A 112,060-nucleotide genomic window follows, 5' to 3' on the forward strand; every position below is an offset into this window, starting at 1 on the left:
GACTTCATGCTGACGGGGCGTCCCTCGGTGAGCTTCGCCTACGACCTGGCGCACTACGCGGGGACGGAGCGCGGCCTGTTCTACGACCTGGAGCACGTGTTCCCGGGGCCCGTGTGCAGGGACTTCGGCCAGCTGTCCGCGGCCCTGGAATCCCTGCTCGACGGCGACCCCGACGCCACGGCGCGCGCATGGCGCACGCGCCTGTTCTTCGACCACACCGACGACGCCAGCGCCTGGCGGGTCGTCCAGCGGGTGCGGAGCCTGTATGCGGCCCGGGACGTGGCCGCCCCCCCGGCCACGGAGCGTGCCGCATGAAGACGGTGATCACCTACGGGACATTCGATATCCTGCACGTCGGGCACATCAACCTGCTCCGGCGCGCCCGCGCGCTCGGCGACCGCCTGGTCGTCGGCCTGTCGACCGACGAGTTCAACCAGGGCAAGCACAAGTCCTCGCTGCTCAACTACGAGAACCGCAAGGCGGTGCTGGAATCGATCCGGTACGTCGACGAGGTGTTCCCGGAGCGCACGTGGGATCAGAAGGTGGACGACATCCGGCGCTATGGCGCCGACGTGTTCGTGATGGGGGACGACTGGGCGGGACGGTTCGATTTCCTCTCGGAGCTGTGCGAGGTGCGCTACCTGCCGCGCACTCCGGACATCTCGACCACGCGCATCAAGCTCGACGTCGGCGCCTGAGCCGGCGCCGCGGGGGCGGCGCCAATATCCATGGAGACAATGAAGGGCATGACCGAATCGAAACCGCAGGTGGGCACGAGGACGGCAGTGATCGTCCTCGGCATGCACCGGTCGGGAACCTCGGCGATTGCGGGGGTGCTGTCCCTGCTGGGGATCGCCACGCCGCGCCATCTGATGGCACCTACCAGGGACAATCCGAAGGGGTACTGGGAATCGACCGCCCTGATGACGGTGCACGACAGGATCCTGCAGTCGGCCGGAAGCAGCTGGGACGACTGGGACCGGTTCAATCCCGCCTGGATCGATTCCCCGGCCGCGCCGCAGCTGCTCGCGCAACTGGAGGAGGCGATCGTCGCCGAGTTCAACGGCGCGCCGACCCTGCTGGTGAAGGACCCGCGCATGTGCCGGCTGATGCCGGCGTGGCGGGTGGTCCTGGAGCGGATGGGCATCGACGCGCGCGTGGTCATGCCGCTGCGCAAGCCGCTGGAGGTCAGCCTCTCGCTGCAGGCGAGGAACGGGTTCGGCGCGCTGCAGGGGCAGGCGCTCTGGTTGCGCCACGTGCTGGAGGCGGAGGCGGGCAGCCGGGGCCTGGTGCGCTCGGTCGCCACCTACGATGCCCTGCTGCACGACTGGCGCGGGGTCGTCGACCGGCTTGGCCGCGAACTGGGACTGGCATGGCCGCGCTGGTCCGGCGCGGTGGAGGCGGAAGTCGATGCCTACCTGACCGAGGAACTTCACCGCAACCGCAGCGATGACGGGGAACTGCGCCCGACCGGCCGCCCGCAGGACGAATGGGTGCGCGAGGCCTATGCCCTGCTGGCCGGCGAGCCGGGCCCGGACGCCCCGGAGGTCCGCGCGCGCCTGGACGCGCTGCGCAAGGCGTTCGACGAAGCCTGCCACGCCTACATGCCGGTGGTGCACGAGATCGAGGGCCGGCTCCAGGCCGATCGCAACGACCTCAAGGCGCAGCTCGCCGACGCCCGCCGCGAACTGGAGGCGTCCACCGCCCGCATCGACGAACTGGTCCGCGAGGCCGGTGCCCGGGAAGAGGCGCGCCAGGCCGAGCTGCGGAAGCGCGAGGCGGACTCCCTCGCGCAGCGTGCCGCGGAAGCCGAGGCCCAGGCCCAGCGCCTCGCCGAGGTCGCGCAGGCGCTGCAGCTGGCGGAAGAGCGGGCGCAGCGGTTGGCCAAAGAGCAGGCGCAGCGCGTGGCCGAGGCCGCGCAGGCGCAGCAGCTGGCGGAGGAACGGGCGCAGCGGCTGGCCAAGGCCGAACAGGCGCTGCAGCAGTCGGAGGAGCGCGCGCGGCAGCTGGCCGACGAGCAGGCGCGCGCCGGACAGGCGGAAACCGCGCTCGAGGCCGAGCGCGTCCGCGCGGAAGACCTGGAGGCGCGACTGCGCGAGGCGGGCGAAGCGGCGGACGACGCCGAGCGCCGCCACGCCGGCGAGATCGACGCGCTGCGCGCTGCGCGCAAGGCCGAGGTCGAAGCGCTGCAGGCGCAACTGGAGGAAGCGAACGCCTCGATCCGGGTGCGATTCGGCGAGACCCGGACCCTCACCGAGATGGTGTTCGCGCTGGAAGCCAAGGTGGCCGCGCTCACCCGGCGGGGCAGGGAACTGGAGGAACGGTTGGCCGCCGCCAGGCACGCGGCGGAACTGGAGTCGGGCGCCCTGCGCGGTGCGATCGAAGCGCAACGCGCGACGATCGAGCGCCTCAACCACTGGGGCAATGCGTTGCTGGCCGGCCGGACATTGAAGGCCGCGCGCATCCTGAGCGGCGCGCCGCGCGAGATGCAGGTGCCGAGCCTCGCAAAGCTCGACGACGTGCCGGATGAGCAGCTGCTGCGCAAGTCGCGGCTGTTCGACGAAGCCTGGTACCTGCTCCGCTATGGCGACGTCGCGCGGCGGAACGTGGACCCGGTCAAGCACTACCTGCGCCATGGGGCCGCCGAGGGGCGCGACCCGGGCCCGGCCTTCAGCACCCGCGGCTACCTGGAGCGCTACCCAGACGTCGCCGCGTCCGGAATCAACCCGCTGGTGCATTACCTGCGCCACGGCATGCAGGAGGGACGGGTCGCGACCGGTACCGCCGGGGGCGTCAAGAAGTGAGCAAGAACAGTATGCAACGCGACATCGAACAACTTTCGCGATCCGGCCTGGTGGACGAGGCCTGGTACCTGTCCAGCTATCCGGACGTCGCCGCGCTCGGACTCGGGGCGGCCGAGCACTACCTGAGGATCGGCGCGCGCCTGGGGCGCAACCCCGGCCCCGGTTTCGATACCGCCTACTACCTCGCCGAGAACCCGGACGTGGCGAAGGCGGGCGTCAACCCGCTGCTGCACTACGTGCGCCACGGCCGCAGGGAGGGGCGCCGCGTCATGCCCGATCGCATCGTGGCGCCGACGCTGCCGAAGATCCTGCCCGACGACGGGGTCACCGAGGCCCTCGTCGTGCGCAACCTGGTGGGCAAGCGCCCGCGCGATCCAGACGCCCGCACGGTGCTGGTGTGCGCGCACATCGCGGGCAGCCAGCTGTTCGGCAGCGAACGCAGCCTGCTCGACGTGCTCGACGGCCTCGCGGCGATGGGCGCGAACGTGGTGGTGACCATCCCCGGCGGTGGCGGCGACTACGTGCGCGCCCTGCGCGACCGCAGCATGGCGGTGGTCTCGTTCCGCTACGGCTGGTGGACCAGCGGCGTCGGGATCGACGAGCGCGCGGTGGCCGAGTTCGCGCGGATCATCGCCACCCACGGCGTCGACGCGGTGCACGTCAACACCATCATGCTGCGCGAACCGCTGCTGGCGTCGCGCCGCATGGGCGTGCGCACCGTGCTGCACGCGCGCGAGATCATCACCCACGACGCCGCGCTGATCGAGCGCATCGGCGAGGATCCCCCGGCGATCGTCGAGCAGGTGCTGGCGTCGACCGACTGGCTGATCGCGAACTCCGAGGCCACCGCCGCCTGCTTCCCCAAGCCCGGGCGCACGCTCGTGGTGCCCAATACCGCGGACGACGCGCTGTACGCCGTCGCCGCGCCGGCGGCGGTCGTGGGGCCGGTTACCATCGGCATGGTCAGCAGCAACATCCCGAAGAAGGGCATCGAAGACTTCGTCCAGGTCGCGCAGCTGCTGCACGCGCGGCACGCGAACGTGCGGATGCTGATGATCGGGCCGGAGAACCGCTTCGTCGTCGAACTCCGCGAGCGCCAGGCCGCCGGCGAGGTGCCGCCGAACCTGCTGTTCCCCGGCTACAGCGCGTCGCCCGCCGAGGCGCTGGCACAATGCGACGTCGTGGTCAACTTCTCCCATTTCCGCGAGTCGTTCGGGCGCACCGTGCTCGAGGCGATGGCCGCGGCGCGACCGGTGGTGGCGTACGCGTGGGGCGCGATCCCCGAGCTCGTCGCCGACCACGAGACCGGCTTCGTGGTGCCCTACCGCGACGTGCAGGCCGCCGCAGACCGGCTCCTGCAGCTGTGCACCGACCAGGCGCTGCGGTTGCGGATGGGCGCCGCGGCGCGCGCGCGCGCGCGCCGGCTGTTCTCCACCGAACGCTATCGCGAGCAGCTGCGCGAGGCCTACGACCGCATCTTCGCGGCGGAGGTCGCGCTGGCGCCGATGACCCTGCCGGCGCGCAACCTGCCCGCGCCTCGCCCCGAGGGGCCGCTGCGCATCGCCTACTTCCTCTGGCACTTCCCGGTGCCTTCGGAAACCTTCGTGCTCAACGAGCTGCGCATCCTGGTCGAGCAGGGCCACGACGTCGAGGTGTACTGCCGGCAGTCTCCGCACAAGGAGTTCGTGCCCGACTTCCCGATCACCTGGACCCAGGTCCGCGATCCCGCCGAGCTCGCCGCGGCCCTGGTGCGCAGCGGGCGCGAGATCGTGCATTCGCACTTCACCTACCCCACGGTCACCGAGATGGTGTGGCCGGCGTGCGAGCAGGCGGGCGTACCGTTCACGTTCATCGCGCACGCGCAGGACATCTTCCGCCACGTCAACGTGGAGCGTAACCGGATCGGCGAGATCGCCCGGTCCCCGCAGTGCCTGCGGGTGCTGGTGCCCTCGCATTTCCACCGCGAGTACGTCCAGCACCATGGCGTGCCGGCGGCGAAGATCCTGATCAACCCCAACGGCATCGACCCGGCGCTGTACGACCGGGGTCAGGGCACGCGCCACGCAGCGCGTGCGCGGCGAAGGGTCTGCGCGATCCACCGTTTCACCGGCAAGAAGGGCCTGTCGTCGCTGATCGGCGCCGCGCCGGCGCTGGCGGCCGCGGGCATCGAGGTGCATCTGCATGGCTACGGCGAGCTGGAGGAGGAATACCGCAGCCAGATCCACGCGCTGGGGGTCGACAACGTGCACCTGCACGGCCCGGTCCGCAGCCGCCAGGAGATGCTCGAGGTGTTTGCCGACAGCGACCTGTTCGCCTGTCCGAGCGTCCGCGCCGTCGACGGCGACATGGACGGCATCCCGACGGTACTGATGGAGGCGATGGCCAGCGGGTTGCCGGTGCTGGCGACTGGCATCTCGGGCATCCCCGACCTGGTGCAGGACGGCGCCACCGGCATCGTCTGCGCGGCGGACGCGGAGGGCGTGGCGGAGGCGATCCTGCGCTTCTATGCGATGCCCGAGGCCGAGGTGGCCTCGATGATCGAGGACGCGCGGGCGCTGGTGGCGCGGTCGTTCAACGCCCAGCGGCTGACCCGCCGGCTGGTGCGCCTGTGGCAGCGCAAGACCGTCGACCTGATGATCGTGAGCTGGAACAACCTGCCGGAACTGCACGAGGTCGTGCGGCGCCTGTGCGCGTACACCTCGATGCCCTGGCACCTGGTGATCTGCGACAACGGCAGCAAGCCCGACGTGGCCGCGTTCCTGTGCGAGCTGCACGCCTACCACGGCAACGTGACCGTGGTGCTCAACCGCGACAACGCCTTCGTCGGTCCGGGCACGAACATCTGCCTGGCCAACAGCCATTCGGACTACGCGGTGTACGTCTGCGGCAAGGAGGGTTTCGTGCTCGAGCCGGGCTGGGAAAAGCCGCTGATCGAATACATGGACGAGCACCCGGCGGTCGGCCAGGCCGGCACGCTGTGCTACTCGCCCAGCTACCTGACCGGCGATCGCTACCCGGTCGCGATCCCGGAGTTCCCCAAGTTCCGCAATCGCGAGTTCGCCGAGGCCAATCCGCAGCGCCGGTTCGCCCACGTGCAGGGCGGGTTCTTCGTGCTGCGGCGGAGCATGGTGGACGAGATCGGCGGGTTCAGCGACGCGGTCCCGCACAACTACACCGACGTCGAGTTCAGCTACTACGTCGAGAGCCGCGGCTGGCAGCTGGGCAGCGCGCCAGGGATGCTGGCGCTGTTCAACAAGACCCGCCCGGGGATCTTCTCGCGCCTCGACGAGCACGTGGGGGCGATCCATCCGCCGACGCTCGGGGACCTGCGGCTAGTCGATGCGATCGCCAACGGCAGCGTCCGTCACTGCAACCTGTGCGAGTGGAATGGTCCCGCGTTCGACGGCAGCGGCGCGCTCTGCCCCGAATGCGGTTCGGCCCCGGCCGACCGCACGCTGTACCGCTTCCTGGCCGAGTCCATGCTGACCTACCGGCGCCTGCCCGCGCTGGGGCTGGGGGTCGGCGAGGCGATGCACGGCATCTGGCGCAAGCAGTTCCAGGGCCAGTTGCACGGCTTCGCCGACGGCGAGGCGCTGCTGGCGCAGGACGGGCGGTTCTCGTTCCGCGACGGTTCGCTGAAACTGGTGTACCTGCAGGCGCCGGCGGGCGGTGCGGTCGGCAAGGAGATCTGGCGCGAATGCGACCGCATCCTCGCCGCCGACGGCATCCTCCTGCTGCGCGACGCCGGGCTCGCAGTCGCCGACCCGGCGGAAGGCGATCCGCTGTCGCGGATCCGCCCGCTGTTCCGCTTCCACTCCGCGGAATCCGTCCGCTATCGCAGCCGTGTGGTCGGCCACGATGCGATCGGGCTGCAGGTGCTGCGCCGCTGCGAGGACGACCGATGCGTGTCGTGATCGTCGGCGGCGCGGGCTTCATCGGCACCGCGCTGGCGGACAGGCTCTCCGGTCGCGGGGACGACGTCCTGGTGGCGGATACCCGGCGACGCCTCGATCGCGCCCAGGCCTGGCTGCCGGCGGTGGAGACGCGCGAGTTCGATTTCGTGTCCGGCGACGATCCCCACCCGCTGCTCGAGGGGGCCGACACCGTCGTCCACCTGGCCTGCGCGACCACGCCGGCCAGCTCGATGCAGTCCATCGCCGGCGACGCCCTGCGCAACATCCTGCCCAGCATCCGGCTGTTCGACGCGGCGCGGTCCGCGTCGGTGCGCCGGCTGGTCTTCAGTTCCAGCGGCGGCACCGTCTACGGCGCGCCCAGCCGCCTGCCCGTGCAGGAATGCGACACCGGCACCCCGCTCAGCGCGTACGGCGTGTCGAAGATGGCGATCGAGCACTACCTGTCGCTGTACCCGGCGCTGTCACCCCTCAGCCTGCGGGTGGCGAACCCCTACGGGGCGTACCAGCTGCAGGGGGCTGCGGTCGGCGTGATCGCGCGGTACGCGCGCGCGGCCGCGGCGGGCGAGCCGATCGAGGTCTGGGGCGATGGCGCCATCGTGCGCGACTACATCGCCATCGAGGACGTCGCGCGCGCGTTCGAGCTCGCGGTGGCGGGCGACCTCGCGCCCGGCGCCTACAACGTCGGTACCGGTACCGGCGCCAGCCTCAACGAGATCATCGCCATGATCGAATCGCTCTCCGGCCATCCACTGGAGGTGCGGCGATCGCCGGCGAGGCAGTACGACGTGCCCGGGATCGTGCTCGATCCGGGGAAGTTCGCGCGCGCGACGGGCTGGACACCCCGGCTGGGCCTCCGCGATGGGGTCGCCCGCCTGCTGGCAGCCGCGCGCGCCCAGGCCGGATAGCCGACCGTCGCGCAGCCCGTGTACGGCACACGCCCGGCCGCTATGCTTTGCGGCCGCGCGTGCGCCGCCCGACCATGAACCGACCGCCCGCCTGGCGCTCCCGCGCCGGGTCCGTCGATCCAGACCAACGTGCCCTGTGAGATCATTGCAACCATGAAGAAACTGCTTGCCCCCAGCCTGATCCTCCTTGCCCTCGCCGGCTGTGCCGAGCAGGGCGCGCCGTCCCAGCAGACCGCCGCCGTCGAACCCGCGCCGGTCGAGCCGGTGCAGCCGCCCGCGGAATCCTGCGGCGCCGGCGAAGGCTTCGCCGACCTGCCGGCGGGCGTCTGCCTGCCCGATCGCTTCGCGTACGCGCAGCGCCGCGATTACGCCGACGGACAGGGCAACCCCCGCCTGCGGCTGACGTTCGGCTACCGCGGCGCTTCGCAGGCCGAGACGGTGGACGCGGTCGCCAAGTCGCTGGAGAAGGCCGGCTTCCGCCGCCGCGAGGGCGAGAACAAGCCCAACGGCGTGGTCTGGGTGCCCTTCACCAAGACCGAGCTGGGCACGACCTACCTGGAAGTGGGGCCGCTCGCCGAGTCCGCCACCGGCGAGGCGCAGGGCCAGTTCTTCCTCGACTTCCGCACCGGCACCACCACTCCCTGATGGCGTTCGCGCCGCGGCCCGGGCCACGGCGCTGGCCTCGGCGTCGCAGCGCCTCACGTCGCCGGGTCCCGGACGAACCACGACATCCAGAACGCCTGGCGCGAGGCGCCTCGCGTGCGGTTCGAGCGGAACGCGGTACCGGCGGCGCCTGCCGGCGCATGGGGATGGGCCTGCCATGCCGCTGGCGAACAGGGCGCGTCCAGGCTCGCGATCGAGCACTCACTGTCCCCATGATCGGCGCCTGCCGGCCAGCCTGCGCATGACGCAAGCGTGCGGGCGGGACTCGGCGGCACGGTCTCGGCGTGATCGCGCGCTCCATGCCCGTCGTGCCGGCGGGAGGAGCGATCGAACGCCCGCGCGATGGACCGGTCGTGCGCAGCCCTGTCCACGTCGTGGACGTCGTCGGGGCGGCGTTCGAGGCGCGATCCTCTGCGAGGACCCGCACCCCGGTACAGGAGCGGGCACCCGTGCGGCCTGGTTCATCGGCATCCCGCGCCACTGTCCGGCGCCGATCGAAGCCCGGCGACTCGAGGCGCCCGGTTGTGGCGTCCCCGCGGCCGTACTGGATCCGCGGCGATTCACGGCGCCCGCGGCGTGCCGCCAGGGACACGGCCCGAGGACAGCATGGGCCGGGTCTGGCGTCCGGTGTCGCCGGGCGCGGGCGGGGTGGATCGGCCTCTGGCGCCGGTTCCCGACCATCGGATCCCGCTGAGGTCCTGGGCCCTGGCGCAACCCGACCGCTGCCTTGCAGGCGGATTCCGATCGGTTAGCATGCCCGTCGACCAAGGATCGCGTGCCGGGCCCGGCCTGCGCGGGCCCACACCCGATGTCGCGGGGGTGGGCCGACCAGGTTTCCAACTCTGCTGAAGACGACCGACATGAGCACCTGCCGTTCGAGCGGCGGTCCGGTCGATGATCTGGTGAAGGGAGGAACAATGCCGCAGGTTCCGGCAGTGCAGGGGTCCGCCGCGCGCGGCGGGGTGATCTGGATCACCGGCTATTCGGCCGCGGGAAAGACGACCGTCGGGCGGCGGGTGGTCGCCAGGCTCAAGGAGCGTGGCGTTTCGACGGTATTCCTCGATGGCGACGACCTGCGCTCGATCTTCGCCTCGCGCTGGGGCTACGAGCGAGACGAGCGGATCGAGTTGGCGAGGGTCTATTTCCGTCTCTGCAGCCACCTGTCGTCGCAGGGCCACACGGTCGTGATCAGCGCGGTGGCGATGTACGACGAGGCCCGTGCCTGGCTTCGCGAGAACGTGGCCAACGCGATGGAGGTCTTCCTCAACGTCCCCGAGGACGAACGCCTCAGGCGCGACAGCGAAACCAAGAAGATCTATGGCAGGGGCGGAAACCTCGCAGAACTCTACGACGAACCGGGCGAGGACTGCTTGCGGATCGACAATTTCGGCGCGCCGACCCAGGACACAGTGGCCTCGCAGGTGGTGGAGGCCTTCCTGGAGGGGCGTGCGGGGCGTGCAGGCCATGGACGCGACAGGCACTGGGGCAGCTACTATGCCCGGGCCGCCGCGCCGGTCGATCCCTCCGGCTTCGCCCGGCATGTCGCCGCCGGCCTGCAGGGTGCGAGGCGGATACTCGAAGTCGGGTGCGGCAACGGCACGCGATGCGTGCTACTTCGCGTCGCTGGGCCATGAAGTGGTCGCCATCGATGCGTCGGCCGCGGCGATCGACCTGTGCAAGGATGCGCACGCGAATTCCGGGGTCGATTTCAGGCATGGCACGCTGCCCGAGGTCGCCCCGGAGGTCGAGGCGGGGCTGGATGCCATCTACTGCCGTTTCGTCCTCCACGCCATGCCGGTGGAAGAGGAGATCGCCCTGCTCGAATCCGCTCGCGAGCTGCTGGGCCGCGAGGGCAGGCTCCATGTCGAGTGCCGCTCGATCAACGACCCGATGGCGCGCCTGGGCGAAGTGGTGAGCGCGACCGAACGCATCCACGGCCACTACCGCCGGTTCATCGTCCTGGACGACCTGCTGGCCCGGATGGAAGGGGCAGGCCTGTCGGCGATCCATGCCGAGGAGTCGGCGGGCTTGGCGGTGCACGGCGACGAGGATCCGGTCGTCATTCGCGTGGTCGCGCGTCGCCGGCACGGCTGATGGGCGCGCGCTTCGCAACGGGCATCGGGCTGGATGCGTTTCCGCACGACCTGGCGGGCGTGCAGATCGTCTACCACGCCGTCAACAAGAGCGGGTCCCTGGCCATGGCGAACGCCATGGGGGAGGCTTACCGCTGGGCGGGGCGTGAGCGGGAGTTCGTCAGCCACTACCGGATCCGCTGCACGGACGAGGAGTTCCGCGCGCGCGTGGACGCGATGAACGGGCGCCAGGCCTTCATCGTCGACCACTACCTGTTCGGCGCCCTGGCGCCCGCCCCGAACCGCATCTGGATCACCCAGCTGCGGCACCCGCTGCCGCGCGTGCTGTCCTTCTACCAGTGGATCAAGAACAAGCACATGGCCGCCGGCGGCGCGCAGGAGGAATTCCCTTCGCTGCGCGAATTCGTCGTCGAGGGCAAGGGCACGCGGCACAGCCTGGTGGCGCAGTTCGGGATGGGGTTCGGCCCGAATCGCGCCGTGCGCAAGCGTCGGCTGTCGACGGCAGACCTGTACAGCATCGCGGTGGATGCGTTGGAGGCGCATGTCTACGCGCTGGGCATCGCAGAATACTTCGAGGAGTCGCTCTTCGTGTTCGCGGCGCTGGCGGGTATCGAGTCGGTGGCGCCCTGGGTGCGCGACAACCGCAATCCGGGGCGGCCCCTGGCCGACGAGATATCCGAGGCCGACCGTGCGTTGATCGAAGAGCTCTACGCCTACGATTACCGGCTCTACGAATACGCCCTCGACAGGTTCAGGAAGCAGAACGGCCGGTTGCCGTTCGGCGAGTCGCTGGCGCGCTATCGGGAGGCCTGCCGCGACCAGTACAAGGATCGCATCCTCCCCCGTTGAGTGCAGCCGCGCGGACCGCGCCAGCGCCGCGGCTCAGGCCGCGGCGCTGGCGTCGTCGTCGTAGTGCAGGCCGCATTCGCGCTTGAGCCCGAAAAAGCGGGTCTGTTCGGCCGGGATGCCGTCGGCGAGCGGGCGGGTCGTGTGGACGTCGCCGATCGAGACGTAGCCCTTGTCCCACAGCGGGTGGTAGGGGAGGCCGTGGCGGGTGAGGTACTGGCCGACGTCGCGGTCGGTCCAGTCGGCGATGGGGTGCAGCTTCCAGCGGTCGTCCTTGCGCTCCAGGAACTGGATGTTGGCGCGGGTGCGGCTCTGGCTGCGGCGCAGGCCGGCGATCCAGGTGCCCACGCCCAGTTCGGCCAGGGCCCGCTGCATGGGCTCGACCTTGCGCAGGCGGTTGTAGCGCTCCAGGCCTTCGATGCCGTCTTCCCAGATGCGGCCCATGCGCGCTTCCATCCAGGCCACGCCGATCTGCGGGCGGTAGACCTTGAGGTTGAGCGAGAGGCGGTCGGTGAGTTCGTCGATGAAGCGGTAGGTCTCGGGGAACAGGTAGCCGGTGTCGATCACGACCACCGGGATGTCCGGGCGCTGGGCGGTGGCCAGGTGCAGCGACACGGCGGCCTGGGCGCCGAAGCTGGAGGACAGGATGTGTTCGCCGGGCAGGTGTTCGAGCGCCCACGCCACGCGCTCCTCGGCGCTGCGGGCGGCCAGCCAGTCGTTGATCTCCGCGCGCGCCTGGGCCGATTCGAGCGCGGCTTCGGGGGTGGGGAGTGTCATGCGGGTTCCTCGACCAGGGTGCTTTCGATCGTGATCGCGGCACGGCGGTCCTTCGCCGGGATGTCGACGACGCCGGTGCGCACGAGGAAGTCGCCGAAGCCCTCGCCGGGCCGGCGGTCGGCCGCATAGCGTTCGAACAGCGGCTCGAGCTCGGCGAGGATCTGCAGCTCGGTGATGTTCTCGCGGTACAGGGTGTTCAGGCGCTGGCCGCGGTGGTCGGCGCCGAGCATCAGGTTGTAGCGGCCGGGCGCCTTGCCCACGAGCGCGATCTCGCCCAGGTACGGCCGCGAGCAGCCATTCGGGCAGCCGGAGATGCGCAGCAGGATCGGCGCTTCGGCCAGGCCGTGCTTCTCAAGCAGCGGCTGCAGCTTCGCCGTGAAATCGGGGAGGTAGCGTTCGGCTTCGGCCATCGCCAGGGCGCAGGTGGGCAGGGCCACGCAGGCCACGGCGTGGCGCGCCAGGGCGGTCGGGGCGCGACCGGCCACGTCCAGGCCGTGGCGGGCCACCAGGTCCTCGATCCGGGCGCGTTCGGCCTCCGGCACGCCGGCGATGACCAGGTTCTGGTTGGCGGTCAGCCGGAACTCGCCCTGGTGCACGCGCGCGATCTCGCGCAGTCCGGTGAGCAGGTCGGCGCCGGGCAGGTCGGCGATGCGCCCGCAGGGAAGCGACAGCGTCAGGTGCCAGCGGCCGTCCTCGCCGCGGGTCCAGCCGAAAGCGTCGCCGTTGCGCTCGAACCGGAACGGCCGCGCCGGTTCCAGCGCGAACCCGGCGTGCGCTTCCATCTGCGCCACGATCGCCTCCAGGCCGTGGTCGTCGATGGTGTACTTGAAGCGGGCGTGCTTGCGTTCGACCCGGTCGCCCAGGTCGCGCTGCACGACGATCGCGGCCTCGGCGATCTTCAGCACCCGCTCCGGCGGCACGAAACCGATCACGCTGGCCAGGCGCGGGTAGGTCTTCGGGTCGCCGTGGGTGGCGCCCATGCCGCCACCGATCAGGACGTTGAAGCCGGCCAGCGCGCCGTCGTCGTCGACGATCGCCACCAGCCCGAAGTCGTTGGCGAACACGTCCACGTCGTTGTGCGGCGGCACCGCCACCGCCATCTTGAACTTGCGCGGCAGGTAGGCCTTGCCGTAGATCGGCTCCTCTTCCTGCCCGCTGTCGGCCAGCTTCTCGTGGTCGAGCCAGATCTCGTAATAGGCGCGGGTCCTGGGCAGGAACGCCTCCGACAGCCGCTTCGCCCAGCCGTACACCTCCGCGTGCAGGCGCGAGAGCCGGGGATTGCTGGCCGCGAGCACATTGCGGTTGACGTCGCCGCAGGCCGAGATGGTGTCGAGCGCGGCCGCGTTGATGGCCTGCATGGTGGCCTTGAGGTCGCGCTTGACCACGCCGTGGAACTGGAACGTCTGCCGCGTGGTCACCCGCAGCGAGTGGTTGGCCCAGGTGGTGGCGATGGCATCGAGCTTGAGCCACTGTTGCGGCGTGTACACGCCGCCCGGCGCGCGGATCCGGATCATGAACTGGTGCGCGGGCTCGAGCTTCTGCCGACGGCGCTCGTCGCGCAGGTCGCGGTCGTCCTGCTGGTAGCTGCCGTGGAACTTGACCAGACGCTGGTCCTCGAACGACAGCGAGCCGGTGACCGGGTCGGCCAGGCCTTCGACCAGCGTGCCGCGCAGGCCGCGGCTGCCGGTCTTGATGTCTTCGACGGAAGGATGGCTCATGGCGGTCAGGCGTCGATCTTCGAGCGCCCTCGTCCGCTCGCGCGGGAGGGCAGGGATGGGAGCGAGGCGGAGGCGGTGGTCCCCATCCGTCCTTCGGGTACCTTTCCCCGCAAGTGGGGGTAGCGGGGCGGATCAGTACACGTCGCGCGCATAGCGGCCCTCCGACTGCAGGGAGGAGAGGTACTCGGCGGCGGCCTCGGCGTCGCCGCCGCTGTGCGTGGCGACGATCTCCAGCAGGGCCGCGTGCACGTCCTTGCCCATGGCAATGGCGCCGCAGACGTAGAGGTGCGCGCCAGACTGCAGCCAGTCGTACACCTCGCGCCCGCGCTCGCGCAGGCGGTGCTGGACGTAGACCTTCGCGGCCTGGTCGCGCGAGAAGGCGAGGTCCAGGCGGTGCAGCTCGCCCCTGCGCAGCGCTTCCTGCCACTCGACCTGGTAGAGGAAGCCGGTGTTGAAGTGCTGGGCGCCGAAGAACAGCCAGTTGCGGCCGCCGGCGCCGGTCTCGGCGCGTTCCTGCACGAAGCCGCGGAACGGCGCCACCCCGGTGCCGGGGCCGACCATGATGATGTCGCGCGAGGCATCGGCGGGGACGCGGAAGCGCTCGTTGGGTTCGACGTAGACCGGCAACTGGTCCCCTTCGCCGAGGCCGGCGAGGAAGGCGCTGGCCGCGCCGACATGGGCGTGGCCGTGGGCCTGGTAGCGCACCACGTCGACGGTCAGGTGCGCCTCGTCGCCCACGCGCTTGCGACTGGAGGCGATCGAATACAGCCGCTTGACCTGCGGGCGCAGGGCGGCGAGCAGGGCTTCGGCGGTCCAGTCGGCCGGCCACCGGCGCAGCACGTCGAGCAGCTGGTGGTCGGCGAGCAGGGCAGCGAACCCGGCGTTGCCCGGCTCCAGCAGCCGGGCCAGCTCGGCGCTGCCGCTGCGCTCGGCCAGGGCGGCGAGGAACGGTCGCGAGAGGCGGGTCAGTTCCCGCCGCGTGGCCAGCCACTCGGCCAGCGGCAGGCTGTCGCCGCCCTCGGTGGCGACGGCATCGCCGTCCAGACGCGTGGCCTCCAGCACCTGGGCGACCAGCGGCTCGGGATTGCGGTGGCGGATGCCAAGCGCGTCGCCCGGCTCATAGGCCAGGCCCGAGCCGTCCAGCGACAGCTCGAGGTGGCGCACGTCCTTGGTCACCTCGCCGTAGCTGCGGAAGCCGGTGCCGCGGAACTCGCGGCCGCTGAGCGACTGGTTCTCCAGCACTTCGGCCGGGAACGGGCGCTCGTGCGACCAGTTCGCGGCCGGGCGCAGCGGGGTGACGGTGGCCAGGTGGCCGGCGCCGGCGGGCGCGGCGGCCTTGAGCAGTTCGCCGGCCCTGGCCAGCGCCGACTCGCGCCAGGGGCCGGCCACGGTCTCGATGTCGAGGTCGGCCTTGGCCACCTCCGCCACCCGCTGCGCGCCCAGTTCGGCCAGCCGCGCGTCGATCCGGCAGGCGATGCCGCAGAAGTCGGCGTAGCTGGTATCGCCCAGTCCCAGCACGGCGTACTTCAGTTCCGGGAGCTTGGGTGCGCGGCGGCCGGACAGGAACTCGACGAAGCCGATCGCATCGTCGGGCGGATCGCCCTCGCCCTGGGTGCTGATCACCACGTAGAGCAGGCGTTCGCCGGCCAGCTCGCGGGTGGGATAGGCATCGGCGCGCAGCAGGCGGGCGGGCAGCCCGGCGGCCTGGGCCTGGTCGAACAGCACCTCGGCGGCGCGCCGGGCATTGCCGGTCTGGCTGCCGTAGAGGATGGTCAGCCGCTGGCCCGGCCCGGCGGCGGCCTCGGTGCGCGGGGCGCTGCCCGGGGCGGCGACCGTGCCGGCGCGGCTGGCCAGGCCGGCGGCATAGCCCGACAGCCACCACAGCCCGGCCGGCTCCAGCCCCTGGGTCAGGCGGACGAGTGCGTCGGCCGTCTCCTGGGGAAACGGAAGCGCGGGCAGTGCGGCGGGTGCGGACATCCTCCGGCGATCCTCGGGTGGCGGTCGTGGAGCAAGGCTACGGGCCACCCGGGCGCCGCGGGAAAGGAGGGTCGGTTATGCAGTCATGCCCTGCGGTGATTTACGGGGCGGGTGGGGGGCATGGCTACAATCGCCGCCGACATGAAGCCGATCCCCGCCGCCGCCCCGGCCGTCGACCACCTCGACCGGCTCGAAGCCGAAAGCCTCCACATCCTGCGCGAGGTGGCGGCCGAGTGCCGCCGGCCGGTGCTGCTGTACTCGATCGGCAAGGACAGTTCGGTGCTGCTGCACCTGCTGCTCAAGGCGTTCGCACCGGCGCCGCCGCCGATCCCGCTGCTGCACGTGGATACCACGTGGAAGTTCCGCGAGATGATCGCCTTCCGCGACCGCCGGGCGGCGGAGACCGGGGTGGAGCTGCGCGTGCACGTCAATCCCGACGGCCTGCGCGACGGCGTCGGCCCGTTCACCCACGGCGCCAGCGTGCACACCGAGGTGATGAAGACGCTCGCGCTCAAGCAGGCGCTGGAGGCCGGCGGCTACGACGCGGCCATCGGCGGCGCGCGTCGCGACGAGGAGAAGTCGCGGGCCAAGGAACGGGTGTTCTCGTTCCGTGACGCGAAGCACCGCTGGGATCCCCGCCGGCAGCGGCCGGAGCTGTGGAACCTGTACAACGCCCGGGTCGGCGAGGGCGAGAGCGTGCGCGTGTTCCCGCTGTCGAACTGGACCGAGCTGGACGTGTGGCGCTACGTGCGCCGCGAGAACATCGACGTGGTGCCGCTGTACTTCGCCGCCGAGCGTCCGGTGGTGTGGCGCGACGGTACCTGGATCATGGTCGACGACGACCGCTTCGTGCTGCGCGCGGGCGAGAAGATCGAGCGCCGGCGCGTACGCTTCCGCACCCTTGGCTGTTATCCGCTGACCGGGGCGGTGGAGTCGGACGCGGCCGACCTGGACGCGGTGATCGCCGAGATGGAAACCAGTGCGTTGTCCGAGCGCGCCGGGCGCCTGATCGACCACGCCGACGGCGATTCGATGGAAAAGAAGAAGCGCGAAGGCTACTTCTGAACGGGCGCGCCGCCCGGCTCGGCCGCGGTCGCCGGGCCTGGCGCACCGGTGCCCGCCACCGGCCGCTTGCGCCATCGCCGCGCCGCGCTGGCGGTGCACGATTGGAGATGACAGGATGAACAGCGTGGCCAGCGACCTCTACCGGCGGACCGGCGTTTTCGCGGACGATGCGCCGCACGTCCCGGTCAAGGGCGCGCGCGCGCCGGGGCCGGGTGCCGACTTCGTGCGGATGATCGCCTGTGGCAGCGTCGACGACGGCAAGAGCACCCTGATCGGACGCCTGCTGCACGAGGCCGGGCGCGTGCCCGACGACGAGCGCGCGGCCCTGGCCCGGGCCAGCGCCAGCCACGGCACCCGCGGCGGCGACATCGACTACGCGCTGCTGCTCGACGGGCTCGATGCCGAGCGCGAGCAGGGCATCACCATCGACGTGGCCTGGCGCCACCTGGAAACGAAGCGCCGCCGCTTCCTGATCGCCGACTGCCCGGGCCACGTGCAGTACACCCGCAACATGGCTACCGGCGCTTCGGTCGCCGACCTGGCGGTGGTGCTGGTGGATGCCACCCGCGGGCTGCTGCCGCAGACCTTCCGCCACGCCGCCATCCTGGCGCTGTTCGGCGTGCGCCACGTACTGCTGGCGGTGAACAAGATGGACCGGGTCGGCTACGACCAGGCCGTATTCGACGACATCGCCACGCGCTTCGGCGCGCACGCCGGCAAGCTCGGCCTCCCCGACGTGGTGGCGGTGCCGGTGGCCGCGGCGGTGGGCGACAACGTCACCACCCGTTCGCCGGCGATGCCCTGGTACCGCGGGCCGAGCGTGCTCGAGCACCTGGAAACGGTGGCGATCGATCGCGACGACGCCTCCGGCCCGCTGCGGCTGCCGGTGCAATCGGTGCTGCGCGATGCGGACGGCGGGCGCTGGCTGGCCGGCACCGTGGCCTCGGGCACGCTGCGGGCGGGCGAGGACGTGTCCATCGAGCCGTCCGGCACCCGCAGCCGGGTCGCCGCGATCCGGGTGTCGGGTGTCGAGCGCGCCCAGGCGGTCGCCGGCCAGGCGGTGACCGTCCGCCTCGCCGACGAAGTGGATGCCGGACGCGGCCACGTGCTGGCGGCCGCCGACGCGCCGCTGGCGCACAGCGACCAGGTCCAGGCCGACGTGCTGTGGTTCGACGAGGCGCCGCTGCTGCCCGGGCGCCGCTACCAGGTCAAGCTCGGCACCGGCACCGTCGGCGTGCGGGTGAGCGAACTCAAGCACCGGCACGACCCCGACAGCCTGCAGCCGCTGGCCGCCAAGCGCCTGGAGTTCAACGAGATCGGCGGGGTGGTGCTCTCGCTCGACAGTCCGGTGGCGTTCGCGCCCTATGCCGAGAGCGCAGCGCTGGGCGGGTTCATCCTGGTCGACCCGATCAGCCGCGCCACGGTGGGCGCCGGCATGATCCGCCACGGCCTGCGCCGCGCCGACAACATCCACTGGCAGGCGCTGGACGTGGACCGCAAGGCGCGCGCCGCGCTCAAGGGCCAGCGCCCGCGCTGCGTCTGGTTCACCGGCCTGTCGGGCGCGGGCAAGTCCACGATCGCCAACCTGGTCGAGCGCGGGCTGCTCGCGCGCGGGCTGCACACTTACCTGCTCGATGGCGACAACGTGCGCCACGGCCTCAACCGCGACCTCGGCTTCACCGACGAGGACCGGGTGGAGAACCTGCGCCGGGTGTCGGAGGTGGCGAAGCTGATGACCGACGCCGGCCTGATCGTGCTGGTGAGCTTCATCTCGCCGTTCCGCGCCGAGCGGCGCGCCGCGCGCGCGCTGTTCGACGAGGGCGACTTCATCGAGGTGTACGTGAACACCCCGCTGGAGGAGGCCGAGCGCCGCGACGTGAAGGGCCTGTACGCCAAGGCACGCCGTGGTGAACTTCCCAACTTCACCGGCATCGACTCGCCCTACGAGCCCCCGGAATCGCCGGAGCTGGTGCTCGACACCACCGCCGCCGATCCGGCCGTGCTGGCCGAACAGGTGATCGCGCGCCTGCTCGATTGAGCCGCGCCGTGGGCGTCCGGCGTGCCGCCGATGGGCGGTCGGGGTTGGACGCCTGGACCGTCGCGGCCAGGGTCGATCCGTCGCTTGGTCGCGGCTGAAGCCGCTCCTACACGGGAGCGCGGACATGCAATGTCTGTAGGAGCGGCTTCAGCCGCGACCCGCGCGACCCGCACGGCCCGCAACGTTCATCGCGGCGTCCCGCCACGACGGCGATCCGCTTTCCAAATTCAGCGCCGCAGCTTGCCCACCACCAGCAGGATCACGATCGCGCCCACCAGCGAGGCGAGGAAGCCGACCTTCTGGCCCGGGGCGTACCAGCCCATCGTGCGGCCGACCCAGCCGGCCAGCAGCGCCCCGCCGATACCCAGCAGGGTGGTCAGGACCAGGCCCATGCGATCGCGGCCGGGCTTGAGCAGGCGCGCCAGCAGGCCGACCACCAGGCCGACGACGATGATCCACAACCAGCTGTCGCCGCCGAAAATTCCGTCCATCCGTATTCCCCCTTTTCGAACATGGAGCCGCAAGGCTGGCAGGACCGGCGCAGGCGCGCCAGTCCCACCGCTCCCGGACCTCAGCAGCAGCCGTGGTCGCCGTGGCGCGTGCCGCTGTCGGGCGCCACCGCCGCGCCGGTGGTTTCGCCGCGCTCGCTGGCCAGGTGGTGCTCGGCGATCACGCGCGCGACCGAGGCGGTGACCTTCTTGCCCATCGCGATGTGCAGGAACTCGTTGGGGCCGTGCGCGTTGGAATGCGGGCCGAGCACGCCGGTGATCATGAACTGCGCGCCCGGGAATTTCTCGCCGAGCATGCCCATGAACGGAATCGAGCCGCCTTCGCCCATGTACATCGCCGGACGGCCGAAGAACTCCTGGCTGGCGGTGTCGATGGCCCGTTCCAGCCAGGGCGAGAGCGCCGGCGCGTTCCAGCCGGTGGCGGCCTTTTCCAGCGCCAGCGTGACCTGCGCGCCGTTGGGCGGATCACGCAGCAGTTCGGCCTGCAGCAGCTCGCCCGCGCGCTTGCCGTCCACGGTGGGCGGCAGGCGCAGCGACAGCTTCACCGCGGTCTGCGGCCGCAGCACGTTGCCGGCCGAGTCCAGCGACGGGATCCCGCCCACGCCGGTCACCGACAGCGCCGGGCGCCAGGTGCGGTTGAGCACCAGCTCGGCGAGGTCGTCGGCCATCGGGCGCAGCCCGGGCACCAGCGGGAACTTGTCGTAGATCGCGGTATCGAGCACCTCGGCCGCGCGCCGCGCCTGTTCGACGCGCTCGGCCGGGATGTCCGCGTGCAGGCCCTCGATCAGCACCCGGCCGGTCTGCTCGTCCTCGATCCGCGACAGCAGCTGGCGCAGCAGGCGGAAGCTCGAGGGCACCACGCCCGAGGCGTCGCCCGAGTGCACGCCTTCCTCCAGCACCTGCACGGTGAGGTTGCCACCGGCCATGCCGCGCAGCGAGGTGGTGCACCAGAGCTGGTCGTAGTTGCCGCAGCCCGAGTCCAGGCACACGACCAGCGAAGGCTGGCCGATGCGCTGGGCCAGGTGGTCCACGTAGGCCGGCAGGTCGTAGCTGCCCGACTCCTCGCAAGCCTCGATCAGCACCACGCAGCGCGCGTGCGGCACCTGCTGTTCCTGCAGCGCCATCACCGCGGCGAGCGAACCGAAGATCGCGTAGCCGTCATCGGCGCCGCCGCGGCCGTAGAGCTTGCCGTCGCGCAGCACCGGCTTCCACGGGCCCAGGTCGTCGTCCCAACCGGTCATCTCCGGCTGCTTGTCGAGGTGTCCGTACAGCAGCACGCAGTCGTCGTTGCTGCCGCCGTGCGCGGCCGGGATCTCGATGAAGATCAGCGGCGTGCGGCCTTCCAGCTGCACCACCTCCACCACCATGCCCGGGATGTCCTGGGCGCGGGCCCAGGATTCCATCAGCTTCACCGCGTCGGCCATGTAGCCGTTCTTTTCCCAGTCGGCGTCGAACATCGGCGACTTGTTGGGAATGCGGATATACTCGACGAGCTGCGGGATGATGTCGTCATCCCACTTGGTGTCCACGTAGCGATCGATCCTGCCTGCGTCCATGGTGCCTGCCGGTAAACGGAAAGCGCCATTGTACCGCCGTGGCGACGCGCGGGCCCTTCACCCGGCGCGACAGGGCCGGCGCGCGACGCCAGGCGAAGGGCGGGTTTTTCCGGTGGAAACAGCGCTCGCGCGTGCGTCCGCGACGCCGGCCTGCGCCGGCGGAACGTTCAGTTCCGCGGTCGCGTCACTCCCGTGGCTCCGACCACACCGCGAGCTCGTTGCCGCCAGGTTCGGTGAAGTGGAAGCGGCGGCCACCCGGGAAGGAGAAAACCGGCTTGACGATGGTGCCGCCGGCGGCTTCCACCTTGCGCAGCGTCGCCTCCAGGTCGTTGCTGTAGAGCACGACGAGCGCGCTGCCGGCTTCCGTGCGTGCGGCCAGGCCTGAGCGGTAGAAGCCGCCGTCCAGGCCCTGGCCGGAGAACGCGATGTAGTCGGGGCCGTAGTCCTCGAAGGTCCAGCCGAAGGCGTCGCCGAAGAACCGCTTCGTCGCCTCCAGGTCGCGGGACGGGTATTCGACGTAGTCGATCTTTTCGTGCCGGGGCATGGTGGTCTCCGTGGTCGTGGGGTCGCGACCGGCGCAGGCAGGGAGCAGGGGTGGGCGGCCGTGGGCAATCATGGCGCGGCAAGGCGCGGCCTGCCGTGGCGCGCCACGGCAGCTGCGGGCTTCGGGGGTGCCGCGCCGAGTATTCGTGTGCCTGCCGGGGACGGTCAAGCGTAGGGCTTTTCCCACTGCCCATGGCGCACAAACCCGGCGCGCAGGGGACCGCGTGGCGATAGGGCCGGCACCGGTGCCGCGCGAGACTCCAATCGCCGGCACGCAGGACGCGGCCGGGGAACGGACACCACTTCACTCCAAGGAGACCAGGAATGAACACGATCAGGCACCTGCTGGTGGCCCTGCTGCTCGCGCTGGCCATGGCTGGCAACGCGCTCGCGGCCGAGAAGGTCAACATCAACACCGCCGACGCCGCCACCCTCGAGCGCGTGCTGGTGAACGTCGGGCCATCCAAGGCCGAGGCGATCGTCGCCTACCGCAAGGCCAACGGCCCGTTCCGCAGCGCCGAACAGCTGGCCGAGGTCAAGGGCATCGGCCTGCGGACCGTGGAGCGGAACCGCGACCGCATCGTGGTCGGCGCCGGTGCCGCGCCGGCCAGGCCCGCGGCCGCGCCCACCCGCGCCACTGCGCAGACGCGCTGAACCGGTCGACTTCCGGGGCGCAGGGACGCGCGCCGGGTGGGGCAGGAGGCCCCGCGGGACGGCGTGCCGCCGTCATACAGGGACGTACCCGCCGCCCGTTCCGTGCCAGGGAAGGCATGGCGGGCGGCGCTCGTTCCGCGCCGCGCGGCGTGGGCGGCTAGACTTCCGCGGATGCAGCCCCGCGTACACCTCATCCCCGCCCACGAGTACCGGCGCGACCGCTGGCGCAACGGGCGCGGCTGGACCCGGGAGATCCACGCCCAGGGCGCAGACCCCTGGGACTGGCGTCTGTCGATCGCGGAGGTCGAGGCGCCGGCCGCCTTCTCGCGGTTCCCCGGCGTCGATCGCGAGCTGGTCCTGCTCGAGGGCGAGGGCCTGGAGCTGGTCTTCGCCGATGGCGGCCGGCAAGCGCTGCAGCCGCCGCACCAGCGCCTGCGGTTCGACGGCGAGCGCGCGGTGGAGGGCCTGCCGCAGGGCGGCCGCGCCACCTGCTTCAACCTGATGTGGCGGCGCGAGGTGGTCGAGGCCCAGCTGTGGCATCGGCCGATGGTCGGCACCATGGTGGTGTTCACCGACCCCGGCTCGACCTGGGTGCTGCACCTGCTGACCGGCCGTGTCGTCTTCAATGGCGATGCGGCCGGGCTGCCGCCGCTGGCCGCTGGCGACACCGCGCTGCTCGGCGCAGGACAGGCGCGCACGCGGCATGCCTTCGACGGCAGCGGCGAGGCCTTGCTGGTGCGGATCGATCCGCGCCGGGCGGCTCAGTAGACGTCGCGCCGGTAGCGGCCCTGCTCGCGCAGCGCGTCCACGACGTCCTCGCCGAGCACTTCGCGCAAGACCGCGTCCACGCCGGGCGCCATCCCCGCGAGGCTGCCGCAGACATAGATCGCGGCGCCCTCGTCCACCCATGCGCGCAGCCGCGGCGCCTGCTCGCGCAGCGCGTCCTGCACGTAGCGGCGCGGTTCGTCGCGCGACCAGGCGAAATCGCAGCGTTCGAGCACGCCATCGTCGAGCCAGCGCCGGAGCTCGGTTTCGAAGAACGCGTCGTGCGCGCGCTGGCGTTCGCCCATCAGCAGCCAGTTGCGCCTCGCCCCCGCGCCGGCGCGCGCCTTGAGCAGGGCGCGCAGCCCGGCGATGCCGGTGCCGTTGCCGACCAGCAGCAGCGGCCGGTCGCCAGCCGGTGGATGGAACTGGGGATTGGCGCGGATGCGCAGGTCGATCGTGTCGCCCACCCGTGCATGCCGGCACAGCCAGCCGCTGCCGAGGCCGGGGCGGCCGTCCTCGCGCTGCATCTGCCGTACCAGCAGTTCCACTGCGCCATCTCCGGGGAGCGAGGCGATCGAGTACTCGCGGTGCGGCAAGGGCTGCAGCAGGTCGGCCACGGCCTGCGGGCGGGCGGGCAGCGTCGCCGGGTCGGGCAGGTGGGCGGCGGCCAGCGCCTCGCGCAGCGTGGTGGCCTGCGACCGGAACCGGACCGCGGCATCGCCATCGAGTCCGGTCGCCGCGAGCAGCCCCTCGACGGCTGCCGGCGCATTGCGTGGTCCGATCTCGGCGATGTCGCCGGCCTGCCAGTCCGGCGCGGCGCCCGGTGGCGGACGCAGCACCAGGTGGAACGCGGGGCCGCCCCGGCTGCCCGGATTGAGCAGCGTGCGCGCGGCCAGCGTCCACGGCGCGTAGCGCGGCGGCGTCCAGTCGGGCATCGCGGCCGCGCCCGCGGCCAGCGCGAGGTGGTGCTGCCAGTGGCGAAGCGCGCCCGGGTCGCCGTTGTCCACTTCGGTGAGGTCGAACAGCGCACGCGCACCGCACCGGCGCAGCCACTGGTCGAGGCGGTGGCCGAAGGCGCAGAAGCGGGCGTAGTCGCGGTCGCCAAGGGCCAGCACGGCGTATTCGAGGCGGGCCAGGTCCGCCGCCTGCGCCATGGTGTCGCGCAGGAACGACAGCGCGACGTCGGGCGGATCGCCTTCGCCCGTGGTGCTGGCGATGAACAGCGCGCGCTGCGTGCGCGCCAGCAGCGGCGCGTCGATGTCCGACAGCGGACGCAGCACGACCTGCGCGCCCGCGGCGCGCAGCGAGGCGGCCGTGTGCCCGGCCAGTTCCACGGCGAAGCCGGTCTGGCTCGCGTGCGCCACCAGCCACGGCAGCGCCGCGCCACCATCGTCGGCGCGCCGCTCGCGGCCGCGCGGCAGCCGCCATGCGCACAGTCCCAGGTACAGCGCCAGGCTGGCAGCGGCCGACCACCAGTCGCGCGGCCGCGGCATCGCCGGCCACCATGCATCGCCGTGCAGCGGCAGAAGCGCCAGCGCGGTCGCCAGCAGCACGGCCAGGATCGCGCCGTTGCCGAGCGCGGCGCGCCAGCGGGGAGGTGGTGGGTGCGCGGGGCTCATCGCAGCAGGCGTGCTTCGAAACCGGGCGTCGTGCGCGGCGTCGCGCCGGGGCCGGCGGGAAGCAGGCGCGCGGCGAGTCCGTGCACCCGCGCGAACCGTTCACCGGCGCCCACGCCCATCACCGCAAGCGCCGTCGACCAGGCATCGGCGCGCATCGCGTCGCCGGCGACGACGCTGACGGCCGCCGGCGCGTCGGTCACGGGCCTTCCGGTGCGCGGGTCGATGGTGTGCGAGCACTCGCGGCCCTCGACCTCGTAACGCTGCCAGTACGGGCCCGAGGTCGCGACCGCGGCGTCGTCCAACACCACCACGCAGGGGTCGGCGGTGTCGTCGCCGCCGGCTTCGACCAGGACCCGCCAGGCCGCGCCGTCCGGCTTGCGGCCGTAGCCGCGCAGCTCGCCGCCGACGTCCACCAGCGCCGCCGGGATCCCGCGCGCGCGCAGCAGCGCCGCCAGCGCGTCCACCGCGTAGCCCTTGGCGATCGCCGAGAGATCGAGCCAGGTGCCGCCCGGCTGCAGCAGCTCGCGCGTGCCGCGCCGCAGCTCCAGCCGCCGCCATCCGGCCGTGCTGCGTGCCTCCGCCAGGACCCGCGGATCGGGCACGCGGCGCGGCCCGGCATGGGCCCCGAATCCCCAAGCGCCGACCAGGCGGCCGACGGTGGGATCGAAGGCGCCGTCGCTGGCCGCGGCGACCTGCAGGGCGCAGTCGACCACGGCGAAGAAGTCGTCGGCCAACGGATGCCAGCTGCCGGGCGCGCCGCGGTTGTAGCGCATCAGGTCCGAATCGTCGCGCCAGGTGCTCATCTGCGCGACGATCGCGTCCAGTCGCGCCTGCAGTGCCGCGTGCAGCGGGTGCAGCAGCATGTCCCGCGGCGCGACCAGGTCCACGCGCCAGCGCGTGCCCATGGTTTCGCCGTACAGGGTGTGCACGACGGACGCGCTGGCGGGGGCGGTGCTGCTGCTCATGGCCGGGCGTGGTGGCGCGGAGGCGCGGGCATCAGCCCCGCCGCGCGCCGCGAGGCGCCATCACTGCGGCAGCACCTCCAGCGTCGCCACGTAGCCGAGCCGGCGCCGCGTGGCCTCGGGCACCGACGGGCGCTCGTCCTCCAGGCTCGTCTCCAGCCAGTACAGGCCGGGCTCGGGGAAGGTGACGCGCAGCAGGCCCTCGGCGTCGGTCGTGGCGAGGATCTCCTCCTGCGCGTTGCGGTAGCGGGTGCCGCCGCGCACGATCTCGAACGCCAGGCCCGCGGCCGGCTCGCCGTCCACCAGGAAGCGGAACGTGGCTTCCTCGCCGGCGTAGAGGTCGTTGGGATGGGTGACCGGCGACAGCTCGATGCCGCGGCCGGTCGGCGCGAGCGCGCCGGTTGTGGGCGCGCCGTTGGTGACGAAAGTCTCCACCCGGGTGATCGCCTGCGTGACCTGCAGGCCGATCGCGTCGGCGGGCACCTTCGTCGCCAGGTCCCCGGGCGTGGCCCCGCGCAGGAAGCCGCCGCGGGTGGCCGGCGGCGCGCCGGGGCCGCTGGCCGGCTTGCCTTCGGCCTCGGCCGCGGCCTTCGCGGCCAGGCTTTCGGGCGTGTCCCAGCGCGCGGACAGGGCGTCGTTGACGTTGGCGATGCGGTAGGTGCCCGGCTGCTCGAGCCGGACGTCGAAGGTGCTGCGGTACTTCCCGGTGCTGGCGTTATGCAGCTCGACGGTGCTGCCGTCGGGCGCGGTGGCGGTCACGTTGTCCAGCCGCATCGGCACGTGGTCGGGGAAGAACAGCTGGTTCGAGATCGCGCCGTCGAAGGTCACCCACGCGTCGTTGCCGTTGACCACGGCCTGCGAGGGAATGATCCATTGCTTGTGCGCGGCGGCCGATAGCGGCAGCAGCGCGGCGACCGCGAGGGCGAGCAGGGAACTGCGCTTCATGGAGGGCTCCTTGTCGTGATCGGAATGCGCGCGGTCAGGGCGTGAGCCTGAGCGAGACCGCGCCGAGTTCGCTGCTGCCCTGGGCGCGCCCGCTCTGCGGGGACGTCACCGGCCAGCTGAAGGGGATCCTGAGCAGTTCGCGACCGCCGACTTCGCGCACGGCTTCGACCACCAGCACGTACTCGCCGGGGGCGAGCTTCGCCAGTTCCGGATGCGCATCGTCGAATCCGAGTTCGTGGGTGCCGGCGGGACGGGTGGGACCGGTGACGCCGTCGACGGGCAGCTCCAGCGTGCGGCCGGACTTGCGCCACCACTGGCGCAGGTCGGGCAGCCACTTGGTGCCGTGCCCTTCGGCGGTGTCGCGGCTCAGGTACCAGACCGAGAGGTTGGCGGCGTGCTTGCCGGCGGCGTCCTCGACGAACACCGCCACGTACGGACGGTGGTACTCGGCCACCCGCAGCTGCGGGATCTGGACCGAGACGGTGACGTCGGCGGCATGCGCGGGAACGGCGAGCAGGCTGCCGAGGGCGACGGTCAACTGGAGGCGCATGGGCGGACTTCCCGGGTCGTTGTGGAATCAGTGGATGAACAGCAGCGCCAGCAGCACCGGCACCAGCAGGCCGAGCCCCACGTACGGCCAGGTCATGCGGCGCTGGCGCGCGTGCAGCTGCAGCAGGAACAGGCCGGTGACGGTGAACACCACGCAGGCGATGGCGAAGACGTCGATGAACCAGCCCCAGGCGGGCCCGGCGTTGCGTCCCTTGTGCAGGTCGTTGAGGTAGGCGATGGCGCCGCGCGAGGTGCGCTCGAACTCGACCTCGCCGCTGCTCCGGTCGATGCTCAGCCAGGCGTCGCGTCCGGGGCCGGGCAGCGACAGGTAGACCTCCCCGCCGGACCACTCGGCCTCCTGCCGGCCGATCGGCGCGTCGAACTGCTTCGACAGCCATGCCGCCACCGGCGCCGGCAGCGGCGCATTGCCGTCCGGCACGTCGCGGAGCGCTTCGAGCAGCGGCGCGGGCAGCACGGCCTGGCGGTTGTCGACCCGCGGATCGCCCTCGATCAGGGCCGCGTGGTTGAGGGTGATGCCGGTGACCGCGAACAGGAGCATGCCGACCAGGCACACGGCCGAGCTGATCCAGTGCCACTGGTGCAGCGTGCGCAGCCAGAAGCCGCGCCGCTGCTGGCGGGACAGGTCGGGGATCGAAGCGGCTGGTGGCGTCATGCTGCGGGCCTCGCGGCGGCGGCGGACGGATGGCGCGGCGTCGGCGTCAGAACCGGACGTTGACGCTCAGCCACACGCTGCGCGCCTTGTCCTTGTTGTTGTAGTGGTCGAAGTAGATGACCTCGTTGGTCCCGTCCTCGTACACGCCGTCGCCGTCGAGGTCGGCGAACTGCGTGTCGTAGGTGGTGAAGTCGCGGTCGAGCAGGTTGTTGATCCGGGCGTTGACCGTCACTGCCTCGTTGACCGCATACGAGCCGCCGAGGTGCAGCACGGTGTAGTCGCGGTAATAGCGTTCCTCGCCGGTCACCGGGTGCAGGTCGGAGAAGCGGCGCGAACGCGCCTCGCCCTTGAGGAACAGGCGCAGGCGGCCGGTCGCCTGCCAGTCGAGCGTGGCGTTGGCCATGTGCCGGGCGGCGTCGGTCAGCGGCAGGCCGGCCTGTGCGCCGCTCCTCTGCTCGCTGTCGGTGTGGGTGTAGTTGGCGCGCAGCGAGACCGCGTCGGTCACCTGCCAGCGGCCCGACAGCTCGGCGCCCTGGATCACCACCTCGTCGATGTTGACGGTGCGGTTGCTGTTGGCGTAGCCCAGGTCGGCGTACTCGCCGGTGGACGAGCAAGGCTGCGCGGTCCCGGGCCCGCAGGGCTGCGAACTGATCTTGTCCTCGAAGGTGTTGTGGAACACGGTGGCGTTGAAGTCGTGCCCGCCCGGATGCTGCCAGTACACGGCCAGTTCCAGGCTGCGGCTGGTCTCGGGCTGCAGGTCGGGGTTGCCGAAGAACGGGATGGTGCCCTGGGCGCCGAAGCCGACCACGCCGTCGTACAGATCGGTGGTCCTGGGGGTCTTGAACCCGGTGCTGGCGCCGCCCTTGACGGTCCAGCGCGGATTGATGGTGTAGACGCCGTACAGCCGCGGGCTGACCTGGCTGCCGAAGGCGTCGTGGTGGTCGTAGCGCACGCCCCCGGTGAGCGCGAACGGTTCGGCGATCGTCCAGGTGTCCTCGACGAACAGCGAGTACATGTCGTGGTCCTGCACGCCGCCGGGGCGGCCGGCTTCCATGCCGAACACGCCATCGGACAGCTCGCCGCGCACCACCTGGCCGCCGAAGACGAGCATGTGCCCGCCGGCGGCCTGGAACGGCACGTCGGCCTGCAGGTCCAGGGTGTACTGCGAGCTTTCGAGCGTGCGCGCCGGGCGTGGCAGGAAGCCCAGCAGCTGCTGGTAGGACGCCTGGCCCAGGTTGGCCTGCAGGATCGCAAGCTTGTCGGCTTCGGACTGGTTGTTCCAGGCATTGGAACTGGCGTAGCCGGTGCCGGCCAGGGGGCAGAAGCCATCGTCGCCGACCGCGCCGCCGAGCGCGGTGCAGGCCGCGTTCCAGAGCGACTGCAGCTGCCGGCGCTCGGCCACGGTGAACGGCAGGGTGCGGCCTTCGTTGCGGGTCTCCACGCGCGAGAGCACCGCCCGGGTGTTGCCGAACGCCCAGCTGCCTTCGTGCGACAGCGACCAGGTGTCGCGGGTGAAGCGCTGCTGCGGCGCGTAGCCCACCCGCGGCTCGACCCGGCCGTCGTTGCCGATGCGCAGCACCGCGCCGTAGTTGTCTACGGTGCCCACCGGGTATTCCTCCACCCCGGCGTCGTTGCGGCGGATCGCGTTGTCGTACTCCTGGCGCGAGCTGTCGTAGTCGAAGCTCAGGCTCTGGCGCTCGTCCGGGGTCCAGGTCAGGGTGATGCCGCCGGCCTTGTTGGTGTTGTCCACGGTCTTGCCGCCGCCGCCGAAGCCGAGCGATCGCGAGTGCGTCTCGCCGGCCGGATCAATCGCGTCGGCGTACACGGGGTTGGAGGCGTCGCGCCGGTACCAGCTGGCGCGCGCGGCCAGGCTCAGCCGGCCGGGCAGCAGCGGGCCGGTGACGTAGGCGTCGGCGGTGCGGTCGTCGCCGTAGACGTCGTCGGTCTCGAAGGTGCGACCCAGGGTGAACGATCCGGCCCAGGTATCGAGCGTCTTCCTGGTGATGATGTTGATCACCCCGCCCATCGCGTCGGCACCGTACAGGGTCGACATCGGCCCGCGGATCACCTTGATGCGCTCGATCGCGTCCAGCGGCGGGATGTGGTTGAACTGGTTGCCGCCGAAGTTGTTCGGGTAGATGTCGCCGTGGTTGTTCTGGCGGCGGCCGTCGATGAGGATCAGGGTGTAGTCCGCGCCCATGCCGCGCAGCGAGATGGTGCCCTGGCCGGTCTTGTCGCGGGTTTCGCCGATGTCCACGCCCTCCAGGTCGCGCACCGCGTCGAGCAGGGTGATGTACGGGCGCTGCGCGAGGTCCTCGCGGGTGATCACGCTGATGCTGGCCGGTGCGTCGACGATCTTCTGCTCGACGCCGGACGCGGTGACCACCACGGCGTCGAAATCGACCGGATTGGCGGCGGGCGCCGGCGTGGCCAGGGCCGGCGTGGCGAGGAACAGGGCGAGGGTGCAGGCGAGCGGGGACCGGCGCGGGGCGCGGACGTGCGATGTGGTCATGGATGGGGCGTCTACGAAGGTGCGGTGGGGGCGCGACCTGGGACGTGGCGGGCGGCGGCTGGCCAGCGGGGCGCGATCGAACGGACTGCCTTCAACAGGAAACCGGGTGGGCGGGTGGCGCCTGCCCGGGAGGCGATGCGGCGACCGGACGCGGGCAGCGCGCCGGGCCCGGAGCCGTGCCGGGGCCTGGAACTGCCTGGTGCTGGCGGGAAGAGAGGGGCACGGGGCCATCCCGGACGCCTCGGGGCGGCGTCCATGACGCATATGTTAAACGCGAATCGTTCTCACACGCAAACTAAGAACCATACTCATCGTGGATGCCGGTGGATCGCCGCGGCCGGTGGACGCCTGCGACCTGCCCCCATCCCGACCTTCCCCCGCAAGCGGGGAAGGGGGGCGGCGCCGGGTTGGTGCGGGGTGACTCCCCGGGCCGCGACGGTCCTGCGCCGAGGGACGATGCGGTTCGCTCGCCCCGATGGGCCGTCCCCGGCTTGCTGCAGGGGCGGCCCGACCTCGGGTCATTGCAAGGGGAGGTTTCCACTCGGGGGCGCGCAAGGGCAACCCCCTCCGTGCATGTGCAGCACTTTTGGGATCCTTTCCTGCATGTGGAGCACTCCCGGGCCCCCCTCCCATGCCTGTGGGGCGCTGGGGCCCTTCCATGCATGTGGAGTACGCCTGGGGCCCCCTCCCATGCATGTGGAGTACTCCTGGGCCCCCTCCCCCGCTTGCGGGGGGGGGGGGGCGGGGTGGGGGCACCGGCGCGCCGACTGCCGGCCCGCGCTACTCCCGGTCGTCCCGCGCCCAGACGCCGCCGCCTTCCACCTTCACCGGGAACTTCGCGACCGGCTCGTAGGCCGGCGCGCACAGCGCGCGGCCGTCGCGCACGTCGAAGCGGGCCCCATGGAGCACGCATTCCACGCTGCCCTCCACCGGATCGACCCGGCCGGCAGACAGCTCGAAGTCCTCGTGGCTGCAGCGGTCCTCCAGCGCGTACAGCTCGCCGTCGAGGTTGACCACCACGATGCCGGCGCCGGTCACCTCGTCGAAGGCGGTTTTCATTTCGCCAGGCAGCAGTTCGGCCGTGGTGCACACGTAGGTCCAGGTCTCGCTCACGCGTTGGGCTCCAGGGGCTTTTCGAGGATCTCGAACCGCAGGTCGTCGCGCAGCGGGATGCCGAAGCGCTCGTCGCCGTAGGGGAACGGCTGGTGGCGGCCGGTGCGGCGGTAGCCGCGGCGCTCGTACCAGGCGATCAGCGTCTCGCGCAGGTCGATCACGGCCATGCGCATCCATCGCAGGCCCCAGTCCTCGCGCGCGACGCGCTCGCATTCGGCCAGCAGGCGGCCGCCCAGGCCGCCGCCCTGCAGCTCCGGCCGCACCGCGAACATGCCGAAGTAGCCGGCACCGTCCTGCTCGGCGACGTGGGCGCAGGCGAGCGGGCCATCGGCGCCGTCGACCACCAGCACCCGGCTGCGGGGGCGGCGCAGGTCGGCGCGCAGCACCTCGGGGTGGATGCGGGGGCCGTCGAGGAAGTCGGCTTCGGTGGTCCAGCCGGCGCGGCTGGCCTCGCCGCGGTAGGCGGACGTGACGAGCGCGACGAGGGCGGGGATGTCCGCCTCGGTGGCGGCGCGGAAACGGGCTTGCATGGCGGGGGATTTTACGGGGGCCGACGCGTTGACGCCCGGGGCGGCAAGAAGGCGGCGGGGTGCGGGATCGCGGCTCCGGCCGCGACCGCCGCATCAGGCCAGCAGCCGGCGGACCTTCTGCAGCGCGGCCACGAAGGCGTCGATCTCCTCGTGCGTGTTGTAGAACGCCACCGACGCGCGACAGGTCGCGGCCACGCCGTAGAACTGCAGCAGCGGGTGCGCGCAGTGCTGGCCCGAGCGCACCGCCACGCCCTCCAGGTCGAGCAGGGTGGCCAGGTCGTGCGCGTGCGCGCCGTCGACCAGGAACGAGACCACCGCCGCCTTCTCAGGGGCGCGGCCGAGGATGCGCACGCCGCCGGCCGCGTCCAGCGCGTCGGTCAGGTGGGCCAGCAGTTCGGCTTCGCGCGCATGGATGGCGTCCATGCCCACGCCCTGCAGGTAGTCCACCGCCGCGCGCAGGCCGGCGAAGCCGGCGATGTTGGGCGTGCCCGCTTCGAACCGGTGTGGCGGGTCGTTGAACACCGTGCCGTCGAAGCTGACCTCACGGATCATCTCGCCGCCGCCCAGGAACGGCGGCATCGCCTGCAGGTGTTCGCGCCGGCCCCACAGCGCACCGGTGCCGGTGGGGCCGCACATCTTGTGCCCGGTGAAGGCGTAGAAGTCGCAGCCGATCGCGGCCACGTCCACCGTCATGTGCGGCACCGCCTGCGAGCCGTCGACCACGGTGGCGATCCCGCGCCGACGCGCCTCGCGGCAGATCTCGCGCACCGGGTTGACCGTCCCCAGCACGTTGGACACGTGCGTCACCGCCAGCAGCTTCACCTCCGGCGTCATTGCCCGGTACAGCGTGTCCAGGTCGAGCGCGCCATCGGGGGTGGGGTCGACCGGCCGCACCACCGCGCCGGTGCGTTCGGCCACCAGCTGCCAGGGCACGATGTTGGCGTGGTGCTCCATGCGGGTCACCAGGATCACGTCGCCGGCCTTGAGCCGCGGCAACGCCCACGAATAGGCCACCAGGTTGATGGCGAAGGTGGTGCCGCTGCACAGCACCAGCTCGTCGCCGCGCACGTTGACCAGGCCGGCCAGCGCCGTGCGCGCGGCTTCGTAGGCTTCGGTCGCCTCGGTGCCGAGCGCGTGCACCGCGCGGCTGACGTTGGCGTTGTGGCGGCGGTAGAACGCGTCGACGGCCTCGATCACCGGGGCCGGCTTCTGCCCGGTGTTCGCGCTGTCGAGGTAGACCAGCGGCTTGCCGTGGACCGTCCGCCGGAGCAGCGGGAAGTCGGCGCGGACCCGTGCCCAGTCGACGCGCGCGCCGGCGGGCGCAGGCGGGCGCGGCTGCACGGGGGAGCCCGCGCTCATGCCGACAGCCCCTCCAGGGCCGCGTCCAGGCGGGCCAGCAGGGCCTCGCCCACCGCGGCGTCCTCCACCGCGGCCAGCGGCTCGCGGCAGAACGCGGCGGTCAGCATCTGCCGCGCCTCGGCCTGGGGCACGCCGCGCGCGCGCAGGTAGAACAGCGCGTTGGCGTCGAGCTGGCCGACGGTCGCACCGTGCGCGGCCTGCACCTCGTCGGCGTGGATCACCAGCACCGGCTGGGTGTCGATCTCGGCGTTGGGCGAGAGCAGCAGGTTCTTGTTCGACAGCCGGGCGTCGGTGCCGTCCGCGCCCGGGTGGATGGTGATGCCGCCGTGGAACACCACGTGGCCGCGCCCGGCACCGATGCCGCGCCACAGCAGCTCGCAGCGGGTGTCGCGGGCGGCATGCTCGATCCCCAGGCGGGTGTCCACGTGGCGGCGTCCGTTGGCCAGCAGCACGCCGTGCGCCGCCAGCGAGGCGCCTTCCCCTTCCAGCCGCACGTTGAGCTCGTGCCGCGACAGCGCGCCGCCCAGTTCGAGGTCGACGCGGTGGTAGCCGGCGCGTGCCTGCAGCACCGCGTCGGTGCGCGCGAACGAGGTGGCGCCGTCGGCCGGGCCTTGCACCCTGGCGTGTTCGAGCAGCGCGTCCTGCGCCACCGAAACCGCGAGCGTGGCGGTGTCCAGATGCCGGTGCACGCCGTGGGCGAGGTGGTGTTCGATCACCCGCAGCGACGCGCTGGCCGCCACCTCGATCCGGTGGCGCAGGTGCCAGGCCACGGCATCGGCGCCGGCCTCGGCGCCGACGAACACCAGGTGGACGGGCTGCGCGACCTGGACGCTCTCGGCCACGCGCAGGTGCACGCCGGTCCTGGCCAGGGCCACGTTGAGGCGCGCGAACACGGTGTCGCCGGGACGCACGGGGCCGTCGCCGGTGGCTTCGGGCACGGACGCCTCGCCCGGCCCGTCCGCCGCCAGCTCCACCCCGGCCGGCAGTGCGTCCAGGCGCGACAGCGCGGCGTCGAAGCCGCCGTTGACGAACACCAGGCGCGGCGCGGGGATGCCGTCGAGCAGCGCGGCATCGATCGTTGCCGGGCCGGGCGTGCCGAAGCTGCGCCGGTCCAGCGCGCGCAGCGGGGTGTACTTCCAGCGTTCGCTGCGCGGGCCCGGCAGGCCGTCGCGCAGCGCGGCCTCGAGCAGGGCGCGGCGCGCGTCGTCGCCGGAGAAGCCAGACGCCAGCGACTGGAGCAGTGGACTGGTCACGCCACGGCCTCCGGCGCCTGCCGCCCGGCGATCCAGGCGTAGCCGTGCTCCTCCAGCTGCTGGGCCAGTTCCGGGCCGCCGGATTCGACGATCCGGCCGTCCGCCAGCACGTGGACCACGTCGGGGCGGATGTACTCGAGCAGGCGCTGGTAGTGGGTGATCACCACGAACGCGCGCTCGGGCGAGCGCAGGGCGTTGACCCCGTCGGCCACGTGCTTGAGCGCGTCGATGTCCAGGCCCGAATCGGTTTCGTCCAGGATCGCCAGCTTCGGTTCCAGCACCGCGAGCTGGAAGATCTCGTTGCGCTTCTTCTCGCCGCCCGAGAACCCCTCGTTGACGCCGCGGTGCAGCAGCTTGTCGTCCAGGTGCAGCACCGAGAGCTTCTCGCGCACCAGCTTGAGGAACTGCACCGAGTCCAGCTCCTCCTCGCCGCGGGCCTTGCGCTGGGCATTGAGCGCGCTGCGCAGGAAGTAGGTGTTGTTCACCCCCGGGATCTCGACCGGGTACTGGAAGGCGAGGAACACGCCGGCCGCGGCGCGCTCTTCCGGCTCCAGCTCCAGCAGCGGGCGGCCTTCGAACTCCACGCTGCCCTCGGTGACCTGGTAGCCGTCGCGCCCGGCGATGATGTTGCCCAGCGTGGACTTGCCCGAGCCGTTGGGGCCCATGATGGCGTGCACTTCGCCGGGCTTCACGTGCAGCGACAGGCCCTTGAGGATGTCGCGTCCGCCGATGGAGGCGTGGAGGTTGTCGATCTTGAGCATGTTCGGGGTCCGTTCGTTGGTCTGCTCCCTCCCCCGCGTGCGGGGGAGGGCTGGGGTGGGGGCGTGTCGCGTCGGGCTGCCCCCATCCGCCCTTCGGGCACCTGCCCCCGCGCGCGCGGGCAGGAGGTCTTGCTAGCCGACCGAGCCTTCCAGGCTCACGTCCAGCAGTTTCTTGGCTTCGACCGCGAACTCCATCGGCAGCTCCTTGAAGACCTGCTTGCAGAAGCCGTCGACGATCAGGCTCACCGCGTCCTCCTCGGAAATGCCGCGGGCGCGGCAGTAGAACAGCTGGTCGTCGCTGATCTTCGAGGTGGTAGCCTCGTGCTCGACGGTCGCGCCGGGGTTCTTCACCTCGATGTAGGGGAAGGTGTGGGCGCCGCACTGCTTGCCGATCAGCAGGCTGTCGCACTGGGTGTAGTTGCGCGCGCCTTCGGCGCCGGCGGCCACCTTCACCAGGCCGCGATAGGTGTTCTGGCCGCGGCCGGCGCTGATGCCCTTGCTGACGATCTTGCTCTTGGTGCGTTTGCCGACGTGGATCATCTTGGTCCCGGTGTCGGCCTGCTGGCGGTGGTGGGTGAGTGCGACCGAGTGGAATTCGCCGCTCGAGTCGTCGCCCAGAAGCACGCACGAGGGGTACTTCCAGGTAATCGCAGAGCCGGTCTCGACCTGGGCCCATACCACCTTGCTGCGCGCGCCGCGGCATTCGGCGCGCTTGGTGACGAAGTTGTAGATGCCCCCGCGGCCCTCCTCGTCGCCCGGGTACCAGTTCTGCACCGTGGAGTACTTGATCTCGGCGTCGTCCAGCGCCACCAGCTCCACCACCGCCGCGTGCAGCTGGTTCTCGTCGCGCATGGGTGCGGTGCAGCCCTCGAGGTAGGACACGTAGCCCTTGTCCTCGCACACGATCAGGGTGCGCTCGAACTGGCCGGTGTGGCCGGCGTTGATGCGGAAGTAGGTGGACAGCTCCATCGGGCAGCGCACGCCCTTGGGGATGTACACGAAAGAGCCGTCGGAGAACACTGCCGAGTTGAGCGCGGCGAAGTAATTGTCGCCCACCGGCACCACGGTGCCCAGGTACTGGCGCACCAGCTCCGGGTGCTCGCGGATCGCCTCGGACATCGAGCAGAAGATCACGCCCTTCTCGCGCAGCTCTTTCTGGAACGTGGTGCCGACCGAGACCGAGTCGAACACCGCGTCCACCGCCACCCCGGCCAGGCGCGCGCGCTCGTGCAGCGGCACGCCGAGCTTGTCGTAGGTTTCCAGAAGCTCCTTGGGCACCTCGTCGAAGGACTTGTACTTCGGGCCCTTGGGCGCGGAGTAGTAGCTGATCGCCTGGAAGTCGATCGGCGCGATGCGCAGCTTGGCCCAGTCGGGCACCGGCATGGTCAGCCAGTGGCGGTAGGCGGCCAGGCGCCACTGGGTCATCCACTCCGGCTCCTCCTTCTTGGCCGACAGGGCGCGGATCACGTCCTCGTCCAGGCCCGGCGGAAGCGAGTCGGACTCGATCTGGGTGACGAACCCGGCCTCGTAGCGGCGGCCGAGCTGTTCGTGGATTTCGCGGTTGGCGATGGGTTCTGCGACTTCGGTGGCCATGTGGGCTGCCTCGTGGATGCGGTGCGCGGGTGCGGCGTCGGCCGCCCGCTACGCGTCGGCCAGGCGGGCGGCGATGCGCCGCGCCGGCGGGGGTGGGGGAGGAAGGTCGTCGAGCATCTGCGCCAGGCTCACGCCGCGCAGGGCATCGGCGACCACGTCATTGATCCGGCGCCAGTTCGCGCGCACCCCGCATTGCTGCGAGATGCCGCATTCGCCGTCGTCGAGGCTGCACTCGGTCATCGCCAGCGGCCCTTCCATCGCCTCGACGATGTCGCACAGGGTGATCGCGGCCGGCGGACGCGCCAGGCGGTAGCCGCCGCGCACGCCGCGGAAGCCTTCCACCAGGCCGGCCTGGGCCAGTGGCTTGAGCAGCTTGCTCACCGTGGGCACTTCCAGGCCCGAGCGCTCGGCCAGTTCGGCCGCGCTGAGCACCGCCTCCGGCTGCGAGGCCAGGACGGTCATCACCACGGTGGCGTAGTCGGTCAGGCGGGTGACGCGGAGCACGGATGGGAACCGTTCTCGAAAAGGGGACCAAAATTGTACTCTTTCGGTCCGCCCGGCTCAAACACCGTGCATGGAACGCTTCAGCCGGCAGCCACGGGCCGAAGACGCCCCCGGCCGCCCGGGCGGCCGCGCAGGGAGCCGTCCGCCAACGCGGCGGCGCGGGGCATGGCTCCTGACAGTCGGGCGCCGCGGCCAAGAGGGCGCGCGCCGTCCTGGCCGGCGAGCGCCCCCTGGGGCGCGCACTCATGGGCGTGCCCCGGGGCCGGGTTCGACCCGGGGATGTCCGGCTACCGCACGGGTGCCTGGTCCCGGGTCGCGGCGGCCGCCTCGGGCAGCACCAGCTGCAGGTAGGGCGGGGGCGGCGCCACGCCCGGCGGCAGCGCCTTGGGCGCGGGTTCGCCGGCCTGGCCGAGCGAGCGCACGAAGCGGTAGATCGCGCGGCGGTCGCGCTCGCGCATCTGCCGCAGCGCGAAGTCGGGCATCAGCGGACGGGTGTGCAGGTTGGCGGTGTAGGCCAGCCACTCCTCCTCACCGAGCGCGCCGATGCTCAGGCGCAGGTTGGTGGGATAGCTCGTGCCCCAAGGGCCGAGGTGTCCCAGTGGCGAGCCGACGAGCCATTCGGACGTGGGGACGTCGCCGCCGCGTTCGGCGTAGCCGGGGGTATGGCAGTCGTTGCAGCCGGCGATCCGCACCAGGTACTCGCCCTGGGCGGCCAGCGGGTCGGTGGCGGCCTGGCCGGCGGGGGCGGTGGCGGGAGCGGACGCGGCCGGCGCGGCGGTCCCGCGCTGGCAGGCGGGGGTCGCGAGGACGGTCGTCAGGACGAGCAGCACGATCGGGTGCGGGCGCATGGGCGGCAGTGGTGGTGGAAGCCATCGGTTCCAACGTGGCACGGGGAGCTCGGCGGACGCGCCCGCGCCGCGCCGGGCCATCGGTCACGGTGACTTCCCGCCTGCGCCACGGGGGCGCGGGCGGGTATCGAGCGCCGCTCGTGCCACAATGGGCGTTCCGTTTCCACGACCGCGTCCGAGATGCAGAAAAAGAAGATCGAAGCCCGCAAGTCCCCGATCCACGGCAACGGCGTCTTCGCCATCGCGCCGATCAGGAAGGGCGAGCGCATCATCCAGTACCGCGGCAAGCTGCGTACCCACGACGAGGTCGACGAGGAATACGGCGACGAGGACGAAGACGGCCACACCTTCCTGTTCACGCTCAACGACCATTACGTGATCGACGCGAACATCCGCGGCAACGTCGCGCGCTGGATCAACCACAGCTGCGATCCGAACTGCGAGTCCGAGGTCGAGGAAGACCCGAAGGGGCGCCCGGAGAAGGACAAGGTCTTCATCGTCGCCCTGCGCAACATCCGCCCGGGCGAGGAGCTGACCTACAACTACGGCATCGTGCTCGACGAACCGCACACCCCGAAGCTCAAGAAGCTCTGGGGCTGCCGTTGCGGCGCGAAGAACTGCACCGGGACGATGCTCCAGCCCAAGCGCTGAGGCGGCGTGCCCAGGGCGTGGCGGCCTCGCGCGGGTCGGCCGCCACGATCCGCCAGCCGGCCTGCCCGCCGCGCGCGCGGCGCGGACGACGGACGACGGGGGGCGGGGCGGCAGGTTCGCGCGCGGGTCGATCCATGGGCGGGGCGGGCACTGCGAGCGCGCCAGGGTCGGCGGCGCCGGCCGAATCGACGGTGAAGGCGCGCCTTCAGTCCGGCTCGACCAGGGTCGGCCGGCGCGGCTGCAGCCAGGCCAACAGCATCCCCAGCGCCATCATCGCCAGCGTGCCCAGCAGCGCCTGGCGCAGGATCAGCGAGCCGGGCACGGGCTGCATCGCGTACTGCAGCAGGATCGCCGGCACCGGCCCGAACAGCGCCATCGCCAGGCCGAAACGCAACCCTTGGCCGAGGGTGGGGCGGCCCTGGTCGAAGCCGCGCGCGAACACCCAGGTCATCGCGTAGCCGAGCAGGGCGTGCGCCAGCAGCAGCCAGCCGAAGCGGCGCGCGCCGTCGGCGGCATCGCGGTACATCGCCCCCAGCTCGCTGTAGTGCCCGCCCAGCAGCAGCGCGTGCACCACGAGGGTCAGCACCAGCGCGGCGAAGCCCATCACCGCGCCGCAGATCCAGAACCGCTTGCCCATCCGACCGCCCTCCGGCGCCATGGCCGCGGCCATGCTACTGCGCGGCCGGAAGGGCGTCGACGGACGCGGCGGTGATCCGCCACGCGTCCCCGGCCGGCTCGTGGCGCAACTCGTACCAGCCCGCGTAGCGGCGCATGGGGCCCTCGGCAGGCACCAGGCGAAGATCCACCGGGATCCTGACCGCCGTGGGCAGCGGATCGCCCTCGAGCACGGAGGGCGCGCGGTTCCGGCTGCGGAACTGCCGCGGCGGCGACGCCAGCGCGCGCAGGTCGGCCTCGGTCGCGTCGGCCGCGGGCGCGCCGCCGGACCAGAACGCATCGGCGGCGGCGTGGTCCTCCGGCAGCTTGGCCAGGTAGCGGTGCAGGGTCGAGACCGCGGCGCGCATTGCCGATTCGTAGTGCTGGCGCAGCTCTGCCTCGGCGACCGCCTGCGCGCGCGCCGCGGACCGCGCTTCGGACCCGGCCGCAGCTTCGGCGCTGGCGGTCGCGACCGGCGTGGGCGTCCGCTCCCCGCCGCAGCCGCGCAACACGAAGACCAGGGCGAGCGTCGCCACTGCGACCAGGGGCAATGCGTAGCGGATCAACATGGAGCGGTGGCGGTGGCGCATGCAGTCGGCGCTTTGCATGCGCCGGAAACGGAACGGGACGGCAGCGCCGTCCCGTCCGGTCGACTCGAGGCCCGGCGCCGGGTCAGGCGGCCGCGTCCTTGAGCTTCTTGAGCGGGCGCACCTTGACCTTCACCGAGGCCGGCTTGGCGGCGAACCACTGCTCTTCCTTGGTGAACGGGTTGATGCCCTTGCGGCGCGGCTTGGCCGGCACGCTCACCGCGGTGAACTTGGCCACGCCCGGCAGGGTGAAGGTGCCCGCGCCCCTCTTGTTGAGCGAGCCGTGGATCGCGCCCTCGAGCGCGGCGAGCACGGCACGGACGTCCTTCGCGGCGAGGCTGGTGGCCGTGGCGATGTGCGCGACCAGGCCGGACTTGGTCAGCGGCTCCTTGATCGCCTTCGGCGCGGCAGGCTTGGCGGCCTTCTTCGTGGCGGCAGCCTTCTTGGTCGTGGCCTTCTTCTTTGCCATGGGTTTTGTGTTCCCTCGTCTGGGTGATGTGATCAGCGTATGGAGTGGCCGAACGTGCCGGCAGGCGCAATGTAGGACATCCACAACCCGCCGCCAATAGGAAACCGCGAAAAAAATGCGGGCGTCAGCGCCCGCCTCGACCCGGCCGCCCCTTCCGCCGACGGGGCGGCCAGCGCCACCACCCGGCGGCGACGAGTCCGGCGAACAGGGTGTAGCCGAGCACGAACAGCCACCACGGGGCCTCGAGGAAAATCAGCCGCGATAGCCAGTACTGGATGAAGGATTCGCTGTAAGTGTGCTGGCCTCCTCGGGTTCGCAGCGCCTGTTCCCAGGTGGTGAGCGGGCACAGCCGGCCCAGCCAGGCCTGCAGCGCGATCACCAGCGCGAGCGCCAGGCGCACGCTGCGCAGCGCGTATCCCCGCACCCAGCGCCAGCCCCGCACGCCGCCCACCGGCACCGCCAGCGCGACCAGCACCACGAACGCCACCACCCCCGCGTGCAGGACCAGGACCGCGTCGGCGAGCAGGGCAGCCAGGGCGGGCGTCATGCGCGCACGCGCCGGCTCAGTCGTCGTCCTGGCGCGGCCGCCAGGCGGCCGCGAGCGCCTGCTGCACCTGTGGCGGGACCGGCTCGTAGTGGCTGAAATCAAGGGTGTAGCGGCCGCGACCGGCGGTCACTGACTTGAGCTCGGCGGCATAGCCTTCCAGTTCCGACAGCGGCACCTGGGCGCTCACCACCACCTCGCCGCCGCCGGTGGCGTCGGTGCCGGTGATGCGCGCGCGCTTGGCCGCCAGGCCGCCGCTGATATCGCCCATGCACGACTCGGGCGCGTGCACCTCCAGGTCGACCACCGGTTCGAGCACCTGCGGCCGGCCCTTGAGCACCGCGTCGAGGAACGCCTTGCGGCCGGCCACGACGAAGGCCACTTCCTTGCTGTCGACTGGATGGTGCTTGCCGTCGTACACCACCACCCGCAGGTCCTGCATCGGGAAGCCGGCGATCGCGCCCGAGCGCAGCGCCTGGCGCACGCCCTTCTCCACCGCGGGCAGGAACTGCGAGGGGATCACGCCGCCCTTGACCTCGTCCACGAACTCGAATCCGGCCCCGCGCGGCAGCGGCTCGACCCGCAGGAACACCTCGCCGAACTGGCCGGCGCCGCCGGTCTGCTTGCGGTGGCGGTAGTGGCCTTCTGCTGGCGCAGAGATGGTCTCGCGGTAGGCGATGCGCGGCGGGCGGGTGCGCACCTCGACCCCGAAGCGGTCGCGCAGGCGGTCGATCTGCACCCGCAGGTGCAGGTCCGACAGGCCGCGCACGACGGTCTCGCGGGTCTCCTCCTCGTGCTCGACGTGGAAGCACGGGTCCTCCTCGGCCAGGCGCTGCAGCGCGGTCGCCAGCTTCTGCTCCTGGCCCTTGTTGCCGGCCTCCACCGCCAGCCCGAACATCGGCGTGGGGAAGGCCACCGGCGCGAGGTGGATGTGGTCCTCGTCGTGGCTGTCGTGGAGCACCGCGTCGAAGTGCAGTTCCTCGACCTTGGCCACCGCGGCGATGTCGCCGGGCACCGCCTCGTCGATCTCGACGTGCTCCTTGCCCTGCAGCCGGAACAGGTGCGCGACCCGGAACGGCTTGCGCCCATCGTCGACGAACAGGCGGCTGTCGCGGCGCACCGTGCCCTGGTAGACGCGGAACACGCCGAGCTTGCCGACGAACGGATCGTGCAGGATCCGGAACACGTCGGCGACCACGTGCGCGTCCGGATCGGGCGTGGTCGCGAACGGCTGCGCGTGCGCGCCGGTGCCCTTCACGAAGGGCGGCGGGTTGGCCTCGCCGGGATGCGGGAACAGGCGCGCGGCGATGTCGAGCAGTTCGCGCACGCCGGTGCCGGTGCGGGCGGAGACGAAGCACACCGGCACCAGGTGGCCCTCGCGCAGGCACTGCTCGAAGGCGTCGTGCAGCTCGTCGCCGCGCAGACCGGCCTCGCCGAGCTCGAGATAGTGCTCCATCACCGTCTCGTTGATCTCGACCACCTGGTCGAGGATCCGCCGGTGCCAGTCGGCGACCGGGCCCAGGTCGCTGTCGCCGTCGGCCTGGCCGAAGCAGTCGACCACCCGGGCGCCGGCGGCGGGCAGGTTGAGCGGCAGCATGCAGGTGCCGAAGGCCTCGCGCAGCTGGTCGAGCACGCGACCGGGGTCGGCGCCGTCGGCGTCGATGCGGTTGATGGCGATCGCGCGGCACAGGTTGCGCTCCTTCGCGCGCGCCATCAGCCGCCGGGTGCCGTGCTTGACGCCGCCCGCGGCATCGACCACCACCAGCGCGGTGTCCACCGCCGCCAGCGCCGCGAGCGCCGGGCCGCGGAAGTCGGGATAGCCGGGAAGGTCGACGAGGTTGAGATGGACCGGCCCCCCGGGGCCGGCCGCGTGGCCGAGGCTGGCGATCGCGGCGTCGATCGAATGCCCGCGCTGCCTCTCCACCGGATCGAAGTCGGACACGGTGTTGCCGCGTTCGACGGTGCCTGCCGCCTGGATCGCGCCGCCGGCATGCAGCAGGGCTTCGAACAGGGTGGTCTTGCCGGCGCCGGGGTGGCCTGCCAGGGCCACGTTGCGGATCTGTTGCGTCGAGTGGGGCATGGGGCCGATCCTCCCTTGCTGGGGCCGGCCGCCGGCCGGCGTCTGCGGGGAGATCCGCGCCGCGGCCCGGGCGCCGTGGTCCCGTTCCGCGGGCGGATCCGCTTGCGGCCGTCATGGCAGTCCACGGGAGGAGGAACGCTGCCGAGCGAGCGCTCGCTCGAGGGGCGTCATGGCGGGGGGCCACCTTATCGCGTCACCGCCGCCACGGCGCGTTGCGTCGCAGCATGCCGCGTCCACCCACGCCGCGGTAACGCCGTGGCGGTTAGCTTGCGAAGATTGCCGAACCGACAGGAGCGAACACGATGGGCATTTCACGCAAGGCGACCGCGCGCTGGGAAGGCGACCTCAAGACTGGCCGCGGCAGCCTCACCACCCCGGCCAGCGGCCTGCTCGACGGCACCCGCTACGGCTTCAACAGCCGCTTCGGCGAGGAGAAGGGCACCAATCCCGAGGAGCTGATCGCGGCTGCCCACGCTGGCTGCTTCACCATGGCGCTGTCGGCCAAGCTCACCGAAGCCGGCCATCCGCCGGAGTGGCTCGAAGGCACGGCCGCGGTGGACCTCTCGCTCGAGGGCGGACCCACGCTCAGCGCGATCCGCTTGGGCATGAAGGCCAAGGTGCCGGGGCTGGACGAGAAGACCTTCCGCGCGATCGCCGACGACGCCAAGCAGAACTGTCCGGTGTCCAAGGCGCTGAGCGCGGTGCCGATCACGCTGGAGGCGGAACTGCTTGGGTAGCGGCCCGGGTGCGGCGCTGATGGTGCACGGAGGCGGGGGCGGCGGCTGGGAATGGAACATCTGGAGGGGCGTGTTCGAGGCCCGCGGGGTGCGCGTGTGCGCACCGGACCTGCAGCCCTCGCCGCTGGGGCTGGCCGCGACCGGCCTCGACTTCTATCTCGCCCAGGTACGCCAGGCGCTGCGCCGGCTGCCGCGCCCGCGCGCCCTGGTCGGCGCCAGCCTTGGCGGGCTGCTGGCGCTCGAGTGCGCCGGCGAGGCCGATGCGCTGGTACTGGTCAATCCGCTGCCGCCCGCGCCCTGGCATGCGCAGCTGCCGCGGCGCGAATGGCCGGACGTCATCCCCTGGCAGCGCGACGCGCGCCTGACCGGGACCCGGCGCGCGCTGCCCGACGCGGACGAGGCGACCGCGTTGTTCGCGTTCCGCCACTGGCGCGACGAGAGCGGGCGCGCGATGCGCGAGGCCCATGCCGGGCGCCAGGTGCCGCATCCGCCGTGCCCGGCGCTGTACGTGGCCTCGATGGTCGACGACGACGTGCCGCCCGCGCTCACCGCCGCCCTGGCCAGCGAGCACCAGGCCTCGCTGCTGCGGGCCTCGGCGGTCAGCCACGTCGGGCCGCTGCTCGGGCGCGGTGCCGCCGACTGCGCCACGCAGGTCCTGGCCTGGCTGTCGGCGCGTTGAGCGCCACGGGCCGGCCGCGGGATTCAGGTCCGCGTTAGCGGTGCTTGCCTAGCGTGGACCGGCGCGCCCTTCGTCCACGCGCCGGAACCAGCACGATGAAGCTCCAGGCGACCTGCCTTGCCGCCGTCCTCGTTCTCGTCGTCGCCACGGGCACCGCCTCCGCCCAGGGCGGTCGCGAGTACGACGGACCGTATGGCGACTCTCCCCACCGCACCCCCGGGCCGCGTGGCGGCGACTGGCGCGGCTCTGATCCGCAGCCGCAGTACGCGTGGGCGCGGGTGCTGCGCGTGGACCCGGTGCTCGACGGGTACGCCCGGCCCACGCGGTCGGCGCGCGACTGCCAGGTGCGCCGCGACGGGTACGTCCATCGCGACGATCCGTACGACGGGTACGGTGGCGGGTACGATCCCGACGCGCGCCGCCGCGACGATAACGGCCGCCTCGCCGCCAGCGTGCTCGGCGGCATCGCCGGCGCCGTGCTGGGCAGCCGGTTCGGCGACGGCAGCGGCCAGCTGATCGGCACCGCGGTCGGCGCCGGGGCTGGCAGCGCCATCGGCCGCCGCGTCTACGAGACCCGCCGGCGCGGGCCCGAGCACGTGGTCACCGTCTGCGACCCGGAACCCTACGGCGACCGGTACGCCGGCGACGGTGGCCATGACCCGCGCGACGTGGTCGCCTACGACGTCACCTACGAGTACGGCGGGCGCGAGTACGTGACCCGCACCGACCACCACCCCGGCGACCGCATCCGGGTGCAGGTGGACGTGCGCGCGGTGCCGTAGCCGCGGCGTGCCCCGCGCTGCGCTCAGCGCGGTGCCGGCGCGTTCCAGTCGAGCGTGCCGGTGACGACCGTCTGCACCTGGCCGCCAGACCACACCTCGCCGTCGCCGTCGACCTCGAGTTCGAGGCAGGCATCGAAGCCGACCTCGCGTCCCTGGTTCACCCGGTAGCGGCCGTCGCGGCCGGGCAGGGCGTCGCGCGAGGCCAGCCAGGCCGCGAGGGTGGCGTTGGCCGCACCGGATGCGGCGTCCTCGAAGCAGCGCCCCGCGCCGACCCAGGCGCGCACGGCGAGGTCGTACGCGCGAGCCTGGCAGCGCGCGTACACGCACAGGCCCATGCTGCCCGTGCCTTGCGCCAGGCGTTCAATCGCCGCCCAGTCCGGGGCTGCGCTGCGCAGCGTGGCCTCGTCGGCCAGTTCGGCCAGCCACCAGCGGCGGCCGCCGTCCATCAGCACCGGCGGCAGCGCGCCGCGCGCCAGGCCCGCCAGCGCATCGGCCAGCCGCGCATCGTCGGCGTCGGCCACTTCGGCGACCCGCGCCCGCGGCGTGCGGATCGCGATCGTGCGCGCGGCTCCGGCGCCGCGCACGCGCAGCGGCAGCAGGCCGGCCACGCCTTCCTGCACCAGATGCCCGTCGACGGGCTGCGCGAGGCCGGCCTCGAGCACGGCGTGCGCGGTGCCGACGCTGGGATGGCCGGCGAAGGGCACCTCGCGCTGCGGACTGAACATGCGCAATGCGTAGCTGGCATCGGGCGCGGTCGGCGGGAACACGAACGTGGTCTCGGGCAGCCGCGTCCAGCGCGCGATCGCCTGCATGGCAGCATCGTCCAGGCCTTCGGCGTCCAGGACCACGGCCAGTGGATTGCCCACCCCGGGGCGGTCGGCGAAGACATCGAGCTGCAGGTAGCGTCGGGACATGGCGAGCGCGGCGGACGAAGGGGCGCGCAGCTTAGCAAGCCGCGCCGCATGCATTGCCGCGGCATGCCCGCGCCACGGCGCCCGCGGCTGGCGATCCGGTTAGAATCCGCGCTGCGCCCGCATGCCGGGCGTTCCCGCCCGTTTCGCTGGACCTGCCACTTCATGCCTTCCTCTCCGATCGGCACGCCCTGGGTCGTGCTCAAGTTCGGCGGCACGTCGGTGTCGCAACGCCATCGCTGGGACACGATCGGGCAGTTGGCGGGCAAACGTGCCGAGGAATGCGGCGGTCGCGTGCTGGTGGTGGTCTCGGCGCTTTCAGGTGTGACCAATGAGCTGACCGCGATCGCCGGCGGCGCCGACGACGCGGGCGCGCGGGTCGATGCGCTGGTCGAGCGCCATCGCGCCTTCGCCCGGGAACTCGGCCTGGAGCCGGATGCGGTGCTGGGCGGGCGCCTGGCGGCGCTGCGCGCGCTGCTCGACGATGCGCGCGCGCCCGGCCGCCGCCTGGACTGGCAGGCCGAGGTGCTGGCGCAGGGCGAACTGCTCTCCTCGACCCTGGGCGTGGCCTACCTGCGCGCGCAGGGCCTGGATTTCGGCTGGACCGACGCGCGCGACTGGCTGGATGCGATCGAACTGCCCAACCAGAGCGACTGGGGCCGGCGCCTGTCGGCCTCGTGCCGGCGCGAGGCCGACGACGACTGGCGCGCGCGCTTCGCCGCCCAGCCGAGCCGCCTGCTGTTGACCCAGGGCTTCATCGCCCGCCATCCCGGGGGCGGCACCGCGGTGCTCGGCCGCGGCGGTTCGGACACGTCGGCGGCGCTGTTCGGCGGGCTGCTGCGCGCGCGCCGGGTGGAGATCTGGACCGACGTGCCGGGCATGTTCACCGCCAACCCCCGCGAGGTGCCCGACGCGCGCCTGCTCACCCGGCTCGATTACGCCGAGGCGCAGGAGATCGCGACCACCGGCGCCAAGGTGCTGCACCCGCGCTCGCTCGGCCCGTGCCGGGTCAGCGGCGTGCCGATGGCGATCCTCGACACCACCCGACCCGAGCTGCCGGGCACGCGCATCGACGCCGACGCCGCCCACGTGCCGGGCGTCAAGGCGATCAGCCGCCGCAACGGCATCGTGCTGGTGTCGATGGAAACGGTGGGCATGTGGCAGTCGGTCGGCTTCCTGGCCGACATCTTCGAGCGCTTCCGCCGCCACGGCCTGTCGGTGGACCTGATCGGTTCGGCCGAGACCAACGTCACCGTCTCGCTCGACCCGAGCGAGAACCTGGTCAGCACCGACGTGCTGGCGCGGCTGTCCGAGGACCTGGCCCAGGTCTGCCGGGTCAAGGTGATCGCGCCGTGCGCGGCGATCACCCTGGTCGGCCTGGGCATGCGCTCGCTGCTGCACAAGCTCTCGGACGTGTGGGCCACGTTCGGCCGCGAGCGGGTGCACCTGATCTCGCAGTCATCCAACGACCTCAACCTCACCTTCGTCATCGACGAGGCCGACGCCGACGGCCTGCTGCCGGTGCTGCACGCCGAGTTGATCGATTCGGGCGCGATGCCGGTGTACGAGACCGGGGTGTTCGGCCCGCGCTGGAAGGACATCCTCGGCACCGTGCGCCCGCGGCCCGATCCCTGGTGGCGCGGCGAGCGCGAGCGGTTGCTGGCGCTCGCCGCCGACGGCACGCCGCGCTATGTCTACCATCTGCCCACGGTGCGCACGCGGGCGCGCCAGCTGCTGGGCGTGGAGTCGGTGGACCGGCGCTACTACGCGATCAAGGCCAACCCGCATCCGGCGATCCTGCGCGCGCTGGTGGCCGAAGGGTTCGGGCTGGAGTGCGTGTCGCTGGCCGAGGTCGGGCACGTGTTCGCCAGCGTGCCGGGGCTGGATCCGGCGCGGGTGCTGTTCACGCCGAGCTTCGCCCCCGTCGACGAGTACGCCGGCGCGTTCGAGCGCGGGGTCACCGTCACCGTCGACAACTGCGAGCTGCTGCAGCGCTGGCCCGACGTGTTCCGCGGCCGCGGCGTGTGGCTGCGCATCGACCTGGGCTTCGGCGACGGCCACCACGAGAAGGTCACCACCGGGGGCAAGGCCTCGAAGTTCGGCCTGGCCGCGTCGCGGGTCGAGGAATTCGAGGCGCTGGCGCGCGCCCTGGACGTGCGCATCACCGGCCTGCACGCGCACCTGGGCAGCGGCGTGGAAACGCGCGAGCACTGGCGCGAGATGGTCGACGCGATGGCCGGCTTCGCGCGCCGCATCGGCACCGTGGAGGTGCTCGACATCGGCGGCGGCCTGCCGGTCCCGTATGCGGCCGACGACGAGCCGTTCGACCTGGAGGACTGGGGCGCCGGCCTGGCCGACGTCAGGAAGGTGCACCCGGGCTTCGAGCTGGCGATCGAACCGGGCCGCTTCCTGGTGGCCGAGGCCGGCGTGCTGCTGGCGCGCTGCAGCCAGGTGGTGGAGAAGGACGGCGTGCACCGGGTGGGCCTGGACGCGGGCATGAACGCACTGATCCGGCCGGCGCTGTACGACGCTTGGCACGACATCGTGAACCTGGACCGGATCGGGGACGGGCAGCTGCGCGACTTCGACGTGGTCGGGCCGATCTGCGAATCCAGCGACGTGTTCGGCCGCCGGGTGAAGCTGCCGGCGGCGACCGCGCCCGGCGACGCGATGCTGGTGGCCGACACGGGCGCCTACGGCCATGTCATGGCCAGCACGTACAACCTGCGCTCGCTGCCGGTGGAGGACATCATCGAATGAGCCAGTGGCAGTTCAATCGCGACGCGATCGGCGCCTTCCGCTTCCTGCGCAGCGGATTCGATCCCGCCAGCGGGGTGGCGCGGCTGGTCTATGCCTTCGACGACGGCCCCGAGCTGGTCGAGACGGTGAGCCTGCCCGGCGCGCCGTTCGCGCTCGACGGCGCCCGCGCCGCCGCGGCCGGGCGCGCGCTGCGGCTGCTGCACCTGGTTGCCGGGGTGAGCTACTACAAGGCCGCGGTGCCGGCGACGATCACGGTCGAGGACGGCGGGCTCGACGCCGCCAGTGCGGCATTGCTGGAGGAGATCTACCTCAGCGGGCTGGGCGAGTTCGCGTACCGCAACGGGCTGGACCTGCACGGGCGGATCCGCTTTCCTGCGGCCGACGGGCCACCATCCCGGCCCTCCCCCGCGAACGGGGGAGGGAGCGATGCGGACGGGGGCAGCGCGCCGGCGCTCGGCCTGCGCGAGCACGCGCTGGTCGCGATCGGCGGAGGCAAGGATTCGCTGGTCAGCATCGAGGCGCTGCGGGCGCTGGGCGTCGAGCAGACCGTGGCCTGGATCGGCGGCTCGCAGCTGATCCGCGCCTGCGCCGGGCGCACCGGCCTGCCGATGCTCAACATCGGCCGCCAGCTGGCGCCGGAGCTGTTCGACTACAACCGCCAGGGCGCGTGGAACGGACATATCCCGGTGACCGCGGTGAACTCCGCCATCCTCGCCTTCGCCGCGGTGGTGCTGGGCGTGGACCAGGTGGTGTTCTCCAACGAGCGTTCGGCCAGCTACGGCAGCATGATCCTCGCCCCGGACGGCAGCGTCACCGGCGAGGTGAACCACCAGTGGTCCAAGGGCTGGGCGTTCGAGCGCGCCTTCGCCGCGCACCTGCGCTCGCACGTGGCCGCGGACCTGCGCTACTACTCGCTGCTGCGGCCGCTGAGCGAGCTGGCGGTGGCGCGCCAGTTCGCGCAGCTCGATGCCTACGACGGCCACTTCTCCAGCTGCAACCGCAATTTCCACCTGCTTGGCGAACGCCCGGTCAACCGCTGGTGCGGGGTGTGCCCGAAGTGCCACTTCGTGTTCCTGGCGCTGGCGCCGTTCATGCCCAAGCCGCGCCTGGTCGGGATCTTCGGCCGCAACCTGCTCGACGATCCGGCCCAGGTCCCGGGCTTCGATGCGCTGCTCGAATACCGCGACCACAAGCCGTTCGAATGCGTCGGTGAAGGCCGCGAGTCGCGCGCGGCGATGGCGGCGCTGGCCGCGCGCCCGGAGTGGCGCGAGGACGCGGTGGTGGCGCGCTTCGCGCGCGAGATCGCGCCGCAGCTGGGCGCGGACGAGGTCGACGTCGACGCGCTGCTGGCGCCGAAGGGCGAGCACGGCATCCCCGCGCCGCTGTGGGAGCGGCTGCGTGAACGCTTCGCGGCCTGACATCGCCTCGCTCGCCGGGCGCCGTGTGGCCCTGTGGGGCTGGGGGCGCGAGGGTCGCGCCGCCTACGCAGCCCTGCGCGCGGCGGCCGACGGCCTGCCCGCTGGCGGCGGCGACGACCGCTTCCCGGCCACGCTGACGCTGTTGTGTTCCGAAGCCGAAGCGGACGAGGCGCGGGCGCTGGGTGACGCGCGCCTGCGGGTGGAGACGCAGGCCAGCGCGGAGCGGCTGTCCGCGTTCGACGTGGTGGTGAAGTCGCCGGGCATCAGCCCCTACCGGCCGGAGGCACTGGAAGCCGCATCACGCGGCACGCGCTTCCTCGGCGGCACCGCGCTTTGGTTCGCCTCGCGCCCGGACGCGACCACGCTCTGCGTCACCGGCACCAAGGGCAAGAGCACCTCGTCGGCGCTGCTGGCGCACCTGCTGCGCGCGGGCGGCCACCGCACCGCGCTCACCGGCAACATCGGCCAGCCGCTGCTGGAAGTGCTCGACGGCCAGGCCGAGTACTGGGTGGTGGAACTGTCCAGCTACCAGACCGGCGATGTCGCCGCCGCCGGCGTGCCGCCGCAGGTGGCGCTGGTGACCAACGTCTTCCCCGAGCACCTGGACTGGCACGGCAGCCATGAGCGCTACGTGCGCGACAAGCTCGCGCTGGTCACCGGGGCGCACCCGCGCATCGCCGTGCTCAATGCGGCCGATCCGCTGCTGGCCGAAGCCGGGCGCGGCCTGCCGCGCAGCGAAGTGCGCTGGTTCGGCCACGCCGATGGCTGGCACCTGCGCGGCGACGTGCTGTGGCGGGGAGGCCGGGAGGTGCTCGACACCCGCGGCGTGCCGCTGCCCGGCCGCCACAACCGCGCCAACCTGTGCGGCGTGCTCGCCGCGATCGAGGCGCTGGGCCTGGACGCGGTGGCGCTGGCGCCGCATGCGGCGGGCTTTCGCCCGCTGCCGCACCGGCTGCAGTCGCTGGGCGTGCGCGACGGCCTCGAGTACGTCAACGATTCGATCAGCACCACGCCGCATGCCAGCCTGGCGGCGCTGGAGGTGTTCGCCGGGCGCCCGGTGGCGATCCTGGTCGGCGGGCACGACCGCGGCGTGGACTGGAGCGCGTTCGCCGAGGCGGTGCGCGCGCGGCCGCCGGCGGCGATCGTCACCATGGGCCAGAACGGGCCGCGGATCCACGCGCTGCTGGCGGCGGACGCCGGGTGCGCCGGCTACGCGCTGCGCCAGGCGGCCGGTCTCGGCGAGGCCGTGGCGCAGGCGCGCACCGCGCTGGCGGGCGGGGGCGTGGTGCTGCTGTCGCCGGGGGCGCCCAGTTTCGGCGCCTACCGTGACTATGCCGAGCGCGGCCGCCACTTCGCCGCCCTGGCCGGGTTCGACCCGGCGGCGATCGCCGCCATCCCGGGGATCGGGATCGCCTGAAGCACGGCGCGCGCGCCAGGGTACCGGGCACCACGCCGGCGCGCGCCGCCGCGCGTGCGGCGCGGTGGGCTCAGGAGTCGCGTTCGACCGCGTAGCGCGCCAGCCCGCGCAGCGCGGCGACGGCCTCGTTCGCCGGGAGGGGCGCCAGCGCGGCCTCGGCGGCGGCGGCGTATTCGCGTGCTCGCGCCCGGCTGTACTCCAGGCTGCCGGCGGCCCGGATCGCGGCCAGCACCTCGGGCATTGCGCCCTTGTCGCCCTGTTCGACGATGGTGCGCAGACGGGCACGGGTGGCCGCGTCCGCCTGCGCCATCGCGTGGATCAGCGGCAGCGTCGCCTTGCCTTCGGCCAGGTCGTCGCCGAGGTTCTTGCCCAGCGCCTGGGCGTCGGCGCTGTAGTCGAGCACGTCGTCGGCGATCTGGAACGCATAGCCCAGGCGCATGCCGTAGTCGTACAGCGCCTGCTGGGCGGCCTCGTCCGCGCCCGAGGCCATCGCGCCCAGGCGGGTACCGGCGGCGAACAGCACCGCGGTCTTGCGCTCGATCACGCCCAGGTAGGCGGCCTCGTCGGTGTCGGGGTTGTGCACGTGCAGCAGCTGCAGCACCTCGCCCTCGGCGATGCGGTTGGTGGTGTCGGCCAGCAGCCGCATCACCGGCATGCTGTCGAGTTCGACCATCAGCTGGAAGCTGCGCGAGTACAGGAAGTCGCCGACTAGGATGCTCGCCGCATTGCCCCAGATCGCGTTGGCCGTGCTGCGGCCGCGGCGCAGATCGGACTCGTCCACCACGTCGTCGTGGAGCAGGGTCGAGGTGTGGATGAACTCGATGATCGCCGCCAGCTGGTGGTGGCGCGCGCCCACCTGGCCGGTGGCGCGCCCGGCCAGCGCGACCAGCATCGGCCGCAGGCGCTTGCCGCCGGCCGAGACAATGTGCTCGGCGACCTGGTTGATCAGCACCACGTCCGAGGCCAGGCGGCGTCGGATCAGGGCGTCGATCGCGGCCATGTCGTCGGCCGCGAGGGCCTGGATGGCGGGCAGGCCGGGCCCGGCTGCGGGGGGGGCGGGGGCGTCCATTGACGATCCGTGGAAGATGAACGGGGGATTATAGGATCCCGCCCGTGGCCCGGCGCGGCGCAGTCCTACGCGGCCTTGCGTCGCGACCCGACGCCTCCGGCCCCCGGGCTATAATCCAATGCCTTTCGCCGGGCGCGCCGGCGACATCCGAGGACTCCCAATGGCCCGTGGCATCAACAAGGCGATCCTTGTCGGCAATCTCGGCAACGATCCCGAAACCCGCTACACCCAGAGCGGCATGGCCGTCACCAAGATCAGCCTGGCCACCACCACGGTGCGCAAGGACCGGGACGGCAACACCCAGGAAAAGACCGAGTGGCACCGCGTGACCTTCTTCGGCAAGCTCGCCGAGATCGCGGCCGAATACCTGCGCAAAGGCTCGCAGGTCTACGTCGAGGGCCGGATCAGCTACAGCGAGCACGTCGGCGACGACGGCCAGAAGCGCTACTACACCGACATCATCGCCGACGAGATGCAGATGCTCGGCGGCCGTGGCGACGGTGGCGGCGGCTACGAACGCTCGCGCCCGCAGCGCCAGGAGCCGCGCCAGCAGTCCGCGCCCAGCCGCCAGCCGGCGCCGGTCGAGGACTTCCCCGACGACGACATCCCGTTTTGAAGCCCTGGCGCCAGGCCGCCCGGCGCCCGTTCCGCCCATAGGACACAGGAGGTTCCGTGCCAACTTGGCTAGTGACCGGCGGTGCCGGTTTCATCGGTGGCAACTTCGTGCGGGAGGCCGTGGCGCACGGCGTGCGCGTGGTCAACCTCGACGCGCTCACGTACGCCGGCAACCTCGAGTCGCTCAGGGACCTCGACGGCAACCCCGACCACGTCTTCATCCATGGTGACATCGGCGACCGCGCGCTCGTCTCGCGCCTGCTGGCCGAGCATCGCCCCGACGCGGTGCTGAACTTCGCCGCCGAGAGCCACGTCGACCGCTCGATCGACGGCCCGGCGGCGTTCATCCAGACCAACGTGGTCGGCACCCTGGCCCTGCTGGAATCCGTGCGCGACTACTGGAAGTCGCTCCAGGGCGCGGCCCGCGAAGGGTTCCGCTTCCTGCACGTGTCCACCGACGAGGTCTACGGCACGCTCGGCGAGACCGGCAAGTTCACCGAGACCACCCCCTACGCGCCCAACTCGCCATACTCGGCCTCCAAGGCCGCGTCCGACCACCTGGTGCGCGCGTTCCATCACACCTACGGCCTGCCCACGCTCACCACCAACTGCTCGAACAACTACGGGCCCTACCACTTCCCGGAGAAGCTCATCCCGCTGGTGATCGCCAAGGCCCTGGCCGGCGAGCCGCTGCCGGTGTACGGCGACGGCAGGCAGGTGCGCGACTGGCTGTACGTGAGCGACCACTGCGAGGCGATCCGCACGGTGCTGGCCGGCGGCCGGGTGGGCGAGACCTACAACATCGGCGGCAACGCCGAAAAGCAGAACATCGAGGTGGTCCAGGCGATCTGCGCACTGCTCGACGAGCGCCGCCCGCGCGAGGACGGCAAGCCGCGCGAATCGCAGATCACCTTCGTCGCCGACCGCCCCGGCCACGACCGCCGCTACGCCATCGACGCCAGCAAGCTGCGCGACGAACTGGGCTGGGAGCCGAAGTACACCTTCGAGCGCGGGCTGGCCGAGACGGTCGACTGGTACCTGGCCAACCAGGACTGGGTGCGCCACGTGCTCGACGGCAGCTACCGCCTGGAGCGGATCGGGGTATCGGCATGACCGCGCGCAAGGGCATCGTCCTGGCCGGCGGCTCGGGCACCCGGCTCTACCCGATCACCAAGGCGATCAGCAAGCAGCTGCTGCCGGTCTACGACAAGCCGATGATCTACTACCCGCTGAGCGTGCTCATGCTCGCCGGGATCCGTGAGGTGCTGGTCATCAACACCCCGCACGAGCAGGCGCTGTTCAAGGCACTGCTGGGCGACGGCTCGCAGTGGGGCATGAAGATCGAGTACGCCGTGCAGCCCAGCCCGGACGGCCTGGCGCAGGCGTTCCTGATCGGCCGCGAGTTCCTCGATGGCGCGCCGAGCTGCCTGGTGCTGGGCGACAACATCTTCCACGGCCCCGGCCTGACCGCGATGCTCAAGCGCGCCGACGCGCGCGAGGCCGGGGCCACGGTGTTCGGCTACTGGGTCTCCGATCCGGAACGCTACGGCGTGGCCGAGTTCGACGAGCTCGGGCGCGTGATCGGGCTCGAGGAGAAGCCGGCGCAGCCGCGCTCGAATTACGCCGTGACCGGGCTGTACTTCTACGATGGGCGCGCGCCGGAGTTCGCCGCGACGCTGACGCCGTCGGCGCGCGGAGAACTCGAGATCACCGACCTCAACCGCTGCTACCTCGACCAGGGCGAGCTGCACCTGGAGCGCCTGGGCCGCGGCTATGCCTGGCTCGACACCGGCACCCACCAGTCGCTGCTCGAGGCCTCGAACTACATCGAGACCATCGAGGCCCGCCAGGGCCTGCGCGTGTGCTGCCCGGAGGAGATCGCCTGGAACAACGGCTGGATCGACGAGCAGCAGCTGCAGGCGCTGGCCGCGCCACTGGCCAAGAACGGCTACGGCCGCTACCTGCTGAGCCTGGCCGATCGCGGCTACGTGCCATGAAGCTGATCGAGACCGGCCTGCCCGGTTGCGTCGTCGTCGAGCCGCGGGTGTTCGGCGACGATCGCGGCTTCTTTTTCGAGTCGTTCAACCTCGACAAGCTGGGCGCGCACGGCTTCTCGCCGCGCTTCGTGCAGGGCAACGTGTCGTCGTCCGCCCGCGGCGTGCTGCGCGGGCTGCATTACCAGTGGCCCAACCCGCAGGGCAAGTACGTCTCGGTGCTCGAAGGCGAGGTCTGGGACGTAGCCGTCGACATCCGCCGCGGCTCGCCGCATTTCGGGCGCTGGACCGCGGTACTGCTGAGCGCGGAGAACAAGCGCCACTTCTGGATCCCGGAGGGCTTCGCCCACGGGTTCGTCGCCCTCAGCGAGCGGGCGCTGTTCACCTACCTGTGCACCGCCACCTACGATCCGGCGGCCGACGCCAACATCCGCTGGGACGATCCGGACCTCGCCATCGACTGGCCGCTCGCCGGGCCGAGGCTGTCGCCCAAGGATGCGAAGGCCCCGCTGCTGGCCGACGTGCCGCCGGACCGGCTGCCCGTGTACGTGCCATGAGGATCCTGCTGCTCGGCGCCAACGGACAGGTCGGGTACGAGCTGCGCCGGAGCCTGGCGCCGCTGGGCGAGGTGGTGTGCGCCACGCGAGACGGTCGCCTGGCGGACGACGGTGGCGCGGCGTGCGAGGTGGCCGACCTGGACCGGCCGGACACGCTGCCGGCCCTGGTCGAGCGCATCGGACCGGACGTGGTGGTGAACGCCGCCGCCTACACCGCGGTCGACCGTGCCGAATCCGAGCGCGAGGCCGCCTTTCGCGCGAACGCGGAGGCGCCCGGGGCGCTGGCCGGGGCCTGCGCGCGGCGCGATGCCCTGTTCGTGCATTACTCCACCGACTACGTCTTCGACGGCACGGCCACCCGGCCATACCGGGAGGACGACCCGGTGGCGCCGCTGGGCGTGTACGGCGAGAGCAAGCTGGCCGGCGAACGGGCCGTCCAGGCCAGCGGCGCGCGCCACATGGTGTTCCGCACCGCCTGGGTGTACGCCGACCGCGGCCGCAACTTCATGCTGACCATGCTGCGGCTCGCCGCCGAACGCGACGAACTGCGCGTGGTCGCCGACCAGGCGGGCACGCCCACGCCCGCGGCGCTCATCGCCGATGCCACCGCGGCGATGCTGCGGCGGCCGTTCGCCGGGTCCGGCCTGTGGCACCTGACCGCTGGCGGCGGGACGACCTGGCACGGGTTCGCCGAGGCCATCGTCGAACGCGCCCACGTCCTGGGGCGGATCCCCCGTCGACCGCGCGTGCTGCCGATCACCAGCGCGGAATACCCGACGCCCGCGCGCCGGCCGGCGTGGTCCCGCCTGGACTGTTCGAAGTTCGAGCGCGACGCCGGCTTCCGGCTGCCGGACTGGAGCCACGCGCTGCACGCCGTGCTGCGCTAGGCGGCGGTCCATCGCCGCCGCTGCCCGCCCCCGGCCCCGGGCGCCCCGACACGCGTGTTCCCGGCATCGAGTGGCCTGGGGCCGGCAGCTTCGCCCCCGACCGGTCGCCAGGGCGCGACCGCCGGCGCGTGGCGCCGCCGCGCATGTGCCGGAGGTCCTTTGCGCCCGGCGTGGGCCAGCGCCTACCATCCGCCCATTCCCTTACCGGAGTGTCCCGGATGAAGCTGCGACACGCGCTCCTGTCCATCTGCCTGCTGGCCTGCCTGCCCGCCGCGGCCGAGGCCCGCGGCTTCGATGTCCGCGACCTGGTCCGCCTCGACCGGGTGTCCTCGCCGCTGCTCTCGCCGGACGGCCACGTGGTGGTGTTCGCCCAGCGCAGCGTCGATGCCGACCTGAAGGGCACCACCGCCCTGTATGCGCGCCATCTGCTGACCCGCGACCTGGCGCCACCGCGGCGGATCACGCCCGAGGGCTGGAGCGTGAGCGACCCGGCGTTCTCGCCCGATGGCTCGACCCTGTACTTCCTGAGCGCAAAGGGCGGTTCGCAGCAGCTCTACGCGATGCCGGCCGGCGGCGGCGAGCCGCGCCAGCTCACCGCCTTCGCGCTCGACGTCGGTAGCTACCGGCTCTCGCCCGACGGCCGCCGGATCGCCTTCAGCGCCGAGACCTTCGCCGACTGCGGCGCGGACCTGGGGTGCACCAGGCAACGCCTCGACGAGCAGGAGGCGCGCAAGGCCAGCGGCCGCGTCTACGACAAGCTGTTCGTGCGCCACTGGGACACCTGGAGCGATGGCCGCCGCAGCCGCCTGTTCGTGGCGACGCTGCCCGGCGAGGGCGAAGGCCCGGTCGATGCCGCGCAGGCGCTGAGCGTGTCGCTCGACGGCGACATCCCGTCCAGGCCCTTCGGCGACGCCGCCGACTACACCTGGGCGCCGGACGGCAGCCACGTCGTCGCCAGCGTGCGGATCGCCGGTCGCACCGAGCCGTGGTCCACCAATTTCGACCTCTACCGCCTGCCGCTCGACGGTGGCGCGCCGGTCAACCTGACCGAGGCCAACACGGCCTGGGATGCCGCGCCGGTCTACAGTCGCGACGGTGGCACCCTGTACTACCTGGCGATGAAGCGCCCCGGCTTCGAGGCCGACCGCTACGCGATCATGGCCATGGACGTGGCCACCGGTCGGGTGCGCGAAGTCGCCCCGGACTGGGACCGCTCGCCCGGCAGCCTGGCGGTCGCGGACGACGGCAAGACGCTGTTCGTGTCCGCGCAGGACACCGGCCAGTACCCGCTGTTCCGCGTGGACGCGGCCACCGGCAAGGTGGAGCGCCTGGTCGGCGACGGTTCGGTCTCGGCGTTCGACGTCGCCGGCCAGACCATCGCCCTGACCCGCAACGCGCTCGACACCGGCAACGTGCTCTACGTGACCGACGCGGTGCCGGGTGCGCCGCTGCGCAAGATCACGCCCAGCGACGGCGAGCGCCTGCCCGACGTCGAGTTCGGCGCCTTCGAGCAGTTCACCTTCCGCGGCGCCGGCGACGCCACCGTGCATGGCTACGTGGTCAAGCCGTCGGGCTACCAGGACGGGCGCAAGTATCCGGTCGCGTTCCTGATCCACGGCGGCCCGCAGGGCAGCTTCGGCAACGGCTGGAGCACGCGCTGGAACCCGCAGACCTACGCGGGCCAGGGCTACGCGGTGGTGATGATCGACTTCCACGGCTCCACCGGCTACGGCCAGGCCTTCACCGACGCGATCACCGGCGACTGGGGCGGCAAGCCGCTGGTCGACCTGCAGAAGGGCTGGCAGGCGGCGCTGGAGAAGTACGACTTCCTCGACGGCGATCGCGCCTGCGCGCTCGGCGCCAGCTACGGCGGCTACATGGTCAACTGGATCGCCAGCCAGTGGAACGGACCGTGGAAGTGCCTGGTCAACCACAACGGCGTGTTCGACACCCGTTCGATGGGGCTGGTGACCGAGGAGCTGTGGTTCACCGAATGGGAGTTCGGCGGGACCGTCGCGGAGAACCCCGACGCCTACGAGAAGTTCAACCCGGCGCGCCACATCGACAGGTGGAAGGTGCCGATGCTGGTGGTGGCCGGGCAGAACGACTTCCGGGTGCCGATCGACCAGAGCCTGTCGAGCTTCACCGCGCTGCAGCGCGCCGGCATCGAGTCGAAGCTGCTGTACTTCCCGGACGAAAACCACTGGGTGCTCAAGCCGCACAACAGCATCCTCTGGCACGACACCGTCAACGCCTGGCTGAAGCAGCACATCGGACAGTGAGCCTTCGCGGAAAGCCGGCGCAAGCCGGCTTTTCGTCATCTGCGCCCGCGCCGCCGACGATCCAACGGAGTCCTGCATGGCGATCGAGACCGACGCCCCTTCGACCGCGCTGATCACCAACGACATCGTCGTGTTCGGGTTGATCGCCGCGACCCTGGGGCTGATCTTCTGGCTGGCCAGCGGGCCGACGCCGTTCTGGAGGAAGTTCTTCGCCTGGGTCCCGGCGCTGCTGCTGTGCTACTTCGTGCCGGCGATCTACAACACCGCGGGGCTGATCGACGGCAGCCAGGGCGTGGTCTACAACCCGATCGCCAGCCGGGTGCTGCTGCCGGTGGCGCTGGTCCTGCTGACCATGACCATCGACCTCAGGGGCGTGTTGCGGCTGGGCCCGAAGCTGCTGTTCGTGTTCTGCATGGGCACGCTCGGGATCGCCCTTGGCGCGATCGTGTCGTTCCAGCTGTTCGAATGGCTCAAGCCGGACGTGGTGGCCGGCGACGTCTGGAAGGGCATGGCCGCACTGGCGGGCAGCTGGATCGGCGGTGGCGCCAACATGGTCGCGGTGCGCGAGCTGTACGGGGTCGATGCCACCCTGTTCGGGCAGTTCGCGGTGGTGGACGTGGCGGTCGCCAACCTCTGGATGGCCACCCTGCTGTTCCTGGCCGGTCGCGCGGCCACGATCGACGCGCGCAGCGGCGCGGACACCCGCGCCATCGACGAGATGAAGGCGCGGCTCGAGGCCTACGAGGCCGCCAACGCGCGCATCCCGACCCTGACCGACCTGATGGTGATCCTCGGCGTCGGCTTCGGCATCGTCGGCCTCGCGCACGCGGTGGCCACGCCGCTGGCAGCCTGGTTCGCGGCCCACGTGCCCAACGCGGCACGCTTCAGCCTGGACTCGAGCTTCGTCTGGGTGGTGGTGGGGTCGACCGTCGCCGGCCTGCTGCTCAGCTTCACGCCAGTGCGCAGGCTGGAGAACGCGGGGATGGCCAGGATCGGCAGCGCCTGCCTGTACTTCCTGATCGCCAGCATCGGCATGCAGATGGACTTCCTGCACCTGGCCGACCGGCCGTGGCTGCTGCTGCTGGGCGCGGTATGGATGCTCGTGCACATCCTGGTGCTGTGGGGCGCGGCCAGGCTGGTGCGGGCGCCGCTGTTCTACTTCGCGATCGGCTCGCAGGGCAACATCGGCGCCGCGGCCTCGGCGCCGGTGGTGGCGGCCGCCTTCCATCCGACGCTGGCTCCGGTGGGCGTGCTGCTGGGCACCGTCGGCTACGCCACCGGCACCCTCGTCGCCTATGGCATCGGCCAGATCCTGCGCATGATGGCTGGTGCCTGAGCCGGCGGAGCCGAAGTCGATGTGCGGCATTCCCGTGGTCCGGACGCGTCGATCGGCGCATCCGGTCGGGGAGGTGTCTGCGGTCCGCCCGTCGGCGGGAGACGTCGTGGCCGACCTGGCGCAGGCGCATCGCGGATGCTGCCGGGGAGGCGGAAGGTGATGGGCCGTCTGCGCGAGGGATTGCATCGCAAGCTCGCATTCGTGTTGGCGGGCGGAATGGGGTTCGCGCTCTATTTCATGCTGTCGATGTTGCTGGTCCGCTGGCCCGGCTTCGCTGCCGGCCCCGCGGCGCTGCTCGCGACGCTGGCGTCCATACCGCCCACGTTCGCCCTGCAGAGGAGGTTCGCCTTCCGTGACCGCAGCGCGGCTGCACCGGCCTTCGTGCGCTATTGCCTGCTGCAGGCACTCAACGCCGTGATGGTCGGCCTGCTGGCGCGGGCCGGGCAGCGCGCCGGCCTGCCCGAAGCGGTGAACTTCCTTGCCTCCGGCTCGGTGGTGGTGGTGGTCTCTTACCTGGTGTTGTCCAGGCTGGTCTTCCGCGGCGCCCCACGCCGCTGAGCCATGGCGGGCGGGCGGACGCCTGCCGCGGAAGCGGTGGCCGCGCGCCATACACGCACCTGCCTGCTGCAATGCAGCAGGCCGTCGACTATCGCAGGGTGCCGATCAGGCCCGCGAGGGAGTAATCTCGCGGGGACCGAAGGTAGCCGGGGGAAGCACACCGTGAATGCAATCGTCCTGATGCTGATCGGACTTGGCGCGATGGCGCTGGGCTACGCGTTCTACTCGAAGTTCATCGCCGAGAAGATCTACCGGTTGCAGGCCGACTACCCGACGCCCGCACATACCATGCGCGACGGCGTGGATTACGTGCCCACCAACCGCTTCGTGCTGTGGGGGCACCACTTCACCTCGGTGGCCGGCGCGGCGCCGATCGTCGGCCCCGCGATCGCGGTGATCTGGGGCTGGCTGCCCGCGTTCCTGTGGGTGACCCTGGGCACGATCTTCTTCGCCGGCGTGCACGACTTCGGCGCGTTGTGGGCCAGCGTGCGCAACAAGGGCAAGTCGATGGGCATGCTCAGCGGCAGCTACATCGGACGCCGTGGGCGCAACCTGTTCCTGGTCGTGATCTTCCTGCTGCTGCTGATGGTCAACGCGGCCTTCGCGGTGGTGATCGCCAACCTGCTGGTGTCCACGCCGACCTCGGTGATCCCGGTCTGGGGCGCGATCGTGGTGGCGCTGGTCATCGGCCAGCTGATCTACCGCTGGAAGGTCGGCCTGCTGTGGCCGTCGATCGGCGGCGTGATCGTGCTCTACGCGCTGATCCTGATCGGCAACAGCTATCCAATCGTGCTGCCGGACCCGATCCTCGGCATGACCCCGCGCTCGGCCTGGATCGTGCTGCTGTTCCTGTACGCGGGCATCGCCTCGCTGCTGCCGGTGTGGGTGCTGCTGCAGCCTCGCGACTACATCAACGGCCTGCAGCTGTTCGTGGGCCTCGGGATCCTGTACGTGGCGGTGCTGCTGGCCTCGCCGACGATCGTCGCGCCGCCGATCAACCATGCGGTGCCGGAAGGCACGCCGGGCATCATGCCGCTGCTGTTCGTCACCATCGCCTGCGGCGCGATCTCCGGCTTCCACGGCATGGTGGCCTCGGGCACCACGTCCAAGCAGCTGGACAAGGAAACCGACGCGCGCTTCGTCGGCTACTTCGGCGCGATCGGCGAGGGCATGCTGTCGCTGGCCGCGATCATCTGCTGCACCGCCGGTTTCGCCACGCTGGTCGACTGGCAGGCGGTGTACGCGCAGTTCGGCGGCGGCGGCGTGGGCGCCTTCGTCAATGGCGGCGACGCGCTGCTGATCGAGGGTCTCGGCATGCCGGAGCAGCTCGGCGCAACGCTGCTGGCGACGATGGCGATCCTGTTCGCGGCCACCACCATGGACACGGGCCTGCGCCTGCAGCGTTTCGTGGTGCAGGAAGCGGCCGAGCTCGCGGGCTTCAAGGTCGGCACGTTCCTGGGCACGGTGGTGGCGCTGGCCGTGTGCATGGCGCTGGCCTTCGGCGCCGGCAGCGACGGCAGCGGCGGCATGGTGATCTGGCCGCTGTTCGGCACCACCAACCAGCTGCTGGCGGCGCTGACCCTGGCCGTGGTGTCGGTGATCCTGATCCGCAAGGGCCGCAATCCGGTCTTCACCCTGGTGCCGCTGGCGTTCCTGCTGGTGATGTCGGTGTACGCGCTGATCGTCCAGCTCGGCACCTTCAAGGCCCAGGAGAACTGGCTGCTGTTCGGCATGGACCTGGTGATCCTGGTGGCCGCGCTGTGGGTGTCGTTCGAGGCGGTGCTGGCGATGCGTCAGGGCCGCGACCCGAACGCGGCGCCGGACGGCACGCTGGAGTCGGAGCGCGCCTGATGCGGGAACCGGCGGCGCCGGTAGAATCGTGGTGGGCGCGACTCTCGGCTGCCCTCGGCGAGTTCTACGCGGCGCCGTACCGGCGCACCTTCGCCCGGGCCAGGCGCGACGAGGACGACCTGTTCATGCTGCTGGTGTACTCGGAGGCCCTGGGCCTGCCGAATCCCGCCTCCTGGTACACGCTCGAGCTGATGCCGGTGATGTACGAGCGCTTCCATGACTGGCACCGCCGGATGGGCATGGAGCGCTCGCCGCTGGACCACGTCGGATGCTGCTGACCCTCGCCGCCGGGCGGCGCATGCTGTTCTTCGGCGGCAAGGGCGGGGTGGGCAAGACGACGGTCGCGTCCGCCGTCGCGCTGGCCCAGGCCCGCGCCGGCCGGCGGGTGCTGCTGGTCTCCACCGACCCCGCGCACAGCCTCGGCCACCTCTGGCAGCGCGCGATCGGTCCCGAGCCGCGCGCGCTGGCCGACAACCTGCAGGCGGTGGAGATCGATCCTGCGGCCACCGTCGACGCCCACCTCCGCCAGGTCGGCGATTCGCTGCGTCGCCTGATGCCGCCGCACCTGGCCGGCGAGGTCGACCGCCACCTGGCCCTGTCGCGCGATGCGCCGGGCATGCACGAGGCGGCGCTGCTCGAGCGGGTGGCGACCCTGGTCCACGACGCCCCGCACGACCACGACCTGCTGGTGTTCGATACCGCGCCCTCGGGGCACACCGCGCGGCTGATGGCGCTGCCCGAGATGATGGCCGCCTGGACCGACGGCCTGCTGCGCCGCCAGGAGCGCAGCGCGCGCTTCGGCGCCGCGCTGCGCAACCTCGGCGGCGACGATGGCGTGGCCGAGCGCGCGATCGGCGGCGTCGCGGCGCCGGGCACCGCCGGCGACCGGGACCAGGCGATCCGGGCGGTGCTGGAGCGGCGGCGGCACCTGTTCGCGCACCTGCGCGAGGCGATGGCCGACCCGCAGGCCACCGCCTTCGTGGTGGTGCTCGCCGCCGAACGGCTTCCGGTGCTCGAGACCATCGAGTTCCAGGCCAGCCTCGAGGCCGCGGGCGTCCACGTCGCGGCGCTGGTGGTCAACCGGCGCTCGCCCGCCGACGCCGGTGGCTTCCTGGCAGGGCGGCGCGCACAGGAGCAGGTACACCTGGACACGCTCGACGCGGCGCTGCCGTCGATTCCGCGGGTGGAACTGCCGCTGCTGGCCGAAGACGTGGTGGGCGAGGCGGCGCTGGCGCGGTTCGCCGCGCTGCTCGAAGGCGCCGGCTAGAGCCAGCCGATGCGGCGGAACCGGCGGTACAGCCCCACGCAGACCGTGGCCACCCCCACCAGCAGCGCCGGATACGCGTAGCGGCCGTCCAGCTCCGGCATGGCGCGGAAGTTCATCCCGTACCAGCTCGTGACCAGGGTCGGCACCGCCAGCAGCGCGGCCCAGGCGCCGAGGCGCTTGACCACCTCGCCCTGGGCCTGGGTCACCAGCGCCTGGTTCACCGTGAGCGCGGTGCCGAGCATGTCGCGTAGTACGTCGATGGTCTGGTTGATGCGCAGGCTGTGGTCGAGCACGTCGCGCAGGTATACCCGCACTTCCTCCGGCAGCAGCGGGTTGGCGCTGCGCACCAGCTGCGAGAGCACGTCCTGCATCGGCGCCACGTTGACCTGCATGTAGGTCAGCTCGCGCTTGAGGTCGTAGAGCCGGATCACGGTGTCGCGGTCGAACGACTCGCTCACGATGTCCTTCTCCAGCGCCGGCAGGGTGGCCTTGAACTCGTCCACGATCGGCACGTAGTTGTCGACGATGGCGTCGAGCACCGCGTACAGGCCGAACGCCGGGCCGAGCGCCAGCAGTTCCGGCTCGCGCTCGATGCGCGCACGCGCGGCCGCATAGGACAGCGAGGCGCCGTGCCGCACCGTGATCAGGTAGCGCGGACCGAAGAACACGTGGGTCTCGCCGTAGGCGATCCTGCGGTCCACCACCTGCGCGGTGCTGGCCACGAGGAAGAACGAGTTGCCGTAGCCCTCGAGCTTGGGCCGCTGGTGGGCCTTGTGCGCGTCCTCGATCGCCAGGTCGTGCAGGCCGAACTGTTCCTGCAGCCGTTCGAGCACGCCGTCGTCGGGTTCGTACAGGCCGATCCAGGCGAAGCTGCCGGGATCGCGCGCGAGCAGTGCGCCGATCCGCCCAAGCGGCACGTCGCGATGCGTGCCGTCCCCCGCGTACACGATGGAGTTGACGACGCTGGGCGGATTGGCGGGGGCGGTCTGTTCCATGCGCGCATCCTGCGCCCGCCGGCGGCGGGCGGCAACCGGAGCCGCCCGCCAGGATGGGCTACTGCGCCACGAACCGGATCGCCTGGCCGCCGCCGGGCGCCAGGCGCAGGGTGAGCGTGTCGACGGACGTGACCTCGCGCGCCTCGATCACGATGTCCTCGCGGTTGCCACGGTAGTCGGCACGGTCGCCGTCGCGGTACACCTGCGCGGTATAGCGGCGGCCGGGTTCGAGGAAGTTGAGCGCGACCTCGAGCGTGCGCGGTTGCGCGTCGGTCACCGCGCCCAGGTACCAGTCGTCGCCGCCGCGCTCGCGGCGCGCGATGGTCACGTACTCGCCGACCTCGCCATTGAGCACGCGCGTGGCCTCCCAGTCCACCGGCACGTCCTTGATGAACTGGAACGGGCCGGGGTTGCGTTCGTAGTTGTCCAGCAGGTCGGCCGCCATCTGCAGCGGGCTGTAGATCACCACGTACAGCGCCAGCTGCTTGGCCCATGTCGTCTCCACGCCGCCGGGCGCCCGGGTCTCCATGCCGAAGATGCCCGGCGTGTAGTCCATCGGCCCCGCCAGCAGGCGGGTGAACACCAGGGTCGGCTCGTGCCCCGGCGGATTGCCCGGATCGCCCCAGGCGCTGTACTCCATGCCGCGCGCGCCTTCGCGGGTGAGCCAGTTCGGATACGTGCGGCGCAGGCCGGTGTCCTTGACCGGCTCGTGCGGATTGACCGCGATCCGGCGCCTGGCCGCCGCCTCCACCACGCGCAGGTGGTGGTTCACCATGTCCTGGCCTTCGTGCCAGGCGAAGACGAGGTTGCCGTCGGCGTCGCGCACCTTGGCCTGGCCGGCGTCGGCGACGTAGCCGGTCTTGACCGCGGGAACGCCCACGCGCCGGTAGAGGTCGAACGCGGCGTCCATCTGCGATTCGTAGTGGGCGGCGTGGCCCGACGTCTCGTGGTGGCCGATCAGCACCACGCCCCTCTCGCGCGCGTAGGCGCTCAACGCCTCGAGGTCGAAGTCGGGATAGGACCGGGTGAAGCGGAACGCCTCGCCGTTGCCGAACCAGTCGCCGTCCCAGCCCACGTTCCAGCCTTCCACCAGCACCCCGCCGAAGCCGTGGCGGGCGGCGAAGTCGATGTGCCGGCGCACGTTCTCGTTGGTCGCGCCGTGCTTCGGTCCGGAGGCCCAGGACTTGAGGTCCATGTGCATCTCCCACCACACCCCGACGTACTTCATCGGCTTGACCCACGACACGTCGCCGAGGCGGTTGGGTTCGTTGAGGTTGAGGATCAGCGGGGATTCGACCAGGTCGCCTGCGCGCATGCCCAGCTGCAGCGTGCGCCAGGGCGTGCGGAACGGCGTGGCGACCGACACGTTCGCCCGCGTGCTGGTGCCGGGCGTGAGCGCGGCCTTGAGGCGACGGCCCTCGACGCGGGTGAGGTTCATCCCGGCATAGTCCACCAGTGCCGCCTCGTGGATCGAGACGTGGAGGCCGTCGTCCATGCGCAGCGTGATCGGGGTCTGCGCGTCGCCCACTTCCCGCAGCGGGGTCGCGTGGTAGAGGTACTCGGCGCGGTTCCACTCGAATGCGGGGATCCACCACGCGGTGGCGTCTTCGGCCAGGTGGAACTCGGTCAGCTCCTCGACGATCTCCAGCCGCTCCAGCGCCGGCTGGCGGTCGAACGCGTAGCGGAAGCCGAGGCCGTCGTCGTGGAGCCGGAACACCACGTCGAACTCGCGCCCGGGTCCCGACTTCTCGCGCAGGGTGACGGTGAGCTCGTTGTAGTGGTTGCGCACTTCGCGCCGTTCGCCCCAGGGCTGCTCCCAGGTTTCGTCGAAGGTGGCCCGGCGCACGTCGGCGATCGCCAGGTTGCGCTCGAGCTTGGGCGCGTCGGCCAGGATCATGCCCAGCCGCGACGGGGCAAGGACCTGGCGTCCTGCGCGCTGCACCCGGTAGCTCGGCCGGCCGTCGCCGTCCAGGCCCAGCTCCACGCAGACCACGTTGCCGGGCGAGCAGGCGGCGGCGGTGGCGGGCGCGTCCTGCGCGGCGGCGGATGCGGCGCTCAGCAGCAGGAGCAGGGGCAGGCGGCGGATCGGCATCGTGCGGCTCCTCGTCGTGGGAACCGCCCGATGGTGCCACGGTCCCGCGCGCGCGCCCGGCGCATACGTATGCAGTCGCGCCGCGCGCGGTGGACCCTTCAGCCGGTCGCGCGCGGACGCTGCGCCAGCGTCCAGGCCAGCGCGAAGTGGACCGGCAGCATGAGCGCGATCCAGTGTGCGTTGCGCTGCGGGAACACCGGCAGCAGATGCAGGAACAGGGCGAGCACCGAACACGCCACGACCGCCCACGCCAGCACCCGGAACACCGGGCCCGGCACGCGGCCGCGCGCCAGGCGCCAGCCGCCGGGCAGCAGCAGCAGGCACAGCGGCGGGAACAGCAGCAGGTTGTGGTTGCCCCAGGCGAAGCGGTGTTCGGTGCCCAGCCACAGGAACAGCATCGCCGCGCCCAGCACGCTGCAGGCGGCCCACAGCAGCATCGCCGCGCCGGCCAGGGCGCGCGGACGGCGCTGGCCGGCGACGGCGATCGCCGCGACCAGCGCCAGCCCGGCCAGCAGCCAGGGCCACCACCTGCGCGGCGCCTCCGGCGGCTCGGGCGCCAGCCGGTGCGGCAGCACCTGCTCGGTGGCCGTCACCAGCGGGCGGCCGTCGTCCCGGCGCACGCCGGCGAGCACGTCGGCCAGCCGCATCGGCACGAAGGCGTCGTCCCACAGCGAGTTCGCGCGGTCCGCGGCCGGGCCGAGCCCCAGGTCGAAGCCCAGCCACATCCACGGCGCCGGCGAGGCCAGCCGCACCGCGTCGTCACGGAAGGTGTTGCCGCGCGAGCGTCCGGAGAGCTGGCGCCGCAGCGCGCCGCCGAGCGCCCGGTCCAGCGCGTCGCGCACCCGCGTGGAGCAGTTGTCGGTGAAGTAGTCGTAGCGGTAGACCGCGTTCTCCGGGCGCGCGTTCTCGGCCAGGGCCGCGGCCAGCGCGGTGGCCTGGCCCGGGTCCAGGTCCAGCCACTGGATCGACACGCCGCGGCCCACTTCGCGGTAGTAGGCCAGGTCCTGCGACAGCGGCAGCGCGACCAGCCGGTAGCGCATGTCGCCGCGCACGAAGCGGGCGATGAAGTCCGGCTCCTCCATGTCGAAGAAGCCGAAGTTGTACGACACCGGCCCTGGCAAGTCCGGATCGTCGACGACGATCGCGTTGTGGCCGAAGCGCTCGAAGAAGATCTCGCCCGGCAGCATGGTCGCCACGCCGACGCGCGGCGCGGCCTGGGCAAGCGGAGCCAGCAGCAGGCACAGCGCCAGCAGGGCCGCCTGCGCGGCCATCGTGCGGCAGCCCCGGCCCGAGGCCGCGTATTGCGCTCGCGCGCCGCGCCGCGTCGCCACGCCGGTCAAGGCCGCACCCCGGCGCACCCGCGGCTTCTGGCAAGGGGGCGCAGGCTCATTCCGTGTTGCCGAGCACGGTCACGTGCAGCGCGTGCAGCCGGCGCGCGTCGGCACGCGCCACGCGGAAGCCGAAGCGGCCGAGGGTGAGCTCCTCGCCGGCCTCGGGCAAGTGGCCGATGGCCGCGGTCACCAGGCCGCCGATGGTGTCGTACTCGTCGTCATCGAAGTCGGCGCCGAAGCGTTCGTTGAAGTCGTCAATCGGGGTCAGCGCATCGACCACGTACTGGCCGTCGGCCTGGGCCGCGATCAGCGCGTCCGGGTCCTCGGCGTCGTCGTGCTCGTCGTCGATCTCGCCGACGATCTCCTCGAGCACGTCCTCGATCGTCACCAGTCCGGCCACGCCGCCATACTCGTCGATCACGATCGCCATGTGGTTGCGCGACTGGCGGAATTCGCGCAGCAGCACGTTGAGCTTCTTCGACTCGGGGATCAGCACCGCCGGGCGCAGCAGCGAGTGGATGGTCTGCGGCCCGTTGTCGGCCACCACCCCGCGCAGCAGATCCTTGGCCAGGAGGATGCCCAGGATCTCGTCCTTGTCCTCGCCATGGACCGGGAAGCGCGAGTGGCCGGACTCGACCACCTGCTTCATCAGGTCCAGCAGCCGGGCGTCGGCGGGCAGGGCCACCATCTGCGAGCGCGGCACCATCACGTCGCCCACGGTCATGTCGGACACGGCCAGCGCGCCCTCCATCATCCGCAGGGTGTCGGCCTCGATCAGGCCGTCCGAATGCGTGTCGCGCAGCAGCTCGATCAGGTCGTCGCGGGTGCTGGGCTCGCCGGAAATGGCGGAACTGAGCCGTTCCAGCCAACTGCGCCTCTTTTCCGGAGTCTTCTCCGGGGAGTCGGAGGCGCTGCTACTGTCGTCCTCGGACATTGCAGTAAGTGCTTGATCTGGATACGCCCCGGGAGGGCGGTCGGTCCAGTCTAACGGGTCCGGGGCGGCGGCCCAAATCCCCCGCTCCGGGGCACCCGGCGGTGATCGGTGCCGGCCGCGGGCCTAGTCCGGCAGGGTATAGGGGTCGGCGATCCCCAGCCCGGCCAGGATCTCGCGTTCGAGCTGTTCCATGGCCTCGGCCTCGCGCGCGTTGGCGTGGTCCCAGCCCAGCAGGTGCAGCGTGCCGTGCACGGTGAGGTGGGCGAAGTGGTCGGCCAGCGGCTTGTTCTGTTCCTGCGCCTCGCGCGCCACCACTGGCGCGCACAGCACCAGGTCGCCAAGCAGGGGCATGCGGATGCCCGGCGGCAGCCCTTCGGGCAGGTCGGCCGGGAAGCTGAGCACGTTGGTGGCGTAGTCGCGGCCGCGGTAGTGGCGGTTGAGCGCACGGCCCTCGCGGGCGCCGACCAGGCGGATCGCCAGGTCGGCCTCGCGGATGCGGCCGGCCAGCGCCGCGGCCACCCACTTGCGGAAGGAGACGGCCGCCGGCAGGCCCTTGCGCGGGACCGCGTAGCCGACGGCGACGTCCAGACGGATGGGGCCCCGGGTCATGGCCTGCAGTCTAACCGCCCGCACGCGGGCCGGCTTGCCTGGCCAGCGCTGCCGCCGGCGCTGGCCAGCGGGGAGACGGGCGGGCGCCGGCGTGCAGGCATGGCGGCTCCAGCCAGGGCAGACGCGGCCCGGCGCCCCGTCGCGGCATCCTAGCCCTGCGGCCCGGTCTGCGCATCGACCGCGTCGCGGCGGTCGTAGGCGTCCACGATCCGCGCCACCAGCGGATGGCGGACCACGTCGCGCGGCTCGAAGAAGGAGAAGCTCACGCCCTCCACGCCGCGCAGCACCTCGATCGCGTCCCGGAGCCCGGACTTCACGTGCCGCGGCAGGTCGATCTGGGTCATGTCGCCCGTGACCACGGCCGTGGATCCGAAGCCCAGCCGGGTCAGGAACATCTTCATCTGCTCGATGGTCGTGTTCTGGGCCTCGTCCAGGATCACGAAGGCGTCGTTGAGGGTACGGCCGCGCATGTACGCCAGCGGCGCGATCTCGATGACGTTCTTCTCCAGCAGCTTGAGCACCTTCTCCACGCCCAGCATCTCGTACAGCGCGTCATAGAGCGGGCGCAGGTAGGGATCGACCTTCTGGCTCAGGTCGCCGGGCAGGAAGCCGAGCTTCTCGCCGGCCTCCACCGCCGGGCGCACCAGCACCAGGCGCTGGACCCGCGACTGGTTGAGCGCGTCCACCGCCATGGCCACCGCCAGGTAGGTCTTGCCGGTGCCGGCCGGGCCGACGCCGAAGTTGATGTCGTGGGTGGCGATGGCGTGCAGGTACCTGGCCTGGTTCGGCCCGCGGCCGCGGATCGTGCCGCGCCGCACCCGGACCGCCACCTCCTGCGGCGCGACCTCGTCGTCGTCCCGCGCCGCGCCGGCGGCGGACAGGCGCAGGTGGATCGCGCCGGCGTCGAGGGTCTCGTCCGCGGCGTCGTCGTAGAGCTGGCGCAGCAGCGCCTCGGTGCGTGCGACCGCGCGGTCGTCGCTGCCGGTCACCCGGAACACGTTGCCGCGGCTGGCGATCTCCACGCCCATGCGCAGTTCGATCTGGCGCAGGTGGGCGTCGAACGGGCCGGCGAGGTTGGCCAGCCGCTCGGTGTCGGGCGGGTCGAGGGTGAAGTCGCGCTGGGGCGTGGTCATGGCGGGTCGGGCGGTCCGGCGGGCGCGCTACTGTAGCGCCCCGCTCGTGGCGGGCGGGTGGCGGGCGGTCAGTCGTCGCCGGCGACGGCGACGCGCCCGCGCAGCGAGTTGCTCATCGCCTCGGTGATCACCACGTCCACGAACCGGCCGATGAGCCGCGGCGGGGCGGGGAAGTTCACCGAGCGCATGTTCTCGGTCTTGCCGGTCAGTTCGTTCGGGTTCCTGCGCGAGGGACCCTCGACCAGCACCCGCTGCACGCTGCCGACCATCGCCTGCGAGATGCGCGCGGCATTGGCGTTGATCGCCGCCTGCAGGCGCGACAGGCGCGCGTGCTTGACCTCGTCGGACACCTCGTCGGGCAGGTCGGCCGCGGGCGTGCCCGGGCGGCGCGAGTAGATGAAGGAGAAGCTCTGGTCGAAGCCCACGTCCTCGATCAGCTTCATCGTCTTCTCGAAGTCGGCGTCGGTCTCGCCGGGGAAGCCGACGATGAAGTCCGAACTGATCGAGATGTCCGGCCGCACCGCGCGCAGCTTGCGGATCTTCTGCTTGAACTCGAGCGCGGTGTAGCCGCGCTTCATCGCCGCCAGGATCCGGTCGCTGCCCGACTGCACCGGCAGGTGCAGGTAGTTGGCCAGCTGCGGCACGTCGCGGTAGGCCTCGACCAGCGAGTCGGAGAACTCCAGCGGGTGAGAAGTGGTGAAGCGGATCCGGTCGATGCCGTCGATCTGCGCGATGGTGCGGATCAGCAGGCCCAGGTCGGCGACCTCGCCGTTGCCCATGTCGCCGCGGTAGGCGTTGACGTTCTGGCCCAGCAGGTTGACCTCGCGCACGCCCTGGCCGGCGAGCTGCACGATCTCCACCAGCACATCCTCGAACGGGCGGCTGATCTCGGTGCCGCGGGTGTAGGGCACCACGCAGAAGCTGCAGTACTTCGAGCAGCCTTCCATGATCGACACGAACGCCGACGGGCCTTCGGCGCGCGGCTCGGGCAGGCGGTCGAACTTCTCGATCTCGGGGAAGCTGATGTCCACCTGCGGCCGCTTCTGCTCGCGGCGGGCGCGGATCAGCTCCGGCAGCCGGTGCAGGGTCTGCGGGCCGAACACCAGGTCCACGAACGGCGCGCGGCGGATGATCGCCTCGCCTTCCTGCGAGGCCACGCAGCCGCCGACGCCGATGATCACCTCGCGGCCCTCGCTGCGCAGGCGCTCCTCCTTGAGCAGGCGCCAGCGGCCGAGCTGGCTGAACACCTTCTCCTGCGCCTTCTCGCGGATCGAGCAGGTGTTGACCAGGACCACGTCGGCTTCCTCGACGTTGGCGGTCAGCTCCAGGCCCTCGCTGGCGGCGAGCACGTCGGCCATGCGGGCCGAGTCGTACTCGTTCATCTGGCAGCCGTGGGTCTGGATGAAGAGCTTGCCGCGCGGGCCGCCGGCGGGGCGGGGCGTGGCCGGGGCGGACGCGGGATCCGCGAGGATGGGCAGTTCGGTCATGGCGGTGTTCCGGGGCGCGGCGGTGAATCCGGGCCGGAGGGGTGGGCATCCGTGCGGGGAACCGGGCGCCCGGGCGGGCGCGGCGGGCGCCTGCCGGCGCGCTTGGCTCCCCGCCGGCCCGATAGTGTAGGGCCTGGCGCGGCCGGCGGCCGGCCGCGTCCGCTTCCGGAACCGTGCGCCGTTCAACAATCAAGCACTTGGAATGTCGGCCGGAAGCGTGGACACTGCGCGCATGAAAGGGGGTTGGGGGCTGATCGCGGTCGCAGGGCTGGCGCTGGCGGTGCTGGCCCCGCCGTCGTTCGCCGGCACCATCTACCGCTGCGACACCGCCGACGGGCAGCGCAGCTACGTCAGCAAGCGGATCAAGGGCGCCAGCTGCAAGGCGGTGACCAGCTACCGCAGCGCGCCCGCGCCGGTGCGGCGCCCGGCGTCCGTGTCCTCGGGCGGCGGTTCGACGGTCCCGGCCTCGGCCCACGCCAACCCGCCGGCCACCTTCATGGGCGGCGCCGGCTCCGGCGCAGGGGCGTCCGCGCCGGCGGCCACGGCCACTCCCGTGACCAGCGGCGCGCCCACCCGCCGCCTGCAGCAGGGCCAGGTGTACTCCTACATCAAGGACGGCGTGCGCCACTACACCAGCCAGCCGCCGCGCGGGGGCGGCGCCAGCGCGGTGCGGACCATCCGCTACAGCTTCTTCGAGACCTGCTACGCCTGCGCCCCGCTGCCGGGGGTGAACTTCGGCACCGTGCGCCTGAACACCACCGCCTACGCGGCGGAGATCCGCGAGGCCGCGACCCGGTTCGGGGTCGAGGAGGCGATCGTGCGCGCGATCATGCACGCCGAGTCGGCCTTCAACCCCAACGCCCTGTCGCGCGCCGGGGCCCAGGGGCTGATGCAGCTGATGCCCGCCACCGCCCAGCGTTTCGGGGTGACCAACCCCTTCGACCCGGCCCAGAACATCCGCGGCGGGGTGGAGTACCTGGCCTGGCTGCTCAAGCGCTACAACGGCGACCTGACCCTGGCCGCCGCCGGTTACAACGCCGGCGAGGGCGCGGTGGACCGCTACAAGGGCGTCCCGCCCTACAGCGAGACCCAGCGCTACGTGGTCCGCGTGGCCCAGCTGGCCGAGCGCTACCGCGGCCACCTGGCCGCGAACAACTGAGGGCCCCGGCCCGCCAGGCCCGGGCCGCGACGCGCGGCCCTGCGGGCGCGGCCGGCGCGGCGGCCCCCGGGGCCGCCCCCGGCGGTGGCGCCCGTCCACCGCCCGCTCCCGCCGCCGGGCCCCGCAACCCGCTGACCCGGAACGGGAAAATGGCGTCCGGCGGAGGCAGGCGTTGTCGCCGGATTCAGCGTTCCGCTACACTTCATTGTTCTTTGCGCACGCCCGCGGGGACGAGGCGGGGCGCATCGGCACCATCGAGCGACATTCACTAGACAGCTACCGAAAAGGTTTCGCGGAGAGCCGGATGGCCAACGAAGCGGTATTGGATCCCGCCGACGGCGGGGAGCCCGAGCACAAGGGCCGGCGTCGGTTCCTCACCGCCACGACAGTGGCCGTGGGTGCCGTGGGCGCCGGTTTCGCGGCGGTCCCGTTCATCAAGTCCTGGAACCCCAGCGCGCGCGCCCAGCTGGCCGGCGCCCCGGTCACCGTGGACATCAGCGCCCTGCAGGACGGCCAGCGCCTGATCGTGGAATGGCGCGGGCAGCCGATCTGGATCGTGCGTCGCTCCAAGGCGATCCTGGAGGCGCTGCCGACCCTGGACGCGCAGCTGCGCGACCCCAACTCGGAGAACGCCGATCAGCAGCCGGCCTACATCCGCGAGCAGAGCCCGCAGCTGCGCTCGCTCAAGCCCGAGATCTCGGTGCTGGTGGGCCTGTGCACGCACCTTGGCTGCTCGCCGGAGATGGTCGCCGAGATCCGCCCCGCCCCGTTCGATCCCGAGTGGAAGGGCGGCTACTTCTGCCCCTGCCACAAGTCGAAGTTCGACATGGCCGGCCGCGTCTACCAGGGCGTCCCCGCGCCGACCAACCTGGTGGTGCCGCCACACCATTTCGCCGACGACAACACCGTCGTGATCGGCGTCGACCCGGGAGCGGCGTGAGATGTCCAACGTGATCGTTCGCAGCGTCAACGGCGTCTGGGACTGGTTCACCGAACGTGCGCCGGCCTTCATGCCGTTCTACCGCAAGCACATGTCGGAGTACTACGCTCCGAAGAACTTCAACATCTGGTACATCTTCGGCGTCCTGTCGCTGGTGGTGCTGGTCAACCAGCTGGTGACCGGCATCTTCCTGACGATGCACTTCAAGCCGAGCGCGGAGGAAGCCTTCGCCTCGATCGAGTACATCATGCGGGACGTGGAGTGGGGCTGGCTGATCCGGTACATGCACAGCACCGGCGCCTCGCTGTTCTTCATCGTGGTCTACATCCACATGTTCCGCGGCCTGATGTACGGCTCGTACCAGAAGCCGCGCGAGCTGGTGTGGATCGTCGGCATGCTGATCTACCTGGTGCTGATGGCCGAGGCCTTCCTGGGCTACGTGCTGCCGTGGGGCCAGATGTCGTTCTGGGGCGCCAAGGTGATCATCTCGCTGTTCGGCGCGATCCCGGTGATCGGCAACGGCCTGACCGAGTGGATCATGGGCGACTACCTGCCGTCCGACGCCACCCTCAACCGCTTCTTCGCCCTGCACGTGATCGCGCTGCCGCTGGTGCTGCTGCTGCTGGTCGCGCTGCACATCTTCGCGCTGCACGAGGTGGGGTCCAACAACCCCGACGGCGTCGAGATCAAGAAGGGCCCGAAGGGCAACCGCTGGTCGCCCAACGCGCCGGCCGATGGCATCCCGTTCCATCCGTACTACACGGTGAAGGACGGCTTCTACGTCTGCTTCTTCCTGATCATCGGCGCGTTCATCGTGTTCTTCGCGCCGGCGTTCGGCGGCTGGTTCCTCGAGCACGACAACTTCACCGAGGCCAACCGCCTGGTGACGCCCGAGCACATCAAGCCGGTGTGGTACTACACCCCGTACTACGCGATGCTGCGCGTGGTGCCGCACAAGCTCTCGGGCGTGCTGGTGATGTTCGGCGCGATCGCGATCCTGTTCGCGGTGCCGTGGCTGGACCGCGCCAAGGTGAAGTCGTACCGCTACCGCGGCCTGCTGTCGAAGGTGCTGCTGGGCCTGTTCGCGATCAGCTTCATCTGGCTGGGCAAGATCGGCGCCGGCCCGGGCACGGACCCGACCGAGACCATCATCGGCCGGTTCCTGACCGCCTACTACTTCCTGTTCTTCCTGACCATGCCGCTGTGGACGGTTTGGGACAAGACCAAGCCGGTGCCGGATCGGGTGACGATGCATGAATAAGACCTTCCTCGCCCGCGTCGCCGCACTGGCGTGCGGCATGCTCCTGTCGTTCAGCGCGTTGGCCGCCGGCGGTGGCTCGGGCCTGCTCCAGGCCGGCACCGACATCAGCGACCGCGCCTCGCTGCAGCGCGGCGCAAAGCTGTACATGAACTACTGCGCCGGCTGCCACTCGCTCAAGTACCTGCGCTACTCGCGCATGGCCGAGGACCTGGGCCTGACCGAGGAGGAGGTGATGACCCACCTCAACTTCACCGGCGCAGGGTTCGGCGACCACATCGTCTCGACGATGCCCGCCGACAAGGCCAGCGAATGGTTCGGCCAGGTGCCGCCCGACCTCACCCTGATTACCCGGGTGCGCGGCAGCGACTGGGTGTACACGTATCTCAAGTCGTTCTACCTGGACGAGACCCGCCCGCTGGGCTGGAACAACACCCTGTTCCCGAACGCGTCGATGCCCAACCCGCTGTGGAAGCAGCAGGGCCTCCAGCACGCGGTATTCGGCGAGCCCGACGAAAGCGGCGAGGCCCCGGTCGAGCGCCTGGAGATCTCCACGCCCGGCACCCAGAGCCCGGCCGAGTTCGACCAGACCGTGCGCGACCTCACCACGTTCCTCGAGTACGCCGGCGAGCCGGCGGCGCTCAAGCGCCAGGGCATCGGCGTGTGGGTCGTGCTGTTCCTGTCCTTCCTGACGCTGCTTGCCTGGCTGCTGAAGAACGAATACTGGAGGGACGTGCACTAGGTCCACCGATGGGCCGGCGGCGTGCGGTCCGGCAGGACTCGGGCCGCGCCGTCGCCTGATGCGGGGATGCCAGACCGGGGTGACCTGCCGCGAGGGGCGGCCGGCACCGTGCGACCGGCGGATTCCGGTCGCGGGAGAAGGCCTTGATGGCTGCGAGTCCACGTATGCGCAACGCAATGACCCTGTATTCGGCCGTCGACGACGTGCTTTGCCACCGGGTGAGGCTGGTGCTGGCCGCCAAGGGCGTGGCCTATGACCTGGTCGCCGTCGACCCGCAGAACCCGCCGCCCGACCTGATCGACCTCAACCCGTACCACTCGGTCCCGACCCTGGTCGAGCGCGACCAGGTGCTGTACGCGGCCAGCGTGGTCTGCGAGTACCTCGACGAGCGCTACCCGCACCCGCCGCTGATGCCGGTGGACCCGCTTTCGCGCGCCCGCCTGCGCCTGGCCATGCTGCGCATCGAGCACGACTGGGTACCGCAGGTGCAGGCGATCCAGTTCGGCGGCAAGCAGCAGGCCGACGCCGGCCGCAAGCGCCTGAAGGAGCTGCTCACCGCCTCGGTGCCGCTGTTCAAGGCCAGCAAGTTCTTCCTCAACCCGGAGATGAGCCTGGCCGACTGCGCCATGGCCCCGATCATCTGGCGCCTGCCGGTGCTCGACGTGCCGCTGCCCAAGGACGGCGGCAAGGTGATCGAGGAGTACGGCAACCGCATCTTCCGCAACCCCGGCTTCGTGCGCAGCCTCACCCCGCAGGAGAAGAACCTGCGCGAGTTGCCGGATTGATCCGCACGCCAGCCCCGCCCGCGGGCTGGCACAACGGGGCCCGAACCACCCGCGATGCCTGACACCCCGCCGAGCATGACCAGCCACCGCCCGTACCTGCTGCGGGCGCTGTACGAATGGATCACCGACAACGGCATGACGCCGCACATCCTGGTGGATGCGTCGATGCCGGGCGTGCGCGTGCCCGCGCATACCGTCAAGGACGGGCGCGTGGTGCTCAACATCGCCGACCGCGCGGTGGCGCGGCTGGAGCTGGACAACGACGCGGTGCGCTTCACCGCCCGCTTCGGCGGCGTCAGCCACCCGGTGCAGGTGCCGGTGGGCGCGGTGCTGGCGATCTATGCCCGCGAGACCGGCCAGGGCATGGCCCTGCCGGAGGACGTGCCCCAGGGCGACGATCCGCCGCCGCCCGACGACGAACCCACGCCGCCGGGCGACGGCCCCGATGGCGGCCCCGGCGACGAGCCGACGCCGCGCCGCGGCTCGCACCTGCGCGTCATCAAGTAGCCGCGCCGCGGCCCTACTGCAGCGTCACCACCTGCGCTGCGCGGGTGGGGCCGCTGAACGCGACCAGCCGCTCCCCGTGCAGCACCAGCTGCCCGACGTGGCGGTCGATGCCGTCCTCGGAATATTCGAAGCGGAAGCGGCGCTCCCAGCCCAGCCGCCCGTCCTCGCGCCGCCGCAGCCGCAGGCCGCTGGCGTGCACGCTCTGGTCCAGCCAGATCACCCCCGCCGCCCGGCAGGCGTCGCGCCCCAGCTGCGTGGCCCGCTCGGCCGCGGCGCGCGCGGAGTTCCACCAGGCATAGGCCGCCGAGCCGGCCAGCATCAGGAAGATCAGGGTGGGGAAGTCGGGCATGGGCGCAATGTGGCGCCACGTGCCGCTGATTGCAATCGGCGCGGCCGTCGCGACGGTCTCCGGCCCCGGGGTGCAGCGCTCGGCGCCCCGATTGGCGTCGCATGCCGTTGACGTGGGTCCAGTTCCCGGATCGCGAGGTGGCGATCGGTCAGGACATCAGCGTGGTCCTGGCTACCGCGTCTTGCGCCATCACGACCTTCGGGTCCGCGCCCGTCGTGTTCTCTGGAATGCGCTGGCGGGGGATCTCGACCTTGGGCTTGAGCCGACGCGTGAAGTATCCGTCCTTGTAGTACCGGATCTTCCTGCACAGAACCGGGTTGGCGAGGCCTTCGTAGAGGATGATCTGCTTCTCGGGGCCCATCGCCTTGAGTTCCTGGGGAAGCATGAGGGCGCGCCTTTCCAGGACCTCGTTGTCCGACACGTGCCCCGGGCCGCCGTGGGATCGGGTGCGCGCGCGCCGCTTGATGGTCCGGTAGCCCAGCATCTCCGAGTAGTCGTTGGCGTCCTGCTGTTCGCGCGGCGCGAAGATGATCTGCAGCGCATGGTTGGTGATGATCGTGCGCGAGAGCTCTTTGCCGTACACCGCGTCGAGTTGTGCCATCGACTGGATGATCGGCAGCAGGCGCAGGTTGTAGCCCGCCATGTAGGCCACGGCCCGCGAAATGATGTCCACGCGGCCGATCGAGGTGAACTCGTCCATCAGCAGCAGGCACTGGTGGCGCAGGCCGGGGTCGTTGCGCGGCAGTTCGCGGGTGTTGACGTTGATCAGCTGGCTGAAAAACAGGTTGACCAGCAGCCTGCTTTCCGCGAGCTTGTTGGGCTGGATGCCGACGTAGATCGTCATCGGCTTGCGCCGCACCTCGTCGAGGCGGAAGTCGTCGCCGCTGGTGGCCGCGTCCAGCACCGGGTTGAGCCAGGCGTTGAGCGGCTCGCGGAAGGTGCCGATGATCGAGGCGAAGGTGACGTCGGCCTGCGACAGCAGTCCGGCGAACGCGGTGCGGGTGTGGTCGCCGATCCCAGGCTCGGCCATCAGGCCCTGCAGGTAGGGTTTGAGTTCGCCGCCGTCGCCGGAGGCCAGCCGCAGCACCGCGCCCAGGGTGGGACAGGGCAGGGTGTCCGCCGGCGCGCCCTCGTGCTGCCGGGCATCCCGGGTTTCGAAGAGGTAGAGCGAGAATGCCACGAAGGCATTGCGCGCCTGGCTGGACCAGAAGCGGTCCTTCTCCTCGCCATCCGGGTACAGCATCGCGGCGATGGCCTGCAGGTCCGAGATCCGGGACGCGGGATCCGGCGACACGTAGGTCAGCGGGTTCCAGCGGTGGGTCCGATGGTCTTCGGCGAACGGGTTGAATAGGTAGACCTCCTGCCCGATCGACCTGCGCCAGCCGGAAGTGAGATCGAAGTTTTCCTGCTTGATGTCGAGCACCACCGCCGATTCGCGGTAATCGAGCAGGTTCGGTACCACCACGCCCACGCCCTTGCCCGAGCGGGTGGGTGCGGCCAGGATCACGAACTGCTGCCCGGACAACCGCAGCAGCCTGCCGTTCATCCGGCCGATCACGATGCCGTCGCCCCGGTCGCGCAGGAAGCCGCGCCTGGCCAGTTCCACCAGCCCGGCGAAACGGGCGCGGCCATGGATGTCCCGGTGGCTGCGCAGCTTGAACAGCATCACCATCAGCGACGCCCAGACCAGGAGCATCAGCCCGCCCGCGATGCCGCCGGCCACGACGATGCGCGTGGAATAGCGTGCCACGGACGGGTGCTGGAGGTGTCGCAGGTAGCCCAGGTACGTACCGGGGCCGCCCTGCGCCGGGTCGAGGCCAAGGAATATCAGGGCGAGATAGCCCGACAGGTAGAGCGCGGCCACAAGGCAGAGGAGGGTGGCGGCGAGTGCGGCAATGGTCCTGGCGTTGTCCACGGCGTCTTCCCTGGTTGGCCCCGGATTGCGCCGGGGCGGTGTGATCAGCGGGGCTGGAGCTCCGGCGGCGGATCGCGATCGACCAGGACGTAGTGCTCGTTCCTGTGCCAGCGGCGCAGGCCGTCCTCCAGCTTCACGCACGGCCGGCCATCGCACGAGGTGATGGTGACCTGCTCCAGGGCCTGCATCACTTCGAGGCGGACCAGTGCCTGCTGACTGCGCGCGACATTGTCCGCGGCCACGTAGCCGGTTCCCGCCAGCACCGCGAGCGCCGCGACCAGCAGTGCGGAAGCCGCCTTCAGTCCCATCCAGCGTGCCCGTTGTTCCAGCGCCGCCTGTGCCTGCTGCATGCGCTCGACCATGTACTGAAGCTGACGCGTGCTCTCGCCGAGCCCCTGCAGCGCCACAGGAAGCTCGCTGGCAAGCGAATCGCGCAGCGTGTCGCGGGTGCTGGCCGCGATCCGTGCCTGACCCTCGTCGATCGAGCGCGTGAGCGCTGCGGAGAGCTGCTGCAGCCGGGTGGAGGCGGACTCGCATTGCCGGGTGAGGTGCGCACCCAGCAGCGCGGCACTGGCGATGAACTCCTCGACCGACTTGTGTTCCATTTCAGCCTCCCTGCTGGAACAGGCGCGTTGCGCGGCGACGATGGGCCCGGAAGCCGACGACACGGCACGGGACGCCATGATTCCGGACGCAGGTCCGTGCACCTGCACGCGGCCGGCGCGGGGTCGGGACTGTCGGATGCCGGAGTGCTGGACACGTTCCATGTGCGGTCATGCATCGATCCCTCGATCCGGTGTGGATGCGCCTGCCCGCAAGCGTGGACCGGCGTTGCGGGATGCGCGGCTCGCGACCCTGGCGACCACCCTCCTGGCGGCCGCTTCCCCATTGCGCGTACTGCACCGACAGCGCGATGTTGAATCACCCGTCCGCTCGCTGCAAGCGCATCTGGCGCACGCACGGCGGCCACACGGCGGTTCGCGACGAACGCATGGAAGGTGCTTGACGCCCGCCCGCGACCGGGATAAGTTCAAGCGCGCATGCCGCAGGCATGCATGCGCAGCTCCCTGACGGCACCGACGGTGCCCCGGGCTGCGGGACTCGGGAAGGAACCTGGTCGGACAACAAAAAGGAGTTTGCACGGTCCCATTCGCGTGAGGCGTTTGAGCCTCTCCCATCGTCTCGATTTGAATCCAGCGACGCGCCGGCAGGTGCCGCGCGCGGGGGTGGCGTCTTGCCTCGTGGCGGGATGGGCGGGACGTGCGTGGATCCGTTGCATGGCAGTGGCGTACGGGGGGAGCAAGTGTTGGTTTCCAGATGGGGCAACAGCTGGCTGGCGGTCCTGGTCGCGGGCGTGCTCGCGGCTTGCGCCACGCCGCAGGCGCGTGACATCGGCGGGCGTTGGGTGCCGCTCAACCATTTCGCCGAAACACCGCAACCGATTCCATTGCAGCAGGCCTACCTGTTCCAGGCCACGCCGGTCGACGGCACGCTCAAGTCCATGCTCGAGCGCTGGGCGGAGGATTCCGGGCGCACGCTGTCTTACCAGCATGGCTACGACTACACCCTGCATGCACAGGCGGCGAGGGTGCGCGGGCACGATCTCGCCACGGTGGTCCGAAACCTGACCGCCGCCTATGCCGCCGAAGGCATCGCGGTCACCGCGGACGCGACCCGAATCGTGGTGGCCGGCACACGAAACGCTCCCGTCGCTTCCGGCGATGCACCGCCTGCGGACTGAGGGAGAGAGGGAACAGGGATGTTCGGCAAACGGAGGAACAGCCAGGCGGTGGAACGGGCCGTCGCGAGGGGCGTGGACTACGAGGTCACGCTCGCCGACCACGCCAGGCGCAGCGAGCGCCGGGCCTGGCGGGTGGCCGGCGCGGCCGTGGTCCTGTCCCTCGTCCTGCTCGGCGGCTACTTCTCCCTGCTGCCCCTGAAGGAGAAAGTGCCCTACCTGGTGATGGCCGATCCGTACACCGGGACGGCAACCGTCGCGCGCCTGGTCGGTGACTTCCAGGACCCGACGATCACTGTCCAGGAGGCAGTCAACAAGAGCAATGCCGCGCAGTTCGTGATGGCGCGCGAGTCGTACGACACCGGCGTGATCGGGCAGCAGAACTGGCGCCAGACGATGGCGATGGCCGGCGCCCGGGTGGCGCCCGCGTTCCGCGCGCTGCATGCCGAGACCAATCCGCGGCGCCCGTACAACCAGTACGGCAACAAGTTCGCCATCAGAATCCGCATCCTCAGCATCTCGCTCATCCGGGGAGCACAGGGACGGCCGCCCCGCGGCGCCACCGTGCGGTTCCAGCGCAGTCTCTTCAACAAGCTCGAAGGAAGCAGCCAGGTCATGGACGGCAAGATCGCGACCATGGAGTTCATCTACGATCCGGAGCTGAAGTTCGACGAGCGCGACCGGCTGCTCAATCCGCTGGGGTTCCTCGTCACCGATTACCGCGTGGACAACGACTATGGGGTTCCGCCCGCGCCGGAGCCAGCGTTCCCAAGTCCACGCGAAGTCGCCGCGCCGTCGCCGCAGGCGGTCGCCAATGGGCAGGGCGAGGCGATCGAACCCGTCGGCCACGAGCTGCCGCCCCGCGATGACGCCGTCGCGCCGGGCGCGGGGACGCCGGGAGGCCTGCCGTGAACCGGGGGCTCGCCCGCGTCCTGCGCGCCGCAGTGCCCGTCGCGCTTTGCCTGTCCGCCGTCGTGCAGGCGCAGCCGCTGCACGAGTATGCGTACGAGCCCGATCGCATCTACCAGGTGCGCACCGGTCTGGGCATCACCACCCAGATCGAGCTCAGTCCGCACGAGGAAATCCTCGATTACAGCACCGGCTTCAGCGCCGGCTGGGACCTGAACCGTCGCGATAACGTGTTCTACCTCAAACCCCGGGACGTCGACGTCGACACGAACCTGCTGATCCGGACCGCGGCCCACACTTACGTGCTGGAACTGAAGGTGGTGGCCACCGACTGGCGGGCGCTGGAACAGGCCAAGGCCGCCGGGGTGCAGTACCGCATCCGCTTCACCTATCCCGGAGATACCGCCTTCGCCGCTGCCGAGGCGCCGGTAGAGGAGGCATACGAACTTGATACCCGGCTGCAGCGCGGGCGTGCGTACCACTTCGACTACGACGTGGCGTACCGGCGCAAGGGCCCCGGATGGCTGGTCCCGGCCACGGTGTACGACGACCGCCAGTTCACCTACATCCGCATGGGCGAGCGCACCCGGTTCCCCAGCGGCAACTTCCCGGCCGTGTTCGGACGGCAACGGGAGAACGGCGACGAGTTCATCGTCAACACGACGGTGGAGGGCGACACGATCGTGGTGCACGGCACCTATCCCTACCTCGTGCTCAGGCACGGCGACGATGTAGTGGGCCTGCGCAGGAGGACCGGACGATGAGCCAGGCGACCGGTGGCCGTGGCGAAGGCGTGGACGTGCCGCCGCCGCCCAACCCGTACCAGGCGCGCCAGGAGGCTGCGGCTGCACCGGACCTCGATGCGGCCGCCCCTTATCTCAGTTCCACCGAGGTCCAGCGGCTCAACCGCAAGGCCCTGCTGTTCCTGGCCGGCCTGGTTCTGCTGCTCCTCCTGGCCGCGGTGCTGATTTTCAACAGCGCGATGTCGGACCGGCCGGCGCCGGAGCGGCAACGCAGCCAACAGCAGCTGGTGATCCCCGAGGCCCCGGCCCTGCCGGACCTGCCGCCTGAACGCCCCATTGCAGTGGCGGCCCCGGAGCCCGCGCTGCCACCGCTCCCGGTGGCGCAGGACGCACTTTCATCGAGTTCCGGAGACGCAGCAGGCGGCTGGGCTGGCGCGAACGTGGAACGCTCCCTGCTCGACCGGCGTCGGGGCGACGTGGCCGGCATCCACGGCGGCGGCTCCATCGCGGTCGGTCCGGGCCGGATGACGCCGGACGAGTACGCCCGGATCATGTCCGCCGAAGGCGGTCCCCCTGCCGCGGCCCCGCTGTCGGCGACGAGCGGCGCCAGCCGGCGCTCGTCCGCGCAGCCGCTCTACAACCCGGATGCCCTGCTGCTGCGCGGCACCTACATCCGCTGCGTACTGGAGTCGCGCATCGTCACCGACGTCCCGGGCTTTACTTCATGCGTCGTCACCGAGCCGGTGTACTCGGTGAACGGCCGCAAACTGCTGCTTCCCCGGGGCTCGAAGGTGATGGGACGCTACCAGTCGGACGCGATCGTCGGCCGGCGCGCGGCCGTGGTCTGGGACCGGATCACCACGCCCAACGGCCTGGACCTCAACATGAGCAGCCCGGGCGTCGACATGCTTGGTTCCGCCGGCAACGAGGGCCACTACAGCGCGCACTGGGGACAGCGGATTTCCTCCGCGCTGATGATCAGCATGCTCAGCGACGCGTTCAAGTACGCCGGCGCCAAGCACGGGCCGCAGTCCACCACCTTCGCGGAAGGGTTCGCGGTGCAGAACCCCTACGAAAGCAACACCGCCAGGACCCTGGAGCGCATGGCGAACATGGCGCTGGAGCGGAACATGGCGCGTCCTCCCACCGTGACGATCAACCAGGGCACGATGATCAACGTGTACGTCGCCCAGGACGTGGATTTCACCGCGGTGCTGCGTTGACCCGGAGCAGATGGCATGGATGGCACGAAACCCGACACGACACGCGTCAGCAGCGAGTTCCTCGAGTACCAGTACCGGGTGCTGGGGATCGCCGAACACCTGTCTTCGCCGGAGGTGACCGAGATCTGCATCAACCGGCCCGGCGAGCTCTACCTCGAGACGGCGGGGGGCTGGCAGCGGGTGGAAGTGCCGACGCTGACCTACGAGCGTGCGCGGCAGTTCTGCACCTCGGTGGTCAATGAGAGCAACACCGGGCAGCGGATCACCGATGCCGAGCCCATGGTGTCGCTGACCTTCCCGACCGGCCAGCGCGCCCAGTTCGTGATCCCGCCGGCCTGCGATGCGAACAAGGTGTCGATCACCATCCGCCTGCCGGCGCGGTCCAGCAGGACCCTGGAGCAATACGAAGACGACGGGTTCTTTTCCGGGCTCGTGCAGGGCAAGGACCAGGTCAGCGACCAGGACCGGGAACTACAGGAATTGCTGCGCGCGGGCGAATTCCGGCAGTTCTTCAGCCAGGCCGTGCGCTACCACAAGAACGTGGTGGTCGCGGGTGCTACCGGCAGCGGAAAGACCACCTTCATGAAATCGCTGGTCAACCACATCGATCCGCGCGAGCGGCTGGTGACGATCGAGGACGCGCGGGAGCTGTTCATCCCCCAGCCCAACGTGGTCCACCTGCTCTACTCCAAGGGAGGGCAGAGCACGAGCAACGTGACCGCCAAGAGCTGCATGGAGGCCTGCCTGCGCATGAAGCCGGACCGGATCATCCTGGCCGAACTGCGCGGAGACGAGGCGTTCTACTTCATCCGCAACTGCGCCTCCGGCCATCCGGGCTCGATCACCAGCTGCCATGCCGGGAGCACCGCGCAGACCTGGGACCAGCTCGCGCTCATGGTCAAGGCGTCGGCGGAGGGGGCGGGGCTCGAGTTCTCCGTCATCAAGCGGCTGCTGACGATGACGATCGACGTCGTGGTCCACATCAAGGCACACGCAGGCCGGCGTTGCATCACCGGGATCGACTTCGACCCGGAACGGACGCTGGCGGCGCACTGAGGGAGGAACCCGGATGGGACGCCGCATCGACCGCTCCATGCACACGTCGGGCCCGCCCCGGGAGGTCGTTCATGCTGCCCGGGATTGAACTCGCGGCCTGCGCGGACCTCGCGGTCCCGGTGGAAGTCATGCGCCACGTGGTGCGCGTTGAGTCCAGTTTCAACCCCTACGCCATCGGCGTGGTAGGCGGCCGGCTGGTCCGTCAGCCCCGCAACCGCGCCGAGGCGGTCGCGACGGCGAAGATGCTGGAGGAGCGGGGGTTCAATTTTTCGCTCGGGATCGCACAGGTCAACCGCCACAACCTGGCGCCGTATGGTCTGGACAGCTACGAACGTGCCTTCGACGTGTGCGCCAACCTGCAGGCCGGCTCGAAGATCCTGGCCGAGTGCCATGGGCGCGCAAAGGGCGATTGGGGCAAGGCGCTGAGCTGCTACTACTCGGGCGACTTCGCGACCGGATTCCGCCACGGCTACGTGCAGAAGGTCCTCGCCTCGTGGGATGGGGCGCGGCAGGGCCAGGCGGCCTCCGCGGCGATCCCCCTGGCCGGACGCGGTCTGTCGCGGGGGGACCGCCGTGGCGGCGCGCCCGGGCGTGGGTCGTTGCTCCAGCGCCGCATCCAGGGCTCGGCCGCGGCCACCGCGGAACCGGCCCGGGTGCCGGCCCCTGCAGCGCCGGTTGCGGACTGGAACGCCCCGGTGCACCCGCCTGGCCATCCACGGCTGGTGCACCTGCAGCCCGGGGGCGCGCCGCCCCTGCACCCCGCGGTATCGGTCAACCCGGCCCTGTCTCTTCCGGCGCATCCGCCGCCGCCGACGGCGGACGCCTCGCAAGGCACCTCGGCACCCAGCGCGCCACCGGCGCACCGGGACGCGGCGTTCGTGTTCTGACCGCGGCCCGGCCTCGATGGCCGCCTAACCAACCAGGGAATGGAACCATGAACCACGAAGATCGCATCTCCACCACGACCCCCGCCCTCCGCGGCGTGCTCGCGAAGGCCACCGTGGCCACGCTCCTCTCCGCGCCGGGATTCGCGCTGGCCGCGCCCGGAAGCGCCGACGCGGCCGGGAAGGTCACCAGCTTCTTCACCAGCATCACCGGGCTGCTCAACATCGCCTCGGTGGCCATCGTCACGATCGCGGTGATCTTCGCGGGCTACCAGATCGCGTTCAACCACAAGCGCATCGGCGATGTCGCGCCGGTCCTGATCGGAGGGTTCCTCATCGGCGCGGCGGCCCAGATCTCGCGCATGCTGCTGTCGGACACGGGGGGCGTCGCGCTGGAGGGCGGGGCGTTGCTCGGGCTGGCCGGCATGCTGGCCTGACATGCGCAAGGACGTCGTCTTCCGTGGCTGCACACGGCCGCCCATGTTCATGGGCGTGCCGTACGTGCCGTTCACGATCGCCGGCGGCAGTTGCCTGCTGCTGGCGTTCTACATCCACCCCTACTTCGTCGTCCTGCTTCCGGTGGTGGTGCTCGTGATGCGGCAGATGGCCCGGCGCGACGAAATGATCTTCCGCCTGCTCGGGCTGAGACTGCGGTTCCGCATGAAGGTGCGGAACCGCGCCTACCACCGGGGCATGTGGGTGTTCTCGCCCAACAGCTATCGCAAGGAATTCCACAAGGATGCCTGTCCCTGAGCCGGGGGCCTTCGGCCCGGACGCATCGATCGCGGGGCTGATCCCGCTGTCCTCGCACGTCTCGCCCTGCGTGGTCAAGACCACGGGCGGGGATTTCCTGATGGTATGGCGGCTCGATGGCCTGCCCTTCGTCGGCCGCGAGGAATGGGAGCTCGAGCACCGGCACGGCACCTTCAATCGCCTGCTGCAGACGCTGCGCGCGCCGGACTTCGTCAATGTGGCTTTTTGGGTCCACGACCTGCGGCGCCGTGGTGCCGTGGAGGCGCAGTGGCGGTTCGGCACCCGGTTCAACCAGGCGTTGTCCGACCAGTACTTCGACGTCCTCTCCTCGCAGAGGATCATGCGCAACGAGCTGTACCTGACCATGCTCTACCGCCCCATCGTGGTCGGGAAGCGGCTGGTGGAGCGGTCCTCGGCCCTGTCCCTGCTCCAGGCCCAGCAGGACCAGGCCGTGGCCAAGCTGATGGAACTGGCCGGGAACGTGGAGGCCGTGCTCAGGGATTACGCGCCGGCGCGGCTCGGCCTGTACGAGGCAGACAACGGGGTGGTGTTCTCGGAGGCCCTGGAGCACTTCGGGTTCCTGCTCAACCGCATCGACGAACCGGTGCCCGCGCTGTCCGCGCCGATCCACGATTACCTCGCGGTCAGCCGGCACGTGTTCTCCAGCCGCACCGGGGACTTCATCGTGCGCACCCCCGAAGGCCGCAACGTGTACGGCGCGATCCTGAACATCAAGGAGTACTGCGACGGGACCTGGCCGGGGATCCTCAACGGACTGAAGTACCTCGACTTCGAATACGTGATCACCCACTCCTTCAGCCCGATGGGCCGACAGGACGCGCTGCGGGTGCTGGACCGCACCAAGGGAATGATGATCTCGTCCGGCGACAGGGCCGTCAGCCAGATCGCCGAGCTGGACCATGCGATGGACCAGGTGGCCTCGGGCAACTTCGTGCTCGGCGAATACCACTTCGTCATGGCCCTGTATGCCGACAGCCAGGAGCAGCTGGCGCAGAACGTCGCCCGCGCCCGCGCCGAACTGTCGAACGCCGGATTCGTGTCGGCACGCGAGGACCTGGCGGTGTGCTCGGCGTTCTACTCCCAGCTGCCGGGCAACTGGTCGTGCCGGACGCGCCTGGCCAACGTCAGCTCGCTGAACTTCCTGGGCCTGTCGCCGCTGCACAACTTCGCCACCGGCAAGCGCGACCGCAATCCATGGGGCGAGTGCGTGACCGTGCTGCAGACCACCAACGGCCAGCCCTACTACTTCAACTTCCACGCCACCCACCCGGCCGAAGACTCGCGGGGCGAGAAGGCCATCGCCAACACGATGGTGATCGGCAAGTCCGGCACCGGCAAGACCGCGTTCATCAACTTCCTGCTCAGCCAGGTGCAGAAGTTCGAGCCCTGCCCGACAATCTTCTTCTTCGACAAGGACCGGGGCGCCGAGATCTTCGTGCGCGCATGCGGCGGGAACTACCTGGCTCTCGAGAACGGCGTACCCACCGGGTTCAATCCGTTCCAGTGCGAGCGCACCGAGGCCAATGCGCAGTTCCTGGCCGGCCTGGTCAAGGTGCTGGCGGGCAAGGAGCGCTATACCGCGCGCGAGGACGAGGACATCCATCGCGCCGTCGATGGCGTGCTCGACATGCCGATGCACCTGCGCACCCTCTCCAACCTGCAGAAGAGCCTGCCGAACATGGGCGACGACGGGCTCTACGCCCGGCTGCGCAAGTGGACAGCCGGGAACGCGCTCGGCTGGGTGTTCGACAACCCGGCCGACACCATCGACCTGGAGCGGGCCAGCATCATCGGTTTCGACTACACCGACCTCATCGACAATCCCGAAGTGCGGGTGCCGGTCGTCAACTACCTGCTGCATCGGCTGGAGCAGCTGATCGACGGGCGGCCGCTGATCTACGTGATGGACGAGTTCTGGAAGATCCTCGATGGCGGGGGCGGGCTCAAGGACTTCGCCAAGAACAAGCAGAAGACCATCCGCAAGCAGAACGGCCTGGGGATCTTCGCCACCCAGAGCCCCGAGGACGCGCTCGCCAGCGACATCTCGGCGGCACTGGTCGAGCAGACCGCCACCCTGGTGCTGCTGCCGAACCCGAACGCCTCGCGCGAGGACTACGTCGGCGGCCTCAAGCTCACCGAGGCCGAGTTCGAAGTGGTCAAGGGGCTCGACGAGCGGTCGCGGGCATTCCTGGTGAAGCAGGGCCACGCGTCCACCGTGTGCCAGCTGAACCTGCGCGGCCTGGACGATGCGCTGGCAGTGATCTCGGCCAGCACGGACAACATCGAGATCATGCACCGGATCCTCGCGGAGGAAACCCGGGCGCGTGGCGTCGGCGAGGATGCCCTGGCGCCGGAGGACTGGCTCCCGCGGTTCTACCGGGAGAGGAAGGGCTCCGGGCACCGCGACGACCGCGGGACGGGACGGGGGCGCGATCCGGACGAAGGACACAGAGACTCCCGGGCCACACGTACCGCGCCCCTGGAATCGGCCGGCGCAGGCCCGCCGTGAGCGGCCGGGACCAGACAGCCGCTCGAACACGTCGCAGGAAAAGGAGTTCCCCATGAACCTGACATCGCCCAGGGCCGCATTCGCCGCCATCACGCTCCTGCTCGGCCTGGCATGGGCCGTACCGTCCGCGGCGCAGACGCCGGTGACCGACGCGCTCCACATCAAGACCAGCCGGTTTGCCTGGGCGGAGCAGTACGCCCAGATGTACCGGGACGAGACCAACCAGCTGCGCCAGATCTTCCAGCAGGTGCAGCAGCTCGAGGCACAGCTGCGCGACATCCGCGAACAGCAGCTCGACGGCCTGAAGCCGGGATGGGATCCGGGCCCGCGCGATACCAACATCGAGCGTCGCAGCGAAGATGCCTTCCTCGGGCAGCGGTGCGGGAGTCCTTCTGGCGGCGGACTGCTGTCCCTGGCCGGGGGCGGTGGCTTCGGCCCGGCGCGCGTCAACCAGGCCCGGCAGAAGCAGTACGAGGCCTGCGCCAAGATGGTCCGGCTCGACAACCGCCGGCACAACTTCCTGGTCGACGTGATCGGCAAGATCCAGGACAACGACAGGGAGATCGCCAAGCTGCAACGCGACAGCGCCAATGCCAGGCCGGACGAGCGCGGCCGGCTGGCGCGCAACAGCAACGCCATCGAGCAACTGCAGGCGGCACAGGCGGCGGAGATGGAGAATGCGCAACGCCAGCTCCAGTACTACGGGCAGCAGATCGAGGCGCTACGCAATGACATGGCCTACCACGGCCGCGCGGCCTTCAGCAACAGCCGGCGGCTGGGCGCGCAGCTGGTGCAATACGGCACGCTGAAAGCGGCGCTCGAGATCGCCCGGCGGCGCGAGCGCTGACCGCCACGGGCGGGCGTCGGTGCTCGCGGCGCGGGCCGCACCAGGACGGAAGGGATACCGGCATGCAACTGTTCTCACAGGCGTTCCAGGAACTCGTGCCCGCCACGGCGGGGCTGCCCAACTTCGTGTTCTTCCACGAGATCCACGGCTTCATCGACGACGAGTTGATCCACGAATACCTGCCCAACCTCGGCCAGCGCGTCCTGCGCGTGCTCGGCGGGGCCGGGGTGCTGGTGCTCACCCTGTGGATCATGGTCCAGGGGGTCCGGATCGTGACCGGCCAGTCGCGCGAGTCGATGATGACGCTGGTGGTGAACGCGCTGCGCGCCACGTTCATCGTCGGCATCGCGCTCGGCCTCGGCGCCGGGTTCGGGCCGATCTACGCAACGGTGACCGACGGCCTGTCGCGGACCATCAACGAGACCATGACCGGGGACCCGGACGCGGAAGGGGCCTACGCCAACGTCGACCGCAGCCTGGCCATCCTCCAGGCCGCACTCGTGGTGGTGGACTCGGTGGATGGCGGATACGACATGGAAACGCGCGAGCAAAAGGACCGGTCGATGGCGATGATCACCGCCGGCCTCGGGCTTCCCGCGATCACCGCCGCGGCTGCGATCATGCTCAACAAGTTCGCCATCGGCCTGGTGCTGGCCCTGGGGCCGATCTTCATCCTCTGCCTGCTGTTCGAGCCGACCAAGGCGCTGTTCCACCGATGGCTGCTCTACGGCATCGGGGCGATCTTCTCGATGGCGGTGCTGACGGTGACCGTCACGCTCGCGCTGGACATGGTGATCGCGGTGGGCACGGCATTCTGGGTCAGCAGCCTGTTCGGCCTTGGCGGAGACGGCGAGAGCGTGACCAGCATGGCGATGCAGCAGGGAGGACTCGGCCTGATCCTGACCACGCTGATCGTCAGCACCCCGCCGATCGCCGCGATGCTGTTCCAGGGCACGCTGGGCCAGTTCAGCCCGTACAGCGCGTTCCAGCCGCAGCCGGCACCCGGCTCGCCCGGGAACCCGGGCAGGACCATGGCGATGCGTGGATAGGGGCGTGGACGCAGCCCGTGGGTGGGCGGTCAGTTGGCGGCGGACGCGGTCGGCGCGGGGGCGGCGCCCAGCGTCCTGTCCAGCAGCGCGGACAGCCGCCGGCCGGCGATCCGCAGCTGATCCTCCGCGGTCGGGCGGTGCCGGTCGAGGTAGTCGTCCCCGATCCTCGCCCGCGGCGGGTAGGCCTCCACCGCGATCGCGCACGACTGCTCGGCCCACTGCGCGGGGGTGCTGGTGTCCTGCCTGGCGGCCCGCGGCCCGTCCTTGGCCGCCTGCAACCGCTGCAGGTAGCGCTCTTCGCCCAGCCGCGCCGACCGCAGCAGGCCGCTGTCCCACAGCGCGTGCAGGTTGCTGCCCCTGCCGTGCAGGTTGATCTGGAAGCCGTTGCCGCCGCGGTCGCGGGCGTAGCCGGCGTGCATGGGCTGGTGGATGTCGCCCACGAAGTGGACCACGAACTTCAGCGCCTGCAGGCGCTCGGCGTCGCTGCGGCCGCGGTCGCCGAGGATCGCGGCCTGGGCGCCGATGGCCTCGACCACGCAGTTGCCGCCGGGGCAGGCGGCCTGCGCGTCGTAGCGGCAGCCCAGTTCGCCCAGGTTGACGTAGTGCCAGCGTGCGCTGCGGCGGCCCAGGTCGGGGTCGTGGCCGCGCAGCTCGTCGGCCCAGTTGGCGACGTCGGCCAGCGACCGGTGGCCCTCGATGGCCAGCAGGCGCTCCACTTCGGCCCGTGCCGCCGGGTCGAGCCGGGCTTCGGCCAGGCGCGCCACCAGGCGGTGGCCGAGCGGGCCCCAGGCGTGGGCCGCGGCAGGCCAGATCAGGGCGAGGACGAGGGCGAGGACGGCGAACGGCGTTGTGGGGCGCATGGCGCGCACTGTAGCGCCGGCGGTGCGCCGGCGCGATCCCGGGCGGCGGCACGCTGCGTCCGGCGCCGCGGCCGTCCCGGCGCCACGAACGAAAGCGCCCACGCCGGCGGGCGTGGGCGCGGATCGCCGCGGGCGCAGGTCAGAACTTCCAGACCCAGGCCAGGCCGTACACCAGCGGGTCGAGGTTGGCCTTGCCGACATTCACGCCGTTGACCTTCACCGTGGTCTCGATATCGGCCCAGCGGGCGTCGATGCGCAGCGCGCCGCGCTTGCCGATGGCGATGTCGACGCCGGCATGCGCGGCCAGGCCCCAGGAGTCGCCCAGCGACAGGCGGGTGCCGCTCAGCGCGCCGGTGGTCTCCTCGTCGAAGAAGGTGGTGTAGTTCACGCCCAGGCCGACGAACGGGGTGGCCGCGCTGGCGTTGGCGAAGTGGTACTGCAGCGAGACCACCGGCGGCAGGTGGCGGGTGCTGCCCACCCTGCCCACGCCGCGGATGTCGATGTCGTGCTGGAACGGCGCCGCGGCGAGCACCTCGATGCCCAGGTTGTCGCGGATGAAGTACTCGGCGGTGATAGTCGGGCGCACGCTGCCGCCCACCTGGGTCGGCGGCAGCAGGCCGAGTTCGAGCGCGGTGGCGTCGAGGCGGCCGTTGTCGGACTTGGGGTCCACCGCGTGGACGCCCACGCCCATGGTCCAGTCGCCGCGCGACTGGGCGGCGGCGGGCAGGGCGAGGGAGGCGGCGACGGCCGCGGCGAGCAGGACCGGGATGCGGGACATTGGCGTGATTCCGTGTGGGGTTTGGCGCCAAGTCTGGGCGGCGGGCGGGGGCGCGACCTTGATCCGGATCATTGCAACCGCAACCACCGCTGCCGGTTCCCGCGGGGGGGTGGGACCGCCCGTACTGCTAGACTATCGGCCTGTCCTCCAACCCTGTTTCCGGGAGTCCGAGCACCATGGCAATCAAGGTAGGCATCAACGGGTTCGGCCGCATCGGCCGCAACGTCCTGCGTTCGGCGGTCCAGAACTTCAGCGACATCCAGGTCGTGGCCATCAACGACCTGCTCGAGCCCGAGTACCTGGCCTACCTGCTGCGCTTCGACTCGGTGCACGGGCGCTTCAAGGGCGAGGTGTCGGTCGAGGGCAACACGCTCATCGTCAACGGCAACCGCATCCGCCTCACCCAGGAACGCGACCCGGCCAACCTCAAGTGGGACGAGGTGGGCGCCGAGGTGGTGATCGAGTCCACCGGCCTGTTCCTGACCAAGGAGACCTGCCAGAAGCACCTCGACGCGGGCGCGAAGAAGGTCATCCAGTCGGCGCCGTCGAAGGACGACACGCCGATGTTCGTGTTCGGCGTGAACCACGACACCTACAAGGGCGAGGCGATCATCTCCAACGCCTCGTGCACCACCAACTGCCTGGCGCCGGTGGCCAAGGTGCTGCACGACAAGTGGGGCATCAAGCGCGGCCTGATGACCACGGTGCACGCGGCCACCGCCACCCAGAAGACGGTGGACGGCCCGAGCAGCAAGGACTGGCGCGGCGGCCGCGGCATCCTCGAGAACATCATTCCCTCGTCCACCGGCGCGGCCAAGGCCGTGGGCGTGGTGATCCCGTCGCTCAACAAGAAGCTCACCGGCATGTCGTTCCGCGTGCCGACCTCCGACGTGTCGGTCGTCGACCTCACCGCCGAACTCGAGAAGCCGGCGACCTACGAGGAGATCAAGGCCGAGATGAAGGCGCAGAGCGAGGGCGCGCTCAAGGGCATCCTCGGCTACACCGAGGACAAGGTGGTGGCCACCGACTTCGTCGGCGAGACCTGCACCTCGGTGTTCGACGCCGATGCCGGCATCCAGCTCGACCCGACCTTCGTCAAGATCGTGGCCTGGTACGACAACGAGTGGGGCTACTCGAACAAGTGCCTGGAAATGGTGCGCGTGGTCGCCGGCAAGTAACCGCGACCGCACGCACCGGAGGCCGGTGCCCGCGTTGCCTGCTCCGACGGGCGCGTGGGGCCGGCCTTCGTCGTTTCCGGGCCGCCCCAGGCCGACGCCGCGCGGGCCGCGGTCCGGCCCGCCGGCCCGGGAACCGCCGCCGCCGTCGCGTGCGGACGCCGGGCCCGGAGGGGCTGGCGCGAGGTGGCGGCACCGCATCGGGGTGGCGGCGCCAGGGCGGCGGGGCGCGATAGTGGCAGGCGCAACGTTTGCCTGCCCCCTGTCGCCCGCGGACAATGCACGGCTCACGCCACGCAGCGAACGATGCCCATGACCATCCTCCGCATGACCGATCTCGACCTGTCCGGCAAGCGCGTGCTGATCCGGCAGGACCTGAACGTGCCGATCGACAACGGCCGGATCACCTCCGAACAGCGCATCGTGGCCTCGATCCCGACCCTGCGCGCCGCGCTCGACGCCGGCGCCACGGTGCTGGTCACCTCGCACCTGGGGCGGCCGAAGGAGGGCGAGTGGAGCGAGGAGAACTCGCTGGCGCCGGTGGCGCGCCGCCTGGGCGAGCTGCTCGGTCGGCCGGTGCCGCTGGTACGCGACTGGGTGGACGGCGTGGAGGTGGAGCCGGGCGGCATCGTCCTGCTCGAGAACTGCCGCATGAACGTGGGCGAGGGCAAGGACAGCGAGGAGCTGGCGAGGAAGTACGCCGCGCTGTGCGACGTGTTCGTGATGGATGCGTTCGGCACCGCGCACCGTGCCCAGGCCTCCACCCACGGCGTGATCCGCTTCGCCCCCGTGGCCGCCGGCGGCCCGCTGCTGATGGCCGAGCTCGACGCGCTCGCCAGGGCGCTGGACCAGCCGGCGCGCCCGCTGCTGGCGATCGTCGCCGGCAGCAAGGTCTCGACCAAGCTGGAACTGCTCACCAGCCTGGTGGGCAAGGTGGACCAGCTGATCGTCGGCGGCGGCATCGCCAACACCTTCCTCGCCGCGCAGGGCCTGCCGGTGGGCAAGTCGCTGCACGAGCCCGACCTGGTCGATACCGCGCGCGCGATCCTGGCCGATGCGAAGGCGCGCGGCGCCGACATCCCGCTGCCCACGGACGTGGTGGTGGCGCGCCAGTTCCACCCCGATGCCGAGGCCACGGTGAAGCCGGTGGCCGAGGTGGGCGCCGAAGACCTGATCCTGGACATCGGCCCGGACACGGCCGCGCGCTACGCCGGACTGATCGGCAAGGCCGGCACCGTGGTCTGGAACGGGCCGGTGGGCGTGTTCGAGTTCGACGCCTTCGGCAACGGCACCCGTACCCTGGCCAATGCGATCGCGGAGTCGGCGGCGTTCTCGATCGCCGGCGGCGGCGACACGCTGGCGGCGGTGGACAAGTACGGCATCGCCGACAAGGTGTCGTACATCTCCACCGGCGGCGGCGCGTTCCTCGAATTCCTCGAAGGCAAGACGCTGCCCGCGGTCGCGGCGCTGCAGGCGCGCGCCGCCTGAACGCGACGCAGGCCCGGGCGCTGGGCCACGCCCGCCGATGGCCGCGCATGGCGGCCGTGCGCGCGTGCGATATCGCCGGCCGGCTGGGCTAGGATAGCGCTACCACGCGGGCGCGACGCCCGAACACTCCCGCCTGCAAGGGTCTCCGATTCCATGTCAGAACACCGCCGCCGCACCCGCATCCTCGCCACCCTCGGCCCGGCCACCGATCCGCCCGGGGTGCTCGACGCCATCCTGCGCGCGGGCGTGAACGTGGTCCGGTTGAACTTCTCCCATGGCGATCCGGCCGGGCAGGTGGCGCGTGCGCAGGCGGTGCGCGAAGCCGCGGCGCGGGTCGGCGTGGAGGTCGGCATCCTGGCCGACCTGCCGGGTCCGAAGATCCGCGTCGAACGCTTCGCCGACGGCAAGGTGGAACTCAAGGCCGGGGACCGCTTCGACCTGGTGGCCAGCGAGCACGCGCCGCCGGGCACCCGCCACGAGGTGGGCGTGAGCTACCTCGGCCTGCCCGGCGACCTGGCCCCCGGCGACGTGCTGATGCTCGACGACGGCCTGGTGCAGCTGCGGGTCGAGCGCATCGAGGGCGAGCGCATCGTCAACACGGTGCTCAACGACAGCGTGCTGTCCGACCGCAAGGGCCTGAACAAACTCGGCGGCGGCCTGTCGCTGGGCGCGCTCACCGACCGCGACCGCGAGCTGATCGGCGTCGCCGCGCAGATCGGCGTGGACTTCATCGCGGTCTCGTTCTGCCGCAACGCCGAGGACATGGAGGAAGCGCGCGCGATCGCCCGTTCGCACGGCAGCGACGCGGCGCTGGTGGCCAAGGTGGAGCGCGCCGAGGCGATCGAGAACCTGGCCGAGGTGATCGAGGCCAGCGACGTGGTGATGGTGGCGCGCGGCGATTTGGGCGTGGAGATCGGCGATGCCGAGCTGCCCGGCCTGCAGAAGAAGATCATCCGCGAGTCGCTGGCGCGCAACAAGGTGGTGATCACCGCCACCCAGATGCTGCAGTCGATGGTGGAATCGCCGATTCCGACCCGCGCCGAGGTGCTGGACGTGGCCAACGCGGTCATCGACGGCACCGATGCGGTGATGCTCTCGGCCGAGACCGCGGCCGGCAGCTTCCCGGTGCGCGCGGTGGAGGCGATGGCGCGCATCTGCATGGGCGCCGAGCGCCAGTTCGCGCACGACTTCGACTTCGAGAAGGCCGAGCGCGGCCTGGAGCGCGCCGACCAGGCGATCGCCATGGCGTCGATGTTCCTGAGCGAGCACATCGGCGTGGCCGCCATCGTCGCCATGACCGAGTCCGGCGGCACCGCGCGCTACCTCTCGCGCTACCGCGCCGGCCCGCCGATCTACGCGTTCTCGCGCCACGCCGGCGCGCGCCGGCGCATGGCGCTGATGCGCGACGTGTTCCCGATCGACTACGACAGCCGCGGGCAGACCCCGCGCCAGGCCGCGCGCGGCAGCATCCAGTTGCTGGTCGAGGCCGGCGTGCTCGATCCGGGCAACCGGGTGGTGTTCACCAGCGGCGAGCACATGGAAACCCACGGCGCCACCAACACCCTGCGCCTGCTGCAGGTGGGCAAGGACGGGCGCGCCGAGGGCCTCGGCGAACTCTGAGCGTGCCCGCTCCACGGCCGCGGGGGTCCGACGCGAGCGCGGCCTCCCCGGCCGGTCCCCATCACCTGGCAGCAGGCCCCGCGCCATGAGCATCGAAGACCTCGACCAGACCGCCCGCACCCTGGTGGCCGCGGGCAAGGGCATCCTCGCCATCGACGAGTCCGGCCCCACGCTCGCCCGCCGTTTCGCCGAGGTGGGCCTGGCCAACAGCGAGGCGAACCGGCGCGCCTACCGCGAACTGCTGGTCACCGCGCCGGGGCTGGCCGCGTCGATCAGCGGCGTGGCCCTGTCGGACGAAACGATCCGCCAGTCCACCCGCGACGGCGTGCCGTTCGCGCGCTACCTGGCCGACCAGGGCATCCTGGCCGGGATCAAGGTCGACAAGGGCACCCAGCCGCTGGCCGGCTGCCCGGGCGAAGTGGTGACCGAAGGCCTGGACGGCCTGCGCCAGCGCCTGGAGGAGTATCGCAGGCTCGGCGCCCGCTTCGCCAAGTGGCGCGCGGTGGTCCGCATCGGCGAGGGCATCCCCACCGGCACCTGCATCGAATCCAACAACCATGCCCTGGCCCGTTTCGCGGCGCTGGCGCAGGAGCAGGGGCTGGTGCCGGTGGTCGAGCCCGAGGTGCTGATGGACGGGGACCATGACATCGACACCAGCCACGAGGTGCACGAGGTGGTGCTGCGCTCGCTGTTCGACGCGCTCTACCAGCAGGACGTGATGCTCGACGCGGTCCTGCTCAAGGCCTCGATGGTGCTGCCGGGCAGCGACTGCGACGAGACCGCCGGGGTGGACGAGGTGGCCGCGACCACGCTCGCCTGCATCCGCGCCACCGTCCCGGCGATCGTCCCCGGCATCGTGTTCCTTTCCGGCGGCCAGGACGGCGAGCGCGCCACCGCGCATCTCGACGCACTGAACCGGATGGGTCCGCATCCCTGGGTCCTGTCGTTCTCCTACGGCCGCGCCCTGCAGTCGGCTGCCCTGCACGCCTGGGCCCAGGACCCGGCCGGCAACGCCGACAAGGCCCAGGATGCGGTGGTCCGCCGCGCGCGGGCCAACGCGCTGGCGGCGCAGGGGCGCTGGGCGGCGGAGGCGGGCGCGGCCTGAGCGTCCACCGGGCCGCGCGCCCGGGCGTCGGGCGGCGGCCCCCGGTCCTGGGGAGTAAGCTGGCCGCCCGCGCACGGCACCGGCGGGCAACGGTGCCGTCCCCTGGTCGCCTGGAGTCGCGATGTACCCGGTCACGCTTGGATTCGAGGAGGCCGAGCGCCGGATCGCGGCGCTTCGCCAGCATGGGCACCACGCCGAGGCGCTGATCACCTCGGTGTTCACCCTGGAGAAGACGCTGCGCCGGTCGCTGCGCTGTTGCGCGGTGCGGCGCGGATTCACGTCGCGGCAGGCGAAGGTGCTGTTCGACCGGCTGGGCTTCGACCGGCTGCGCGAGCTGTGGCCGGTGTTCGCGCCCGGCGGGCAGTCGCTGGCCGAGTACATCGGCGCGGCCCGGTGGCAGCACGTGCCGGCGGCCGTGGCGATGCGCAACAAGCTGGTGCACGGGGAGCGGGTGTACCGGCTGCCCGAGTGCCGCGAGAAGACCGAGCAGGTGCTGGCGGCGCTGCGGGTGTTCCGGCGCAGGCTGGTGGAGGACGTCGGGTTCGATGGGTGGTCGCGGCTGCCGGTGCGGATCAAGCCGGCGCTGTCGTGGCTCGAATAGGGGCGCGGTAACGCTCGGGTGGCCCCGGGGTTGACACGGATCGGGCTGCGAAAGGCAGGCCTTATGGCACGCCCCGTGTCACGGAGTGACCGCTAGAATCGGCCGGTTGCAGTCGAGCCGGTTGATGATGTCCGTTGATTTCCCCGTTCCGTCGCTGCGCGCCCTGCTGGTCCCGGCCTGCGCGGTGTTCCTGTTCGCCGGCTGCGGCGAGTCGGCCCCGTCCAACGGCGCGCGCGGCCAGGCGCCGGCCGCGGTGGTGACCACCGCCGTGGTGGCACCGTCGCCGTGGCAGGACACGATCTCGGCGCTGGGCACGGTGAAGGCGCGCGAGTCGGTGGAGGTCACCGCCAAGGTCAGCGAGACCGTCGAGCGGGTGCATTTCGAGAGCGGCGACGAGGTCGAGGCCGGGGCCACCCTGGTCACGCTGTCGGGCCGGCAGCAGCAGGCGGCGCTGGAAGTCGCGGAGGCGGCCGCCCGCGAGGCCGAGCAGCAGTACCGCCGTGGCCGCGAGCTGGTGCAGCAGCAGCTGATCTCGCGCTCCCAGCTCGACACCCAACGGGCCACGCGCGACGCGGCGCTGGCGCGGGTGGCGCAGATGCGCGCCGACATCGGCGACCGCCACATCCGCGCGCCGTTCGCCGGCCGGCTGGGGATCCGCCAGGTCAGCCCGGGCGCGCTGGTCACGCCGGGCACGGTGGTGGCGACCCTCGACGACCTCTCGCGGGTGTACGTGGATTTCCCTGTGCCCGAAGTGCACCTGGCGCGCCTGGCCGAAGGGCTGCCGCTGGCCGCGACCAGCGTGGCCTGGCCGGGGGTGGAGTTCGCCGGCGAGGTGTCGAGCATCGATGCCCGGGTGGACCCGGCCACCCGGGCGATCACCGTGCGCGGAGATTTCCCGAACCCCGAGCGCCGGCTGCGGCCGGGCATGCTGCTCCAGGTCGAGCTCGGCCACGCGTCGCGGCAGGCGCTGGTGGTGCCAGAGATCGCCGTGGTGCAGGTGGGCCGCGAGACCTTCGCCTGGCGGGTGACCGGCGAGGGGACCGTGGAACGGGCGATGGTGCGCGTGGGCGAGCGCCGCGCCGGGGCGGTCGAGATCCTCGAGGGGTTGGCCGCGGGCGACCGGATCGTGGTGGAGGGCACCGGGAAGCTGCGCCCGGGCATGGCGATCAGCGACGCCGCGGCCTCCCCGGCGACCGGCGAAGGCAACGGAAGCGGCGACGGAGCCGGGGGCTGACCGGCGATGAAGCTGTCCGACCTTTCGATCCGGCGCCCGGTCTTCGCCACGGTCATCAGCCTGCTCCTGGTGGTGGTCGGGCTGATGTCCTTCATGCGCCTGACCCTGCGCGAATTGCCGAACATCGACCCGCCGATCGTGTCGGTGGACGTGACCTACCCCGGCGCGTCGGCGGCCGTGGTCGAGACCCGGGTCACCCAGATCCTGGAGGACGCGCTTTCGGGCATCGAGGGCATCTACACCATCCAGTCGAGCAGCCGCAACGGCCGCTCCGACGTGACCATCGAATTCAACCTCACCCGCGACATCGAGGCCGCGGCCAACGACGTGCGCGACCGCATCAGCCGGGTGATGGACCGCCTGCCAGACGAGGCCGATCCGCCCGAGATCGCCAAGGTGGAGGCGGACGCCGACGTGATCGTATGGCTGAACATGCGCTCCACGACCATGGACACCATGGAGCTGACCGACTACGCCGACCGCTACATCGTCGACCGGCTGTCGGCGCTCGACGGCGTGGCGCGGGTGCAGCTGGGCGGCGGCCAGCGTTACGCCATGCGGATCTGGCTCGACCGCGACGCGATGGCCGCGCGTGGCATCACCGCTTCCGACATCGAGGCCGCGCTGCGCAGCGAGAACGTCGAACTGCCCGCCGGCCGCATCGAGTCGGCCGACCGCGACTTCACCCTGCGCGTGGAGCGCGGCTACCGCGCGCCCGGGCAGTTCGCGCAGATGCCGCTGCGCAAGGGCGAGGACGGCTACGTGGTGCGGCTGGGCGACGTGGCCGAGGTGGAGCTGGGCCCGGAGGAGCGGCGCGCCTACCTGCGCAGCAACGGGGTGCCGAACGTGGGCCTGGGGATCGTGCGCACCTCCACCGCGAACGCGCTGGACGTGGCACGCGCGGCCCGCGCCGAGGCCGAGCTGATCCAGCAGACCCTGCCCGAGGGCACCGACATCTTCGTCGCCTACGACGGTACCACCTTCATCGACGCCTCGATCAAGCGCGTGTACTGGACGCTGTTGGAGGCGATGGTGCTGGTGTTCCTGGTAATCTGGCTGTTCCTGGGCAGCCTGCGCGCGGCGCTGATCCCGGCCGTGACCGTGCCGGTGTGCCTGATCGCCGCGTTCATCGCCCTCTACGCGTTCGGCTACTCGATCAACCTGCTCACCCTGCTCGCCCTGGTGCTGTGCATCGGCCTGGTGGTGGACGACGCGATCATCGTGCTGGAGAACGCGCAGCGCCGCTGCGACCTCGGCGAGCCGCCGCTTGTCGCCGCCCGGCGCGGCACCGCGCAGGTGGCGTTCGCGGTGATCGCGACGACCGCGGTGCTGGTGTCGGTGTTCCTGCCGGTGGGCCTGATGGAGGGCAACACCGGGCGGCTGTTCCGCGAACTGTCCGTGGCGCTGGCGTCGGCGGTGGCGCTGTCGGCCTTCGTGGCCCTGACCCTGACCCCGATGATGTGCTCGAAGCTGCTGCGGCCGCACGGCAAGGTGACCGGATTCAACGCCTGGATGAACCGGCAGCTGGCCAGGGTCAGCGCCGGCTACGGCCGCCGCGTGCGGCGCCTGGTGTCGATGGCGCCGGTGCGGCTGCTGGCCGTGGTCCTCGCGGTGATGGCCGGTTGCGCGGTGGTGGCGGCGGTGCTGTTCGTGCGCGTGCCCAGCGAACTGGCGCCGGCCGAGGACCGCGGCCGCTTCTTCCTGATGATGGACGGGCCGGAGGGCGCCGGCTTCGATTACACCGTCTCGCAGATGCAGCAGGTCGAGCGGATCCTGCTCGAGCAGGTGGGCGAGGGCAAGCCGATCCAGCGCGCCAACGCGCGGGTGCCGCGCGGCTGGGGCGGCAGCGAGGAGATGCACACCGGCCAGGTGATCGTGTTCCTCGAGGACTGGAACAAGCGCAACGTGGCCACCAGCGACGTGGTGGCGCAGGTGCGCGAGCGGTTCGCCGACCTGCCCGGGGTGCAGGTGCGCGCCAACGTCCCCGGCGGCCTGGTCGGCAGCCGTGGCCAGCGCTACCAGCTGGTGCTGGGCGGGCCGGACTACGACGAACTGGCCGAGTGGCGCGATCGGGTGCTGGCGCGGATGGAGGAGAACCCGGGGATCATGGATCCCGATTCGGACTACAAGGAGACCCGGCCGCAGATGCGGGTGGAGATCGACCGCGCGCGGGCGGCCGACCTGGGCGTGTCGGTCAACGAGATCGGGCGCACGCTCGAGACCATGATGGGCTCGCGCCGGGTCACCACCTTCGTCGAGGACGGCGAGGAGTACGAGGTGATGGTGCAGGCCGGTCGCGAGGCGCGGATGACGCCGGCCGACCTGGCCAATACCTATGTGCGCAGCCGCGACGGCACGATGGTGCCGCTGTCCAACCTGGTAACCCTGGCCGAGATCGCCGAGCCGGGCACGTTCAACCGCTTCAACCGGCTGCGCGCGATCACCATCAGCGCCGGCCTCGCGCCCGGCTACAGCATGGGCGAGGCGATCGAATGGACCCGGCGCATCGTGGCCGAGGAGCTGCCCGAGTACGCCCAGATCGACTGGAAGGGCGAGACCCGCGAGTACCAGCGTGCGGGCGGCGCGGTGCTGGTGACCTTCACCATGGCGCTGCTGATCGTGTACCTGGTGCTGGCGGCCCAGTTCGAGAGCTTCATCCATCCGCTGGTGATCATGCTCACCGTGCCCCTGGCGGTGCTGGGTGCGCTGATCGGGCTGTGGGCGACCGGCGGCACGCTCAACCTGTTCAGCCAGATCGGGATCGTGATGCTGGTGGGCCTGGCGGCGAAGAACGGCATCCTGATCGTCGAGTTCGCCAACCAGCTGCGCGACGCGGGCCGCAGCGTGCGCGAGGCGATCGCCGAGGCGTCGGCGGTGCGCCTGCGCCCGATCCTGATGACCTCGGCGGCGACGGTCATGGGCGCGGTGCCGCTGGTGGTCGCGGGCGGGCCGGGGTCGGCCAGCCGCGCCACGATCGGCGTGGTGATCATCTCCGGCGTCGCGTTCGCCACCCTGCTGTCGCTGTTCGTGGTGCCTGCGTTTTACGCGCTGCTGGCGCCTTTCACCCGGTCGCCGGACGCACTGGCGCGCAAGCTCGAGCAGCTAGAAGCGGAGACCGCGCCCGTGGGCGGCCACGCCTGAGTCGCGGTCGCGGGAGCGCGCACGTGGACTGGAGCGGCGTGCGGATCGACGTGGGTGGCGGCGTGCGGCTGCGGCCGTGGCGCGCGGGTGACCTGGAGGCGCTGCTCAGGCACGCCGACGACGCGGAGGTCTCGCGCGGCACCAGCGACCGGTTCCCGCATCCGTATACGCGCGGCGACGGCGAGGCCTTCCTCGCCGGTCGCGTGGTCGATTTCTCCGATCCGGTGTTCGCGATCGAGGTCGACGGCCAGGCGCGTGGCGGCATCGGCGCACGGCGGCTGGCGGGCGAGCGCGCGATCGGGGCCGAGCTGGGCTACTGGCTCGGGCGTGACTGCTGGGGCAGGGGGCTGATGACGCGCGTCGTCGCGGCGTATGCGCCTTGGGTGATGGATGTGCTCGAGATCCTGCGCCTGCAGGCCGTCGTGCTGGACTTCAACCAGGCCTCGGCCAGGGTGCTGGAAAAGAACGGCTTCGTCGAGGAGGGCGTCCTGCGCCGGGCGGTGCGCAAACGCGGCGAGGTCCACGACCTGCGCCTGTTCGCCCGCATCAGGGAAGGATGAGTCGCCGGATGCCCATCGGGCGTGGCGCGAGCCGGGCCGATGCCGTTATCGTGTCGCCTTCGTCGCCCGGCGCCCGGCGCCGCGACCCATCATCACCGGGGAGAACCGATCCGTGGAAGCATTCCTTGACTGGCTGAACGGCGTCATCTGGAGCAAGGCGCTGATCGCCCTGTGCCTGGGCGCGGGACTGTGGTTCTCGATCCGGACGCGCTTCATGCAGCTGCGCAGCGTGCGGGAGATGGTCCGCCTGCTGCTGTCGGGCAAGTCCTCGGAGGCGGGGGTGTCCTCGTTCCAGGCCCTGGCGATGTCGCTGTCGGGGCGGGTGGGCATCGGCAACATCGCCGGCGTGGCCACCGCGATCGCGTTCGGCGGCCCGGGCGCGGTGTTCTGGATGTGGGTGATGGCCTTCCTGGGCGCTTCGACCGCCTACGTCGAATCGACCCTGGCCCAGATCTACAAGGAGCGCGACGACGAAGGCCGCTACCGCGGCGGCCCGGCGTACTACATCGAGAAGGCGATGGGCCAGAAGTGGTACGCGTGGCTGTTCGCGATCGCCACGATCATGGCCACCGGCTTCTTCCTGCCCGGCGTGCAGGCCAACGGCATCGCCTCGGGCATGGCCAACGCCTGGAACATTCCGGTCACCGTCACCGCGACCGGCGTGGTGCTGGCGCTGGGCTTCATCATCTTCGGCGGCGTCAAGCGCATCGCCCGCTTCGCCGAGCTGGTGGTGCCGTTCATGGCGCTGGCCTACATGCTGGTGGCATTCGTGATCATGGTGCTCAACGCCGAGCAGGTGCCGCAGATGGTGTCGCTGATCTTCCGCAGCGCCTTCGGCATGGAGGCCGGCTTCGGCGCGATGCTCGGCCTGGCGGTGGAGTGGGGCGTCAAGCGCGGAATCTATTCGAACGAGGCCGGCCAGGGCACCGGCCCGCACGCGGCCGCCGCGGCCGAGGTCAGCCATCCGGCCAAGCAGGGCTACGTGCAGGCGTTCTCGGTCTACGTCGACACCCTGCTGGTGTGCTCGGCCACCGCGTTCATGATCATCTCCACCGGCATGTACAACGTCGCCACGCCCGAGGGGGTGATGCTGGTCGAGGCCCTGCCCGGGGTGGAGGCCGGCCCGGGGTTCGCCCAGGCGGCGGTGGAATCGGTGCTGCCCGGCTACGGGGCCGGGTTCGTGGCGCTGGCGCTGCTGTTCTTCGCCTTCACCACCATCGTCGCCTACTACTACATGGCCGAGACCAACATCGCCTACATCAACCGCAAGGTGCACCGGCCGTGGATGACCCTGGTGCTGCGCGTCGCCATTCTGCTGGCGGTGATCCTGGGCGCGGTGCGCAGCGCTGGCGCGGCCTGGACGCTGGGCGACATCGGCGTGGGGCTGATGGCCTGGCTCAACATCGTCGCCATCCTGGTGCTGCAGAAGCCGGCGCTGCTGGCGCTGCGCGACTATGAGCGGCAGAAGGCGCAGGGCGTCGACCCGGTGTTCGACCCGGAAGCGCTGGGGATCCGCAATGCCGACTTCTGGCGCAGGGCCAGGTGAGATGGGCCGGCGCCCGCCGCCGCCGTCGCCGGAACGCGACGGGCCCTGGTCCGGCCCGCGGACGCGGGGCGCGGGGGCCGGGCGCGAGCGGCGCGAGGCCGTGCCGCGCCCGCGTCGCGACGACGGCGGGCGCGGCGAAGAGGTCCGGCTGCATGGCCTGAACGCGGTGCAGGCGGTGTTCGCGCGACGTCCGCAGGCGATTCGCAAGCTCTACCTGGCGCCCGATCGCATCCCGACGCTGCAGCCGCTGCTCAAGTGGTGCGTGGCCCACCGCATCGGCTATCGCGTGGTGGAGGACGTTGAGGAACTGCGCCGGCTCTCGGCCAGCACCCACCACGAGGGCGTGGTGGCGGACGTCCTGCGCGAGCCGCCGCTGGCGCTGGAGCAGTGGCTGTCCGCGTTGCCGGATGGTCCGTGCTGCGCGCTGTGGCTGGACGGCGTGGGCAATCCGCACAACCTCGGCGCGATCCTGCGCTCGGCCGCGCACTTCGGCGCCGCCGCCCTGCTGCTGCCGGAGTCGTCGACGCTGTCGCTGTCGGGCGCGGCCGCGCGGGTCGCCGAAGGGGGCGCCGAGCACGTGCCGCTGGTGCGGCTCGGGCCCACCGACGACGCGATCGCACGGCTGCGCGCGGCCGGGTTGTCGCTCGCGGCCACCGTGGTGCGCGACGGCGACGACCTGTTCCGGGCGGCGCTGCCGCGGCGCCTGGTGTACGTGCTCGGCGCGGAGGGCGAGGGCATGGGCGAAGCGTTGGCCGCGGCCTGCGACCTGCGCCTGTCGATCCCGGGCAGCGGCGCGGTGGAAAGCCTCAACGTGGCGGCGGCCACGGCGGTGCTGCTGGCGCAGTGGGCGCGGGGGAAGCAGTAGTCACGGACGCAGGCCCCACCCCAACCCTCTCCGCTTGCCGCGGTCCGTTCGGGCGTGGCCCCGGCTGCGGTCTGGTGCCGGGGCAGGCAGGGCCGGAACGGATCCGGCGGCCGCGAGACGGCCGGCCCGGCACCTGGCCAAGCGGACGCGCGCCGGAAGCAGGATGATCCCGTCAAGCCCGCGCGGGCGCCGGCGCAGGTCCTACTCGTTGGCGCCCGCCGGCCTGGGTGCGCTGCCGAACCCGCCTTCGGCTTCGGCCGCCAGCCAGGACAGCACCGCGTAGGCGGCGACGTTCTGCGCCAGGTCGTCGGGATCGACCTTGTCCAGCGTGTCGTCGGCGTTGTGGTGCAGGTCGAAGTAGCGGCTGCCGTCCTGGCCCAGCCAGGCCCAGGCGCCGCCGATCGCGGCCAGCGGCGAGATGTCCGGGCCCGGGCCGCCGCGGCCGGGCAGGTGCTCGATGCCCAGCGGCGCGAGCGCGGCGGCGATCTCGCGCACCGCCGCCTGCGCCGACTCCGGCGCGCTGGTGTTGAAGCCATAGATGCGACCGGCGCCGAAATCGCTCTCGGCCGCGATCACGTGGTTGGCCACCTCGCCGGCATGGCGCCGCGCGTACTCGCGCGCGCCGATCAGGCCCTGCTCCTCGTTGGCGAAGGCGACCACGCGGATCGTGCGGCGCGGACGCTGCGGCAGCTGCCCGACCAGGTGCCCGGCGGCCATGGTGATGGCCACGCCCGAGGCGTCGTCCACCGCGCCGGTGCCCAGGTCCCAGGAGTCGAGGTGCGCGCCGATCAGCACCACCTCCTGCGGCGCCTCGCGCCCGGTGATTTCGCCGATCACGTTGTGCGAGGTGTATTGCTCGCCGGTCCAGCCGCAGTCCAGGGCCAGGCGCACGCGCACCGGGCCGCGGGCCAGCAGCCGCGCCAGCTGGTCGGCGTCGGGCAGCGACAGCGCCGCCGACGGGATCGGCTCCAGCCCTTCGTCGAAACGGGTGATGCCGGTGTTGGCCACGCGGTGGCGGGTGGTGCCGAGCGAGCGCATCAGGAAGCCGGCAGCACCCTTGCGGATCGCCTCGGACGGGCCGCGGCTGCGCACCGCGCCGGCCTTGCCGTAGTTGCTGCCGTCGCGCGCGCGCTCCATCGGCTGGTCGACGAAGGCGATCTTGCCCGCCAGCGAACCCTCCGGAGCCGCACGTAGCGCCTCCAGGCTCTCGAAGCGCACGACCTCGCCCTCGACCGTGCCGCCCGGGCTGCCGCCGAGCGCGGTCACCACCAGTGGCTGCGCGTGTGCGCCGAGCACCTCCGCGCTTTCGCCGCGGCGCTCCCAGGTCGGGAAGGTGACCGGTTCGATCCAGACCTTGTCGTAGCCCAGCTCGCGCAGCTTGGCCTGGGCCCAGGCCACGGCGCGCGCGTCGGCCTCGCTACCGGGCAGGCGCGGACCGACTTCGGTGGTCAGCGACTCGACCACCCTCCACGCGGTGCCGTCGGCCAGGGCCTGCTCGCGCAGTTGCGCCGCGACGTCCAGCGCGGCCTGGGGGATGCGGGTCTGGCCGGCGACGACGGCCTGGGCGGGCAGCAGGCAGGCGGACAGGAGCAGCGTGGCAAGGCGCATCGTTGGGGTTCCTCCGGGCAAGGCATGTCCGCGCGAGCCTGCCGGCCCGCGGTCGGATCCACATGTGCGGGAAGTCGGGTTATTTCTTCAGCGAGTCGCGAATTTCGCGCAGCAGCACCACTTCCTCGGACGGCTCCGGCGGCGCCTCGGGCGCGGGCTCGGGCTTGCGGTGCAGGCGGTTGATGGTGCGCACCACCATGAAGATCGCGAAGGCCACGATCAGGAACTGGACCACGGTGTTGATGAACTCGCCGACGCCGATCGCGACCGCGGGCACTTCCTCGCCGGCGGCGTTGACGGTGGCCTCGCGCAGGGTCCAGGCGAGGTCGGAGAAGTCCACGCCGCCCAGCAGCAGGCCGATCGGCGGCATGATGATCTGGTCCACCAGCGAGGTGACGATCTTGCCGAACGCGGCGCCGATGACCACGCCGACGGCGAGGTCGATCACGTTGCCGCGCATCGCGAATTCCTTGAACTCGGTCATCATGCCCATGGACGTCTCCTGGTGTCGGGGAACGGCTGCCTAGCGGTCGCGCGCACTATGCGACGGACGCGCCCAGCTGGCAATGCAGTTCGAGGAGCTGGTCGAGCCTGGCCACGCAGGCGTCACCCGGCCGCAGCGCGGCTACGCCGGCGGGGGTGCCCATGAAGACCAGGTCGCCGGCGCGCAGCGCGTAGAGCTTCGACAGCTCGTGCAGGATCTCGGGCACGTCCCAGATCAGCTGGTCGAGCGTGGAGCGCTGGCGCAGCTGGCCGTTGACCTCGAGCGACAGCACGCGCGCCTCCAGCGCGCCGACGTCGGCCGCGGGCACCAGCTCGCTCACCGGGGCCGAGGCATCGAAGCCCTTGGCGCTGTCCCACGGCAGGCCGCCGGCCTTGGCCCTGGCCTGCAGGTCGCGGCGGGTCAGGTCCAGGCCGATGCCGTAGCCGAACACCAGCGCCGCGGCGTCGGCCACCGGCAGCACGCCCGGCGGCGCGTCGCGGCCCAGCGCCACCACCAGTTCCACCTCGTGGTGCAGGTCGGACGTCGCCGGCGGGTAGGGCACGACGCCGTCGGTCACGATGGCGTCGGCGGGTTTGTGGAAGAACACCGGGGTGCCGCGCTCGGCCTTCGACGCCGGGGCGGCCGCGCCCATCTCGCGGGCGTGGTCGGCGAAGTTGCGGCCCACGCAATAGATGCGGCGGACCGGGAACGTGCCGCCGCCGCGCACGCGCATGCGCGGCACGGGCGCCGCGGGGACGACGTCGTGGGCGTGCATGGGCCTCAGCGCAGGATCGGCTGGCCCGGCTTGTCCACCACCCGGTACTCGGCGTCGAGCACGTCGCCGCGGGCGGAGGCGGGGCGCCGGCGGAAGGCGGCCCGCAGCAGGCCGAACGAGACCATGGCCGCGCCCACCACCAGGCCCACCACCAGCAGCAGCGACAGGATCGCCACACCGACCAGGCCCAACAGCACGCGCAGCACCGGGTTGCGGGGCTTGCGTGGCGTGAACACCCCGCGCAGCGGCGAAGCGTCGAAACGGGCGTGGAGGGTGCGGAACAGGTGGGCCATCGACATCGGTGCCACAATGCGAGGCGCCCAGTATCGGCGGCCCCCGGCTTTCAGGTGTAACAGGTTCGTTAAATCGGCGTGATGAGCACCCCCGAGACACCCAAGTCACTGATCCTGCTCGAGGCCATCCCCGACGGCGGCTTCGCCGAGGTCGAGGCCGAGGTGGAGGGCAGCGCCGAGTCCCTCATCCTCTACCGCGAAGGCCACGCCGTGCGGGCCTGGCTCAACGTCTGCCCCCATGCCGGCCGGCGCCTGGACTGGGCCCCGGGTCAGTTCCTCAAGACCGGGGACGGCCTGCTGGTCTGCGCCGCCCACGGTGCCAGCTTCGAACTGGCCCGCGGCGAATGCGTGGCCGGCCCGTGCCGCGGCGAGTCGCTGCGCGCGGTGGCGGTGCGGGTGGTGGACGGCGAGGTGCGGCAGGACGTGTCGGCGGGCTGACACCCCGCGCGCGTCGCCAGGACGCCACGGCCCACGGGCCGCGAGTCCTTCCGCGGCTGCCGCCTCAGAACATCAGGTTCACCGCCAGCACCACGATGAACGAGTACAGCAGCGACAGCGGGACGCCGATGCGCAGCAGTTCGGGGGCGCGGTAGCCGCCGGGGCCGGTGATCATCGACATCACCGGATTGGACTGGGTGACGAAGTTGTTCGAGGCCGACAGGGCCACGATCAGGGCGAAGGCGGTCGGGTTGCCGTTGGCGGCCAGGGCGAAGTTGATCGCCAAGGGTACCACCACGATCGTCGCGCCGACGTGGCTGATCACCATCGAGAACGCGGCGGTGAGCAGGGAGACGGCGAACTGGATCAGCCAGATCGGCATGCCCTCGGGCAGGCGTTCGATGGTGTGGCCGGCCAGCCAGGCGGCGGCGCCGCTGGCGTCCATGGCCCAGCCCAGCGGGATCAGGCAGGCCATCAGGAACACCGTCTTCCACGAAATCGCCGAATAGGCCTCGTCCATCTTCAGCACGCCGAACACCAGCATGCCGGCGACGCCGGTCATCAGTGCGATCGAGGTGGGCACGCGCCCGGACACGGCGATCAGCATGGTGACCGCGAAGATCACCATCGCGATCCGGAACTTGTGCGGCCGCTGCTCGCCCTTGGGGAAGTCGGTGACGATCACGAAGTCGCGCTTGCCGGCGGCCTGGGCCAGGTCCTGCCAGATGCTGTGCAGCACCAGCATGTCGCCCGCGCGCAGCGGGGTGTTGCGCACGTTGTCGCGGATCACGGTCTTGTCGCGGTTGATCGCCAGCAGGCTGATGCCGTACTGGCGGCGCAGCTGCAGGTCGGCGGCGGTCTTGCCGATGAAGCGCGAGTTGGGCGGGACCACCGCCTCGGAGATGCCGGCGCGGCTGGGGTTGAACAGGTCGGCGAACTGGCGCAGGCGCGAGCTCATGCGCAGGAAGTGGTTCTGGGCGAAGTCCATCACCTGCTGGCGCGGACCCATCGCGCCGATCACGCTGCCCACCCAGATCCGGGCATCGCCCGGCGGCGCCAGGCGCGCTTCGTTGCCGGTGCGCAGCGCCAGCAGCAGCGGCGCGTTGTGCAGCGCCTCGGCCTCGCCGAAGGTCATGCCCACCAGCGGGCTGTCGGCGGTCACCGTGAGCTCGTGCACGTCGCCGTCGATGCCGTAGGTGCGCGAGAAGTAGCTTTCGGTGCGCGCGGGGGTGACGTTGGCGTCGCCTTCGCCGCGCAGCTTGCGGTCGCCCACGAAGCGGAAGTACAGCAGGCTGGCGACCAGCAGCGACAGGCCGATCGGCAGCGGCGCGAACATGTTCAGCGGTTCCAGCGTGGCCGCGCCGGAAG

At 71.4% G+C, this 112,060-nt stretch carries 102 protein-coding genes and 1 pseudogene (1 of these 103 cut by a window edge); 59 read left to right on the forward strand and 44 right to left on the reverse strand.

Features of this window, described 5'->3' with window-relative positions:
• The 9 genes from FQY79_RS12145 to FQY79_RS12185 form a co-directional block, all read left to right on the forward strand.
• Positions 1-315: CDP-glycerol glycerophosphotransferase family protein (locus tag FQY79_RS12145; protein ID WP_186760029.1), on the forward strand; the 315-nt coding region annotated here is incomplete at its 5' end.
• Positions 312-698, forward strand: coding sequence for a glycerol-3-phosphate cytidylyltransferase (gene tagD, locus FQY79_RS12150; protein WP_146313181.1), 387 nt, complete (start codon positions 312-314; stop codon positions 696-698). The genes FQY79_RS12145 and tagD, both read left to right, overlap by 4 nt.
• A gap of 48 nt (positions 699-746) precedes the next feature.
• Positions 747-2,804 carry a hypothetical protein gene (locus FQY79_RS12155; protein WP_146313182.1) on the forward strand — a complete coding sequence of 686 codons (2,058 nt, stop codon included), beginning with the start codon at positions 747-749 and terminating at the stop codon, positions 2,802-2,804.
• Positions 2,801-6,718 (forward strand): glycosyltransferase, encoded by a 3,918-nt coding sequence (locus tag FQY79_RS12160; RefSeq protein ID WP_146313183.1) that lies wholly within the window; start codon positions 2,801-2,803, stop codon positions 6,716-6,718. The genes FQY79_RS12155 and FQY79_RS12160 overlap by 4 nt, the downstream gene beginning before the upstream one ends.
• Positions 6,706-7,623, forward strand: coding sequence for an NAD-dependent epimerase/dehydratase family protein (locus tag FQY79_RS12165; RefSeq protein ID WP_186760032.1), 918 nt, complete (start codon positions 6,706-6,708; stop codon positions 7,621-7,623). The genes FQY79_RS12160 and FQY79_RS12165 overlap by 13 nt, the downstream gene beginning before the upstream one ends.
• A gap of 153 nt (positions 7,624-7,776) precedes the next feature.
• Complete coding sequence (locus tag FQY79_RS12170; RefSeq protein WP_146313185.1) at positions 7,777-8,268, forward strand: hypothetical protein; 492 nt, start codon at positions 7,777-7,779, stop codon at positions 8,266-8,268.
• An 878-nt stretch (positions 8,269-9,146) separates the two neighbouring features.
• Positions 9,147-9,920, forward strand: a complete 774-nt coding sequence (locus tag FQY79_RS12175; RefSeq protein WP_146313186.1) for an adenylyl-sulfate kinase — start codon at positions 9,147-9,149, stop codon at positions 9,918-9,920.
• A 1-nt stretch (position 9,921) separates the two neighbouring features.
• Positions 9,922-10,380: a methyltransferase domain-containing protein gene (locus FQY79_RS12180; RefSeq protein WP_246123110.1), complete on the forward strand. Its 459-nt coding sequence runs from the start codon at positions 9,922-9,924 to the stop codon at positions 10,378-10,380.
• Positions 10,380-11,228, forward strand: a complete 849-nt coding sequence (locus FQY79_RS12185; protein WP_146313188.1) for a hypothetical protein — start codon at positions 10,380-10,382, stop codon at positions 11,226-11,228. Before FQY79_RS12180 ends, FQY79_RS12185 begins: the two co-directional genes overlap by 1 nt.
• A gap of 33 nt (positions 11,229-11,261) precedes the next feature.
• Here the strand turns inward: FQY79_RS12185 and FQY79_RS12190 are convergent, their stop codons facing one another.
• The 3 genes from FQY79_RS12190 to FQY79_RS12200 form a co-directional block, all read right to left on the reverse strand.
• A complete protein-coding gene (locus tag FQY79_RS12190; protein ID WP_146313189.1) occupies positions 11,262-12,002 on the reverse strand; it encodes a phosphoadenylyl-sulfate reductase in 741 nt (246 codons plus the stop codon).
• The gene (gene cysI, locus FQY79_RS12195; protein ID WP_146313190.1) at positions 11,999-13,720 is read right to left on the reverse strand and encodes an assimilatory sulfite reductase (NADPH) hemoprotein subunit; all 1,722 of its coding nucleotides are present in this window, start codon (positions 13,718-13,720) and stop codon (positions 11,999-12,001) included. Before cysI ends, FQY79_RS12190 begins: the two co-directional genes overlap by 4 nt.
• A gap of 132 nt (positions 13,721-13,852) precedes the next feature.
• Complete coding sequence (locus FQY79_RS12200; RefSeq protein ID WP_146313191.1) at positions 13,853-15,697, reverse strand: assimilatory sulfite reductase (NADPH) flavoprotein subunit; 1,845 nt, start codon at positions 15,695-15,697, stop codon at positions 13,853-13,855.
• Positions 15,698-15,838: 141 nt separating this feature from the next.
• On the opposite strand from FQY79_RS12200, the gene cysD reads away from it, so the two are divergent.
• Together cysD and cysC are read left to right on the forward strand one after the other, a co-directional pair.
• A complete protein-coding gene (gene cysD, locus FQY79_RS12205) occupies positions 15,839-16,762 on the forward strand; it encodes a sulfate adenylyltransferase subunit CysD (protein WP_146313192.1) in 924 nt (307 codons plus the stop codon).
• Between the two features lie 115 nt (positions 16,763-16,877).
• A complete protein-coding gene (gene cysC, locus FQY79_RS12210) occupies positions 16,878-18,800 on the forward strand; it encodes an adenylyl-sulfate kinase (protein WP_146313193.1) in 1,923 nt (640 codons plus the stop codon).
• A gap of 227 nt (positions 18,801-19,027) precedes the next feature.
• Here the strand turns inward: cysC and FQY79_RS12215 are convergent, their stop codons facing one another.
• From FQY79_RS12215 to FQY79_RS12225, 3 genes are all read right to left on the reverse strand, one after another.
• On the reverse strand, positions 19,028-19,291 hold the full coding sequence (locus FQY79_RS12215) for a GlsB/YeaQ/YmgE family stress response membrane protein (protein ID WP_146313194.1): 264 nt from the start codon (positions 19,289-19,291) through the stop codon (positions 19,028-19,030).
• Positions 19,292-19,371: 80 nt separating this feature from the next.
• The gene (locus FQY79_RS12220; RefSeq protein WP_146313195.1) at positions 19,372-20,865 is read right to left on the reverse strand and encodes a M20 family metallopeptidase; all 1,494 of its coding nucleotides are present in this window, start codon (positions 20,863-20,865) and stop codon (positions 19,372-19,374) included.
• Positions 20,866-21,049: 184 nt separating this feature from the next.
• Positions 21,050-21,409 carry a VOC family protein gene (locus tag FQY79_RS12225; protein ID WP_146313196.1) on the reverse strand — a complete coding sequence of 120 codons (360 nt, stop codon included), beginning with the start codon at positions 21,407-21,409 and terminating at the stop codon, positions 21,050-21,052.
• Positions 21,410-21,732: 323 nt separating this feature from the next.
• Here FQY79_RS12225 and FQY79_RS12230 point away from each other — a divergent pair, with 323 nt between their 5' ends.
• Both FQY79_RS12230 and FQY79_RS12235 read left to right on the forward strand, forming a co-directional pair.
• Positions 21,733-22,062, forward strand: coding sequence for a ComEA family DNA-binding protein (locus FQY79_RS12230; RefSeq protein ID WP_146313197.1), 330 nt, complete (start codon positions 21,733-21,735; stop codon positions 22,060-22,062).
• A 171-nt stretch (positions 22,063-22,233) separates the two neighbouring features.
• The gene (locus FQY79_RS12235) at positions 22,234-22,830 is read left to right on the forward strand and encodes a HutD/Ves family protein (RefSeq protein WP_146313198.1); all 597 of its coding nucleotides are present in this window, start codon (positions 22,234-22,236) and stop codon (positions 22,828-22,830) included.
• Here FQY79_RS12235 and FQY79_RS12240 read toward each other — a convergent pair.
• From FQY79_RS12240 to FQY79_RS12305, 14 genes are all read right to left on the reverse strand, one after another.
• Positions 22,824-24,446: a sulfite reductase subunit alpha gene (locus tag FQY79_RS12240; protein ID WP_146313199.1), complete on the reverse strand. Its 1,623-nt coding sequence runs from the start codon at positions 24,444-24,446 to the stop codon at positions 22,824-22,826. The two genes, FQY79_RS12235 and FQY79_RS12240, sit on opposite strands and share 7 nt — an antisense overlap.
• On the reverse strand, positions 24,443-25,411 hold the full coding sequence (locus FQY79_RS12245; protein WP_146313200.1) for an FAD:protein FMN transferase: 969 nt from the start codon (positions 25,409-25,411) through the stop codon (positions 24,443-24,445). Before FQY79_RS12245 ends, FQY79_RS12240 begins: the two co-directional genes overlap by 4 nt.
• 60 nt (positions 25,412-25,471) lie before the next feature.
• Positions 25,472-26,353 (reverse strand): DUF4198 domain-containing protein, encoded by an 882-nt coding sequence (locus tag FQY79_RS12250; protein WP_027072940.1) that lies wholly within the window; start codon positions 26,351-26,353, stop codon positions 25,472-25,474.
• A gap of 34 nt (positions 26,354-26,387) precedes the next feature.
• Entirely contained in the window at positions 26,388-26,903 is a 516-nt protein-coding gene (locus FQY79_RS12255) for a DUF2271 domain-containing protein (protein ID WP_027072939.1), read from the reverse strand.
• A gap of 27 nt (positions 26,904-26,930) precedes the next feature.
• Positions 26,931-27,575, reverse strand: a complete 645-nt coding sequence (locus tag FQY79_RS12260) for a PepSY-associated TM helix domain-containing protein (protein WP_146313201.1) — start codon at positions 27,573-27,575, stop codon at positions 26,931-26,933.
• A gap of 46 nt (positions 27,576-27,621) precedes the next feature.
• The gene (locus tag FQY79_RS12265) at positions 27,622-30,087 is read right to left on the reverse strand and encodes a TonB-dependent receptor domain-containing protein (RefSeq protein ID WP_146313202.1); all 2,466 of its coding nucleotides are present in this window, start codon (positions 30,085-30,087) and stop codon (positions 27,622-27,624) included.
• Positions 30,088-30,867: 780 nt separating this feature from the next.
• Entirely contained in the window at positions 30,868-31,200 is a 333-nt protein-coding gene (locus FQY79_RS12270; RefSeq protein ID WP_146313203.1) for a non-heme iron oxygenase ferredoxin subunit, read from the reverse strand.
• Complete coding sequence (locus FQY79_RS12275; RefSeq protein WP_146313204.1) at positions 31,197-31,730, reverse strand: GNAT family N-acetyltransferase; 534 nt, start codon at positions 31,728-31,730, stop codon at positions 31,197-31,199. Before FQY79_RS12275 ends, FQY79_RS12270 begins: the two co-directional genes overlap by 4 nt.
• 93 nt (positions 31,731-31,823) lie before the next feature.
• A complete protein-coding gene (locus FQY79_RS12280) occupies positions 31,824-33,089 on the reverse strand; it encodes a cysteine desulfurase (RefSeq protein ID WP_146313205.1) in 1,266 nt (421 codons plus the stop codon).
• The gene (sufD, locus tag FQY79_RS12285) at positions 33,086-34,342 is read right to left on the reverse strand and encodes a Fe-S cluster assembly protein SufD (RefSeq protein ID WP_246123111.1); all 1,257 of its coding nucleotides are present in this window, start codon (positions 34,340-34,342) and stop codon (positions 33,086-33,088) included. Before sufD ends, FQY79_RS12280 begins: the two co-directional genes overlap by 4 nt.
• The gene (gene sufC / locus FQY79_RS12290) at positions 34,339-35,103 is read right to left on the reverse strand and encodes a Fe-S cluster assembly ATPase SufC (protein ID WP_146313206.1); all 765 of its coding nucleotides are present in this window, start codon (positions 35,101-35,103) and stop codon (positions 34,339-34,341) included. The genes sufD and sufC overlap by 4 nt, the downstream gene beginning before the upstream one ends.
• Positions 35,104-35,235: 132 nt before the next feature.
• Positions 35,236-36,696: a Fe-S cluster assembly protein SufB gene (gene sufB / locus FQY79_RS12295; RefSeq protein ID WP_146313207.1), complete on the reverse strand. Its 1,461-nt coding sequence runs from the start codon at positions 36,694-36,696 to the stop codon at positions 35,236-35,238.
• Positions 36,697-36,744: 48 nt separating this feature from the next.
• Positions 36,745-37,200, reverse strand: coding sequence for an SUF system Fe-S cluster assembly regulator (locus FQY79_RS12300; protein WP_146313208.1), 456 nt, complete (start codon positions 37,198-37,200; stop codon positions 36,745-36,747).
• Between the two features lie 287 nt (positions 37,201-37,487).
• Complete coding sequence (locus tag FQY79_RS12305; RefSeq protein WP_186760037.1) at positions 37,488-38,048, reverse strand: hypothetical protein; 561 nt, start codon at positions 38,046-38,048, stop codon at positions 37,488-37,490.
• Between the two features lie 180 nt (positions 38,049-38,228).
• Here FQY79_RS12305 and FQY79_RS12310 point away from each other — a divergent pair, with 180 nt between their 5' ends.
• Complete coding sequence (locus tag FQY79_RS12310) at positions 38,229-38,699, forward strand: SET domain-containing protein (RefSeq protein ID WP_146313209.1); 471 nt, start codon at positions 38,229-38,231, stop codon at positions 38,697-38,699.
• Between the two features lie 205 nt (positions 38,700-38,904).
• Here FQY79_RS12310 and FQY79_RS12315 read toward each other — a convergent pair whose 3' ends face one another.
• From FQY79_RS12315 to fusA, 5 genes are all read right to left on the reverse strand, one after another.
• Entirely contained in the window at positions 38,905-39,336 is a 432-nt protein-coding gene (locus tag FQY79_RS12315) for a hypothetical protein (RefSeq protein WP_146313210.1), read from the reverse strand.
• Between the two features lie 34 nt (positions 39,337-39,370).
• On the reverse strand, positions 39,371-39,922 hold the full coding sequence (locus FQY79_RS12320; RefSeq protein ID WP_146313211.1) for a hypothetical protein: 552 nt from the start codon (positions 39,920-39,922) through the stop codon (positions 39,371-39,373).
• Positions 39,923-40,025: 103 nt separating this feature from the next.
• Positions 40,026-40,409 carry an HU family DNA-binding protein gene (locus FQY79_RS12325; protein WP_146313212.1) on the reverse strand — a complete coding sequence of 128 codons (384 nt, stop codon included), beginning with the start codon at positions 40,407-40,409 and terminating at the stop codon, positions 40,026-40,028.
• Between the two features lie 124 nt (positions 40,410-40,533).
• Positions 40,534-40,956 carry a DUF2784 domain-containing protein gene (locus tag FQY79_RS12330; RefSeq protein ID WP_146313213.1) on the reverse strand — a complete coding sequence of 141 codons (423 nt, stop codon included), beginning with the start codon at positions 40,954-40,956 and terminating at the stop codon, positions 40,534-40,536.
• Positions 40,957-40,972: 16 nt separating this feature from the next.
• Positions 40,973-43,033, reverse strand: coding sequence for an elongation factor G (gene fusA, locus FQY79_RS12335; protein WP_146313214.1), 2,061 nt, complete (start codon positions 43,031-43,033; stop codon positions 40,973-40,975).
• 302 nt (positions 43,034-43,335) lie between these two features.
• Between fusA and FQY79_RS12340 the strand changes: the two genes are divergently transcribed.
• From FQY79_RS12340 to FQY79_RS12350, 3 genes are all read left to right on the forward strand, one after another.
• Entirely contained in the window at positions 43,336-43,770 is a 435-nt protein-coding gene (locus FQY79_RS12340) for an OsmC family protein (RefSeq protein ID WP_146313215.1), read from the forward strand.
• A gap of 19 nt (positions 43,771-43,789) precedes the next feature.
• Complete coding sequence (locus FQY79_RS12345; protein WP_146313216.1) at positions 43,790-44,449, forward strand: alpha/beta fold hydrolase; 660 nt, start codon at positions 43,790-43,792, stop codon at positions 44,447-44,449.
• A gap of 95 nt (positions 44,450-44,544) precedes the next feature.
• On the forward strand, positions 44,545-45,231 hold the full coding sequence (locus tag FQY79_RS12350) for a glycine zipper 2TM domain-containing protein (RefSeq protein WP_146313217.1): 687 nt from the start codon (positions 44,545-44,547) through the stop codon (positions 45,229-45,231).
• A gap of 23 nt (positions 45,232-45,254) precedes the next feature.
• Here the strand turns inward: FQY79_RS12350 and FQY79_RS12355 are convergent, their stop codons facing one another.
• Positions 45,255-46,145: a PhzF family phenazine biosynthesis protein gene (locus FQY79_RS12355; RefSeq protein ID WP_146313218.1), complete on the reverse strand. Its 891-nt coding sequence runs from the start codon at positions 46,143-46,145 to the stop codon at positions 45,255-45,257.
• Between the two features lie 162 nt (positions 46,146-46,307).
• On the opposite strand from FQY79_RS12355, the gene FQY79_RS12360 reads away from it, so the two are divergent.
• From FQY79_RS12360 to murD, 3 genes are read left to right on the forward strand one after another with little or no spacing between them, the layout of a single operon-like run.
• The gene (locus FQY79_RS12360; protein ID WP_146313219.1) at positions 46,308-48,902 is read left to right on the forward strand and encodes a bifunctional aspartate kinase/diaminopimelate decarboxylase; all 2,595 of its coding nucleotides are present in this window, start codon (positions 46,308-46,310) and stop codon (positions 48,900-48,902) included.
• A complete protein-coding gene (gene murL, locus FQY79_RS15685) occupies positions 48,899-50,320 on the forward strand; it encodes a UDP-N-acetyl-alpha-D-muramoyl-L-alanyl-L-glutamate epimerase (RefSeq protein ID WP_246123112.1) in 1,422 nt (473 codons plus the stop codon). Before FQY79_RS12360 ends, murL begins: the two co-directional genes overlap by 4 nt.
• Positions 50,301-51,737: a UDP-N-acetylmuramoyl-L-alanine--D-glutamate ligase gene (gene murD / locus FQY79_RS12365; RefSeq protein ID WP_246123113.1), complete on the forward strand. Its 1,437-nt coding sequence runs from the start codon at positions 50,301-50,303 to the stop codon at positions 51,735-51,737. Before murL ends, murD begins: the two co-directional genes overlap by 20 nt.
• A gap of 70 nt (positions 51,738-51,807) precedes the next feature.
• Here the strand turns inward: murD and FQY79_RS12370 are convergent, their stop codons facing one another.
• Positions 51,808-52,806, reverse strand: coding sequence for a polyprenyl synthetase family protein (locus FQY79_RS12370; protein ID WP_146313221.1), 999 nt, complete (start codon positions 52,804-52,806; stop codon positions 51,808-51,810).
• A 160-nt stretch (positions 52,807-52,966) separates the two neighbouring features.
• Between FQY79_RS12370 and ssb the strand changes: the two genes are divergently transcribed.
• From ssb to FQY79_RS12425, 11 genes are all read left to right on the forward strand, one after another.
• On the forward strand, positions 52,967-53,422 hold the full coding sequence (gene ssb / locus FQY79_RS12375; protein WP_146313222.1) for a single-stranded DNA-binding protein: 456 nt from the start codon (positions 52,967-52,969) through the stop codon (positions 53,420-53,422).
• 56 nt (positions 53,423-53,478) lie between these two features.
• Positions 53,479-54,534 (forward strand): dTDP-glucose 4,6-dehydratase, encoded by a 1,056-nt coding sequence (gene rfbB, locus FQY79_RS12380; RefSeq protein ID WP_146313223.1) that lies wholly within the window; start codon positions 53,479-53,481, stop codon positions 54,532-54,534.
• Positions 54,531-55,418, forward strand: a complete 888-nt coding sequence (rfbA, locus tag FQY79_RS12385; RefSeq protein WP_146313224.1) for a glucose-1-phosphate thymidylyltransferase RfbA — start codon at positions 54,531-54,533, stop codon at positions 55,416-55,418. Before rfbB ends, rfbA begins: the two co-directional genes overlap by 4 nt.
• On the forward strand, positions 55,415-55,972 hold the full coding sequence (gene rfbC, locus FQY79_RS12390; protein WP_146313225.1) for a dTDP-4-dehydrorhamnose 3,5-epimerase: 558 nt from the start codon (positions 55,415-55,417) through the stop codon (positions 55,970-55,972). The genes rfbA and rfbC overlap by 4 nt, the downstream gene beginning before the upstream one ends.
• Entirely contained in the window at positions 55,969-56,859 is an 891-nt protein-coding gene (gene rfbD / locus FQY79_RS12395) for a dTDP-4-dehydrorhamnose reductase (RefSeq protein WP_146313226.1), read from the forward strand. Before rfbC ends, rfbD begins: the two co-directional genes overlap by 4 nt.
• Before the next feature lie 218 nt (positions 56,860-57,077).
• Positions 57,078-59,141, forward strand: coding sequence for a dipeptidyl-peptidase 5 (locus tag FQY79_RS12400; protein WP_146313227.1), 2,064 nt, complete (start codon positions 57,078-57,080; stop codon positions 59,139-59,141).
• A gap of 76 nt (positions 59,142-59,217) precedes the next feature.
• On the forward strand, positions 59,218-60,477 hold the full coding sequence (locus FQY79_RS12405; RefSeq protein WP_281289327.1) for a DUF819 family protein: 1,260 nt from the start codon (positions 59,218-59,220) through the stop codon (positions 60,475-60,477).
• A 159-nt stretch (positions 60,478-60,636) separates the two neighbouring features.
• Positions 60,637-61,035 carry a GtrA family protein gene (locus FQY79_RS12410; RefSeq protein WP_043741459.1) on the forward strand — a complete coding sequence of 133 codons (399 nt, stop codon included), beginning with the start codon at positions 60,637-60,639 and terminating at the stop codon, positions 61,033-61,035.
• Between the two features lie 162 nt (positions 61,036-61,197).
• A complete protein-coding gene (locus tag FQY79_RS12415) occupies positions 61,198-62,886 on the forward strand; it encodes a carbon starvation CstA family protein (RefSeq protein ID WP_146313228.1) in 1,689 nt (562 codons plus the stop codon).
• The gene (locus tag FQY79_RS12420; RefSeq protein WP_146313229.1) at positions 62,886-63,164 is read left to right on the forward strand and encodes a cory-CC-star protein; all 279 of its coding nucleotides are present in this window, start codon (positions 62,886-62,888) and stop codon (positions 63,162-63,164) included. The genes FQY79_RS12415 and FQY79_RS12420 overlap by 1 nt, the downstream gene beginning before the upstream one ends.
• Entirely contained in the window at positions 63,155-64,153 is a 999-nt protein-coding gene (locus FQY79_RS12425) for an ArsA family ATPase (protein WP_146313230.1), read from the forward strand. Before FQY79_RS12420 ends, FQY79_RS12425 begins: the two co-directional genes overlap by 10 nt.
• Here FQY79_RS12425 and FQY79_RS12430 read toward each other — a convergent pair.
• The 7 genes from FQY79_RS12430 to miaB all read right to left on the reverse strand — a co-directional run bounded on the left by FQY79_RS12430 (position 64,150) and on the right by miaB (position 72,734).
• Positions 64,150-65,148, reverse strand: a complete 999-nt coding sequence (locus tag FQY79_RS12430) for a magnesium and cobalt transport protein CorA (RefSeq protein WP_146313231.1) — start codon at positions 65,146-65,148, stop codon at positions 64,150-64,152. The two genes, FQY79_RS12425 and FQY79_RS12430, sit on opposite strands and share 4 nt — an antisense overlap.
• Positions 65,149-65,206: 58 nt before the next feature.
• Entirely contained in the window at positions 65,207-67,240 is a 2,034-nt protein-coding gene (locus tag FQY79_RS12435) for a glycoside hydrolase family 97 protein (RefSeq protein WP_146313232.1), read from the reverse strand.
• A gap of 98 nt (positions 67,241-67,338) precedes the next feature.
• Positions 67,339-68,511, reverse strand: a complete 1,173-nt coding sequence (locus FQY79_RS12440) for a lipoprotein N-acyltransferase Lnb domain-containing protein (RefSeq protein WP_146313233.1) — start codon at positions 68,509-68,511, stop codon at positions 67,339-67,341.
• Positions 68,512-68,626: 115 nt separating this feature from the next.
• On the reverse strand, positions 68,627-69,505 hold the full coding sequence (locus tag FQY79_RS12445; protein ID WP_146313234.1) for a CorC family transporter: 879 nt from the start codon (positions 69,503-69,505) through the stop codon (positions 68,627-68,629).
• A gap of 123 nt (positions 69,506-69,628) precedes the next feature.
• Positions 69,629-70,114: an rRNA maturation RNase YbeY gene (gene ybeY, locus FQY79_RS12450; RefSeq protein ID WP_146313235.1), complete on the reverse strand. Its 486-nt coding sequence runs from the start codon at positions 70,112-70,114 to the stop codon at positions 69,629-69,631.
• Between the two features lie 149 nt (positions 70,115-70,263).
• Positions 70,264-71,247 carry a PhoH family protein gene (locus FQY79_RS12455; RefSeq protein WP_146313236.1) on the reverse strand — a complete coding sequence of 328 codons (984 nt, stop codon included), beginning with the start codon at positions 71,245-71,247 and terminating at the stop codon, positions 70,264-70,266.
• Positions 71,248-71,315: 68 nt separating this feature from the next.
• Positions 71,316-72,734 carry a tRNA (N6-isopentenyl adenosine(37)-C2)-methylthiotransferase MiaB gene (gene miaB, locus FQY79_RS12460; protein WP_146313237.1) on the reverse strand — a complete coding sequence of 473 codons (1,419 nt, stop codon included), beginning with the start codon at positions 72,732-72,734 and terminating at the stop codon, positions 71,316-71,318.
• 232 nt (positions 72,735-72,966) lie between these two features.
• On the opposite strand from miaB, the gene FQY79_RS12465 reads away from it, so the two are divergent.
• The 6 genes from FQY79_RS12465 to FQY79_RS12490 all read left to right on the forward strand — a co-directional run bounded on the left by FQY79_RS12465 (position 72,967) and on the right by FQY79_RS12490 (position 78,125).
• Positions 72,967-73,893 carry a lytic transglycosylase domain-containing protein gene (locus FQY79_RS12465; protein ID WP_146313238.1) on the forward strand — a complete coding sequence of 309 codons (927 nt, stop codon included), beginning with the start codon at positions 72,967-72,969 and terminating at the stop codon, positions 73,891-73,893.
• A 304-nt stretch (positions 73,894-74,197) separates the two neighbouring features.
• Positions 74,198-74,833, forward strand: coding sequence for a ubiquinol-cytochrome c reductase iron-sulfur subunit (gene petA, locus FQY79_RS12470; RefSeq protein WP_146313320.1), 636 nt, complete (start codon positions 74,198-74,200; stop codon positions 74,831-74,833).
• 1 nt (position 74,834) lies between these two features.
• Positions 74,835-76,094 carry a cytochrome b gene (locus FQY79_RS12475; protein WP_146313239.1) on the forward strand — a complete coding sequence of 420 codons (1,260 nt, stop codon included), beginning with the start codon at positions 74,835-74,837 and terminating at the stop codon, positions 76,092-76,094.
• A complete protein-coding gene (locus FQY79_RS12480) occupies positions 76,087-76,833 on the forward strand; it encodes a cytochrome c1 (protein ID WP_146313240.1) in 747 nt (248 codons plus the stop codon). Before FQY79_RS12475 ends, FQY79_RS12480 begins: the two co-directional genes overlap by 8 nt.
• Before the next feature lie 146 nt (positions 76,834-76,979).
• Entirely contained in the window at positions 76,980-77,618 is a 639-nt protein-coding gene (locus FQY79_RS12485) for a glutathione S-transferase N-terminal domain-containing protein (RefSeq protein WP_146313241.1), read from the forward strand.
• Positions 77,619-77,672: 54 nt separating this feature from the next.
• Positions 77,673-78,125, forward strand: coding sequence for a ClpXP protease specificity-enhancing factor (locus tag FQY79_RS12490; protein ID WP_146313242.1), 453 nt, complete (start codon positions 77,673-77,675; stop codon positions 78,123-78,125).
• A 13-nt stretch (positions 78,126-78,138) separates the two neighbouring features.
• On the opposite strand, the gene FQY79_RS12495 is transcribed toward FQY79_RS12490, so the two are convergent.
• From FQY79_RS12495 to FQY79_RS15690, 3 genes and pseudogenes are all read right to left on the reverse strand, one after another.
• A complete protein-coding gene (locus FQY79_RS12495; RefSeq protein WP_146313243.1) occupies positions 78,139-78,474 on the reverse strand; it encodes a DUF3301 domain-containing protein in 336 nt (111 codons plus the stop codon).
• A gap of 241 nt (positions 78,475-78,715) precedes the next feature.
• Positions 78,716-80,389: pseudogene (locus FQY79_RS12500) on the reverse strand (type IV secretory system conjugative DNA transfer family protein); the annotation flags it as partial.
• 44 nt (positions 80,390-80,433) lie between these two features.
• Positions 80,434-80,994 carry a hypothetical protein gene (locus tag FQY79_RS15690; protein WP_246123114.1) on the reverse strand — a complete coding sequence of 187 codons (561 nt, stop codon included), beginning with the start codon at positions 80,992-80,994 and terminating at the stop codon, positions 80,434-80,436.
• Positions 80,995-81,692: 698 nt separating this feature from the next.
• Here FQY79_RS15690 and FQY79_RS15435 point away from each other — a divergent pair.
• From FQY79_RS15435 to FQY79_RS12555, 11 genes are all read left to right on the forward strand, one after another.
• Positions 81,693-82,130: a TcpQ domain-containing protein gene (locus tag FQY79_RS15435; protein ID WP_186760039.1), complete on the forward strand. Its 438-nt coding sequence runs from the start codon at positions 81,693-81,695 to the stop codon at positions 82,128-82,130.
• Positions 82,131-82,148: 18 nt separating this feature from the next.
• Entirely contained in the window at positions 82,149-83,039 is an 891-nt protein-coding gene (locus FQY79_RS12510; RefSeq protein WP_146313246.1) for a VirB8 family type IV secretion system protein, read from the forward strand.
• On the forward strand, positions 83,036-83,800 hold the full coding sequence (locus FQY79_RS12515) for a TrbG/VirB9 family P-type conjugative transfer protein (RefSeq protein WP_186760041.1): 765 nt from the start codon (positions 83,036-83,038) through the stop codon (positions 83,798-83,800). The genes FQY79_RS12510 and FQY79_RS12515 overlap by 4 nt, the downstream gene beginning before the upstream one ends.
• A complete protein-coding gene (locus FQY79_RS12520) occupies positions 83,797-85,002 on the forward strand; it encodes a TrbI/VirB10 family protein (protein ID WP_146313247.1) in 1,206 nt (401 codons plus the stop codon). The genes FQY79_RS12515 and FQY79_RS12520 overlap by 4 nt, the downstream gene beginning before the upstream one ends.
• A 15-nt stretch (positions 85,003-85,017) precedes the next feature.
• Entirely contained in the window at positions 85,018-86,058 is a 1,041-nt protein-coding gene (gene virB11, locus FQY79_RS12525) for a P-type DNA transfer ATPase VirB11 (RefSeq protein ID WP_146313248.1), read from the forward strand.
• A gap of 71 nt (positions 86,059-86,129) precedes the next feature.
• Entirely contained in the window at positions 86,130-86,945 is an 816-nt protein-coding gene (locus tag FQY79_RS12530) for a lytic transglycosylase domain-containing protein (RefSeq protein ID WP_146313249.1), read from the forward strand.
• A 47-nt stretch (positions 86,946-86,992) separates the two neighbouring features.
• On the forward strand, positions 86,993-87,379 hold the full coding sequence (locus FQY79_RS12535; RefSeq protein WP_146313250.1) for a TrbC/VirB2 family protein: 387 nt from the start codon (positions 86,993-86,995) through the stop codon (positions 87,377-87,379).
• Between the two features lies 1 nt (position 87,380).
• Entirely contained in the window at positions 87,381-87,695 is a 315-nt protein-coding gene (locus FQY79_RS12540) for a VirB3 family type IV secretion system protein (protein WP_146313251.1), read from the forward strand.
• Positions 87,682-90,225, forward strand: coding sequence for a VirB4 family type IV secretion/conjugal transfer ATPase (locus FQY79_RS12545; protein WP_146313252.1), 2,544 nt, complete (start codon positions 87,682-87,684; stop codon positions 90,223-90,225). The genes FQY79_RS12540 and FQY79_RS12545 overlap by 14 nt, the downstream gene beginning before the upstream one ends.
• A 52-nt stretch (positions 90,226-90,277) precedes the next feature.
• Complete coding sequence (locus FQY79_RS12550) at positions 90,278-91,072, forward strand: hypothetical protein (RefSeq protein WP_146313253.1); 795 nt, start codon at positions 90,278-90,280, stop codon at positions 91,070-91,072.
• Positions 91,073-91,134: 62 nt separating this feature from the next.
• Positions 91,135-92,121: a TrbL/VirB6 family protein gene (locus FQY79_RS12555; protein WP_146313254.1), complete on the forward strand. Its 987-nt coding sequence runs from the start codon at positions 91,135-91,137 to the stop codon at positions 92,119-92,121.
• A 29-nt stretch (positions 92,122-92,150) separates the two neighbouring features.
• Here FQY79_RS12555 and FQY79_RS12560 read toward each other — a convergent pair whose 3' ends face one another.
• Positions 92,151-92,981: a S1/P1 nuclease gene (locus FQY79_RS12560; protein WP_146313255.1), complete on the reverse strand. Its 831-nt coding sequence runs from the start codon at positions 92,979-92,981 to the stop codon at positions 92,151-92,153.
• Positions 92,982-93,120: 139 nt separating this feature from the next.
• Positions 93,121-93,759, reverse strand: coding sequence for an OmpW/AlkL family protein (locus tag FQY79_RS12565; RefSeq protein ID WP_146313256.1), 639 nt, complete (start codon positions 93,757-93,759; stop codon positions 93,121-93,123).
• A 176-nt stretch (positions 93,760-93,935) separates the two neighbouring features.
• Between FQY79_RS12565 and gap the strand changes: the two genes are divergently transcribed.
• The 10 genes from gap to FQY79_RS12615 all read left to right on the forward strand — a co-directional run bounded on the left by gap (position 93,936) and on the right by FQY79_RS12615 (position 107,094).
• On the forward strand, positions 93,936-94,937 hold the full coding sequence (gap, locus tag FQY79_RS12570) for a type I glyceraldehyde-3-phosphate dehydrogenase (protein WP_146313257.1): 1,002 nt from the start codon (positions 93,936-93,938) through the stop codon (positions 94,935-94,937).
• A gap of 309 nt (positions 94,938-95,246) precedes the next feature.
• Positions 95,247-96,422 carry a phosphoglycerate kinase gene (locus FQY79_RS12575; protein WP_146313258.1) on the forward strand — a complete coding sequence of 392 codons (1,176 nt, stop codon included), beginning with the start codon at positions 95,247-95,249 and terminating at the stop codon, positions 96,420-96,422.
• 153 nt (positions 96,423-96,575) lie between these two features.
• Entirely contained in the window at positions 96,576-98,042 is a 1,467-nt protein-coding gene (gene pyk, locus FQY79_RS12580; protein WP_146313259.1) for a pyruvate kinase, read from the forward strand.
• A gap of 85 nt (positions 98,043-98,127) precedes the next feature.
• Positions 98,128-99,147: a class I fructose-bisphosphate aldolase gene (locus FQY79_RS12585; RefSeq protein WP_146313260.1), complete on the forward strand. Its 1,020-nt coding sequence runs from the start codon at positions 98,128-98,130 to the stop codon at positions 99,145-99,147.
• A gap of 121 nt (positions 99,148-99,268) precedes the next feature.
• The gene (locus FQY79_RS12590) at positions 99,269-99,748 is read left to right on the forward strand and encodes a hypothetical protein (protein WP_146313261.1); all 480 of its coding nucleotides are present in this window, start codon (positions 99,269-99,271) and stop codon (positions 99,746-99,748) included.
• Between the two features lie 127 nt (positions 99,749-99,875).
• Positions 99,876-100,982 carry an efflux RND transporter periplasmic adaptor subunit gene (locus tag FQY79_RS12595; protein ID WP_146313322.1) on the forward strand — a complete coding sequence of 369 codons (1,107 nt, stop codon included), beginning with the start codon at positions 99,876-99,878 and terminating at the stop codon, positions 100,980-100,982.
• 6 nt (positions 100,983-100,988) lie between these two features.
• On the forward strand, positions 100,989-104,123 hold the full coding sequence (locus FQY79_RS12600; RefSeq protein ID WP_146313262.1) for an efflux RND transporter permease subunit: 3,135 nt from the start codon (positions 100,989-100,991) through the stop codon (positions 104,121-104,123).
• Positions 104,124-104,146: 23 nt separating this feature from the next.
• The gene (locus FQY79_RS12605) at positions 104,147-104,683 is read left to right on the forward strand and encodes a GNAT family N-acetyltransferase (protein ID WP_146313263.1); all 537 of its coding nucleotides are present in this window, start codon (positions 104,147-104,149) and stop codon (positions 104,681-104,683) included.
• A gap of 112 nt (positions 104,684-104,795) precedes the next feature.
• Positions 104,796-106,229 (forward strand): alanine/glycine:cation symporter family protein, encoded by a 1,434-nt coding sequence (locus FQY79_RS12610; RefSeq protein ID WP_146313264.1) that lies wholly within the window; start codon positions 104,796-104,798, stop codon positions 106,227-106,229.
• 1 nt (position 106,230) lies between these two features.
• Positions 106,231-107,094 (forward strand): TrmH family RNA methyltransferase, encoded by an 864-nt coding sequence (locus FQY79_RS12615; RefSeq protein WP_146313265.1) that lies wholly within the window; start codon positions 106,231-106,233, stop codon positions 107,092-107,094.
• A gap of 201 nt (positions 107,095-107,295) precedes the next feature.
• Here the strand turns inward: FQY79_RS12615 and FQY79_RS12620 are convergent, their stop codons facing one another.
• From FQY79_RS12620 to FQY79_RS12635, 4 genes are all read right to left on the reverse strand, one after another.
• The gene (locus FQY79_RS12620; protein WP_146313266.1) at positions 107,296-108,702 is read right to left on the reverse strand and encodes a M28 family peptidase; all 1,407 of its coding nucleotides are present in this window, start codon (positions 108,700-108,702) and stop codon (positions 107,296-107,298) included.
• 79 nt (positions 108,703-108,781) lie between these two features.
• Positions 108,782-109,195 carry a large-conductance mechanosensitive channel protein MscL gene (gene mscL / locus FQY79_RS12625; RefSeq protein WP_146313267.1) on the reverse strand — a complete coding sequence of 138 codons (414 nt, stop codon included), beginning with the start codon at positions 109,193-109,195 and terminating at the stop codon, positions 108,782-108,784.
• Between the two features lie 46 nt (positions 109,196-109,241).
• Positions 109,242-109,961 carry a fumarylacetoacetate hydrolase family protein gene (locus FQY79_RS12630; RefSeq protein WP_146313268.1) on the reverse strand — a complete coding sequence of 240 codons (720 nt, stop codon included), beginning with the start codon at positions 109,959-109,961 and terminating at the stop codon, positions 109,242-109,244.
• A gap of 5 nt (positions 109,962-109,966) precedes the next feature.
• A complete protein-coding gene (locus FQY79_RS12635; protein ID WP_246123117.1) occupies positions 109,967-110,260 on the reverse strand; it encodes a hypothetical protein in 294 nt (97 codons plus the stop codon).
• Between the two features lie 75 nt (positions 110,261-110,335).
• On the opposite strand from FQY79_RS12635, the gene FQY79_RS12640 reads away from it, so the two are divergent.
• Positions 110,336-110,692: a Rieske (2Fe-2S) protein gene (locus FQY79_RS12640; RefSeq protein WP_146313269.1), complete on the forward strand. Its 357-nt coding sequence runs from the start codon at positions 110,336-110,338 to the stop codon at positions 110,690-110,692.
• A gap of 64 nt (positions 110,693-110,756) precedes the next feature.
• Here FQY79_RS12640 and FQY79_RS12645 read toward each other — a convergent pair whose 3' ends face one another.
• On the reverse strand, positions 110,757-112,060 hold the 3' portion of the coding sequence (locus FQY79_RS12645) for an SLC13 family permease (protein ID WP_146313270.1). Its footprint extends 532 nt past the window's final position; the window shows 1,304 of its 1,836 coding nt (coding positions 533-1,836); the start codon falls outside the window, past its right edge — the gene reads right to left on this strand; the stop codon is at positions 110,757-110,759.

This window comes from Luteimonas wenzhouensis (assembly GCF_007859305.1).
Classification (GTDB): Bacteria; Pseudomonadota; Gammaproteobacteria; order Xanthomonadales; family Xanthomonadaceae; genus Luteimonas; species Luteimonas wenzhouensis.

Excerpts from the sequence above, each read along its gene's own strand:
- FQY79_RS12275 (WP_146313204.1), bottom strand. The coding sequence starts at position 31,730 with ATGCAAGCCCGTTTCCGCGCCGCCACCGAGGCGGACATCCCCGCCCTC.
- FQY79_RS12555 (WP_146313254.1), top strand. The coding sequence starts at position 91,135 with ATGCAACTGTTCTCACAGGCGTTCCAGGAACTCGTGCCCGCCACGGCG.
- cysI (WP_146313190.1), bottom strand. The coding sequence starts at position 13,720 with ATGAGCCATCCTTCCGTCGAAGACATCAAGACCGGCAGCCGCGGCCTG.
- FQY79_RS12215 (WP_146313194.1), bottom strand. The coding sequence starts at position 19,291 with ATGGACGGAATTTTCGGCGGCGACAGCTGGTTGTGGATCATCGTCGTC.
- FQY79_RS12190 (WP_146313189.1), bottom strand. The coding sequence starts at position 12,002 with ATGACACTCCCCACCCCCGAAGCCGCGCTCGAATCGGCCCAGGCGCGC.
- cysD (WP_146313192.1), top strand. The coding sequence starts at position 15,839 with ATGAAGCCGATCCCCGCCGCCGCCCCGGCCGTCGACCACCTCGACCGG.
- rfbD (WP_146313226.1), top strand. The coding sequence starts at position 55,969 with ATGAGGATCCTGCTGCTCGGCGCCAACGGACAGGTCGGGTACGAGCTG.
- FQY79_RS12155 (WP_146313182.1), top strand. The coding sequence starts at position 747 with ATGACCGAATCGAAACCGCAGGTGGGCACGAGGACGGCAGTGATCGTC.
- FQY79_RS12620 (WP_146313266.1), bottom strand. The coding sequence starts at position 108,702 with ATGCGCCTTGCCACGCTGCTCCTGTCCGCCTGCCTGCTGCCCGCCCAG.
- FQY79_RS12545 (WP_146313252.1), top strand. The coding sequence starts at position 87,682 with ATGCCTGTCCCTGAGCCGGGGGCCTTCGGCCCGGACGCATCGATCGCG.
- FQY79_RS12600 (WP_146313262.1), top strand. The coding sequence starts at position 100,989 with ATGAAGCTGTCCGACCTTTCGATCCGGCGCCCGGTCTTCGCCACGGTC.
- FQY79_RS12475 (WP_146313239.1), top strand. The coding sequence starts at position 74,835 with ATGTCCAACGTGATCGTTCGCAGCGTCAACGGCGTCTGGGACTGGTTC.
- FQY79_RS12430 (WP_146313231.1), bottom strand. The coding sequence starts at position 65,148 with ATGGAACAGACCGCCCCCGCCAATCCGCCCAGCGTCGTCAACTCCATC.
- FQY79_RS12185 (WP_146313188.1), top strand. The coding sequence starts at position 10,380 with ATGGGCGCGCGCTTCGCAACGGGCATCGGGCTGGATGCGTTTCCGCAC.
- FQY79_RS12540 (WP_146313251.1), top strand. The coding sequence starts at position 87,381 with ATGCGCAAGGACGTCGTCTTCCGTGGCTGCACACGGCCGCCCATGTTC.
- FQY79_RS12400 (WP_146313227.1), top strand. The coding sequence starts at position 57,078 with ATGAAGCTGCGACACGCGCTCCTGTCCATCTGCCTGCTGGCCTGCCTG.
- FQY79_RS12165 (WP_186760032.1), top strand. The coding sequence starts at position 6,706 with ATGCGTGTCGTGATCGTCGGCGGCGCGGGCTTCATCGGCACCGCGCTG.
- ybeY (WP_146313235.1), bottom strand. The coding sequence starts at position 70,114 with ATGACCCGGGGCCCCATCCGTCTGGACGTCGCCGTCGGCTACGCGGTC.
- FQY79_RS12250 (WP_027072940.1), bottom strand. The coding sequence starts at position 26,353 with ATGAAGCGCAGTTCCCTGCTCGCCCTCGCGGTCGCCGCGCTGCTGCCG.
- FQY79_RS12440 (WP_146313233.1), bottom strand. The coding sequence starts at position 68,511 with ATGGCCGCGCAGGCGGCCCTGCTGGCGCTGTGCCTGCTGCTGGCTCCG.
- FQY79_RS12325 (WP_146313212.1), bottom strand. The coding sequence starts at position 40,409 with ATGGCAAAGAAGAAGGCCACGACCAAGAAGGCTGCCGCCACGAAGAAG.
- FQY79_RS12465 (WP_146313238.1), top strand. The coding sequence starts at position 72,967 with ATGAAAGGGGGTTGGGGGCTGATCGCGGTCGCAGGGCTGGCGCTGGCG.
- FQY79_RS12520 (WP_146313247.1), top strand. The coding sequence starts at position 83,797 with ATGAGCCAGGCGACCGGTGGCCGTGGCGAAGGCGTGGACGTGCCGCCG.
- FQY79_RS12630 (WP_146313268.1), bottom strand. The coding sequence starts at position 109,961 with ATGCACGCCCACGACGTCGTCCCCGCGGCGCCCGTGCCGCGCATGCGC.
- FQY79_RS12585 (WP_146313260.1), top strand. The coding sequence starts at position 98,128 with ATGAGCATCGAAGACCTCGACCAGACCGCCCGCACCCTGGTGGCCGCG.
- FQY79_RS12370 (WP_146313221.1), bottom strand. The coding sequence starts at position 52,806 with ATGGACGCCCCCGCCCCCCCCGCAGCCGGGCCCGGCCTGCCCGCCATC.
- FQY79_RS12575 (WP_146313258.1), top strand. The coding sequence starts at position 95,247 with ATGACCATCCTCCGCATGACCGATCTCGACCTGTCCGGCAAGCGCGTG.
- cysC (WP_146313193.1), top strand. The coding sequence starts at position 16,878 with ATGAACAGCGTGGCCAGCGACCTCTACCGGCGGACCGGCGTTTTCGCG.
- FQY79_RS12170 (WP_146313185.1), top strand. The coding sequence starts at position 7,777 with ATGAAGAAACTGCTTGCCCCCAGCCTGATCCTCCTTGCCCTCGCCGGC.
- murL (WP_246123112.1), top strand. The coding sequence starts at position 48,899 with ATGAGCCAGTGGCAGTTCAATCGCGACGCGATCGGCGCCTTCCGCTTC.
- FQY79_RS12455 (WP_146313236.1), bottom strand. The coding sequence starts at position 71,247 with ATGACCACGCCCCAGCGCGACTTCACCCTCGACCCGCCCGACACCGAG.
- FQY79_RS15690 (WP_246123114.1), bottom strand. The coding sequence starts at position 80,994 with ATGGAACACAAGTCGGTCGAGGAGTTCATCGCCAGTGCCGCGCTGCTG.
- FQY79_RS12220 (WP_146313195.1), bottom strand. The coding sequence starts at position 20,865 with ATGGACGCAGGCAGGATCGATCGCTACGTGGACACCAAGTGGGATGAC.
- FQY79_RS12530 (WP_146313249.1), top strand. The coding sequence starts at position 86,130 with ATGCTGCCCGGGATTGAACTCGCGGCCTGCGCGGACCTCGCGGTCCCG.
- virB11 (WP_146313248.1), top strand. The coding sequence starts at position 85,018 with ATGGATGGCACGAAACCCGACACGACACGCGTCAGCAGCGAGTTCCTC.
- FQY79_RS12435 (WP_146313232.1), bottom strand. The coding sequence starts at position 67,240 with ATGCCGATCCGCCGCCTGCCCCTGCTCCTGCTGCTGAGCGCCGCATCC.
- FQY79_RS12560 (WP_146313255.1), bottom strand. The coding sequence starts at position 92,981 with ATGCGCCCCACAACGCCGTTCGCCGTCCTCGCCCTCGTCCTCGCCCTG.
- tagD (WP_146313181.1), top strand. The coding sequence starts at position 312 with ATGAAGACGGTGATCACCTACGGGACATTCGATATCCTGCACGTCGGG.
- FQY79_RS12280 (WP_146313205.1), bottom strand. The coding sequence starts at position 33,089 with ATGAGCGCGGGCTCCCCCGTGCAGCCGCGCCCGCCTGCGCCCGCCGGC.
- sufC (WP_146313206.1), bottom strand. The coding sequence starts at position 35,103 with ATGCTCAAGATCGACAACCTCCACGCCTCCATCGGCGGACGCGACATC.
- FQY79_RS12340 (WP_146313215.1), top strand. The coding sequence starts at position 43,336 with ATGGGCATTTCACGCAAGGCGACCGCGCGCTGGGAAGGCGACCTCAAG.
- FQY79_RS12590 (WP_146313261.1), top strand. The coding sequence starts at position 99,269 with ATGTACCCGGTCACGCTTGGATTCGAGGAGGCCGAGCGCCGGATCGCG.
- FQY79_RS12535 (WP_146313250.1), top strand. The coding sequence starts at position 86,993 with ATGAACCACGAAGATCGCATCTCCACCACGACCCCCGCCCTCCGCGGC.
- sufB (WP_146313207.1), bottom strand. The coding sequence starts at position 36,696 with ATGGCCACCGAAGTCGCAGAACCCATCGCCAACCGCGAAATCCACGAA.
- ssb (WP_146313222.1), top strand. The coding sequence starts at position 52,967 with ATGGCCCGTGGCATCAACAAGGCGATCCTTGTCGGCAATCTCGGCAAC.
- FQY79_RS12485 (WP_146313241.1), top strand. The coding sequence starts at position 76,980 with ATGGCTGCGAGTCCACGTATGCGCAACGCAATGACCCTGTATTCGGCC.
- FQY79_RS12595 (WP_146313322.1), top strand. The coding sequence starts at position 99,876 with ATGTCCGTTGATTTCCCCGTTCCGTCGCTGCGCGCCCTGCTGGTCCCG.
- FQY79_RS12330 (WP_146313213.1), bottom strand. The coding sequence starts at position 40,956 with ATGACGCCCGCCCTGGCTGCCCTGCTCGCCGACGCGGTCCTGGTCCTG.
- FQY79_RS12200 (WP_146313191.1), bottom strand. The coding sequence starts at position 15,697 with ATGTCCGCACCCGCCGCACTGCCCGCGCTTCCGTTTCCCCAGGAGACG.
- FQY79_RS12350 (WP_146313217.1), top strand. The coding sequence starts at position 44,545 with ATGAAGCTCCAGGCGACCTGCCTTGCCGCCGTCCTCGTTCTCGTCGTC.
- FQY79_RS12255 (WP_027072939.1), bottom strand. The coding sequence starts at position 26,903 with ATGCGCCTCCAGTTGACCGTCGCCCTCGGCAGCCTGCTCGCCGTTCCC.
- FQY79_RS12320 (WP_146313211.1), bottom strand. The coding sequence starts at position 39,922 with ATGTTGATCCGCTACGCATTGCCCCTGGTCGCAGTGGCGACGCTCGCC.
- FQY79_RS12355 (WP_146313218.1), bottom strand. The coding sequence starts at position 46,145 with ATGTCCCGACGCTACCTGCAGCTCGATGTCTTCGCCGACCGCCCCGGG.
- fusA (WP_146313214.1), bottom strand. The coding sequence starts at position 43,033 with ATGCCCCACTCGACGCAACAGATCCGCAACGTGGCCCTGGCAGGCCAC.
- FQY79_RS12245 (WP_146313200.1), bottom strand. The coding sequence starts at position 25,411 with ATGAGCAGCAGCACCGCCCCCGCCAGCGCGTCCGTCGTGCACACCCTG.
- FQY79_RS12490 (WP_146313242.1), top strand. The coding sequence starts at position 77,673 with ATGCCTGACACCCCGCCGAGCATGACCAGCCACCGCCCGTACCTGCTG.
- FQY79_RS12495 (WP_146313243.1), bottom strand. The coding sequence starts at position 78,474 with ATGCCCGACTTCCCCACCCTGATCTTCCTGATGCTGGCCGGCTCGGCG.
- mscL (WP_146313267.1), bottom strand. The coding sequence starts at position 109,195 with ATGGGCATGATGACCGAGTTCAAGGAATTCGCGATGCGCGGCAACGTG.
- FQY79_RS12640 (WP_146313269.1), top strand. The coding sequence starts at position 110,336 with ATGAGCACCCCCGAGACACCCAAGTCACTGATCCTGCTCGAGGCCATC.
- FQY79_RS12225 (WP_146313196.1), bottom strand. The coding sequence starts at position 21,409 with ATGCCCCGGCACGAAAAGATCGACTACGTCGAATACCCGTCCCGCGAC.
- FQY79_RS12315 (WP_146313210.1), bottom strand. The coding sequence starts at position 39,336 with ATGGGCAAGCGGTTCTGGATCTGCGGCGCGGTGATGGGCTTCGCCGCG.
- miaB (WP_146313237.1), bottom strand. The coding sequence starts at position 72,734 with ATGACCGAACTGCCCATCCTCGCGGATCCCGCGTCCGCCCCGGCCACG.
- FQY79_RS12260 (WP_146313201.1), bottom strand. The coding sequence starts at position 27,575 with ATGACGCCACCAGCCGCTTCGATCCCCGACCTGTCCCGCCAGCAGCGG.
- pyk (WP_146313259.1), top strand. The coding sequence starts at position 96,576 with ATGTCAGAACACCGCCGCCGCACCCGCATCCTCGCCACCCTCGGCCCG.
- FQY79_RS12305 (WP_186760037.1), bottom strand. The coding sequence starts at position 38,048 with ATGCGCCCGCACCCGATCGTGCTGCTCGTCCTGACGACCGTCCTCGCG.
- rfbA (WP_146313224.1), top strand. The coding sequence starts at position 54,531 with ATGACCGCGCGCAAGGGCATCGTCCTGGCCGGCGGCTCGGGCACCCGG.
- FQY79_RS12635 (WP_246123117.1), bottom strand. The coding sequence starts at position 110,260 with ATGTCGATGGCCCACCTGTTCCGCACCCTCCACGCCCGTTTCGACGCT.
- FQY79_RS12310 (WP_146313209.1), top strand. The coding sequence starts at position 38,229 with ATGCAGAAAAAGAAGATCGAAGCCCGCAAGTCCCCGATCCACGGCAAC.
- FQY79_RS12405 (WP_281289327.1), top strand. The coding sequence starts at position 59,218 with ATGGCGATCGAGACCGACGCCCCTTCGACCGCGCTGATCACCAACGAC.
- FQY79_RS12550 (WP_146313253.1), top strand. The coding sequence starts at position 90,278 with ATGAACCTGACATCGCCCAGGGCCGCATTCGCCGCCATCACGCTCCTG.
- FQY79_RS12410 (WP_043741459.1), top strand. The coding sequence starts at position 60,637 with ATGGGCCGTCTGCGCGAGGGATTGCATCGCAAGCTCGCATTCGTGTTG.
- FQY79_RS12360 (WP_146313219.1), top strand. The coding sequence starts at position 46,308 with ATGCCTTCCTCTCCGATCGGCACGCCCTGGGTCGTGCTCAAGTTCGGC.
- FQY79_RS12265 (WP_146313202.1), bottom strand. The coding sequence starts at position 30,087 with ATGACCACATCGCACGTCCGCGCCCCGCGCCGGTCCCCGCTCGCCTGC.
- FQY79_RS12240 (WP_146313199.1), bottom strand. The coding sequence starts at position 24,446 with ATGAGCCCCGCGCACCCACCACCTCCCCGCTGGCGCGCCGCGCTCGGC.
- FQY79_RS12510 (WP_146313246.1), top strand. The coding sequence starts at position 82,149 with ATGTTCGGCAAACGGAGGAACAGCCAGGCGGTGGAACGGGCCGTCGCG.
- FQY79_RS12345 (WP_146313216.1), top strand. The coding sequence starts at position 43,790 with ATGGTGCACGGAGGCGGGGGCGGCGGCTGGGAATGGAACATCTGGAGG.
- FQY79_RS12230 (WP_146313197.1), top strand. The coding sequence starts at position 21,733 with ATGAACACGATCAGGCACCTGCTGGTGGCCCTGCTGCTCGCGCTGGCC.
- rfbC (WP_146313225.1), top strand. The coding sequence starts at position 55,415 with ATGAAGCTGATCGAGACCGGCCTGCCCGGTTGCGTCGTCGTCGAGCCG.
- petA (WP_146313320.1), top strand. The coding sequence starts at position 74,198 with ATGGCCAACGAAGCGGTATTGGATCCCGCCGACGGCGGGGAGCCCGAG.
- FQY79_RS12235 (WP_146313198.1), top strand. The coding sequence starts at position 22,234 with ATGCAGCCCCGCGTACACCTCATCCCCGCCCACGAGTACCGGCGCGAC.
- FQY79_RS12420 (WP_146313229.1), top strand. The coding sequence starts at position 62,886 with ATGCGGGAACCGGCGGCGCCGGTAGAATCGTGGTGGGCGCGACTCTCG.
- FQY79_RS12425 (WP_146313230.1), top strand. The coding sequence starts at position 63,155 with ATGCTGCTGACCCTCGCCGCCGGGCGGCGCATGCTGTTCTTCGGCGGC.
- FQY79_RS12175 (WP_146313186.1), top strand. The coding sequence starts at position 9,147 with ATGAGCACCTGCCGTTCGAGCGGCGGTCCGGTCGATGATCTGGTGAAG.
- FQY79_RS12480 (WP_146313240.1), top strand. The coding sequence starts at position 76,087 with ATGAATAAGACCTTCCTCGCCCGCGTCGCCGCACTGGCGTGCGGCATG.
- FQY79_RS12445 (WP_146313234.1), bottom strand. The coding sequence starts at position 69,505 with ATGTCCGAGGACGACAGTAGCAGCGCCTCCGACTCCCCGGAGAAGACT.
- FQY79_RS12615 (WP_146313265.1), top strand. The coding sequence starts at position 106,231 with ATGGGCCGGCGCCCGCCGCCGCCGTCGCCGGAACGCGACGGGCCCTGG.
- FQY79_RS12565 (WP_146313256.1), bottom strand. The coding sequence starts at position 93,759 with ATGTCCCGCATCCCGGTCCTGCTCGCCGCGGCCGTCGCCGCCTCCCTC.
- gap (WP_146313257.1), top strand. The coding sequence starts at position 93,936 with ATGGCAATCAAGGTAGGCATCAACGGGTTCGGCCGCATCGGCCGCAAC.